Origin of the sequence: Aminobacter aganoensis (assembly GCF_014206975.1) — a bacterium.
GTDB lineage: Bacteria > Pseudomonadota > Alphaproteobacteria > Rhizobiales > Rhizobiaceae > Aminobacter > Aminobacter aganoensis.
Genome location: NZ_JACHOU010000003.1, coordinates 501,096 through 614,075, shown reverse-complemented (window position 1 = coordinate 614,075; position 112,980 = coordinate 501,096). Strand labels below are relative to the sequence as shown.

Here is a 112,980-nt window from a genome sequence, read left to right as displayed (position 1 = left end):
TCCTCAAGATCGCGCCGGACCTGCACGAGGCAGAACTCGAGGACATCGCCGCCGAGGTGACCGAAAAGGCGATCGACGGCGTCATCGTCTCCAACACCACGATCGCCCGCCCTACCCTGCGCAGCCCGACCCATACCGGCGAGGCTGGCGGCCTGTCCGGCAAGCCGCTGTTTGCGCGCTCGACGGCGGTTCTGGCCCGGATGCGCAAGCTGCTGGGCCCGCAGAGCGCCATCATCGGCGTCGGCGGCGTCGATTCGACCGAGACCGCGCTCGAAAAGATCCGAGCCGGTGCCGATCTCGTCCAGCTCTATACCGGCATGGTCTATGCCGGACCGTCGCTGCCGGCACGCATCGTGCGCGGCATGGCCGACTTTGCCGCGCGCGAAGGGCTCGACGGCATCTCCGAGCTGCGCGACACGAGGCTAGATCAGTGGGCGGCAGCACCGCTCTGAAACGTCGCCCTGGCCCGCGGTCCAAGAATCGCCAGCAGGCAGACGCCGCGGACGATCAGCAGCAGATGCAGTGCCGCCCATAGGCCGTGATTGCCGAAGGCCGGCGTCAGCGTCAGCAGCGCGACGACGAACACGACGAGCGACACCACCATCATGTTGCGCATGTCGCGCGACCATGCAGCGCCGATGAAGATGCCGTCCATCTGGAACGCAAGCACGCCGCTCAGCGCGGTGAAGGCGGCCCAGGGCAGGAAGGCGATGGCCACTGCCCGCACGTCCTCGGCGGTCGAGATCAGCGCCACAAGATCAGGGCCGAAGACCATCAGGACCGCCGTCATGCTGCCCGCCAGCGCAAAGCCCCAGATCGAGCAGAGATAAACCGCCTTGCGGAAGGCCGGCTCGTAGCGGGCGCCGACGGCACGGCCGGCAAGCTGTTCGGCGGCTGCAGCAAAGCCGTCGAGGAAGAAGCCTGCGGCAATGAAGAAGTTCATCAGCACCGCGTTGGCGGCGAGCGTCACCGTGCCGAACTGCGCGCCCTGACGGGTGAACAGCGCGAAGGCGACGAGCAGCGACAGCGACCGGATCATGATGTCGCGGTTGAGCACGAACAGGCGCCGGAACGCAGCAGCGTCGAAGATGCGCCCGGGCGCCAGCCTCGGCTGGCGCCCGAAGCGCCGCAACAGCACGACAAGCCCGATCGCCATGCCTGCCGCCTCGCCGGCGACGGCGGCCCAGGCGACGCCCTCGACGCCCCAGCCGAGGCTGAGCCCGAGCAGCAGCGACAGCGCAATGTTGACGCCGTTGAGGCTCGCCTGCAGCAACAGCGCGAAGCTGCCCTCGCCGCGCCCGAGCACGTAGCCGAGGATCGCATAGTTGATCAGCGCGAAGGGTGCGCCCAGCATGCGGATGCGGACATAGGCATCAAGCGTCTCGTTGACCCGCTGCTCGGCCGACATGAACCATTGCCCGGCGAGCGACGTCAGCGGCGCCGTCAGCGCCAGCACGATACCTGCGACGAGCGCGATCACCACCGCGCGCCAGAACACCGCCTGTTCTTCGGATGCGTCGCCACGACCGAAAGCCTGCGCCACCAGCGCGGTTGTGCCGGCGCGCAGGAAATTGAAGCTGGTGAAGACGACGTCGAAGGCGACGGCGCCTGCAGCGAGCCCGCCCAGCAGCGCAGCGTCGCCGAACTGGCCGACCACGCCGGTGCCGACGAGGCCTATGAAGGGCGTGGTCAGATAGGCAAGGGTCATCGGCACGGCAATCGCCAATACCGAGCGGTTGGTGACGGCAAAAGGCGTCACGCGGCCCTCCGGCGATGCGATGTCCAACGAGAATCCTCCTCCTGCCGTTTCTCCCGCTCGGGCACATGCCCCGGTTTCGCCAACACCGGCAACCGTTTATGTATCGGGGTCAATCGATTTCACCCCCTTGGTTCAGCCCTCCCCCATGCCGCTGCAGATCGTCAGCCATCCCGACTACGACGCCGGCTTTGCCCCGGACCACCGCTTTCCGATGGGCAAGTACCGCCAGCTGATGGAACGGCTGCATGCCCTGGACCTGACGGGCGGGCTCCATCGGGCGGAACCGATTGCGCCCCGCTGGCTGCGCCTCGCGCATGAGCCCGGCTATGTCGAGCAGGTGCTGAGCTGCACCGTTCCGGCCCACATCGAACGTGAAATCGGCTTCCCCGTCGGCGAGCGTGTGTCACGCCGTGCCCAGCTTGCCGCGGGCGGCACGCTTATGGCAGCGCGGCTCGCGCTCGAGCACGGCATCGCCTGCAACACCGCCGGCGGCAGCCATCATGCCAGGCGTGCCCAGGGTGCCGGCTTCTGCACCTTCAACGACGTGGCCGTGGCATCGCTGGCGCTGCTCGAGGACGGGCTGGCGGAAAACATCCTGGTCGTCGATCTCGACGTCCACCAGGGCGACGGCACAGCGGAAATCCTCGCCGCCAATCCCGCTGTCTTCACCTTTTCGATGCATGCCGAGAAAAACTACCCCGTGCGCAAGGCCACTTCCGGCCTCGATATCGGCCTGCCTGACGGCACCGGCGACGATGCCTATCTGGACGTGCTGGCCGAGGTCCTGCCCGGCCTGTCGCGCCGCGCGCCCTGGGACATCGTGTTCTACAACGCCGGCGTCGACCCCCATGGAGGAGACCGGCTCGGGCGCCTGGCGATGAGCGACGAAGGCCTGCGCCGGCGCGAGAGCATGGTCATCGGGCATTTCCGCACGGCCGGCACTCCGCTGTGCGGCGTCATCGGTGGCGGCTATTCGCACGACATCGAAGCGCTGGCCCGGCGGCACGCCATCCTGTTCGAGACCGCCGCCGGCTTCGCCTGAGTTATCCGCCTGCGCCCGACCTATTTGCGGTAGCTGAACAGCCTGAGGATGATGAAGGCCGGAATGACGACCGCCGCACCCAGCAGGAAATAGCCGAGGAAGCGATCGATGGCACGGAAACCCATGCGCCAGATGTCGAGGAAGAAATCGCGGATGCCGTAGAGCACGTCATAGGGCGACCAGCCGAAGGCGCTCATGACGATGCCGACGAGGAAGGAGATGACCAAGAGCTTGATCAACACCCGCAAGGGGGTGTCACCGAGAAAACGCGCCAATCCGGACAAGCTCAGTCTCCTGCGATTCTAGCCTCACTGGAATATCGCGATTGTCGTGCCCTCATCAAGGGCACGGCAGCACTGCACTCCGTTTCCCGATTGCCCAACAACATCGGCAATGCTAACCAGATGCCCGCGCGGGTATGATGTAATGGTAGCCTGTCAGCTTCCCAAGCTGAACGCGCGGGTTCGATTCCCGCTACCCGCTCCAGATTGTGCTTTGGGTACGATCTTTAGACCCAGAAATAGGCGGTTCTTGGCACCACTCCTTTCATTGACAAATCAGCAGCAATAGCGCGGCGGCGTTACTTTTCGCAGTGTCTCACGGATCGCCTGAATGGAGAGCGCCGTCTCGTGGTAGGCGGCCGACAGGATGTAGGCGAAGTGGTACAACGTGCCGCGGCGGCCCGAACACACCGCATGAGTGCGCGCAAGGTAGAACTTGCTACGGTCTATTGGATTTCCTCCGTTGTGGCAGACAGTCCGATGGGCGCGGGCGCGGGTGACCGGCGCAAAATGTGTGCGGCATGTCATGGTCGCCGCGCCATTCATGATGTTGTATTCGACGCATTGTATGGGTGTATGAGTCGCTACTGATGACGTTGGCTCGGAGACCGACTGAAGGGCGGATTTCGCCGCCGACCATCCGAAAGCTATGACATCGATTTCAAGAACCTGCGTGAGCTAAAGCCGGCATAGGCCGGCCTATCGCTGGATTTATTGAGATCGATGGAATAGCCAAAGACTTCAAAATCTCTTTTGTAGATAGACTGCACTGATCTCACAGAAGATTCGAATTCGTAGTATTGTTTCAAATACTCCATGGCCGACGTACGATGTTCGTCGACGGCACTCACAAAACTTATTGCCGATGGTGTAGCTATTTTAAGGATTTCCAACAAATCGGAATTCAACGTTTCAAATGCACCTATAAAGTCGTAGCCGATAGAATCTATCATGTTGTGATAGCATTGCGGACGCCAATGGGCGTTCATTGTGTCTGGCGTCTGACCTGAGACGACGTCCAAGAATTGTGCGAACGATATCGGCTCGCGCGGATCTTCAACCAGACCACGCAAAAAAATCTCTCGCCTATTCTCGTTTGTAGCGATTTTGTCCAGATAGGCCGAGAGGACGCGAGCATAGGGGTTTCTAACAAAGCAAAATGATACACTTGCCCTGGCCAGCGCCCACCTGAGTGCCCAGCGATTGGATGGGCGCCTCAGAGGCGATTTGGACCTGTCGTGAACGGTTAGGAGGGTTTCCGAATAACCAAACTTGCCGCCAGACGCTTCTCCGCCGTCTACCGCGTATCCTCTTTCGGCGCTTTGCAGCGCACGCTTAATAGTTGAGCAGGCAACCTTGGGTGTGTCGACGTAAACATACCGAAACCGAGGTGACAGATGGACGTGATCCAGCAGCTTCGACATTTCTTTGCGGCGCATCTCGGGTGTATTGCGCACCTAAAATTCATTAGCAAGCCCTAATGCATTTGGCCGACCACCAGCGTCCCGAAAATGGTTGAAGCCGCTTGGAACCGCGGATAAAAATCACCACCGAATTTGGAGATGCCGCGATGATTGACCTAACTATGACCGCCACCCGGCGACCAGATCTCGTCGCAATAACTTTAGCGTCGTTTCAGCAGAAACTTTTCGACCGCTTTCCCGTTCGGACGTTCTTCCTCAATATCGATCCAATTTGGGGCAGCGAAGAAGATGGAAACCGCGTCGAAGAAATAGCCCGCTCATATTTTACTACGGTGGTACGGCGTCCTGCTGAGGCCTCTTATGGCGGGGCAGTCAAATGGCTATGGCAGCAGCCGGAAACCGAGTGGTTTCTTCACTTGGAAGATGACTGGATCCTGTCGCACAAGATCAGCCTGAAGAGATTGCGAAAGCAAATGGCGGAGCCAAACGTTGGCCAGATCGCCATTTGCAACTGGTCACGGCTTGGTCGCCGAAAAATAACGCCGCGGATCGGCGTCGGCCCGTTGTTTGCCTCGCGAGCGCTTGCATCCATAGCGAGCGAGCACATGAACCCCGATCTTGATCCAGATAAACAGTTTATGAACGGTACGAACACGGCTTTAGCGGACGCTTCGTCAAGCTATCGCGCCGTATATTTTGGTGGTCCATTTACAAGACGAACTGCCATCGATATCGGCCGCGACTGGCGCGACAAGCGCGGCATCGAAAAGCAGATTATAGATGGCGTTGCAGTTTGGACGCCGGAGGCCTCATGAAACTTCATCTGAAAAAACGGTTCCGCAACGCCAAGGCCGCCTTCCACCCTGGCGAAGCCAATTATCAGATGGCAATCAATCGGTTTGGTGGTTTCGATGTAGCCTATCGTGAAGGTACCGCTGACGAAAAGGTCATCGCCCATAGCTTTGAGAACGACATATTTTTTGCAGGCGTTCCGGAGTACCAGCCAACTGCTTCCGACGTCGTGATCGACATCGGCGCTCATATTGGCACTTTCGCACTGACCGCCGCCTCTAAAGCCTCGAATGGGACGGTTCATGCTATCGAGGCAAGCGCGGAAACCTACAACTATCTCCGAGTCAACGCCGCTCTGAACCCGGCACTCAACGTCATTGCCCATCGTCTTGCACTGACGGACAAGGACGGCGAGGTCACGCTGCACCATGATCGCGGCAACTGGGGCCACTCGATAATGAAGCAATTGTCGCCCAAGGGCGAGCGAGTGCCTGCAATGTCGCTTTCTAGCTTCATGGCGGCTCACGAGATCAAGGACGTGTCGTTCATCAAGTTCAATTGCGAAGGCGCCGAATTTCCGATCCTCTTGTCGACTCCAATCGAGTTACTCCGGAAGGTCCGCATGATGTTGGTGCTCTACCATGTTGACCTAGTGGAAGGGGCATCACTCGAACAGTTGCTAGGCAGGCTTGCCGAGGCCGGCTTCACGACAGACATACGGCAGAAGCGAAATACTCGCGGCTGGATCGTAGCGTCCCGCTAGATCGATCCCTTGTTGCAGCTCCGCACGTCAGCTTCCCAAGCTGAACGCGCGGGTTCGATTCCCGCTACCCGCTCCAGATTTCCGGACACGAAAAAGGCCAGGCGCTCGATCGAACGCCTGGCCTTTTTGTTATCCGCAGGCGTCAGTCCTGCGCGCCGTAGATGTCGAAGTCGAAATACTTGGCGTTGATCTTGGCGTAGGTGCCGTCCTTGACGATGGCGTCGATCGCGGCGTTCAGCTTCTCGCGCAGCGGGTCGCCCTTGCGCACGGCGATGCCGGTCAGCGAGTCGGTGCCCTTGAGGTCGCCGATCATCTTGCAGCAATCCTGCCCGGTAGTCTTGATCCAGTCGACCAGCACGAACTTGTCGGCGACAACCGCGTCGAGACGGCCGTTGGTCAGGTCGGCCACCGCCTCGTCCTGGGTTGGATAGAGCTTCACCTCGGCGCCCGCCTTGGCATAGTGGTCCTCGGCATAGATGCTCTGGGTGGTCGACGCCTGCGCGCCGACGGTCTTGCCCTTCAGCGCGTCGGGCTCGGCCGAGGTCAAGGCGGAATCCTTCGGCGCGATCAGTGCCAGCGGCGTTGTGTAGTACTTGTCGGTGAAGTCGACCTGCTGCTTGCGCTCGTCGGTGATGGTCATCGAGGCGACGATGGCGTCGAACTTGCCGCCCTGGAGCGCCGGGATGATACCATCCCAATCCTGGGCAACCAGTTCGCACTCGACCTTCATCTGGGCGCACAGCGCATTGGCGATGTCGACGTCGAAGCCGGCCAGCTTGCCGTCGGCGGTGACGGTGTTGAAGGGCGGATAGGCGCCTTCGGTGCCGATCTTGAGCTTCTCCTGCGCGGAAGCTCCGCCAAGGGTCAACAAGAGCGCTGCGAGCGAGGCTGCGCAAGCGAACTTCCGGGTAATCTGCATGATCCTCTCCATTTGACGGGCGCTCTTCCCGGGCGTCCCTGGTCCAGCCAAGCACAATGGCTGTAAATGGACAAGCAAACTAACGGCCAGGCGGCGCTGACCAAAGGTCAGCCCATGCGGAAGTGCTTGGAGAGTTTCAGGCCCTGCGCCTGGTAGTTGGAGCCGAGGTCGGTGCCGTAAAGCGCCTTGGGGCGCGACAGCATGTGTTCGTAGACCAGGCGACCGACGACCTGGCCGTGCTCCAGGATGAACGGCACTTCGTGGCTGCGCACTTCGAGCACGGCGCGGCTGCCGGTGCCGCCGGCGCTGGAATGGCCGAAGCCGGGATCGAAGAAGCCGGCATAGTGGACGCGGAACTCGCCGACCAGCGGGTCGAACGGCGTCATTTCGGCGGCATAGAGCGGCGGCACATGCACCGCCTCGCGCGACACCAGGATGTAGAATTCGTCGGGATCGAGCACCAGTTCGCCGGCGCCGTGGGCGTAGATCGGGTCCCAGAAGTCGACGATGTCCTGGGCCGCACGCTTGTCGACATCGACAAGGCCGGTGTGGTGCTTGCCGCGGTAGCCGACGATGCTGCCCGGCTTGCCGGCGAGGTCGATGGAAAGCGCGATGCCGCCGCCCGAGATGTTGGGCGGATCGATGGCGACCAGCCGGTCGGAGAGGTGCAGCGCATGCAGTTCGGCCTCGGACAGCAGGGCATTGCCCTTCCTGAAGCGGATCTGCGACAGGCGAGAGCCCTTGCGCACGACGATCGGGAAGGTGCGCGGGCTGACCTCGAGAAACAGCGGGCCGGCATATCCGGCGGGGATCTTGTCGAACTCCTGGCCGCGATCGGTCATCACGCGGGTGAAGATGTCGAGGCGGCCGGTCGAGCTCTTCGGATTGGCCGAGGCCGAGATTTCGGCCGGCAGGGCCAGGCTTTCGAGCAGCGGCACGATGTAGACGCAACCGGTCTCCAGGACCGCGCCTTCGCTCAGGTCGATCTCATGCAGCTTGAGGCGGTCGAGCTTGGCCGAGACCAGCGAATTGGGACCGGGCAGGAAGCTGGCGCGAACGCGAAAAGCCCTGGCGCCGAGGCGAAGATCGAGGCTGGCCGGCTGGATCTGGTCGGCATCGAGCGGCGGCGCCTTGAGCGCGCCGGAGGCGAACAGCGCCGCGATATCCTGGTCCGGAAGAATGCCCGACTGCCGCAATTGCCTCACTCCTTTACGCGCCGCCGATCCGAACGGACAGCCGAGGATCGCTGGCCCCGAAGCTCGTCCGGGGCCATATGCGTGGCCCAAGACGTTTAGTCGCCCCTGCGATTGACGCAAGCCGGCCATGGGTCTAAAGGACCTTTATCCCGTGGTGATTTGGCCGGTCGGCTTGCAGCCACGTTAAACAAGTCGCTAAAGGGCCGCGTTTGGACCGGTTTGCGACTTTTCGCGACCGGTTTTTTTGTATCTGGATTTAGGCTCATGACCTCCGACAAGCGCAACTGGAATCCGCAGACCACCCTCGTCCATGGCGGCACGCTCCGCTCCGAATTCGGCGAAACCTCCGAAGCGATCTACCTCACCCAGGGATATGTCTATGACAGCGCCGAAAGTGCCGAAGCGCGCTTCAAAGGCGAGACCCCGGGCTTCATCTATTCGCGCTACGCCAACCCGACCGTCGACATGTTCGAAAAGCGCATGTGCGCGCTGGAAGGCGCCGAAGACGCCCGCGCCACGGCATCCGGCATGGCCGCGGTTACCGCCGCCATCCTGTGCAGCCTGAAGGCTGGCGACCACATCGTTGCCGCCCGCGCCCTGTTCGGCTCGTGCCGCTGGATCGTCGAGACGCTGGCACCACGCTATGGCATCGAAGCGACGCTGGTCGACGGCACCGTCATCGGGAACTGGGAAAAGGCCGTCCGGCCCAACACCAAGCTGTTCTTCCTGGAAAGCCCGACCAACCCGACGCTCGAGGTGATCGACATCGCCGCGGTTGCGGCACTCGCCAACTCCGTCGGCGCCCGCGTCGTCGTCGACAACGTCTTCGCCACGCCGATGCAGCAGAAGCCGCTCGAACTCGGCGCCCACATCGTCGTCTACTCCGCCACCAAGCACATCGACGGTCAGGGCCGCTGCCTCGGCGGCGTCATCCTCTCCGACAAGAAGTGGATCGACGAGAACCTGCACGACTATTTCCGCCACACCGGACCGAGCCTGTCGCCGTTTAACGCCTGGACCCTGCTCAAGGGCCTGGAAACGCTGCCGCTGCGCGTGCGCCAGCAGACCGAGGCCGCCGCCAGGATCGCCGACTTCCTGGCCGAGAGCCCGGAAGTGTCGCGCCTGATCTATCCGGGCCGCGCCGACCACCCGCAGGCCGACATCATCAAGCGCCAGATGAAGGGCGGCTCGACGTTGATCTGCTTTGACGTCAAGGGCGGCAAGAAGGCGGCCTTCGCCTTCGAGAATGCGCTCCGGATCATCCTGATCTCGAACAATCTCGGCGATTCCAAGAGCCTGATCACCCATCCGGCGACGACGACGCACAAGAACCTGACCGACGAGGCCCGCGCCGAACTAGGCATCGACGACGGCACGCTGCGCCTGTCGGTCGGCCTCGAAGACGCCGACGACCTGCTCAACGACATCGGCGATGCGCTGAAGGCGACGCGCTGACCAGAACGGCGCTCCGGCAAGCCGGAGCGCCTCCTTGGCGGCCACCACGCAGGGTGAATTCCGCCACAGCTGCATCACAATCAGCGTGAATGCGGCAAACGAGAGTTGACCCGCCGCGCCAAGCGGCGGACTCTGTCACCGTGCAGGCCAAGGAGCGCAGCATATGTATCGCGCAATCACCCGCAACATCGCGGTCGAGGTCGAGCCCTTCTATCTGGTGGACCAGTCGGAGCCATCGGAAAACCGTTATGTCTGGGGTTACCGCGTCACCATCGAGAACAACTCGGACGAATTCGTCCAGCTGTTGTCGCGCTACTGGCACATCACCGATGCCAGCGGCAAGGTCGAGGAGGTCCGGGGCCCGGGCGTGGTCGGCGACCAGCCCGAGCTCAACCCCGGGGACAGCTACCAGTATGCTTCAGGCTGCCCGCTGTCGACACCATCGGGCATCATGGTCGGGCGCTACACCATGCGCAACGAGGCCGGCGAGACCTTCGAAATCGCCATCCCCGCCTTCTCGCTCGACCTGCCCGACGCCCGGCACCGGCTGAACTGACCCGTTACTGGGCCGACGCGAACTCGGCAGGGTCGAACTCGTAGGACTTGGAGCAGAATTCGCAGGCCACCCGGATGACGCCATCCTCGACGCTGTCGGTGATCTCCTCGGCGGTGAAGCCTTGCAGGATGCCCTTGATCTTCTGGCCCGAACACGAGCAATCGTCGACAACGCGCACGCCTTCATACACGCGCGCGCCATGCTCGTGGAACAGCCGGTAGAGCAGCCTTTCCGTGCCGACCGTCGGATCGATCAGTTCGGTCGGCTCGATGGTGGCGACCAGCGCCAAGAGCTCCTGCCAGGAATTGTCGTCGGGATGCACGCTGACGTCACGCTCGTCACCGTCGCCGCCATGCATGTCCTGGACGCGCCGGCGCTCCGGCGAGTCGGGAAGGAACTGCGCGAGAAGGCCGCCGGCGCGCCAATGTTCGCGCGGGCCGCCTTCGGCGGGCAGGACCAGCTTTGCCACCGACAGGCGGACGTCGGTCGGGATCTGCTCCGACTGGCGGAAATAGGTGCGGGCCGCCTCTTCCAGCGTGATGCCGTTGAGCTCGACGATGCCCTGGTAGCGCTGGGTGTGTTCGCCCTGGTCGATGGTCAGCGCCAGAACGCCGCCGCCGAGCAGGTCTTCGGGCGCGGTCATGCCGGCCTCGATCGCCGCATCGACACGGTCGGCATCGAAGCGGGCATAGGCGCGCAGCGAATGCGGCGTGGTGAAGTCGGCAACCAGCATGTCCACCGGCCCGTCGGTGCGGGTCTGGAGGATGAACTTGCCTTCGAACTTCAAAGAGGTGCCAAGCAGGACGGTCACCACGCAGGCCTCGGCGAGAAGCCGGGCCACGGGTTCCGGATAGTCGTGGCGCTCGAGAATCCGGTCGAGCAAAGGCCCCAACTGCACGGTGCGGCCGCGCACGTCGAGCGGCTCCACCGCGAATGGAACAACATGGTCGTCGCCGGCGAACCCGAATTCGCCGAGCTTGCGTTCGGTCTCAGTCACTGGAATTTTTCCCGTCTAAAGAAGTCCGCGACCAGTCGGCCTACCGACGGTCGCAGAACATGGCTTTGATGACAATAGAATGATCCCGCCCCAAATAGGGTCGCGGGACCGGTCATTCAAGCGCCGAGGCACCAGGCAAGCACCGCCTTCTGGGCGTGCAGGCGGTTTTCCGCCTCGTCGAAGACCACCGAATTCGGGCCGTCGATCACGTCGTCGGTCACTTCCTCGCCGCGATGGGCGGGCAGGCAGTGCATGAACAGCGCGTCGGGCCTAGCGAGCTTCATCAGGTCGGCGTTGACCTGATAGGGCAGGAAGACATTGTGGCCGCGCGCGCGGTGCTCCTGCCCCATCGAAACCCAGCAGTCGGTGACGATGGCGTCGACGCCGCGAACCGCGTCCTCGGCCGAACGCGTCAGCGTCACCTTGCCGCCATTGGCGCCGGCCCAGTCGATGTATTTCTGCTCCGGCTCGCTGCCTTCCGGCACCGCCACGTTGACGTTGAAGCTGAAACGGGCCGAAGCCTCGAGCAGCGAATGCAGCACGTTGTTGCCGTCGCCGGTCCAGGCAAAGGTCTTGCCGCGCACCGGGCCGCGATGCTCCTCGAAGGTGAGGATATCGGCCATCAGCTGGCAGGGATGGGTGTCGTCGGTCAGGCCGTTGATGACGGGGATCGTGGCATTCTCGGTCAGCTCGATCAGGCGCTCATGCGCTGTCGTGCGGATCATGATCGCATCGACGTAGCGCGACAGCACCTTGGCGGTGTCGGCGATCGATTCCGAGCGGCCGAGCTGCATCTCGGTGCCGGTCAGCATGATGGTCTCGCCGCCGAGCTGACGCATGCCGACGTCGAACGAGATGCGCGTGCGGGTCGACGGCTTGTCGAAGATCATCGCCAGCACCTTGCCTTCGAGCGGCTTGGATCGTTCGCCGGCTTTCAGGCGCGCCTTGCGCACCGCCGCATCGTCCAGAATCCCGCGAAGGTCGCTCCCGGAAAGTGCCGAGAGGTCGGTGAAGTGGCGAATCCCGCTGGTCATGTAACTTCCCTGGGTTCAGCCGCCGTTGGCGGCGGCCTTGGAGAGGCTTGCAGCTCCGGCGCGAATGCGCGCCAGCGCCTCTCGGATCTCTGCGTCGGTGATCGTCAGCGGCGGCAACAGACGCAGCACATTTTCGCCGGCGGGCACCGCGAGCAGCTTCTGGTCGCGCAGCGCCATGTTCACCTTGGTGTTGGGCATGGTGCACTTGACGCCGAGCATCAGGCCGGTGCCGCGGATTTCGGCAATCACATCGGGGAACTCGTCGGCGATCGACGCCAGGCCCTGCTTCATCAGCAATGCCTTGCGGCTAACCTCTTCGAGGAAGCCTTCTTCGAGTAGCACGTCGAGCACGGCGTTGCCGACAGCCATGGCAAGGGGATTGCCGCCGAAGGTGGTGCCATGCACGCCCGCCGTCATGCCTTTGGCCGCCGCTTCGGTGGCGAGGCAGGCACCGACCGGGAAGCCGCCGCCGATACCCTTGGCAATCGCCATCAGGTCCGGCGATACACCCGACCATTCATAGCCGTAGAGCTTGCCGGTCCGGCCGACGCCGCACTGGACTTCATCGAAAATGAGCAGCAGGCCATGCTTGTCGCACAGCTCGCGCAGGCGCTTCAGCGACTGCGTCGGGAATGGGCGGATGCCGCCCTCCCCCTGCACCGGCTCAAGCAGGATTGCCGCCGTCTCCGGGCCGATCAGCTTTTCGGCTGCATCGATGTCGTCGAAGGCGACCTGGTCGAACCCCTCGACCTTCGGGCCGAAGCCTTCGAGATACTTGGCCTGTCCGCCGGCGGCGATGGTCGCCAGCGTACGGCCATGGAATGCGCCCTCGAAGGTGATGACACGGAAACGCTCGGGATGGCCGTTCACATACTGGCAGCGGCGCGCGGTCTTGATCGCGCACTCAAGCGCTTCCGCGCCCGAGTTGGTGAAGAAGACGCGGTCGGCAAACGAGGTTTCGGTCAGCCGCTCGCCCAGCCGGCTCTGGCCGGGGATCTGGTAGAGATTGGAGACGTGCCACAGCTTGGCGGCCTGCTCGGTCAGCGCTGCAACAAGATGCGGATGGCCGTGGCCCAACGAATTGACGGCGATGCCACCAGCGAAATCGAGATATCGCTCGCCGGTCTCGGTGATCAGCCAAGAACCCTCGCCTCGCTCGAAAGCCAGGGGTGCGCGAGCAAACGTCTCGTAAAGCGCCGATCCGCTCATTATATGCCTCTCCGGAACCGGAAAATTAAAAAGCCGCCTCAGCGGCGGCCCTGCGGGCTATATCAGATTTTTCGGCCACAAAGTCAACGAAAACGTCGCATAGACGCGTGCGTTCCAATCTCCCCGGCGCTGCCGAGACGTCGAACTCCGGCAAGTTGGGGAAAACCGAAAAAACCGAATCGTGAAGACCCCTGGGACTCTTGTCACAGAGTCAGCGCATCGATAATTGTAATTGAGAAATAACTAGATTTCGTGCGGCGGACATATCCATCGAATAGATGTGGTGCCCACCCGGCTTGCCGGGACGGAAAAGGATTCCGAATTCTGCGCGTTAAATCAGGAGCACGGTCTCATGAATTGGACTGACGAGCGGGTCGAACTTCTCAGAAAGCTTTGGTCGGAAGGTCTGAGCGCAAGCCAGATCGCGGCACAATTGGGCGGCGTCAGCCGCAATGCCGTCATCGGCAAGGTTCACCGGCTGAAGCTGTCGAGCCGCGGCCGCGCAACGGCCGCCCCGGCGCGCCAGAAGAAGACGACAACGGCAAGCACTGCGACCAAGACGGTGCAGCGCACGGCAACCGTGACGCGCACGGTCACAGCAAGCATCGGCGCCACCGCGCTGCAGGCGCAGTTCGACGTCGAGCCGGTCGCCCGCCACTACATCCGCCCGGTGGAAAACGTCGTCGTGCCGATCTCGCGACGGCTCCAGCTGGTGCAGCTCAACGAGCGCACCTGCAAGTGGCCGAATGGCGACCCGCTGAGCGAAGACTTCAATTTCTGCGGCAACGAAGCCGGCGAGAGCGGCCCTTATTGCGGCTACCACTCGAAGATCGCCTTCCAGCCAGCCTCCGAGCGTCGCCGGTCGCGGTGAGCGAATAGCGAATAGCGAATAGCGAATAGCGAATAGCGAATAGCGAATAGAAACAAGTTCCAGGGCTTCGGGACGTCAAGGCGACCCGAGGCCCTTTTCTATTCCCTATTCCCTATTCCCTACTCCCTACTCCCTACTCCCTACTCGCTACTCGCTATTCGCCATCCGCTCCCCTCACAGCCAGCCATTCTTCCTGAACCGCCAGTAGAGGATCGAGCAGATCGTGGCGATGGCAATGAGCACGGTGGGATAGCCGTAGCTGAACTGCAGCTCCGGCATGTCGTTGAAATTCATGCCGTAAATGCCGGCGAGCGCGGTCGGAACGGCCAGGATCGCCGCCCAGGAGGCGAGCTTCTTGGCAATCGCCGTCTCCTGGCTCTGGCCGACGAGAAGGCTCGCCTCGAAGGCGAAGGCCAGCACTTCGCGCAGGTTGTCGACCTTCTCCAGCACGGTCCGGATATGATCGGTGACGTCGCGGAACAGCGGGTGCATGGCCGGGCGCAACTGCGGCAGGTCGGCGCTGGTCAGCCTGCGGCAAACCTCGACCAGAGGGCCGGCCGCATTGCGCAGGCGCAGCAGGTCGCGACGCAGCATGTAGAGCCGCTCGATGTCCTTCGATGTCATCGGCCGCGCGAGCACGCCGTCCTCTATGCGGTCGACCTCTTCCTCGATCTGCTCGAGCACCGGCATGTAGTTGTCGACGATGAAGTCGAGGATGGCATAGAGGATGAAATCCTCGCCCTTGGCGAGCGCGCTGGGGCAGCTCTCCCAGTGCTGGCGCACCGCGGCATATGACGTCGAGACGCCGTGGCGAACGCTGACGATGTAGCCCTTGCCGACAAAGATATGGGTCTCGCCGAAATCGACCCTGCCCTGGATGAGCTGGGCGGTCCTGGCGACGATGAACAGCGCATCGCCATATTGCTCGACCTTGGGTCGCTGGTGCGGGTGCTCGGCATCCTCGATGGCGAGGTCGTGGAGATGAAACTGCTGCTGGACCCGAAGCAGAAGTTCGCGGCTGGGTTCGAGAAGGCCGATCCAGACGACGTGCCCTTCCCTCTCAGACCAGTCGCCTGCTTCCTCGATGGCGATGTCGGCGATGCGGCGCCCGCCGAGATAGACGCTGGAGGCGACGACCCCGTCTTCCAGCTCAGCGCCCTTGTCGAACTTCCTGGCAAGCTCGGTCATGCTGCACCCGTTCGAGGCCGCCTGATCAGGATCCCAGTCTAGACCTTCCGCACGCCGGGAAGAAGAGGCTGCCTCAGCCGGACTTGCCGTCGTCGGCAAGCGTCACGCCGTGGCTCCTGTCCTCCTTGGGCCGTTCCGGCGGCATCTGTTCGCCGGTGACGATGTAATAGATCGTCTCGGCGATGTTGGTGGCGTGGTCGCCGATGCGCTCGATGTTCTTGGCCACGAACAGAAGGTGCGTGCAGGGCGTGATGTTGCGCGGATCTTCCATCATGTAGGTCAGCAACTCGCGGAACAGCGAGGTGTACATGGCGTCGATCTGCTCGTCGCGATCGCGCACGATGCCGATGCGCTCGACAGAGCGCGACGCGTAGACGTCAAGCACGTCCTTCAACTGGGTCAGCGCCAGTTCGGCCAGCGCCTCGAGGCCGCGGAACAGGCTGTTCGGCTGCCGGCCTTCGGCCACCGCCGCCACGCGCTTGGCGATGTTCTTGCCAAGGTCGCCGACGCGTTCCAGGTCGGCGGAGATGCGGATCGCGCCGATGATCTCGCGCAGGTCGGTCGCCATCGGCTGGCGCCGGGCAATGACCAGGATCGCCTTGTCGTCGATCTCGCGCTCGGCCTCGTCGAGCAGCAGGTCGTCCTGGACGACCTTCTGGGCCAGCGCGTGATCGGCATTGACGAGCGCATTGATCGCCTGGTCGACCATGCGCTCGGCCTGCCCGCCCATGGCAGCTATCTTCCGCGCCAGAAATTGCAGTTCCTCGTCATAGGCTCGGACAGTGTGTTGCGTAAGCATGGCGGACTTCCTGGATATGAAACGGATTCGTGATCCTGAATCCGCACTCATAGGCTAACGACATGACGGAAAAAAGAAATGGGCAAGCGAGGCGGTGCGCTGCCGCCGAAAGGCCGGCACAAGCCTGCCCAAATGCTCACGCGGCCGGCAAATGGACGGTGAAGGCCGAGCCCTCGCCCTGCTTCGAACGGATCGACAGGCGCGCGCCATGGCGCGTCAGGATATGCTTGACGATCGAGAGGCCCAGCCCGGTGCCCTTGTGGGCGCGGCTGGTCTCGACGTCGACGCGGTAGAAGCGCTCCGTCACGCGCGGAATGTGCTCGTCGGGGATGCCCGGGCCGAAGTCGCGGACCGTCACTTCGATCTCCGGCTGCCTGGCTTCCGCCGAGCGCTTCATCGACACCACGACCCTGCCGCCCGAGCGGCCGTACTTGCAGGCATTTTCCAGCAGGTTCTGGAACACCTGGAACAGTTCGTCGCGGTCGCCTTGGACCTCGAGCGGACCTTCGGCGAAATCGCGTTCGACGACCACGGCGGATCCAGCCGCCAGCGGGGCGAGCGAGTCGATGACCGCATCGACCGTCTGTCGCAGGTCGACGCGGACGCCGGGCTTGAGATACGGCTTCATCTCGAGGCGCGACAGCGACAGCAGATCGTCGATCAGGCGCGCCATGCGGCCGGTCTGGTCCTGCATGATCTGCAGGAACTGGTCGCGGGCGTTGGGATCGTTGCGGGCCGGGCCACGCAGCGTCTCGACAAAACCGGCGATCGAGGCGAGCGGCGTGCGCAGCTCATGGCTGGCGTTGGCGATGAAGTCGGCGCGCATGCGGTCGATGCGGCGCGCCTCGCTCTGGTCCTTGAAGGCAAGCACGAACAGGCCGGTGCCGCGTCCCACCGCCGAAGCCGTGACGCGATAGACGCGCTCGAACGGCACACGCTCGACATAGTCGGTCGCCTGCGCCGTGCCCTCGCCACTGAGCGCTGCCTCGATCAGCGCCTGCATCTCGGGAGCGCGGAACTTCAGCAGCAGCGGCAATGGCGGCGTCATTGCGCCAAAAGCCGTGTCCGCCGCCTCGTTGGCGTGAACCACGGCGCCGTCACGATCGAAGATGATCAGCGGCTCGGCGACCGCCGCCGCCAGTTTTTCGCCCGACAGCCTGTCGAGCGGCGAGCGTTCGACACGGGCGCTGGCTTCCGCCAGGCGACGGGCGGCCGGCGTGCGCGGCGCAACGAGTGCCACCAGCACAAGCGCGACGATGGTCGCTGCCGTGAAGCCAGCCGAGGCAGCGCCGAAAAGATCGACGGCAAGAACGGCCAGGATCGCCGCGGCCAGCATCCAGCGATTCTGGTAGAGGCGGCCAGCGGTGAGCTTGGCCGTGCGCCTTGTCCTGGTCTGGGTGCTGGTCTCAGCCATACGAACTTTTCCGTGGCGCCGAGCGCCCTCAAGAAGCCTCTGGACCGCTTCCTAGCCACCCAATAGCATGACTTGCCAAGCTGGAAAGGTGCCGGGACCATGAAAAAGGACAAGGAAAGCAAGAAGGCCGAGGCAGGGCATGCGATGACCGCCGATGCGGCGCCAAAAGCCGGCCCGGTTGAAATCAAGATCGGCAAGGACGAGCGCACCTTCGACATCAACGACCCCAACCTTCCCGACTGGATCGACAAGAAGGCGCTGAAATCGGGCAACTACCCCTACGACGACAAGCTGCCGCAAAAGGAATACGAGCAGACGCTCGAGCATCTGCAGGTCGAACTGGTCAAGCTGCAGGCCTGGCTCCAGGCCACAGGCAAGCGCGTGCTGGTGCTGTTCGAGGGTCGCGACGCGGCCGGCAAGGGCGGCACCATCTCGGCGGTGCGCGAATACATGAACCCGCGCACGGCGCGCAACGTCGCGCTGACCAAGCCGACCGAGACCGAACGCGGCCAATGGTACTACCAGCGCTACGTCCAGCAGTTTCCGACGGCTGGCGAGTTCGTCACCTTCGACCGCTCCTGGTACAACCGGGCCGGCGTCGAGCCGGTGATGGGTTTCTGCACGCCCGAGCAGCACCGGCAATTTCTCGACGAGACCCCTCATTTCGAGCAGATGATCGTCAACGAGGGCATTCATTTCTTCAAGTTCTGGCTCGACATCAGCCAGGAGATGCAACTCAAGCGTTTCCACGACCGGCGCCACAGCGCGCTGAAGAGCTGGAAGTTCTCGCCGATGGACATCGCCGGCATCAGCAAGTGGGACGACTACACCAGGGCGATCGAACTGATGGTCGACAAGACCCACACCAAGCATGCGCCGTGGATCGTGGTGCAGGCCAACGACAAGCGGCGCGGGCGCATCGCCGTCATCCGCCACATCCTGCGCGCGCTGACCTATGACGGCCGCGACCTTGACGAGATCGGCCGGCCCGACGGCAAGATCATCGCCGAAGGCCTGCGATTCCTGAAGGATTGAAGCTCAAAATGCACGGGCCTTGCGATGCGGCGTCTTCGCCCAATGGTGCGGACGCCGCCAGAGCTCGTAAAGCGCGCACCATGCCGCCCATGACAACATCGTCCAATAGACCGGCGTGAACAGGCACAGCTTCCAGAAGCCGCGCCGGTCTCTGGGCTTGAGCACCAGCCAGCCGAGGAACAGGAAGGCACCGTAGCCGAGCAGGATGCTGATGATGTCGAAGGCGACGAGATAGGACTGCCACAGGCTCATCGGCACGTCGAACAGCACCTGTACTGCCAGCCCCAGCAGCATGGCGATCAGCACGAGATGCAGCAGCGACGACAGCACCATGCCGGCAAACAGGATCTGCGTGACGACAAACGACACGAACGGCAGTTCCGATGCCAGCGCGCCCGGCTCGCGCATATGCACCAGCCAGGTCTGGATCCAGCCCTTGAACCAGCGGACGCGCTGGTTGTGCCACGAAACGAGGTCTTCGGGACCATCCTCTCGGGTCGGGCAGGACAGCGTCTCGCAGCGGTAGCCATGGCGGGCCAGGCGCAGCGCCAGGTCGGCGTCCTCGGTGACGTTGTAGGGGTCCCAGCCGCCGACCTCTTCGAGCACGTCGCGGCGGAAGTGGTTCGATGTGCCGCCGAGAGGCAGCATGATCCGGTTGTGGGCGAGCCAGGGCAGAAGGCCACGGAACAGCGCCGCATATTCGAAGCCGAACATGCTGGCGATCAGGCCGGCGCGCCGGTTTGCGATCTCGAGCGGCGCCTGCAAGCATGCCAGTTCGCGATCGGATGCCTCGAAGCGTCGCCAGGCCTCGGCGAGTTGCATCGGGTGGGGCCTGTCTTCGGCGTCGTAGAGCACGACCAGTTCACCGCGCGTCAGCGGCAGCGCATAAGACAGGGCCTTAGGCTTGGTGCGTGGCAGCGATGGCGGCACCAGCACGACCTCGACGCAGGCGCGCAAAGGGTGGGCCCTGATCGCAGCAATGGTTTCGGCGTCGTCTTCCTCGCACACCAGCTTGATCTCGATCTTGCTGCGCGGCCATTGCAGCAGGCCGAGCCCGACGAGCAGGTCGGGCACGACTTCGGCCTCGCGATAGAGTGCGACCAGCACCGAATAGACCGGCAGGTCGGGCGAAAGCGGCAGCGAGATCGGCATCGGCACGACGGGCGGACGGGCAATCGCAGCAATCGCGCGCAAGGCAGAACAGGCAATGAAAAAGGAAACCAGCAAAAGGTGCACGGCAAACAGAGCCAGCATCGGCACGGTGACCATGGCGAATGGCAACAGCACCGTCAGCATGCCGAAGCTGTAGGTCTGCCAAGGCCAGAACACGTTGCGCGCCGAACAATCGGGCCTGTTGTCGTGAAGATTGCCGACGGCAAATCGCGTCAGCATCGGGCGGGAGCGCTCCAGCAAGGCCTCCCGCAACCTGGACGGCGCCACCACCTTGATGCGCAATCGGAGATCCGGGTTGCCTTCGCAATGCTGCTTCAGCAGGCACCAGCCCGCCTGATCCGGCGCAACGATCCCCGTATGGCGCCCCGGCGCCTCGCACAGCCTGGCATGCATGGCCCGGCGGTGGAACTGGGCCCAGCAGGCCTCGTCGTCCATCATCAGCTTTTGCGGCTCGATCGCGGTCAGGAATTCGACCCCGATCTCGCGGGCCATCGCCGCAAAATAGGCCTGCTCCGTGACCACGCCGGATGCCAGCAATTCTGTCTGGAACGTCGTGCCCTGGAAGGCCGCGCGCGAAGCTGTTGCGAGACGTATCCGGTGCGAAACCCCGAGCCGATCCAGCGCCGACTGCAGTTCCGGCAGGCTCGCCAGCGCAAGTTCGTAGACGCTCAGCCCATTGTTATTGGCTTCGAGAAAAGTCTGTTCGGCGACGGATGATCCGGCAGAAAAAAAGGGGCGGATGGCTGCGTGACTGGAGTCTGTCGCAACCATCACGCACCCACGGCCTGCGAGCCGCAAATTTGGATACTTCGATAGTCATCGAACCAAGCCGCACCAACTGCTTGACGCAGCCTGCACGTCGTTGTGCATCCCCCCCGCGGCGACCGGTCCAGTCTCATTGCAACATCCCCAGTGCTGCAACTAACCCCGCGGCAATAATGCATATCGCAACCATCGAGGCTATGCTCCAAACGGGTGAGACTGCCTTTCTCAATATACTTGGATATATGTATGTTGAAATTCAGCTGCCGCCTCTTGCACGGCCGCACAATCGCTTTGCGTGGAAGGTTTCCCGCGGTAAAGCTCTTGCCACCATTTCAGGGCGCAGCGCATCCGCAACGCGTCAGCCAGGGCCGGAGCGCATTCATGAAACCCGCACCGCAGTTGCTTGCGTTCGCGCTTTCGCTCGCGGCATTTTTCGGCCCGGCGCAGGCAGCCGAACCGCAGGTGCCTGTCTTGTGGGACAGCAAGGAGCGCTTGCAGAAGCCCGACCTGTCGACGCTGCCGCGGTTGCGTTTCCTGACGACGACCGACTTCCCGCCTTTCAACTTCATCGACAAGAACGGCAGGCTGTCGGGTTTCCATGTCGATCTCGCCCGTGCCGTCTGCGCCGAACTCGGCATCGCCGAGAAATGCCAGATCCAGGCTTTGCCCTGGGCCGAACTCGACGGCGCGCTGGCTACCGGCGAAGGCGAGGCGATTATCGCCGGCGTGCCGGCGACAGCTGCAACGCGGGAAAAATACGCTTTCTCGCGGCCCTATCTCCAGTTCCCGGCGCGCTTCATCATGCGCAAGGCGCAAGCCGTCACCGAGCCGCTCGTCGAAAAGTTGCAGGGCAAGCGCGTCGGCGTGCTGGCCGGCTCGGCGCATGAACGCGTGCTCCGGGACTATTTCGGCAGCGTGAAGGTCGTCACCTACACCAAGCCGGATTGGCTCAACACCGACCTCAAGGACGGCAAGCTGGACGCCGGCTTCGGCGACGGCATGCGCCTGTCGTTCTGGCTCGCCGGCACGGATGCCGCCGGCTGCTGCCGCTTTGCCGGCGGCCCCTACCTGGCACCGGAATATCTCGGCACCGGCCTGGCGATCGCGACCAAGCCGGACAATGCAGCCCTTGCAAACGCCTTTGACTATGCGCTGCACGAGATCTCGGCAAAGGGCACGTTCGCCGAGCTCTATCTCAGGTATTTCCCGGTCAGCTTCTTCTAGCTGCCACCATCAGGTCAGCATGCGATGGCGCGCCTTGGTGGCGCGCTCGATCGCCGCAAGCGTCAGGGCATCGACGCTGAGGTGCTTGCGCAGAAGCTGCAGCACGCGCAACTCCTCCATGCGCATTTCCAGATCGACGGAGGCAACCTCGAAGGCAGCGGCATAGGCGGTCTCGTGCAGCCGTTCCGGGATCACCCGCCTGGCCGTGTCGAGAATTTCGTCGAGGCCGTTTTCGGCATGCAGCAGCAATTGGCAATCCTGGGCCACCGCAATCAGGCGCTTGGCATCGAAGTCCAGGAAGATCGGCCATGTCCGGACCACCTCGCCGATCCGCGCCAATTCGACATCGGTCATGTCGCGGTCGGATGCGGAAGTGACGACCATCAGGTAGATCAACGCCTCGTGGGCGGTCGGCATGGGCATGAAATTCTCCAGAACGAGGTTGAATGCCACCCGAACTTAGGAACGCCCTGGCCCTCCCGCAACGAAAAATGGCCGGAATCGTTGACGCCCGCGGCATGCGCGCATAGAGCATGGCCATCTTTTGGCGGAATTTCCGCCCAACTAAAAAGGGCTCTCGACATGACGAGATCAAACTCAATCGATCTCAACCCGGAAATCCTCGCGGCCGCTGCCGAAAGCAAGGCCTGGCCGTTCGAGGAAGCCAAGAAAATCGTCGAGCGCTACAAGAAATCCGGCTTTCCCGAGACCGTCCTGTTCGAGACAGGATATGGTCCTTCGGGCCTGCCGCATATCGGCACCTTCGGCGAAGTGGCGCGCACCACGATGGTGCGCCATGCCTTCCACGTTCTGACCGAGGACAAGGTCAAGACCAGGCTCCTGTGCTTCTCCGACGACATGGACGGGATGCGCAAGATTCCGGAGAACGTTCCCGACCGCGCCTTCCTCGAGCCGCACCTGCACAAGCCGCTGACGGCGGTGCCGAACCCGTTCGGCGGCGACTACGCCAGCTTCGGCGACCACAACAACGCGATGCTGCGCCGCTTCCTCGACACCTTCGGCTTCGACTACGAGTTCGCGAGCGCGACCGAATATTACAAGGCAGGCAGGTTCGACGCGATGCTGCTGCGTGCCGCCGAGCGCTATGAGCAGATCATGGCCGTCATGCTGCCGACGCTCGGCGAAGAGCGCCAGGCGACCTACAGCCCGTTCCTGCCGATCTCGCCGAAGAGCGGCCGCGTGCTCTACGTGCCGATGAAGGACGTCGACGCCAAGGCCGGCACCATCACCTTCGACGACGAGGGCACCGAAACCACGCTGTCGGTCACCGGCGGCAGGGTCAAGCTGCAGTGGAAGCCGGATTTCGGCATGCGCTGGGCAGCCCTCGACGTCGACTTCGAGATGTTCGGCAAGGACCACCAGACCAATGCGGTGATCTACGACCGCATCTGCAACCTGCTGGGCGGGCGTGCGCCGGAACATTTCGTCTACGAGCTGTTCCTCGACGAAAACGGCCAGAAAATCTCGAAGTCGAAGGGCAACGGCCTGACCATCGACGAGTGGCTGACCTACGCGCCGACCGAAAGCCTCGGCCTCTACATGTACCAGCGGCCGCGCCAGGCCAAGAAACTGTATTTCGACGTCATCCCGAAGGCCGTCGACGAGTATTACAGCTTCCTCTCCGCCTATCCGCGCCAGGCGTGGAAGGAGCGGCTGGGCAACCCTGTCTGGCACATGCACTCGGGCAACCCGCCCGTCGTCGACATGCCGGTGCCGTTCTCGATGCTTCTCAACCTCGTCAGCGCCTCCAACGCGCACGACAAGGGCGTGCTGTGGGGCTTCATCTCGCGCCACGCACCCGGCGTGACGCCCGCGACGCATCCCGAACTCGACAAGCTGACCGGCTATGCCATCCGCTACTTCGACGATTTCGTGAAGCCGACGAAAACGTTCCGCGCGCCGGACGAAGTCGAGCACCAGGCACTGGAAACCCTCGACCGGGCGCTTGCCGCGCTGCCGGCCGGTGCCGACGGCGAAGCCATCCAGAACGTCTCGCTCAACGTCGCCCGCCAGATCGAGCGCTACCAGGATCACACCAAGCAGAGCCCGGAAGGCGGACCCGGCGTGTCGGGCGCCTTCTTCCAGATGATCTACCAGGTGCTGATCGGCCAGGAACGCGGTCCACGCTTCGGCTCGTTTGCGGCGCTCTACGGCATCGCCGAAACGCGCGCCCTGATCCGCAGCGCGCTGGAAGGCAAGCTGGCGGCGTAAGCCGCGCATCATCTCTTGGCTTATCCCTCCTCCCCGCCCAGATGGGGAGAAGGGATAAGCCATACCGAACAGCGGCACGCGGCGAAGACGCTCCAACAGCCCTCATGGTGAGCCTGTCGAACCACGAGTGCGCCTGGCGTCAACGTCTCTACGGCTGACGCTCTCCCTGAGAGCTCTGGGCAGTTCATCAGCGGCTACTGCGAAATGTGCCTTCTCGCGAACCGGTGCCAGGCGCCCTCGTGGTTCGACAGGCTCACCATGAGGGCTGATCAGCCCGCGATGCCGGTCACCTCGTGTGAAACAGCGGTGCCTGCACGGGCGCGCCTGAGCTATTGTGCCGGCACTTCGACCGCTGGCTCCGCCGGCGGCGCCTCGACCTCGGGCAGGCTCGTCCCGCTCGGAGACAGCGTCATTTCAATGCGCTCCGGCGCAGCCCCGAAGATGCCCTTCTTCTCCGTCTCGGCCTTCTGGCCCGCCTCGGCATAGGGGCCATCGGCATCTGCCCTGGCCCAGCCATTGGCGACCAGCCATTCGCCGACGTCCTGCTTGCCGACGCGGCAGCGGGCGACGATGACGCCGCGCTCCGCATCGGGCGGCACATCGCAGACCACGGCACGCGAGCGCAGGAAGCTGCGGAACGCCGTACGCGCGCGCACGCCGCAGTTCCACTCCTTGCCCTCGAACGAACAGGTCTCGCTCGTATCGACGGCTGACACACCCGAAATGGCCACGCTGAAACCCTTGGCCTCGATCAGGCCGGCGGCAGAGGCGACCGGCCGGAACAACGTCGTGCCGTCCCAGTCGCCGGGCATCTTCGGCTTCGGCGGCAGGGCCAGGCTCAGTTCGCTCAGCGGCGCGCGCGGCGCCTCGCGCACCAGCCCGCCCTGCTCGACCGGCGGTGGCACCACATCCTCCGGCGCAACCGGCCGCGCGGCAGCGTTCGTGTCTGTCGGCAACGCCTGTGGCTCGGTCTCCGCTTCAATCGCGGCGGTGTTCTCCGTTTCGGACGGAGCGACATCCTCGATGTCGGCCTCGTCGATGACATCGACGGACGGTGCCTCGATGGCCGCCAGCCTTTGCCCGCCCAGCGTGACAAGCAAGGTGGCGATGCCGAAACCGGCGGCGGCGATGGCTATGGCTGCGGGACGCATCGACCCTACTGGCTCGCCCAGACGATACGGGCAACCCACTCGACCTCGGTAACCTGGAACCGCCTGTTGGGGTGCTCGGGATTCAGCGACACCAGGTCGATCACGCTTTGGGTCTGGCGCTCCAGCACCTTGGCCATGACTTCGCCCGAGATCGTCTTGACCACGACGCGGTCGCCCTTGCGCACCGCCGCGCCCGGTTCGACGATCAGCACGTCGCCGTTGCGGTAGAGCGGCAGCATCGAGTCGCCTTGCACCTCGAGCGCGTAGGAACTGTCCGTGGCGCGCGCCGGAAGCTCGATCAGTTCCCACCCCTGGCCCGCCGGAAATCCGGCATCGTCGAAGAAGCCGCCGGCGCCTGCCTGGGCGAACCCAAGCAGCGGCACGCCCGCAGCCTGCTCGCGGCCTCTCGCCTTGCCAGCTGCCTTCGCCGGCTCGACAAAACCAAGGAACTCCTCGAGCGAAGAATTGGTGGCGTCGATGATCTTGGCCAGCGACTCGGTGGAAGGCCAGCGCGGCCTGCCGTCGACGGACTGGCGCTTGGATTTGTTGAACGCGGTCGAGTCGAGCCCGGCCTTCTTGGCGAGGCCCGACGCCGAAAGCGAATAGCGCTCGGCAAGAGCGTCGATCGCGGCCCAGACACGTTCATGCGAGAGCATGGCGCTCCCCTTCGGCACAGGAAAAAATACCTTTCGGCATTTAACCACGCCAGCGTCAATTGTCCACCGCCAATGCGCCGGACCGGCAGCCGAAGCGTCAGCGCTCGGATTTCGCCAACGTCCTCAGCCCCTTGTGCGAAGCGATGAAGATGCGCTCTTCCTCGCTTACGTCACGGGGTGCCGCCCCGTCATAGCCCAGTTCGGCCACCAGATCGTCGATCTGTACGAAGCGGCGATTGGTCCGGTCGTAGACGCCGGCGCTGGTCATGATCAGCGCCGCCGTCTCGCCATTGTCGAGCACGAAGCGGTGCTTGCCGATGACCTCGGAGCCACTCCAGGTCTCGATCGAGGAGACGACCTCGAAGCGCTTCCACAGCCTGATCTCGCGCACGAACACTGTCTGCAAACCGCCCAGCATCGGCGCCCAGCGCTTCTTGCGGGCAAGTTCGATCAGGCCGGAGCGCATGAAGATGTCGATGCGGCCGACATCGGCCAGCATCATGTAGCGCGCATTGTTGAGGTGCATGTTGAAGTCGATGTCGGTCGGCAGGCAGCGGAACGACAGCCGGCCTTCATCGCCAAAACGGTAAGGGCCGCGACGGGATGCCGTCGCGGCCATGCGTGCCAGTCTTGCCCAGACGTACATTCTCGCCTCAGGCCGCCTTCTTTTCCTCTGATTTCGCGTAGGGATCGAAGCGCTGGTAGAAGGTGTCGCCCTTTTCGGCCATGTCGATGAGCAGCTTGGGAGCCTTGAACTCGGCGCCGTATTTCTTCTGCAGGTCCTTGGCGATCTTGACGAACTTCTTGGCGCCGATGCCGTCGATGTAGGACAGCGCACCGCCGGTGTAGGGCGCAAAGCCGAAGGCGAGGATCGAGCCGACATCCGCTTCGCGCGGGTCGGTGACGATGCACTCTTCCATCACGCGCGCCGCTTCGAGCGCGATGACCGACAGCAGGCGCAGCTTGAGTTCCTCGACGTCGACGTTCTCGGGCGCCTTCTGCGGATAGAGGTCCTTGAGACCGGGCCACAGCTTCTTCTTTGCCGGCTTTGCCGGATAGTCGTAGAAGCCCTTGGTGTTCTTGCGGCCGAGGCGGCCATGGCTGTCGACCATGGTGTTGATCAGCGCCATCTGGCGTGGATCGACGGCCTTTTCGCCGAGATCGCGGATGGTCTGCTTCATGATCTTCTGGGCGAGGTCGACGGCCGTCTCGTCGGTCAGCGCCAGCGGCCCGACCGGCATGCCGGCAGCCTTGGCGGCATTTTCGATCATCGCCGCCGGCACGCCTTCGATCAGCATCTTGAAGGCTTCCGACATGTAGCGCAGCACGCAGCGATTGACGTAGAAGCCGCGCGTGTCGTTGACGACAATCGGTGTCTTCTTGATGGCGCGGACGAAGTCCATCGCCACCGCAAGCGCCTTGTCGCCGGTCTTCTTGCCCATGATGATCTCGACCAGCATCATCTTGTCGACCGGCGAGAAGAAGTGGATGCCGATGAAGTTCTTCGGCCGGGCCGAATTCTTGCCAAGCGAGGTGATCGGAATGGTCGAGGTGTTGGAGGCAAACACCGACGACGACTTGAGCACGGCTTCCGCCTTCTCGGTCGTCGCCTTCTTGACTTCCGAATCCTCGAACACCGCCTCGACCACGAGGTCGCAGCCGGCGAGATCGGCATAGTCGGCGGAAGGCGTGATCAGCGACAAAAGCTTGTCGCGCTCCTCGGGCTTGGCCCGGCCCTTCTTGACCTGGTCGGAGATCAGGCTGTCGGAATGCGCCTTGCCCTTGTCGGCTGCTTCCTGGTCGCGGTCGACAAGCACCACCGGGATGCCGGCCTTGGCCGTGACATAGGCGATGCCGGCGCCCATGAAGCCGGCGCCGATGATGCCGATCTTCTTGAACTTGGTGTCAGTGATGCCCTCGGGGCGGCGGGCGCCCTTGTTCAACTCCTGCAGCGACACGAACAGCGAGCGGATCATCGCCGCTGCTTCCCTGGTCTGCATGATCTCGGTGAAGTAGCGCTGCTCGATGCGCAGGCCGGTGTCGAACGGCACCAGCAGGCCCTCATAGACGCATTTCAGGATCGCGGTCGCGGCCGGGTAGTTGCCATAGGTCTCGCGGCGCAGGATGGCGATCGCCGGCGGCCAGAGATTGGCGCCCGCGGCCGAATAGACGGGGCCACCCGGCAGCTTGAAGCCCTTCTCATCCCATGGCTGGACCGGCTTCAGGCCGTTCCTGATCATCCCCTTGGCGGTCTCGATCAGCTTCTTCGGCTCGACCACGGCGTGGATCAGGTTCATGCCCTTCGCCTTTTGCGGCGTCAGCGTCTGGCCCGAGGTCAGCATCTGCAGCGCCGACTGCGGGTCGGCGAGCCTCGGCACGCGCTGGGTGCCGCCGGCGCCCGGGAAGATGCCGACCTTTACTTCCGGCAGGGCCATCTTGACCTTGTCCGAGTCCGCCGCGACGCGGCCGTGGCAGGCGAGCGAGAGCTCGAAGGCGCCGCCCATGCAAGTGCCGTTGATCGCCGATACCCAAGGCTTGCCCGAGGTTTCGAGCTTGCGCCACAGCGCGCCCATGCGGCCGGCGTTGTCGAACAGAAGCTTGGCCGCCTTGTCTGCGTCCTTGGCCTTTTCCTTGGCGTAGAGCTTCAGCATCTTCTGCAGCATGGTCAGGTCGGCACCGCCGGAGAAAGTCTCCTTGCCGGAGGTGATGACGGCCCCCTTGATGCCGGCGTCGGCGACGACCTGGTCGATGATCTTGTCGAGCTCGCCCATCACCTCTTCGGTGAAGACGTTCATCGAGCGGTCGGGCATGTTCCAGGTGACGAGCGCGATGCCATCGGCATCGGTTTCGACCGTGAAGTTGGTGTAGGTCATGTCTGTCTCCTTCCGGCCGAAATCAAACGCGTTCGATGATCGTTGCGGTGCCCATGCCGGCGCCGATGCAGAGTGTGACGAGAGCAGTGTTCAGATCGCGGCGCTCGAGTTCGTCGAGCACGGTGCCGAAGATCATCGCGCCGGTGGCGCCCAGCGGGTGGCCCATGGCGATGGCGCCGCCATTGACGTTGATCCTGTCATGCGGGATGTCGAAAGCCTGCATGTAGCGCAGCACCACGGAAGCAAACGCCTCGTTGAGCTCGAACAGGTCGATGTCGGAGAGCTTCATCTTGGCGCGCTTGAGCAGCTTCTCGGTGACGTCGACCGGGCCGGTCAGCATCATCGCCGGCTCGGAGCCGATGTTGGAGAAGGCGCGGATGCGCGCACGCGGCTTGATGCCGAGCGCCTTGCCGGCCTTCTTGGAACCGAGCAGAACGGCGGCAGCACCATCGACGATGCCGGACGAGTTGCCGGCGTGGTGGACGTGGTTGATCTCTTCCAGTTCCGGGTAGCGCTGGACGGCGATCGCGTCGAAGCCGCCCATCTCGCCGGGGATGACGAAAGACGGGTTGAGCTGGCCGAGCGACTGCATGTCGGTGGTCGGGCGCATGTGCTCGTCATGGTCGAGGATGATCAGGCCGTTCTGGTCCTTGACCGGCACGACCGACTTCTTGAAGTAGCCCTTCTCCCACGCCTTTGCGGCGCGCTTCTGGCTCTCCACCGCGTAGCCGTCGACGTCATCGCGGGAGAAGCCGTATTTGGTGGCGATCAGGTCGGCCGAAACGCCCTGCGGCATGAACCAGGCCGGCATGCCGACCGAGGGGTCCATGAACCAGGCGCCGCCCGACATGCCCATGCCGACGCGCGACATCGACTCGACACCGCCGGCAATCACGATCTCGTCCGCGCCCTGGGCGATCTTGGCCGCACCGAAGTTGATGGCGTCGAGGCCGGAAGCGCAGAAGCGCGATATCTGCATGCCCGGCGCCTTGTTGTCGTAGCCGGCCTCGAAGGCGGCCGAGCGCGGGATCACCGAGCCTGCCTCGCCGACCGGGTCGACGCAGCCGAAGATGATGTCGTCGACCTGGGCGGTGTCGAGCCCATTGCGGTCGCGCAGCGCTTCCAGCACCTTGGCGCCGAGACGCACCGCCGGCACTTCATGCAGCGATCCGTCCTTCTTGCCCTTGCCGCGCGGCGTGCGCACGGCGTCATAGACAAAAGCGTCAGCCATTTTTCTGCTCCTTGGTTTCCGGATCGCGGCTCAGAGCGAGCGGGCGATCAGCAACTTCATGATCTCGTTGGTACCGCCATAGATGCGCTGCACGCGGGCGTCGCGGAACATGCGGGCGATCGGGTATTCATTCATATAGCCATAGCCGCCGAACAGCTGCAGGCACTCGTCGACGATCTTGCACTGCAGGTCCGACAGCCAATACTTGGCCATCGACGCAGTTACCGGGTCGAGCCCGCCGGAAATATGACGGGCAACGCAATCATTGTAGAAGACGCGGCCGATCGTCGCCTCGGTCTTGAGCTCGGCCAGCTTGAACTGGGTGTTCTGGAAATCGAGGATCGCCTTGCCGAAGGCCTTGCGCTCCTTGACGTAGTCGATGGTCTCGGCAAGCGCGCGCTCGATCATGGCGATCGCGCCGGTGCCGATCTGCAGCCGCTCCTGCGGCAGCTGCTGCATCAGCTGGACGAAGCCCTGCCCCTCTTCCTGCCCGAGCAGATTCGAGGTCGGCACGCGCACGTCGTTGAAGAACAGCTCGGATGTGTCGTTCGCCTTCAGCCCGATCTTGTCGAGGTTGCGGCCGCGCTCGAAACCCTCGACCTCGTCGGTCTCGACGACGATCAGCGAGGTGCCCTTGGCGCCCTGCGCCGGGTCGGTCTTGGTCACCAGAATGATCAGGTTGGCGTGCTGGCCGTTGGTGATGAAGGTCTTGGAGCCGTTGATGCGGTATTGGTTACCGTTCTTCTCGGCGCGCGTCTTGACGCCCTGCAGATCGGAGCCGGCACCCGGCTCGGTCATGGCGATGGCGCCGATCAGCTCGCCGGTCGCCATCTTCGGCAGCCACTTCTTCTTCTGCTCTTCCGAGCCGTAGTGGAGGATGTAGGGAGCGACGATCGAATTGTGCAGCGCGATGCCGAAGCCGTCGACGCCGACATGGCCGATCGCCTCGATGATGGCGCTCTCATGGGCGAAGGTGCCGCCCGAGCCGCCATATTCCTCGGGCATCGAGGCGCAGAGCAGGCCTGCGGCGCCCGCCTTTTCCCAGCTCGAGCGGTCGACCATCTCGTTCTTCTCGAACGCGTCGTAATGCGGCAGGATTTCCTCCGACATGAAGCGGTGCGCCATGTCGTAGAGCATGCCGACGTCCTCGCCCGCCCAGGCGGGTTTCGGCAGTCCCAGAACGTCAGTCGGATTTGTCGCCACTTGCTCCTCCGCGTTTCGACGCCGCAAACAGGGGCGCCGTAAGGCGCCGCCCGTACCCGCTCCTCAGAACGCCTCGGCCGGCAGTGCCATCATCGTCGCCGAACCGGTCGAAAGTCGCGCAAGATGCGCCGAGGTCTCGGGCATGACGCGCTCCATGAAGTAGCGGCCGGTGACCAGCTTGGTCTCGTAGAAATCGGCCGAACCGTTGGCGCCGGTCGCCAGCTTGTCCTGCGCCGTCTTGACCATCCGGCCCCACATGTAGCCGAGCGCCACAAGGCCGAAGAGGTGCATGTAGTCGGTCGAGGCGGCACCGGCATTGTCCGGATTGCTCATGCCGTTCTGCACCAGCCACATGGTGGCGGCCTGCAGGTCGTTGAGGCCTTTCTTCAGTGCCTTGGTGTAGGGCGCCATCTGCTCGTCGCCGCGATTGGCCTCGCAGAACTCGCCGACCTCCTTGAAGAAGGCCTGCACGGCGCGGCCGCCATTGAGGCCGAGCTTGCGGCCGACGAGGTCGAGCGCCTGCACGCCGTTGGCGCCTTCGTAGATCATGGCGATGCGGGCATCGCGCACGAACTGGCTCATGCCGTGCTCTTCGATGTAGCCGTGGCCGCCGAAGACCTGCTGCGCCATGACCGCATGCTCGAAGCCCTTGTCGGTGAGCACGCCCTTCACCACCGGCGTCATCAGGCCCATGTGGTCGTCGGCGGCCTGGCGCTCGGCGCCATCCTCGGAGCGGTGGGCGACGTCGGAATTGATCGCGGTCCACAGCACCAGCGCCCGGCCGGCCTCGTTGAAGGCCTTCATGGTCATCAGCTTGCGGCGGATGTCGGGGTGGACGATGATCGGATCGGCCTTCTTGTCGGGGGCCTTCGGGCCGGTCAGCGAACGGCCCTGGATACGGTCCTTGGCATAGGCGACGGCGTTCTGGTAGGCGACCTCGGAGACCGCCAGGCCCTGCAGGCCGACGCCGAGGCGAGCCTCGTTCATCATCGTGAACATCGCCTTCAGGCCGCCATTGGCCTCGCCCAGCAGAAAGCCCTCGGCCTCGTCATAGTTCATGACGCAGGTCGAATTGCCGTGGATGCCCATCTTCTCTTCGATCGAGCCGCACGACACCGCATTGCGCGTGCCGGGATTGCCCGACGCGTCGAGATTGAACTTCGGCACGATGAACAGCGAGATGCCCTTCACGCCTTCCGGCGCGCCCTCGATGCGGGCCAGCACCAGGTGGACGATGTTGTCCGACATGTCGTGCTCGCCGGCCGAGATAAAGATCTTCTGGCCAGAAATCTTGTAGGAACCGTCGCCGTTCGGCACAGCCTTGGAGCGCAGCAGGCCAAGGTCGGTGCCGCAATGCGGCTCGGTCAGGTTCATGGTGCCGGTCCAGGCACCCTCCACCATCTTCGGCAACCAGGTCGCCTTCTGCTCGTCGCTGCCGTGGACCAGCAGGGCGGCGATCGCGCCCTGGGTCAGGCCGGGATACATCATCAGCGCCATGTTGGCCGCCGACATGTACTCGCCGACAGCCGAATGCACCGTGTAGGGCAGGCCCTGGCCGCCATGTTCGGCGGGCACCGCGAGGCCCATCCAGCCGCCTTCGCGATACTGGTCGAAGGCTTCCTTGAAGCCCTTGGGCGTGGTCACGGTGCCGTCTTCGTTGCGGACGCAGCCTTCCATGTCGCCGACGCGGTTGAGCGGATGCATGACGTTTTCGGCGAGCTTGGCGCCCTCGGCGAGAATCGCCTCCAGCACGTCGGGGCTGGCGTCGGAAAAGCCGGCGAGGTTGCTGTAGCGCTCGTAGCCGAGCACGTCGTTGAGCACAAAAAGGGTGTCTTGGACCGGCGCGCGGAATATCGGCATTGCTCATCCTCCAGCAAATTTATGCCGGTTCCGGCCAGACGGTATGCGACGGGGAACCGCTTGTCGAACGCCGATTAGCAAAAATTGACGTTTGCGTAAACGTCAATTTTTGTGAATCCGCATTCCGATGGATTTTTCGGTGCGCTCGGTGACCGGGCGATGTCCGGAAAACCGAAGCCGAGCCCGGAGAATCGAGCTGGCCCGCCAGCACGGCAGCGGCTCAGCCGACGGCCCTTACCATGACAATCATGCTCCCCCAGGGCGACTGGAGCGGGGCCGCCAATCCAGTCTTGCTGCCGTTGCGCGGCCCAACAGCAGCCCTCATGGTTCGACAGGCTCACCATGAGGGCTGCTGAGACGACTCGCCTGTCGCCAACCTTTGACGCATTCAGGAGATAGCGCATCTGACGGGCACGTTGACCGGGTAGTCGGTCAGTCAGCGCCGCCAGCAGAGATCAAGCACAGCCGTGCCCCCCAACGAAAAACGACCCGGCGAGATTTCCCTCGCCGGGTCGTTTTCAAACAACGGTCGGTACGCGATCAGCCGGCGGCGCTGGCCTGGGTCGCGGTGCGCTCGGCCAGCAGCTGGCGAACGACGGTCATGTGGTTGTTGAGTTCGCCGATCGCCTCGTCGAGCAGCTGGCGCTGCTTCTGAAGGCGGCCAAGCTGCTTGTCCGACTTGTCGAGCGTCAGGCGCAGCTGCTTGGCGTTGGTGCCGGTCGGATCGTAGAGGTCGATCATCTGCTTGACGTCGCGCAGCGAGAAACCGACCTTCCTGCCGAGCAGGATCAGCTTCAGCCGCGCGCGGTCGCGCCGGGTGTAAAGGCGGGTCGCGCCCTCACGCTTGGGGTTGAGCAGCCCCTTGTCCTCGTAGAAACGCAACGTCCTGAGCGTCACGCCATACTTCTTCGCCATCTCGCCGATGCGGACATAGTCCTCGCCGGAAAGATTGTTTTCATTGGCCGCTACATCGGCGACCGATACAAGCTTCATCATCTGCTTCCGATATCCCCAATTGCGAGCGCGGCGGCGGAGCCGGCCGATGCTCTGATGGAAGCCGCAGGGGGCGGGGCTCCCGATCATGGTTTCTATGTGTAAAGGCACTCAAGACGGCGGTCTGCACACGTCTTACGTTTACGTAAATGCTATAACGATGCGCCCTACCCTACGCAAGGGAAATCTGGCTGGTTTCGGCGCCGGCACGGGAACACAACGTCGCACATTCTTAAGCTTGGTTAAGAGGTTGTTTACCACGTTCGGGGAAATGTGCGCATGTCGGTTCTCCCGTGGTCATCATGTATCGAATTGTTCACGGTTTCGGAGGGCGGCGAATAGCCCCAGGAAGCCAATTTCCGCGCGGCATTTCGCGACCCCGATCCCGGCAAGGATTTGAGGCAACTGGTTCCTACCAGCACTCTGACCAACGGGCGTTTCGATGAACAGCAAGCGGTCCTATCTCGACACCCTCAACGACGGCAGGCAGCGCCGCCCGCACGCGTCGCTCGACCAGCTCAACCGTTCGCTCGAAAACCTCGAGGCGCGGCTGGAACGCGCCCGCGAGGAGAGCGCAGAGCCTTATCGCGCGCCGATGCGCCAGGCACCGGCGGCGGGCTACGCCCCACGCGGCGAATTTGGCCGCAGCGCTCCTTACGAGCGCCCCTACCATACCATCGTCCGCGACATCGACAGGGTCCGCGGCCAGGAAGACGGCATTGCCGCCGTCGGCCAGATCGCCGGCGAGCTGCGCGCCCTGCGCGAAGAGATGCGCCACCAGATGAGTTCCGGCCTGCAACGCGAGTTCGACCTGCTGCGCCAGGACATCGACCGTGCCAGCCAGGCAGGCGCTGCCGGCGTCGAGGCCGTCCAGCTCGGGCACGAGCTGGAGCGCCTGTCAGGCGCCATCCATTCGCTTGCCGAACGCAGCGACGACAAGAGCGTCAACATGCTGCGCCTCGAACTGGAGCAGGTCCGCCGCTCGCTCGGCGATCTTGCCCGCGAAGAAACCGTGCTGTCCGCCGACCGGCGCTGGGACGAGTTCGACCGCCGCTGGACCGATTTCGCCGACCGCATGTCGGCCGATGCCGGCCAGCGTGCCGAAGACCCGGCACTGGCCGCACTTGCCGGCCGGCTCGAACAGATCAACGACGCCGTCAACAACCTGCCCGAATCGCTGTCGCTGCGCACCATCGAGGAGAAGGTGCGCACACTGGCCGGCGCGGTCGAACAGTTCGTGCGCCAGCGCGACAGCCACAGCGACGAGATGTTCGGCCTCATCGACGAGCGCCTCGACGAGATCTCACGCGCCATCGTCGCCTCGACGGTCTCGGCCCAGACGCCGCATTTCGACCCCGCGCCGTTCGAGCGCATCGAAGTGCGCATCGCAGCGCTTGCCCACCAGATCGAGGAGATCACCGCCGACCAGCCGACGGCAGAGATCATCGACCGGCTCAATGTCCTGTCCGAGCGCGTCGACGGCATCGCCGCCCGCGGCGACATTCCCGAGCAGGCCGTCGAGCGCCTCGGCCAGCAGATCTCGCTGATCGCCGACAAGATCGAACGCACGCCCGCAGCACCCGACGCCGGTCTCATCTTCCAGGGCATCGAACAGCGCTTCGACGCGCTGGCCGATGTTTTCGAGCGCCGCCAGGGCGATGCCTTCGAACATGGCAATTCGCTGTTCCGCGATCTCGAACGCCGCCTCGAGGACCTTGGCGATCGCCTGGACCGCCAGGCGAGCCAGCCGGCAGCCGACCAGGCCGGCATCATGGAGGCCATCGACGCGCGCTTCACGGCCTTTGCCCAGCGCATCGAAACCAACCGTCCCGATCCGGCCACCGAACAGGCGATGCGCAGCCTCGAGGCACGACTCGAGGACATTTCCGGCCGGCTCGAAATGTCGGCGGCCCAGGTGTCTAGCATCGATCCGAACCTGATCCGCGGCCTCGAAGCACAGGTCAGCGAACTGACCAACCATCTCGCGCGCCCCGGCTCGCCATTGCCCGAGTTCGAGGACATCCGTCCGCGCCTCGACGAGATCGAACGCTCGATCGCCGGCAACCACCACGCCCTCGTCGAAGCCGCGCGCCAGGCGGCCGAGAATGCGGTCCGCTCCTTTACCGGCTCGACCACCGAAACCGCTGCCGTCACCGGCCTCGCCCAGGACCTCAAGGCACTCGAAGCGCTCACCCGCCGTTCCGACGAGCGCAACGGCAAGACCTTCGAGGCGATCCACGACACGCTGCTCAAGATCGTCGACCGGCTCGGCTCCATCGAAACCGGCGAAACGGCCGTCGTCGACACGCCGCCCGCTTCCGTCGCCGAATTGCTGTCGCCGCGGATCGTCGAGGCGGAGGCCAAGCTCGCGCTCAGCGAGACGCCGTCGCTCGCCCCCGAAGAGCCGGCACCGCTGCCCGAGGCCAACGCCACCTTCGGTCGCCGGACCGAGCGCGCGGGCGACGATGAGCGCATCACCCGCAGCCCTGCCCAGGCCGCAGCGGAAGCGGCGGCGGCAGTCGCAGCCCTCGACGGCGTGCGCGCCGACAAGAAGGACCCAGCACCCGCCCGGACCTCGATGTTCAGCGGCCTGGCACGCGCCTTCACGGCCAAGAAGGCCAAGCAACAGCCGCCGGAAACCGAGACGGCCGAACCGGTCATCGAGACCGTCGCCCCGAGCGTCATGCTCGACGCGCCGCTCGACCCCAAGATCGCCAACCGTCCGCTGGAGCCCGGCTCCGGCGCGCCCGACCTCAACGCCATCATGCGCCGCGTCCGCGACGAACGCGGCGAAACGACCAGGCCAAGCGAGACCGATGCGTCGAAATCCGACTTCATCGCCGCCGCCCGCCGCGCCGCGCAGGCAGCCGCCGCCGAAGCCGACGCGCTCAAGCGCAGCTCCGATCTCAAGGGTCCGGTGCGCGCATTGCGCATCGGCGATCTCATCAAGTCGCGCCGCAAATCGGTGCTGATGGCCGTCGGCGCGGTGATGCTGGCGCTCGCCGGCATGCAGCTCGGCAAGGCCTTCCTCAACGATCCGGTGGAAACGGCAAGCGTCACCGTCGCCCCTCCGGCATCCCAGCCGGCCAAGGTCGCTGCCGCAGCGCCCGCCAAGGCAATCGCAGCCCCCGCCGCGCCGGTTCGCAATGTCGACAAGGCCGAAGTCGCCAAGGCACCGGCCGCAAAACCCGACATGATCGCCGAGGCGATCGAAGAGGCGGCACCGGCTGAGGTCGCGCTCGACCACAACAGCACGCAGTCCATTCCGGCGCAGCCGACGCTGACCGAGACGATCAAGCCGACCACCACCCCTGCCGCCTTCATGCCTAAGGCCGTCGGCCCGACCGCATTGCGCGATGCCGCCAATGCGGGCGACGCCAAGGCGCTGTTCGAGATCGGCACGCGCTACGCCGAAGCCCGCGGCACCGAGGCCGACATGAAGGCCGCGGCGCAGTGGTACGAAAAAGCCGCCGAGCTCGGCTTCGCGCCGGCGCAGTACCGCATCGGCAATCTCTACGAAAAGGGCAACGGCGTCGACCGCGATGCGGCCAAGGCCAAGACCTGGTACCAGCTCGCCGCTGCCCAGGGCAACGCCAGCGCCATGCACAATCTGGCGGTGCTGTTTGCCATGGGCGCCGACGGCACCGTCGACAACGACTCGGCAACCCGCTGGTTCACCAGCGCCGCCGACCTCGGCGTCAAGGACAGCCAGTTCAATCTCGGCATCCTCGCCGCCAAGGGCGTCGGCATGAAGCAGGACCTCGAAGCGTCCTACAAGTGGTTCGCCATCGTCGCCAGGCAGGGCGACAAGGATGCCGCCGCCAAGCGCGACGAAATCGCCAAGGCGCTCAAGCCCGAGCAGCTCAAGCGCGCCGAAGAGACGACCGCACTGTGGCAGGCCAAGACGCTCGACCCGGCATCCAACGCCGTCGACATCCCCGCCGCCTGGCAGGATGCGCCCGCCGCGGTCGACATGAAGAAGGCCATCCACAACGTCCAGGCCATTCTCAACAAGAATGGCTACGAAGCCGGCCAGCCCGACGGCATGATGGGCCAGAAGACCAAGGACGCCATTGCGGCATTCCAGAAGGACAATGCGATGAAGCCGACCGGCGAGATCGATGGCCCGCTGGTCGAGGCGCTGCTGGCGCGCAAATAGTCCACCCACTCCTCATTTCAGCGACCCGCCTTAACCGGCGGGTTAACTGATTGAGATATTTTCATTTCGGGCACGGTGAAGTTTGACTTCGCCGCAATGTCGGCGCAAGTACCCGGTAGCCAACTGGCTCCCAGGGATGGGCGACGGCAATAATTCATTTTGCAGAGACTGACGGGTGGGCATTTATCTCCCGATAGCTGAAATGTCGGTCAATGTGTTCGTGCTCCTGGCGATGGGCGCGGCGGTCGGCTTCCTGTCGGGCATGTTCGGGGTCGGCGGCGGCTTCCTGATCACGCCGCTCCTGATCTTCTACAACATCCCGCCCGCCATCGCGGTCGCCACCGGCGCCAACCAGGTCATCGCCTCGTCGTTTTCGGGCGCACTCGCCCATCTCAAGCGCGGCACGCTCGACTTCAAGCTCGGCACGGTGCTGCTGATCGGCGGTATCGCCGGCTCGGCCGCCGGCGCCTTCGTCTTTGCGCTGCTGCGCGCCATCGGCCAGCTCGACCTGTTCATCTCGCTGCTCTACGTCGTCTTCCTGGGCACCGTCGGCGGACTAATGCTGGTCGAAAGCGTCAATGCGCTGCGCCTGACCAAGGGCGGCGTGCCGCCGGCGCTGAAGAAGTCGGGCCAGCACAACTGGATCCACCGCCTGCCCTTCAAGATGCGCTTCCGCACCTCGAAGCTGTTCGTCTCGGTCATCCCGGTGCTCGGCATCGGCGCCGGCATCGGCTTCCTCTCCGCCATCATGGGCGTCGGCGGCGGCTTCATCATGGTGCCGGCGCTGATCTACCTGCTCAAGGTGCCGACCAACGTCGTCGTCGGTACCTCCTTGTTCCAGATCGTCGTCGTCTCGGCCTTCACCACGCTGGTGCACTCGACCACCAACCAGACCGTCGACATCATCCTGGCGCTGGTGCTGATGATCGGCGGCGTGGCGGGTGCGCAATACGGCGCCAAGGCCGGCCAGAAGCTGCGCGGCGAGCAGCTGCGCGCGCTGCTCGCGCTGCTGGTGCTTGCCGTTGCCTTGCGCCTCGGCTTCGACCTGTTCGTCAAGCCGCAGAACCTCTATTCGCTGACCGGCGTGAGCGGGCTTCTGTGATGCGGGCGGCATGGCTTGCAGTGCTGATCCTGGCCGCCGCGGCCCTTCCGGCGCGCGCGCAGGAAGCAGCGCATCCCGAAAGCATCCAGATCGGGCTGTCGACCGACCGCGTCGCCATCACCGCCGACTTCTCGGGCGCTGACCTGACCATCTTCGGCGCGCTCGAAAACGCCGACCCGCTGATCAACCGCCAGGGCCGCTACGACGTCTATGTCGTGCTCGAAGGGCCGGCCCGGCCGGTCGTGGTGCGGCGCAAGGACCGCGTGCTCGGCATGTGGATCAACACCCGCTCCGAGACCTTCGTCAACGTGCCGATGTCTTATTCGGTGGCAACAACGCGCCAGCCGCAAGACATCACCGACCCCAACAACTACCGCCAGCTGTCGCTCGGCGCCAACAACATCTACATGGAGCCCGAGGACAAGCGCGACAGCCCGCTGACCATCCAGGAGTTCACCGAGGCGCTGCGCGAGCGCAAGCAGGCGACCGGGCTCTACTCCGACAACATCGGCGGCGTGCAGTTTTTGTCGCAGAGCCTGTTCCGCGCCACGCTCCACCTCGCCCCCAACGTGCCGGTCGGCACCCACAAGGCGCGCGCCTTCCTGTTCCGCAACGGCATCTTCATCAAGGAAACCTCGGCCCAGCTCGCCATCGTCAAGTCGGGCTTCGAGCAGACAATCTTCCGCTTCGCCACCGACCACGGCTTCGGCTACGGCCTGTTCGCCATCGGCCTCGCCATGCTGACAGGCTGGCTCGGACGGATCGTGTTCCGGAAGGACTGAGCGGCGCGGGGGCGCGCAGCCCTCGGCCACCATCGTCACTGCCCGGATCTACCTCGCCTGGCTCTGCCGGTGTTAGCGCGGGCAGGCCGATTCCTGCACCGCCCCGGACGTCGTCTCCGTCGCGGCATGGGTTCCCGACACCCTCCGCTCGCTCACGAGGTCGGGAACGACGGAAGGTGGACCTTGCAGCCAACCTTCAACGTTTACGCCACGTGGACCATCCCCGTAGCCCTCATGGTGAGCCTGTCGAACCACGAGGGCGCTGGACGGAAGTGGACGCTCACCTCCGTCGTTCCCGACCTCGTGAGCGAGCGGAGGGTGTCGGGAACCCATGCCGCGACGGAGACGACGTCCGGGGCGGTGCAGGAATTGGATAGAGGCGAACAGACAGCATTCGCGGCGCGTCGAGATCAACCCGGCCGCAGCAACGAACCCGCGATCGGATACACCCGGCTGGTGCCGATCATATAGGCGGTCGGCGCGCCGTCGCGGAACATGCCCTTGTAGGCGCGGGCGAGCACGTTGAGCGAACCGGTGAAGGCGCCGAAGGCTGGCATGATCAGTCGCGCGCCGTCGCTGGCGAAGCAGCGCCGCCTGACCGAGCGGCCGCGCTGGACGATCCTGGCGCAGGGATGCAAATGACCGGCGATCTCGCCCTCGGCGTGCCCCCTGGACGGCTCGTGGCGGAACACCAGCCCGCCGACGGCGAGTTCGCGCACCGTCGCGCCCGGCAGGTCGGCGGGTGCATCGGGGTCGTGGTTTCCGGCGATCCAGAACCACTCGCGCCCGGACATCATCGCCATCAGGCTCGCGCGAAACGGCTCAGGCAGGCGGGCGGCGCCCTCGCCATCATGGAAACTGTCGCCGAGGCTGACGATGATGCGCGGCTGATAGTCCTCGACCACTTCCGCCAACCGCTGAAGCGTCACTGCGGTATCGTAGGGCGGGATCAGACGGCCGCGGCGGGCATGCGACGAGCCCTTCTCCAGATGCAGGTCGGAGACGACGAGCAGGTCGAGCTCGGGGACATGCAGCACGCCGCGCTGGTCGCAGGCGGCGCGCATGCCGGCGACCGAAATGGTCTCGCAGCCAGCCCTGGTCAGATCGCGCGCGGCTATGTTCATGCGCTTCCCATCGCCTCTTCGATCAGGTCCGCCGCTTCCATCAGCAGCGTGTCGTTGGCCTCGCCATTGACCGGCTCCCTGCCGATCTCCAGCATCACGGGCACCGCCAGCGGCGAGATCTGGTCAAGCATCTTATGGACGATTCGGCCGCGGATGCGCGAGAGCATCTCGGCCAGTCTCCTGACATCGAGGAGCCCGCTCGCCGCATCAGCCCGCGTTGCCTGGAGCAGGATGTGGTCGGGCTCATGGCTGCGCAAGACGTCGTAAATGAGGTCGGCCGACACCGTCACCTGCCGGCCGTTCTTTTCCTGCCCGGGAAAGCGCCTCTCGATCAGGCCGGCAATGACGGCGCAGTTGCGGAAGGTGCGCTTGAGCAGCCAGCTGTCGGCGAGCCAGGCCTCGAGGTCGTCGCCCAGCATGTCCTCGTCGAACAGTTCGGCCAGCGACGGCTTCTTCGCCTTGAAAAGGCGACCGAGATCGCCCAGCGCCCAGATGGCGAGCGAATAGTCGGTGGCGACGAAACCCAGCGGCCGCGCGCCCATGCGCTCCAGCCGACGGGTCAACAGCATGCCGAGGGTCTGGTGCGCCAGCCGGCCCTCGAACGGATAGGCCACCATGTAGAAGCGCTCGCCGCGCGGAAAGGTCTCGACCAGCAGATCCTCGCGCCGGGGCAGGATCGACTTCATCTGCTGCATGCGCAGCCAGTCGGCCACCTGCTCGGGCAGCGCCTTCCAACGCGCGGGGTCGGCCAGCATGCCGCGCACCTGCTCGGCGAGATAGGTCGAGAGCGGAAACTTGCCGCCGGCATAAGACGGCACCAAGACGTTGCCGGCGCCGCCCGTCGAGACGTAGCACTCGTTCTCGCGGATACCCTCGAAGCGCAGCACCTTGCCAGCGAAGATGAACATGTCGCCGACCGACAGCGTCTCGACGAAATACTCCTCGATCTTGCCGAGCACCGGCCCGCCGCGCAGTGTCAGGGCCGCCGCGGTGCCCGCGCCTGTCTTGCCCTTGGCGCGGGTGTAACGCACGTTCAGCATCGGCGCTTCGATGATGGTGCCGACATTCAGCCGGTATTGCTGGGCGATACGCGGGTTGGACACCCGCCACTTGCCGTCCTTGGTCCTGCGGATGCGGGCGTAACGTTCGTAACTGCGCAGCGCGTAGCCGCCGGTGGCGACGAAGTCGACGACACGGTCGAAACTGTCGCGGTCGAGTTCGGCATAAGGTGCCGCCCCCGTCACTTCCGCGTAAAGCTCATCGGCATCGAAGGGCGCGCCGCACGCGCAGCCCAGCACATGCTGTGCCAGCACGTCGAGCGCGCCATCAAGCAGCGGCGGCGTGTCCTGGGCACCGAGATAGTTGGCCTCGAGTGCTGCCCGGCACTCCAGCACCTCGAAGCGGTTGGCCGGCACCAGGATCGCCCGGCTCGGCTCGTCCATCCGGTGGTTGGCGCGGCCGATGCGCTGGGCGAGACGGCTCGCGCCCTTCGGCGCGCCGACATGGACGACGAGGTCGACGTCGCCCCAGTCGATGCCGAGGTCGAGCGTCGAGGTGGCGACGACCGCGCGCAGCACATTGTCGGCCATCGCCTTTTCGACCTTGCGGCGCTGGCCGACATCGAGCGAGCCGTGGTGGAGCGCTATCGGCAGATTGTCGTCGTTGACGCGCCAGAGCTCCTGGAACAGCAACTCCGCCTGGCTGCGGGTATTGACGAACAAAAGCGTCGTTTTGTGCTTGCGGATCGCCTCGTAGACGTCGGGAATGGCATAACGCGCCGAGTGCCCCGACCACGGCACGTGCTCCTCGGAATCGAGGATCGATATCTCGGGCTTGGCGCCGCCTGACACGGTGATGAGGTCGGCCATGGCGTTACCCTCCCCCCTGTGGGGAGGGTCGACGCGCAGCGTCGGGGTGGGGGTAGAGGCCAGGTCGTTCCTCCCACCCCGCCCTTCGGGCGACTCACCGGGGCGAGCCACGGGTCTCGCCCGTCCTTCGGTCCCCCACAAGGGGGAGGGTGAAGTGCCCTGCCTCACCAGCCAGCGCCTGAGCTCGTCGGGCTCGGCCACGGTCGCCGACAGCCCGATCGCCTGCAGGTCGGGCACGAAGGTCCTGAGCCGTGCCAGCCCCAGTGACAAAAGATGCCCGCGCTTGGAGGTCACCAGCGAATGCAATTCGTCGAGCACCAGATAACGCAGGCCGGAAAAGAACCGCTCGGCATCGGGCGAGGCGATCAGCAGCGCCAGTTGCTCCGGCGTCGTCAGCAAGATGTCCGGCGGCGACAGCTTCTGGCGCGCGCGCTTGTGCTGCGGCGTGTCGCCTGTGCGCGTCTCCATCGTGATCGGCAGGCTCATTTCGTCGACCGGCTTGCCGAGATTGCGCTCGATGTCGACGGCCAGCGCCTTGAGCGGCGAGATGTAGAGCGTGTGCACCCCGCGATGCGCCTCGCCCGGCCGTTTCTTCGGCCTGATCGCGAGATCGGTCAGCGCCGGCAGGAACCCTGCCACCGTCTTGCCGGCGCCGGTGGGGGCGATCAAAAGCACGGAATTGCCCTGCTGCGCGCTGGCGAGCAGATCGAGCTGGTGGGCACGCGGCGCCCAGCCGCGCTCGGCGAACCATCGCACGAATGGCTCCGGCAGCATGGCGGCAGTCGAATTCGGCTCCAGTCGCGCTTGGCTCGTCACGGCACAGACCTAGCGCGGGCGCGTCGGCACGCCAAGCGGAATCTGGAACAAACAGGGATCATGGATGAGCATTGCATACGCCGACTTGAGACATCCCGATCCTTCGCACCCCCCTCTGGCCTGCCGGCCATCTCCCCCGCAAGGAGGGAGATCAGTCTCGTCCAAGGCGGCGCCCATTCTACGAGTTCGCAAATGCTGCAAAGTGGTGATTGGCCGGGAGCGTCGATGACGGCCTGATCTCCCCCCTTGCGGGGGAGATGCCCGGCAGGGCAGAGGGGGGTGTGAAGGAATGAGACCTTGCTTCGCTGGCTGTCCGCTTTCAAATGGGATCAGCACGAAAGACATACTTGGACATCATGATCGACACAGCCTCCCACGAAGCCCGCATCGCCGAACTCGAAAAGCTCGTCCGCGACCTTCAGGCGCAACTGGAAGCCGTGCAGAAGCACGTCGGCATCACCGCCAGGCCGGTGGAAAAACCGCTGCGCTCGCGCGGCATGCTGGGTAGCCCAAGCAGCAGCAGCCGGCGCTAGGCCGGCCGCTCGGTCACCACGATCAAGCCCTCGACCGGCTCGCGGCGGTCCTGGCGGATCACGGCGCGCTCCAGCGAGACCAGCGTCAGGCCGGCGGCCGCGATCAGCCCGTGGACATAGGCCTCGGAATGGGCATAGCGGCGCGACGCCTGAAGCTCGAAGGGGCCGACGCCCGAAAACAGCTCGACCGAAAAGGCAAAGATGCCTCCAGGCGCCAGCATCTTCATGACACTGGAAAACACCCTGTCGAGCGCGCCGAGATACATGAACACGTCGGCAGCGGTGACAAGGTCCGCCGCTTCTCCCGCAAACTCCAGCTCCTGCAGGTCGGCCTTGTCGAGGCTGTCGTAAACGCCCTTGTCGCGCGCCTTGCGCAGCATCTCGGCCGAGATGTCGTAGCCTTCGAGCCGCTTCGCCACCGGCCTGAGCTTGACGCCCATCAGGCCGGTGCCGCAGCCGAGATCAACGGCATGCGCAAACGCGCTGCGCCCGGTGGCGCCGATCGCCGCCGTCAGCAGTTCCGGCACGCGGTAGTGCAGCGTCTCGACCAGCGCGTGGTCGAACTTCTCGGCATACTGGTCGAACAGCATTTCGACGAAGGCGCTCGGCGGGCTGTCGGCGGCCGGTGCCGCGCCGATCAGTTGCAGCTTGAGCGTTGCGCCCGGCCGGTCGGCCGGCTCGAGCTTCAGCGACATGCGCCAGGCCTCGGCGGCGGCGTCGGTCTGGCCGGCCGCCTCCTGCATCTCGCCCAGCCGGAACCAGCCCATCGCCCAGTTCGGCGCCAGTTCGAGCGCGCCAAGCATCAGTTCGGCGGCGGCGGCATGGTCGCCCGACGCGAACAGCATTTCGGCATAGTCCGCCCGCCGGTCGGCAAGCAGGTCGTTGGAAGAGAGCTGCAACGGCGTCAAGCGCGGTGTCCAGAATGAGGAGAGTGGCGCGCATTACTGCCAAAGCGGCCTTCCACGCAAGCGGCAAATGCCTATCTTGCAAAGATGCGTGCCCGCGACCTGCTCCATCCCCGCCCCGAAGGGCTCTATTGCCCGCCCGGCGATTTCTACATCGACCCGGTGCGAGCGGTGGAACGCGCGCTCATCACGCATGGCCATTCCGACCATGCCCGCCCCGGCCATGCCAGGGTGCTGGCCACGCGCGAGACGCTCGACATCATGGCGATCCGCTGCGGAGCCGACTTTGCCGGCAGCACCCAGGCCGTGGCGATGGGCGAAAAGATCCGGCTCGGCGACGTCACCGTGGGCTTCCATCCGGCCGGGCATGTGCTCGGCTCGGCCCAGATTTCGGTGCAGCACAACGGCCTGCGCATCGTCGCCTCGGGCGACTACAAGCGCGCCAGCGACCCGACCTGTGCAGGCTTCGAGGTGGTGCCGTGCGATGTCTTCATCACGGAGGCCACCTTCGCGCTGCCGGTGTTCCGCCATCCCGATGCCTCGCAGGAGATCGGCAAGCTGCTGAAGTCGGCGCAGCAGTTTCCCGAGCGGGCCCATCTGGTCGGCGCCTATGCGCTCGGCAAGGCGCAGCGGGTAATGCGGCTGTTGCGCGACCAGGGCTACGACAAGCCAATCTACATCCATGGCGCCATCGCGCGCCTCAGCGAGTATTACCAGAGCCAAGGCGTCGACCTCGGCAACCTCCAGCCCGCAACGGTCGAGGACGGCGACAGGAGCGACTTTGCCGGCGCCATCGTCATTGCGCCGTCATCGGCCTTCGCCGACCGCTGGGCACGGCGCTTTCCCGACCCGCTGGCCGCCTTCGCCTCCGGCTGGATGCGCATCCGCCAGCGCGCCAAACAGGGCGGCGTCGAGCTGCCGCTGATCATCTCCGACCACTCCGACTGGGACGAACTGACCGCAACGATCGGGGAAACCGGCGCCGGCGAGGTCTGGGTCACCCATGGCCGCGAGGAAGCGCTGGTGCGCTGGTGCGAACTCAACGGAATAGCGGCAAGACCGCTGCATCTGGTGGGCTATGAGGATGAGGGGGATTGAGGATGGTTACACTCCGCCCCACGCTCCCATGCCCCGCCAAGCGCGACAGGACCGCCAAGACTGCGGGACAGCACCCCCCTCTGGCCTGCCGGCAATCTCCCCCGCAAGGGAGGAGATCACGCTGTCATCGCCCGGCCAGCCCACCAACAACGTTGCAACCTCTATCGCTGCAGCGTCGCAGGGCGAGTGCCGCCGGCGACGAGACCAATCTCCCCCCTTGCGGGGGAGATGGCCGGCAGGCCAGAGGGGGGTGGGACGGAGCGCTACGCCGATCAGGAGCCTCCCTCCCATGAACCGCTTCGCCGAGCTCCTCGACCGTCTTGTGCTGACGCCGTCGCGCAACGGTAAGCTGAAGCTCATCACTGACCATTTCCGCGCCGTCGAGGATCCCGATCGCGGCCTGGCGCTGGCGGCCCTGACCGGCGAGCTCGACATCGCCTCGGTCAAGCCGGCGATGCTGCGCCAACTCGTGTCGGAGCGCATGGACCCGGTGCTGTTCGGCTATTCCTACGACTATGTCGGCGACCTCGCCGAGACGGTGTCGCTGGTGTGGCCAGAGCCAGGCGGCAATGCATCGCCTGCAGCACCCCCACCCCTTACCCCTCCCCACAAGGGGGAGGGAGACGTCAGCGTCTCAGAATCCCCCTCCCCCTTGTGGGGAGGGGTAAGGGGTGGGGGTAATCCGGCCTACAAACCCAACCACGACATCACGCTCGCCGACGTCGTCGCAGCCCTCCAGTCCGCCAGCCGCTCCGACGGGCCGGCCGTGCTCGCCCGCCTGCTCGACCAGGCGGAAACGTCGGCGCGCTTCGCCATCATCAAGCTGGTCACCGGCGGGCTGCGCATCGGCGTCTCGGCACGGCTTGCCAAGCAGGCGCTGGCCGACCTCGGCCCCGTCGACGTCGCCGAGATCGAGGAGCTGTGGCATGGGCTGGCACCGCCCTATGCCGACCTGTTCGCCTGGCTGGAGGGCAAGGCGCCGAAGCCGGAACAGGCAGCCAAGGCGCCATTCCGCCCGGTGATGCTGTCCAACCCGGTCAGTGAAGGCGATCTCGAAAAGCTCGATCCCGCCGACTATGCCGCCGAATGGAAATGGGACGGCATCCGCGTCCAGGCGGTGTCGGAGGGCGGCGTCCGCCGGCTCTATTCGCGCACCGGCGACGACGTCTCCGGGGCGTTCCCGGACGTCGTCGCGGCGATGGATTTCGAGGCGGCTCTCGACGGCGAACTTCTGGTCGGCGTGCCCCCCGAAGCGACCGGCACCTTCTCCGACCTGCAGCAGCGGCTCAACCGCAAGACCGTATCAGCCAAGATGCAGGCGCAATATCCAGCCTTCGTGCGCTGCTACGACCTGCTCCAGCTCAATGGCGAGGACCTGCGCGGCCTCGCCTTCACCGAGCGGCGCCGGCATCTCGAAACCTTCATCGCCGCGCTCGACCCCGACCGCTTCGACCTGTCGCCGCTGGTTGCCTTCGATGGCTGGACCCAGCTCGAGGACATGCGTAGCGCACCGCCGCACCCGATCATCGAGGGCGTGATGCTGAAGCGGCTCGATTCGCCCTATCTCGCCGGCCGGCCCAAGGGTCCGTGGTTCAAGTGGAAGCGCGACCCGCATACGGTCGACGCGGTGCTGATGTATGCCCAGCGCGGCCACGGCAAGCGCTCGAGCTTCTATTCCGACTACACTTTCGGCGTCTGGTCGGGCGCCGAGGGCGCGGAAGAGCTGGTGCCGGTGGGCAAGGCCTATTTCGGCTTCACCGACGAGGAGCTCAAACAGATCGACAAATTCGTCCGCGACAACACCATCGAGCGCTTCGGCCCGGTGCGCTCGGTGCGCGCCGACCGAGCCAACGGGCTGGTGCTGGAAGTCGCCTTCGAGGGACTGAACCGCTCGACCCGCCACAAATCCGGCGTCGCGATGCGTTTTCCCCGCATCTCGCGCCTACGCTGGGACAAGCCGCCGGCCGAGGCCGACCGCATCGAGACGCTGCAGGCGCTGCTCGACTGAGGCGGGTGCGCCGCCTATTCGGTCACCGAGACCCTGATCTCATAGATGTCGACGGCTTTGCCCTGCTTGTCGATGTCGGTGTTGATCGCGATGGTCCCGGCAGCGCCCGGCTGCTTGTCGGGCACGTCCATCTCGAACAGGTACTCGCCGCGCTGGTAGCCGACGATGTAGCGCTTGCGGCCGCAATCGCCGAGCTCGCCGAAATTGCAGTCGACGGCCATCTGCGTTTCCTTGCCGTCCTCGGCGCGGGCGACGATGTCGAACACCGCATGCTTGCCGGCGATCTGCTGCAGCAGTCCCTGGCCGACGTCGAAGCTGATGGCCGAGCCGGTGCTGCCCGATCGGATGCGCAGGAAGCTGCCGGTATCGTCGGCCGTCACCTCGGCGCTGGTGCCGCTCGGCGTGCTGACGTCGGTCGGATCGGTCGGGGTGAACACGGTGATCCAGTTGCGCGCCTGGTCGACCTCGCCCGGCCGGGCCGGTCCGCCATCCGGCGAAAAGTCCTCGCTCTCGAGCGTCTTCGGCGGGTTGCGCACCGACGTGTCGATCTCTTCGGCCGACTTGAACTGGTCGGTCTGCACCGCCCACCAGGCGCCGATGCCGCCCATGGCAAGCAAGGTCACGGCAAAGAACATCGCCGCGAACGGCCGTTGCTTTTCGGCGCGCCGGGCCGCGCGATCCGCCGCGCGACGCTCGGCCCTGCTGCGCTTTTCGGTGATCTCGACCGGCCCGCCGGGCAGGGTGGCATCGGGCATGATATCGGGCACGACGGGCGTGACGCCGGTCGCCGGGCTGCCGATCGACACCGACGGCGCCTTGGCCGCGCCATTGCCGTTGAGCGAGACTTCCGGAGCCGGGGCCGCATTGGCTGTGCCGGCCGACACCGCCGGCATGAACTCCGATTCGATCTCGGTGATCGTGGCCTGCAGCGACTTGCGGCGGTTGATCGCCACCTCGACGGTCATGGCAGGATTGGTCTTGAGCGCGCGATCGAGCGCGGCAAAGGCCGCTCGATAGACCTTTTCGCGAAATTCGCGGTTCTCGGGGTCGCCCTTTTCGAAAGCGTTCCGGATCGCCTTTTCGATCGAATCCAACCGATATTCCTCGCAACGCACCTTTGTTGCCAGATGGTTAGCGACAGACCGGGCATCAATCAACGGCACGGAAAGCGTTTTGTCGGCCAAAACTGGATGCAATGCATCTGCGGACCGGCAAAAATGCGTGCAGCAGCGCTTGAAGCCGGTGCATTGTCCGCAGCGCCCGATCTGCTATAAGAAGTTACGTTTACGGAAACGTCAAAATCAAAAGCCGGGAGAGACAAGCGTGGCGCTGCCTGAAATCCTCAAGAAGAACCTGCGCATTCCAGTCGTCGGCGCGCCGCTGTTCATCATCTCGCATCCGCCGCTGGTGCTGGCGCAGTGCAAGGCCGGCGTCGTCGGCTCGTTCCCGGCTCTGAACGCCCGGCCCGAGGCCCAGCTCGACGAATGGCTGGCCCAGGTCACCGAGGATCTTGTCGCCCACGACGCCGCCAATCCCGAACTCCCGGCCGCCCCCTTCGCCGTCAACCAGATCGTGCACAAGTCGAACAAGCGCCTCGAGCACGATTTGCGCCTGTGCGTGAAGTACAAGGTGCCGGTCGTCATCTCGTCGCTCGGCGCGGTCGAGGAGGTCAACCAGGCCGTCCACTCCTATGGCGGCATCGTACTGCACGACATCATCCACGACCGCCATGCCCGCAAGGCGATCAAGATGGGCGCCGACGGCCTGATCGCGGTCGCCGCCGGCGCCGGCGGCCATGCCGGCACGCTGTCGCCGTTTGCGCTCATTCAGGAAATCCGCCAGTGGTTCGACGGGCCGCTGCTTTTGTCGGGCGCCATCGCCAAAGGCGGCGCCGTGCTCGCCGCCCAGGCCATGGGCGCCGACCTCGCCTATATCGGCTCGCCCTTCATCGCCACCGAGGAGGCCCGCGCCGCCGAGGCCTACAAGCAGATGATAGTCGACTCGAAGGCCGCCGACATCGTCTACTCCAACCTGTTCACCGGCATCCACGGCAACTACCTCAAGGGCTCGGTACGCGCCTCGGGCATGGATCCCGACCACCTCGCCGTCTCCGACCCCTCGAAGATGGATTTCGAGGAAGAGGGCAAATACAAGGCCTGGAAGGACATCTGGGGCTGCGGCCAGGGCATCGGCGCCGTCGACAAGGTCGTGCCGGCGGCCGAACTCGTCGCCCGCCTCGCCGGCGAATACGCCGCCGCCAAGGCCCGCATCTGCGCCTGATGCGGAGCTTGCGCGCCATTGCGGCGCGCGGGCCTGTACACCGCGACACGCGGCGATCGTGCGCCGCCTGTCAAATCCCTGCAAAGGCCGCTTGAAATCGGCGCGCAATGAAGTTATCAGGCACTCACGTCGCGCGAGCCTCCGGGATCGCGCAGCCTGGAAGCCGCTTTAGCTCAGTTGGTAGAGCACATCATTCGTAATGATGGGGTCAGGTGTTCGAGTCACCTAAGCGGCACCAGTTCTTCCCATGAAACCCAGACAGTCGAAAGCAGGCGGCCTGCCCGCCTCCTGATGGCGTTTTTTCCACTTCCCAAGGCTCCGTCAGGCGAACAGTCCCAGCGAAACTTCGGCTGCGCATTCCCGTCGCGAGGACGGTTCCATGCCCGCAGTTTGAGCCAGCGCAAAGAAGCCAGCGCCGGCCATCGCTAGGGTCCGTTCCGTCGGATGCAACACCCTCTGTTTGCACCTGATCCAACCTAGCTCGCCCGCGCTGCCTCCCCATTCGGCGCGGGCCTTTTCTTCTGCCGGTGGTCTCGATCCAGGCGAGGCAAGCCACGACTGCGGCATCTGCCGCGGCACGCGAGGCCATCTTCTTTGCGCTAGCGCAAAGAAGTCCCAGGGGCGCTGGGCCATGTTGCCGGCACCCCAACCGGAGAAAAGTCCGTGCCTGAAGCCAACCAAGATAGCTCCCTTCTCCCCATGCTGGTCGCCGGGCTGGTCCTGGTCGTGTTCGGCGGCATCGCCATCATGATGTTCGTCTGATCGGCAGCCGCAAAACGGAGACGCCGCGCGTGTGACGCATCACGCGCGGTCGCGTTCGCCATGTCGCATGGGGCTCCATGGCAACCGGCGGCACGCCGGTGTCGAAAGTCGAATGTAAGCGGGCAACAGCAAGGGCCCGCCGGGGGGTGCCGGCAGGCCCCTATGTCGGAGCGATGGCGGGCGGGGGTGTGGGTCGCTCCGTCAACCAAGAACGAAGCTGAGGTGGTTCGGTTCCCGAACTCGCATGGCGAGCGCGGGCCGATCGCATGCGCGCCTTTCCATGCCGCGCCACCCCCACCGCGCCGGGCAGACATCGGCACCGGGAGCATGGCGCACTCAGGAGGCGGTCTGGCGGAGGCGGGCGATCAAGGCAACAAGCTCCGATTGCCGGCTGGTGCCGGTCTTGGCAAAGATGGAGCGGAGATGCGATCGCGCCGTCTCATAGCTGACCGAGCGCCGTTCGGCCGCTTCGCGCAGCGACATTCCATCGGCGAGCATCGAGGCCAGCATCGCCTGGGACCTGGTCAGGCCGAATGTCTCGGCGACATGTTCGGGTTCTGAAATCTTCGATTGATCGAGGTCCTCGATCAGGCAAACGCCGACCGAGTGCGAAAAGATATCGAGCAGGTTGCCGCCGAGGCGCTGGATGCGCAGCAGGATCGGCCGCGAGGCATCCCTCTGGATCACCACCGGCTTGGCCGCATCGGGGTCCAGCCATCTTTCCGTCAGCACGGTGTTCATCCGCGTCTTGATCAGCACGGTTTCGGCATGCGTCCGCGAGCGGAGTTCCCCTTGCGATATCTGCAATTCGCGTCCGAGGCTTGCGCTCGCAGCAGCGTTCGTGGCCGTCACCTTGCCGAAGCGGTCGAAAAACACCGCTCCCATCTTCGCCATCTGGAAGGCTTCCAGCATGCCGTCGATCTTCTGGCTGGCGATGTTCCATGTGATCGAGGCGGACACCATCAGGCGATCCCGCATCGCGCGGAAAATCCGCTCGTCCTCGACATCGAACGGGTCCTCGTCGAGGCGCCGGTGCAAGGTGAAGCAGACCAGGTCCCTGGCGTTCGAGAGACCAATGATGCAGGTGCGGCCAATCCCATACTTCGATTGGGCACGATAATATTCCTGGTTCTTGAAATCATCGCTGGTGGTGTAGTGCTGCTCCAGCACGGTCCCCTGCAACGCCAGCAACGGCATTCCGCGGAGACGCCACTCACGCTTGTTCCAGCCGCCATCGAAATAACCTTCGAGGGCTGGCTGGAGGCTGTCGGTGCTGACCAGCCCGCCCGGGAAACAGCCATGCAGGGGCACGATGTTGACCCCGAAGGCGCTCGTGGCCTCGGCCACCTGGGAAAGAATGCGCGGCCACAAGGAAGGATCGACGGCAGCTTCGAGAGTTCCGTCGAGCGCACGATCCAGTTTGGCTAAGTCAATTCGCATCGGACATGCGGAACAGGCGCGAGTCTATTTTCCAACACATACATCAATACCTTGTAGAAAATCGAGACAGTGCGGCTGCGAACCGCATTTGGCCCGGCAGAGACGCGTTCGCTCCGGATGCTCGCGCCGCACTTCTTCCGCTCGATGTCGGGCCTGCACCGGCGTGCGGAACTTTCAGCCGCCCATGGAACTGTCCTCCGTTTCGGGAATTGATTCAAAAGGCAGCTTCAGGAGCCACACATCATGCCGACGCCGCTTCAGCCGCGCCAACCGAGAGAAGATCAGAACAGCTTCGAATACTTCTTCGCAGCGGCGGTCATGATCGCCGTAGCGCTAACGATTCTCAACGCGGCGGCGGCGGATTTCATGCCGGCCATATTGCTGCTGCCCTGAACCGTACGAGGAGCGGGAAAGCCCGCCTTGCCGCTATGGATTGGTCGGATTGGTTCTATGTCGCCGTGGCGTTCGGCGCGGCGAGCGCGGTGCTCTGGCAGCTCGGCTATTAGCGGCCCGGAACGGGGCGCATCTGGCGCGCTGGCCCGGACATCGTTGACCGACGTCCGGAGCCGTGGATTTTGCGCACTCGGCGCTAGGCTGATTTCACCACCCTCAGCAGCACGAGCAGGATCACGGCACCGATGGTCGCATGGATGATCGCGGCGATGATGCCGGTCCCCAGGCTGATGCCGACGGCCGGAAACAGCCAGCCGGCAATCAGCGCGCCGACGATGCCGACCACGATGTTGCCGAGCAGGCCGAAGCCGTAGCCCTTGACCAGCTGGCCGGCGAGCCAGCCGGCGACGGCACCGACGATAAGGAAGATGAGCAGGCTTTCGATACCCATATGATCTCTCCTGGTTTGTGCCGTTTGGAGGTCAGGCTACGGCAGTGGTCTGGTCCTCGACGGCAGCGCCCGGCGTGTTCTTCTTGATCGACTCGATCGCCTTCAGCGCCGACGCCTTGGCCGAATAGCCCTCGGAGCTGAACATGACCTCGCCATTGGAAGCCCTGAAGCGGAAGCGAAACTCACCGCCCTTGTCCTTGTAGACCTCGAATTTGTACATCGCATTTCCTCGTAATTGCCGGTCCGCGACTCACGTCGCTGGCGAATCGTCGCACAGGCAAGCGGCGAAAGTCCATCACGGTTGCATCGGCGCGTGGCCGGCTCGCGGCAAGCGTGTCAGGCGTCCCTGTCGGTCAGGCAGATGTGGCAGCATCCGGTGCCGTGGCCGGGCGTCCAGGTGACATTGTCGAAGCGCACGCCGGTGGCCTCGAACAGGCCGCGATCGAAGGCGCCGGCGATCCGGCACAATGTCGCCAGCGTGCCTTCCGCGACGCCCGCCGCCAGCCAGGCGTCCTTCAGCGGACAGCGCCTGACCTTGAAGGCGATGTGGCTGTCGCTGCGCTCGACGTCGGTGGGGTACATGCGCCCGTCATCCGGGCTGACGGCCAGGAAGGCCTCGCCGATGGCGCGCGCGTCGTTGGGACCGAACCGGGCGAACGCTACCTCCGCCACCTCGCGGCCGCGCCGCTCGATCGCCCGCACCAGCACCTCCTCCGCCTTCGCCTCGCCCAGCTCCGCCGACAGTTCTTCCAGCATCAGCCGGTAGAGGTCGGCGCGGTTGCGGAAGGCGGAGTCGAGTTCGAGAGCCAGCCTTTCGGCCCGTTCGGCATGTTCGGTCACGAGGCGGTCTCCCTGAATTTCGGTAGTTCCGGCGTGGCCGCCACCAGGGCCCGGCCGATGGCTGAGGCGGGTGCGGCGATCACCGCCCTCGCCTCGCCCTGTTCGACGACACGGCCGCCGTCCATGATGGCGATGCGGTGGGCGATCGCCCTGACGGCACCGAGGTCGTGCGAAATGAACAGATAGGCGATGCCCTCTTCCGCCTGCAACTCCATGAGCAGCCGCAAGATGTCGCCGCGCACCAGCACATCGAGTGCGGCCACCGCCTCGTCGAGCACGATCAGACGTGGCCGCGTGGCGATCGCCCGGGCAATCGCCACGCGCTGGCGCTGGCCGCCCGAGATTTCGTGGACGCGCCGGCCGGCAAGTTCGGGCGCAAGCCCGACGCGTTCGAGCAGCGCCGCAATTGCCCCGGGGCGGGCCGCCCGGCCGGCGATGCCATGGATGCGCAGCGGGTCGTCGATCAGCCGGGCCACCGCGGCGCGTGGGTTGAAGGCGGCGAGTGGATCCTGGAACACCATCTGCAGTTTTGGCCTGATGGCGCGCAACGCGGCCCCGCGCAGCGCCAGCAGGTCCTCGCCGTCGAAGCGGGCGCCGCCGCCGTCGGGCTCGACCAGCCGCAGCAGGATGCGCGCCACCGTCGACTTGCCCGAGCCTGATGGACCGACCAGCGCCAGGGTCTCGCCGGAAGCAATCGAGAACGAGACGCCGTCGAGGGCGGCGAACTCCTTGTCGCCGCGCCGGTAGCGTTTCGACAGTCCCTGGACGTCGAGCAGCGCGCTCATGCCTCCAGCCCCAGATGGGCGACGAGCAGCGCACGGCTGTAGTCGGTCCTCGGACGAGCCACCAGCGCGGCCGTCGTGGCCTGCTCGACCATGCGGCCATGGCGAAAGACGGCGATGCGGTCGGCGAGGTTGGCGGCAAGCCCGATGTCGTGGCTGACGAAGATCAGCGCCATGCCGTCCTCGGTCACCAGTGCCCGGATCAGCGCCACGATCTCGGCCTGCACGATGGTGTCGAGCGCGCTCGTCGCCTCGTCGGCGATCAAAAGCTTCGGGCGCGCCACGATGGCGGCGGCAATCGCCACGCGCTGCTTCTGCCCGCCCGACAGCTGATGCGCATAGGCCCGCGCCAAGGCAGCCGGCTCGGGCAGCTTGACCCGGTCAAGCAATTCGACCGCCAGCCGCCGTGCTGCGCGCCAGCCCATGTCGAGATTGGCATGCGCCACCTCTGCCACCTGGTCGCCGAGAGCCATGACGGGGTCGAGGCTCGATCCGGGGTCCTGGAAGACGAAACCGATGTCGCGGCCGTTGCGCGCCGGATGGTCGAGGCCGGGCCATGTGATCGTGCCATGGAGCCTCGCCGTTCGTGGCAACAAACCAGCTATCGCCCGCGCCAGCGTGCTCTTGCCCGAGCCGCTCTCGCCGATGACAGCGAGCCGTTCGCCGGCGGCAAGTGCAAGGTCGACGCCCTCAAGGGCAGCGGTCGCAGCGCCGCTGTAGCGCACGCCCAGTCCGCGCAGTTCGAGCAGCGCGCTCATGCCTGCCGCTCCCGTGCCGCAGTGCCTTCGACGACACCCTCGCCGGCGAGGTAGACGCCGAGCACGGCAAGCACCAGGGCGATGCCGGGGATGACGGAGAGGTAAGGTGCCGAGCGCAGCACCGCCCTGCCCTCCGCGATCATGCCGCCCCAGGTGACGCGGTTGGGGTCGCCGAGGCCGAGGAACGACAGCGCCGCCTCGGTCAGGATGGCGGCGGCGACGATCACCGACGACAGCGCCAGCACCGGCGGCAGCGCATTGGGCAACACCTCGCGGAAGGCGATCTCGACCGGGTGCATGCCGATCACTCGCGCCGAGGCGACATAGTCGCGCTCGCGGATCGACAGCACCTCGGCACGCGCGATGCGCGCCGGCCCGGTCCAGGCGCTCAGCGCGATCGCCATCACCACCACGCCGAGCGACGGCCCGACGACGCTGACCAGCGCCAGCGACAACAGGAAGCCCGGCACAGTCTGGAAGGCGTCGGTGATGCGCATCAGCACCTCGTCGACCAGCCCGCCGGCAAAGCCCGCAATGGTTCCGACGATGCTGCCGACGAGGATCGAGGCGGCAGCCGCAGCAAGGCCCACGGCCAGCGAAGTGCGCGCGCCATGGAACAGCCCGGCCAGTACGTCGCGGCCGAGGCGGTCGGTGCCGAGCGGCAGCGCCCAGTCCTGGAACGGCCGCAGCAAGGGCTGGCCGGCAATCGCCAGAGGATCGCCGGGAAACAGCAGCGGTGCTGCCAAGGCCATCGCGCCAAGCAGGCCGAGAATGACGAAGCCGGCGACGGCATCGGGCGAACGGAGCAGGCGGGCGAGGCTCATGCGCTCGCCTCGCTGGCGCCGACGCGCGGGTCAAGCGCGGCATAGGCGATATCGACGAGCAGGTTGATGACGATCACGAGTGCGGCGCTGACCAGGATGATGCCGATCAGCAATGGCGTGTCGCGCGAGCCCACCGCCTCCTGCGCCAGCCGGCCGAGCCCCGGCACCGAAAAGACGCTTTCAATCACCACGCTGCCGCCCAGCATCTGCGCCGACTGCAGGCCGAGCATGGTGACCAGCGGCAACAGCGCATTGCGTGCGACATGGCTCAGCACGATGCGGCGCCGGCCGATCCCCCTTGCGCGGGCGGCCCGGGTAAAATCCATGCGCCAGACCTCTGCCATGCCGGCCCGCATCATGCGGAGATAGAGCGCGAGATAGATCAGGCCGAGGCTGGTCACCGGCAGCACCATGTGCCTGGCAACGTCGAGCGCCCGGGCAAAGCCTACCTTGCCGGATGCGATGGTCTCCATGCCCGACAGCGGCAGCCAGCGCAGCTCGACCGAAAAGACGATGGTCAGCACCAGCGCCAGCCAGAACCCGGGCACGGCATAAAGCGCCAGCGAGCCGATCGACAGTGCCCGGTCGCGGGCGCTGCCCGGCCGCGCGCCAGCGACAATGCCGAGTGCCGTGCCGAGCGCGAAGGACAAGGCGGTCGCCGCGCCCATCAGCAGCAGCGTGTTCGGCAGCCGCTCCAGCACGACATCCCGCACAGGCCGGGAGAAGGCGACCGAGTGGCCGAGGTCGAGATGCAGCAACGCCCAGAGATAGGCGGCGAGCCGCGTCATCGGCGAGGCATCGAGCCCCCAGCCCTGGCGCAGCGCCTCGATCATGCCGGCGTCGCCCCCGACCGAGGCGACATAAGCATCGACCGCATCGCCGGGCGCAGCCTCGAGCAGCAGGAACGAGCCGATGACCACGATCAGCAGCACCGGAATGGCGCCGACCAGCCGGCGTTTCAGGAGGCGGAAAGTGCGGTTCATCGAGGCATTGCCCCTGATGGGCGCGTGCATGACGCACCCCCACCCCTAACCCCTCCCCACAAGGGGGAGGGGAATTCCCATGTCACCCGATGCGCCAAGATGGATAGCTGCGCGCGCGCTTGGCGCACGACAGCGAGTCCCCCTCCCCCTTGTGGGGAGGGGTTAGGGGTGGGGGTGTTTGGAGGCACTGAGATTTCCAGAGGCATGCTCAGTAACGGATCATCATCCCGGCTGGCGGAATGATGTCACGTTTCGACATAGGTGTCCGCCCAGTTCGAAACCGCCCAGCGCGGGTTGTTGGAGACGTTCTTGACCGTGTCGCGCGCGACCGTGATGAAACCCCATTCGGCGACGTTGATCAGCGGCAGCTCGGCTGCCACCTTCTTCTGGAACTCCTTGTAGAGATCGATGCGCGCCGCAGGGTCCAGCGTCTCCGCCGCCTTGGCGATCAGCGCGTCGAGCTCGTCGTTCTTGTAGCCGCCCTGGTTGGAGAACGGCACGCCGTCGGGAATGCCCGACTGCACCAGGATGGTCGTCGAGATCGCCGGGTCGCCACGGAACACCGGCGGAGCGATGGCGATGTCGAAGGCGTGGTCGGTGTAGACGGCCTTCTGGTGCGCGGCGGAGTCGTTGTTGACCAGTTCGGCGTCGATGCCGACGGCGGCCAGCGCCTGGCGCAGATAGTCGCCGAACTGCTTGGTCTCGTTGAAATAGGGTGCCGGCAAAAGCTTCAGCGCAAAACGCTTGCCGTCGTCCTTTTTCGGATAACCTGCCTCGTCGAGCAGCGCATTGGCCTTGGCGACGTCGAAGCCATAGGTCGCAACCTCAGCCATGTAGAACTGCTTGTCGTTCTGCGGAACGATGCCGGTCGCCGGCTTGGCATAGCCGAGGAAGATCGTCTTCACGACGAAGTCCCTGTCGATGGCGTGCGCAATCGCCTGGCGCACCTTGACGTCGGCCAGCTCCTTGCGGCGGTGGTTGATCTCCACCACCAGCTGGTATGTCAGCGCCTCGTAGCCCTCGGTGATGACCTTGATGCCCGGCACCTTGGAGATGCGGTCGAGGTCGGCCAGCGGCACGGCCGAGAAGGCCGCAAGCTGGATTTCTTCCGCCTCCAGCGCCCCGGCTGCCGCCGCACGGTCGGGCAGCACGCGATAGATGATCTCGTCGAGTGCCGGTTCGCCCTCGCCCCAGTATTGGTCGTAACGCTCGAGCCGGTAATATTCGCCTGCCTTGTGCTCGGCGAACTTGAACGGGCCGGTGCCGATGGGCGCGTTGTTGGCCGGGTTCTCGGCGATGTCCTTGCCGTCGTAGACGTGCTTGGGCAGCACCGCCGTCAACGCCGGCAGCGCATTCCTGATCAGTTGCAGCGGCGTCGGCTTGGAGAACTTGAACACGGCCGTGTTCGCGTCCGGCGTCTCCACGGCTTCCAGGTTCTTGAACACGACGCGGCCAAGGTTCTGCAACGGCTTCCAGACGTTGAGCGCCGAGAACGCCACGTCGGCGGAGCTGAACGGCTTGCCGTCGTGCCAGGTCACGCCCTCGCGCAGCTTGAAGGTGACCGACAGCCCGTCGGCCGAGCCTTCCCAGCTCGTCGCCAGCCGCGGCTCGAGCCCGTCCTCGCCGTCGAACGAGGCCTCGGCCAGCGGCTCGACGACCTTGCTCGACACGAAGAACACGCCGTTCGAAGCGACGATCGCCGGGTTCAGGTTGCGCGGCTCGGAATCGGCGGCGACCACCAGCCGCCCGCCCTTTTTCGCCTGCGTCAAGCCGATCGACGGCAAGGCCGTCGACGCCAGAAAGAATGCCGACCCCGCCAGCACTTTGCGCCTGGACAATTCAATTCCCGCCATATCGGCCTCCATGCATCGGGCTGGCTGAAAGGCCGGCCCGTCAATTCGATGCAGCGGATTATGATCGCCGCCGAAGCTTTTGCGAGAGACGAAATTGGCGTTTTGGGGCCGTGGCCCAAAACATTGTGCTCCGTGCGCGTGTGTTTCCACGCTCGCAGGCCAGATGTGCGAAGGCCCGGAACCGATGTCGGTTTCCGGGCCCAGGCTCAAGGCAGGATGGAAGAAGTCACCTTTCGTTCAAGCGGCCTTCTTCCTGGCCAGGCGCGCACGGATGCTTTCGACATCGGCGCGCGGCGTCGCGGCAAACAGCGTCTTGGTGTAGCTGTGCTTGGGGTCGGCGAAGACCTCGTCGCGGCTGCCATATTCGACCGCCTCGCCGAAATACATCACCATCACCTCGTCGGCGATGTAGCGCACCACCGACAGGTCGTGGCTGATGAAGACGTAGGTCAGCTGGAGCTCGTCCTGCAGGTCGGCGAGAAGGTTCAGCACCTGCGCCTGCACCGACAGGTCGAGCGCCGAGACCGGCTCGTCCAGCACCAGCAGCTTCGGGTTCAGCATCAGGGCGCGCGCAATGGCGATGCGCTGGCGCTGGCCACCCGAAAACATGTGCGGATAGCGGTTGTAGTGCTTCTCCTCGAGGCCGACCTTCTTCAACAGCGTCATCGCCCTGTCGCGGCGTTCGTCGGCCGGGGTGTCGGTGTTGATGACCAGCGGCTCGGTCAGGATGTCGCCGATCTTCTGGCGCGGGTTGAGCGAGCCATAGGGGTTCTGGAAGACGATCTGCACCTTGCGGCGCATCTCCGGGGTCATGTCGCCCTTGGCGATGTCGATCTTCTTGCCTTCGATCAGCAGGTCGCCCGAGGTCGCCGGGTCGATCAGCGTCAGGATGCGGCCGAGCGTGGACTTGCCACAGCCGCTTTCGCCGACGATGGCCAGCGTCTTGCCCTTCTCGACGGTGAAGCTCACGCCCTTCACGGCATGAACGGTCTTGGCCTTCTTCAGCAGGCTGCCGGGCACGTGGTAGTCGCGCACGATGTTGCGCGCTTCGAGAATGACGCTCATCGTGCAGCTCCTTCCACCTGGTCGTCGACGAACAGTTCGGAGATCGTCGGCAGGCGGTCGCCGGTGGCGTTGTCGGGCAATGCCGCCAGAAGCGCGCGCGTGTAGTTGCTCTTCGGGTTCTCGAACAGCGTCAGCACGTCGGCTTCTTCCATCTTGCGGCCCTTGTACTGCACGACCACGCGGTCGGCGGTCTCGGCCACGACACCCATGTTGTGGGTGATCATGATCAGGCCCATGCCATGGTCGGCCTGCAGCTTCATCAGCAGGTCGAGGATCTGCTTCTGGATCGTCACGTCGAGCGCCGTGGTCGGCTCGTCGGCGATGAGCAGCTTGGGATTGCAGGCGATCGCGATGGCGATCATCACGCGCTGGCACTGGCCGCCCGACATCTGGTGCGGATAGGAGCCGAGACGATCCGCCGGGTCGGGAATGCCGACCGCCTCGAACAGCTCGATCGCGCGCTTGCGGCGCGCCGCCTTGTCGAGGCCCAGATGCACGCGCAGCACTTCCTCGATCTGGAAGCCGACGGTGAAGCACGGGTTGAGGCTGGCCACCGGCTCCTGGAAGATCATGGCAATGTCCTTGCCGATGATCTTGCGCCGCTCGCTGGCCGGCATTGACAGCAGGTCGCGGCCATTGAAGGTCAGCTTGTCGGCGGTGACCTTGGCGGTCCAGGGCAAGAGCCCCATCGCCGCCAGCATCGACACCGACTTGCCCGAGCCGGACTCGCCGACGATGGCGAGAACCTCGCCCTCGTGGACCTTCATCGATACGCCGTTGACCGCGCGGAAGGGGCCGGAGGCCGTCTCGAACTCGACGACCAGGTTTTCGATTTCAAGAAGTGCCATGTCAGGACCTCTTCAGCTTCGGGTCGAGCGCGTCGCGCAGGCCATCGCCCATCAGGTTGATCGCCAGCACGGTGATAAGGATCGCCACGCCCGGAAGCGTCACCACCCACCACTTGCTCTGGATGAACTCGCGGGCCTCGGCCAGCATCGTGCCCCATTCCGGCGTCGGCGGCTGCGCGCCCATGCCGAGGAAGCCGAGTGCGGCGGCGTCGAGGATGGCGCTCGAAAACGACAGCGTCGCCTGGACGATCAGCGGCGCCATGCAGTTCGGCAGGATGGTCTTGAACATCAGCCGGGCATGGCCGGCGCCGGCCACCTTGGCGGCGACGACGTAGTCGCGGGTCTTTTCGCTCATCACCGCGGCGCGCGCCAGGCGCACGAAATGCGGCTGGTAGACGAGCGAAATCGCGATCATCGCATTGACCAGGCCCGGCCCGAGGATCGCCACCAGCACGAGCGCCAGCAGCAGCGACGGGAAGGCGAGGATGATGTCCATCACGCGCATGATGGCGGTGTCGACCCAGCCGCGGAAGTAGCCGGCAATGACGCCGAAGACGACGCCGACGACCAGCGACAGCGTCGTGACGATGACGCCGACGAACAGCGAGAACTGGGTGCCGAAGATCAGGCGCGAGAGCATGTCGCGGCCGACGGCGTCGGTGCCGAGCAGGAAGTCGGCGCGGCCGCCCTCCTGCCAGACCGGCGGAACCAGGACCGCGTCGCGGTATTGCTGGGTCGGATCGTGCGGCGCGATCAGCGGCGCGAAGATCGCCAGCAGAACGAGGAAGATGAAGAACACGAGGCCTATGACGGCGCCGCGGTTTTCGGAGAAGTAGTACCAGAATTCGGCCAGTCGCGCCCGGCGGGACGGATCAGTCGAAACGGCGCTGGTTGCAGCAGCTTGAGACATGACGCCCTCCTAGTGCCGGATACGCGGATTGATGAGGCCGTAAAGCAGGTCCACGGCAAGGTTCACCAGCATGATGACGGCAGCGATCATCAGCAGGCCACCCTGGATGACTGCGTAGTCGCGCCGCGACACGGAATCGACCATCCACTTGCCGATGCCCGGCCAGGAGAAGATCGTCTCGGTCAGGATCGCGCCGGCGAGCATCACGCCGACCTGCAGGCCGACGGTGGTGACGACCGGGATCATGGCGTTGCGCAGCGCATGGACGCCGACGACGCGGAATGCCGAAAGACCCTTGGCGCGCGCGGTGCGGACATAGTCTTCCGACAGCACCTCGAGCATCGCCGAGCGCGTCTGGCGCGCAATGACGGCGAGCGGGATGGTGCCCAGCACGATCGTCGGCAGGATCAGGTGGCTGACGGCCGACTTGAAGGCGCCGGCCTGGCCGGACAGCAGCGAGTCGATCAGCATGAAGCCGGTGACGGGCGGGAAATAGAACATCAGCGAGATGCGGCCGGAGACGGGCGTCCAGCCGAGCATGCCCGAAACCAGCATGATCAGCAGCAGGCCCCACCAGAAGATCGGCATCGAGAAGCCGACGAGAGCCGTGCCCATCATCGCCTGGTCGGCGAAGGAGCCGCGCTTGATCGCGGCGATCACGCCGGCCGGGATGCCGAGCACCACGGCGAAGATGATGGCGCAGAGCGACAGCTCGACGGTCGCCGGGAACAGTTCGAAGAACTGGTCGACAACCGGCCTCTTGGTGACGATCGAGGTGCCGAAATCGCCGCGCACGACACCCCAGAGGTAATCGAGATACTGGATGATGATCGGCCGGTCGAAACCGAGCGCGGCGGAGATTTCCGCGTGCCGCTCGGGCGACATGACGCGCTCACCCGACAGGAGGGCGACGGGATCGCCAGGCAGAAGTCGGATGAATGAGAATGCAATGATGGAAACCCCGACGAATGTCGGGATGAGGACGGCTAGCCGCCCCAACAGGAACCGGAGCATGTCAGACCTTTAAGTGAATGTTCCGAGAAAGGTAAGGGTAGCACAAAATGTGCATTGGGGCGCTTGTCGTACAAGCGCCCCAACCCAGGTTGGCCCTGTTTAGGCAACCTTACTCCGTGATGTCAACTCCGTCGAAGGCGAAGTCGCCGAGCGGGCTCTGGACGAAGCCTTCGACGTTCTTGCGCATCGGCACGACCGACAGCGAGTGGTCGATGGTCGCCCAGGGAGCGTCCTTCTTGAACACCACTTGCGCCTCTTCGTAGAGCTTGGTGCGTTCGGCCACGTCGTTGGTTTCCTTGGCCTTGGTCACCAGGTCGTCGAACTCCTTGTTGCACCACTGGGCGCGGTTATTGCCGCCGACGGCATCGCAACCGAGCAGGGTGTCGAGGAAGTTGTCCGGATCGCCATTGTCGCCGGTCCAGCCGAGCATGACGGCACCGTCACGATCCTTGGCCTTCGACTTGTCGAGGTATTCGGCCCACTCGTAGGAGACGATCTCGACCTCGACGCCGACCTTGGCGAAGTCGGACTGGATCAGCTCGGCCGCGCGGCGGGCGTTGAGCATGTAGGGACGCGAAACCGGCATCGCCCACACCTTCATCTTGAGACCGCTGACGCCAGCTGCCTCGAGCGCCTTCTTGGAGGCTTCCGGATCGTACTTGTCGTCTTCGACGGCCTTGTTGTACGACCACATGGTCGGCGGGATCGGGTTGGTCGCAGGGGTGGCGGCGCCCTGGAACACGGCGTCGACGATGGCCTGCTTGTTGATGGCCTGGTTCAGCGCCTTACGCACTTCAGCCTTGTCGAACGGAGCCTGGGTGGTGTTGTAGGCGAGATAGGCGACGTTGAGGCCTTCCTGCTCCATCACCTTCAGGTTGGTGTCGGCCTTCATCGCGGCGACGTCGGCAGCGTTCGGGAACGGCATCAGGTGGCATTCGCCGGCCTTCAGCTTCTGGTAGCGAACCGACGCGTCAGGGGTGATCGCGAAGACCAGGTCGTCGATCTTCTGCTTGCCGCCCCAGTAATCGGGGTTGGCCTTGTAGCGGATGATGGCGTCCTGCTGGTAGGCGACGAACGCGAACGGACCGGTGCCGAGCGGCATCTGGTTCATCTGGTTCATCTTGCCGTCGGCCTGCAGCTTGTCGGCATATTCCTTCGACACGATCGAAGCGAACGGCATCGCGATGTTGGCGAGGAACGGAGCTTCCTTGCGGGTCAGGGTGATCTTGACCGTCAGGTCGTCAACCTTCTCGACCGACTTGATGACTTCCGGGAAGCCCATGCCGGCAGCGTATTCCCACGAAGCGCCGGTAACGTACTTGTTCCACGGATTGTCGGCCTTGAGCTGGCGCTCGAAGGAGAAGACGACGTCGTCGGCGTTGAAGTCACGGCTCGGCGTGAAGAACTCGGTGGTCTGGTACTTGACGCCTGGACGCAGCTTGAAGGTGTACTCCAGGCCGTCGTCGGAGATCGTGTAGCTCTCGGCCAGGCCCGGCTCGGTCTCGGTCGTGCCCTTCTTGAATTCGAGCAGGCGGTTGTAGACGGTGTGCGCAGCGGCATCGAAAGTCGTGCCGGCGGTGTAGAGACCCGGATCGAAGCCTTCAGGCGAACCTTCCGAGCAGTAGACGAACGTCTTGGCGCTCGCCGCACCGCTCAGGACGGTTGCAGCCAGCAACGCGGCCGCAAAGGTCGTTTTTTTGAACATTGAACACTCCCTATGATTTTTCCCAAGCCCTACCCGTCAGGCTCGCAGGCGCGCATATAAGCACCGTTTATTCAGCTTTGGAACTCCCCGCCTACGTGCCCTTTGGTAAGCAGAATAATTTACCCACAGATGACTTGGCGACAGTCTGTTTTTTTCGAAATTTGATTATCCGGCAGACGATTTCGACTTTGGCGACGCTTCATCAGAAGCTGCTTTATCAGCTCCGGCTGCGCCATATCTCGTCGTGGCCGCGACATGGGTCCTGGCGCGCCATAGCCGATTCCAGCCGCGTCAAAAAAAAGCGAAATTCGGCCGCCGAGCTGACGTTGGGTGATACTTGCCGTTAACGTCATGTGGCAATACAAACAACTACAACATGCCCCGACGCGGCACTGTTCTTGCGGCGCTGCGACTAGTGACGAGGGCGAATGCCGGCGATCCATCAGGCCGGAAAAACAAGAACAACGTGGGAGGGTGCATTGGCTAAATCTACCGGCAAGGCGCGTACGGCAGACACCACAGCAAAGGCGGCAGCCAAGCCCGCCGGCAAGGCAAAGCCCGAAACCAAGGCAGCCGCCAAACCTGCCGCTCCGAAGGCCGAGGCAGCCAAGACTGCAAGATCGGCAGCCCCGGCAGCACCCGCCGCCAAGCCGGCGGCCAAGGTGACTGCCCCCGCCAAGAAGCCCGAAACGAAAGCCGCCGCCGCACCAACGCCCAAGGCGAAGGCCGTGCCGGCCAAGCCTGCCAGTGCCAAGCCTACCAGTGCCAAACCGGCAACGCCCAAGCCGGCGGCCGCCAAGACAAAGACGGCTCAGACCAAGCCTGCTGCCGCCAAGGCCTCGCCGGTAAAGGCCGAACCGGCAGCCAAGCCCGCGTCCAAGGCGAAGGCCGCCCCCGCGCCGGCCAAGTCTGCGGCCAGGCCGGCGGCAGCTAAATCCGAACCCACCAAGGCGGCTCCGGCCAAGGTTGCCGAAATGCCAAAGCCCGCGGCCAAGGCCGCTGCACCGACGAAGGCCAAGCCAGCCGCCAAGGCTCCCGTGGCAAAGGCGAAGCCAGCCGCGAGGGCCGCGGCTCCGGCCAAGGCCACCGCTGCCACCTCCGCTCCTGTCAAGGCCGCGCCAGTCAAGGCCGGGGCCAAGCCGTGGCTGAAGAGCTATCCCGCCAACATGGCGGCCGAGATCGCGCCGCTGACCTACCAGTCGATCGGCGACCTGCTCACCGCCGCCTGCCAGACATATGCCGGCCGCCCCGCCTTTTCCTGCATGGGCAAGTCGCTGACCTATGGCGAGCTCGACCGCATGTCGACGGCCTTCGCCGCCTGGCTGCAGTCGAAGGGCCTCGCCAAGGGGGCCCGCGTCGCCATCATGATGCCCAACGTGCTGCAGTACCCGGTGGCCATGATGGCCGTGCTGCGCGCCGGCTACACCGTGGTCAACGTCAACCCGCTCTACACGCCGCGCGAACTCGAGCACCAGCTCAAGGATTCGGGCGCCGAGGCGATCGTCATCCTCGAAAACTTCGCCACCACGCTGCAGGCGGTCGTCGCCAGGACCCAGGTCAAGCATGTCGTCGTCGCCTCGATGGGCGAGATGCTCGGGCTCAAGGGCGTGCTGGTCAACCTGGTGGTGCGCAAGGTCAAGAAGCTGGTGCCGGCCTGGTCGCTGCCCGGCCATGTCAAGTTCATGGCGGCGCTCAAGGAAGGTTCGGGCAAGAGCCTCAAGCCGGTCACCGTCGCCCCCGACGAGATCGCCTTCCTGCAATATACCGGCGGCACGACCGGCGTTTCCAAGGGTGCGATGCTGATCCACTCGAACGTGCTGGCCAATGTCGCCCAGCTGGCGCTGTGGGTCGAGGACGCCTACACGGTCAAGCCGAAGCCGCCGCACCTGACCTTCGTCTGCGCGCTGCCGCTCTACCATATCTTCGCGCTGACGGTGAACGCGCTGATGGGCATGCAGCAGGGCGCCCTCAACGTGCTGATCCCCAATCCGCGCGACATCCCCGGCTTCGTGAAGGAACTGGCCAAGTTCCAGTTCAACATCTTCCCCGGCCTCAACACGCTGTTCAACGCGCTGACCAACAACGAGGATTTCCGCAAGCTCGACTTCTCGGGCCTGATCCTCTCGCTCGGCGGTGGCATGGCCGTGCAGCGGCCGGTCGCCGAGCGCTGGAAGAAGGCGACGGGCAACCACATCACCGAGGGCTACGGCCTGTCGGAAACCTCGCCGGTGGCGACCGCCAACAAGTGCTCGTCACCCGACTTCACCGGCACCATCGGCCTGCCTCTGCCCTCGACCGACATCGCCATCCGCGACGAGGACGGCAACGACATGCCGCTCGGCGAGGTCGGCGAGATCTGCATCAGGGGACCGCAGGTGATGGCCGGCTACTGGAACCGGCCCGACGAAACCGCGAAGGTGATGACCCCCGACGGCTACTTCAAGTCGGGCGACATGGGCTTCATGGACGAGGCCGGCTTCACCAAGATCGTCGACCGCAAGAAGGACATGATCCTGGTCTCGGGCTTCAACGTCTATCCCAACGAACTCGAGGACGTCGTCGCCCAGCATCCCGGCGTGCTCGAAGTCGCGGCCGTCGGCGTGCCGGACGAACATTCGGGCGAAGTGCCCAAGCTGTTCGTCGTGCGCAAGGATCCCGACCTCACCGTCGAGACGCTGATCGCCTATTGCCGCGAAAACCTGACCGGCTACAAGCGGCCGAAATACATCGAGTTCCGCACCGAGCTGCCGAAGACCAATGTCGGCAAGATCTTGAGGCGCGAATTGCGGGGCTGACCCCTCGCCCTATTGCGACGAACATGCGGCCACCGTGGAAAGGTTTTCCACGGCGGCCGCTTATTTTCGCCCTCGGCGATCGCCGCGCGTCACGCCGCCTCATTTTCTCAAACGGCATCAAACGACCATTTGATTGAAGCGCTTGGCCATTTCCTGTGACCGTGGGAATAGCCCAACCTTCACGGCATGGATCCCCGGGTCTGCGCAGACCCGGGGATCCATGCCGTGACGGCTGGAGCTTACACCACGGTCCCATGCCATTCGTACATGCACGCGGATTGTCACCATCTGTCAGCATCCCGCGTGGATAGCCGCCCGCGTTTCTCCACCCCCCTCTCAACCTCCCGTATCATCACCCTCGCGATCTTCCACGGGACTCCGGTGCGCACCGGGCAACGGGGGGAAGCGCCGGTGCCGGGCTGGCAGGAGGTCGGATCTTCTGCTGGGTGATGAGCCCCCAAGCCTGGGCCTTGCTGGCGGCCTGCGGAAACCCCGCCGCCGCGAAGAGCGGGGCAAGAACACCGGGCGGGGCGCGAACGTCGCGCCACATAAAATACTATCGGAAGGCACGGCCTCGCGCCCCGCTTCCCGAACCTTTTCTCAAGCAATGGCCAGGCGCGAAGGCGAGCGTGGCAAGGCAGGCACTTGCCTTCTCCCCTTGCGGGAGAAGGTGGCCGAGCAAAGCGAGGTCGGATGAGGGGTGTTGGAAGGAATGAGAGTCTGCAGGAAGAATCTCGGAGGCAGAACCTGAAATGCCCTGCTCCGTCCCGCACCATTCATCCGTCTTGGCGCTGCGCGCCAATCCGCCCGGCCCTCCGCTATGCCTCCGGGCGTTCGTCGTTGGAAAAGCCAAATCGTTGGCTTTTCCTGGCCTTCGGCCACCACCTCACCCCACAATGCGAAAAGGGAAAACTACGCTCCGCCGACCTTCTCGCCGAAGGTGGAGAAAAACTGGCCGGCGAGTTTCTTCGAGGTCGAGGTGATCAGGCGGCTGCCGAGCTGGGCGATCTTGCCGCCGACGTCGGCCTTGGCGGCGTATTTGAGGATCGTCGCATCGGGGCCGTCCTCGGTCAGCGTCACGTCCGCGCCGCCCTTGGCGAAGCCGGCGATGCCGCCCTTGCCCTCGCCCTCGATGGTGTAGGAACGCGGCGGCTTGAGGTTTTTCAGCGTGACCTCGCCGGCGAAGGTCGCCTTGATCGGGCCGATCTTGAGCACCACCTTGGCCGCCATTTCGGTCGGCGACGACATCTCCAGGCTCTCGCAGCCGGGGATACTCTCCTTCAGGATCGCCGGGTCGTTCAGCGCCTTCCAGACCACGTCGATGGGGGCTGCGATCTTCTCCTCGCCTTCAATCACCAGAGCCACGGCAAATCCCTCCCTAGAGAACTCACCCGACGAGGGGTAACGCAGCAAATCGGGCTTGTCCATCGTGCCGGCGGCGCACCAAGCGGCGCATTCGGAAGCCAGCCACCGCGGTCGCGCCGGCATCGCGCTTGTGGCGTTTTCGCGCTTGGAATAACGATGCAGGTCGGACTACGGAGAAATGTCATGACCGGCCAGAAGACAACGAAGAAACTCCGTTCGCAGGAGTGGTTCGACAACCCCGACAATCCCGGCATGACCGCGCTCTATCTCGAGCGCTACCTGAATTTCGGCCTGACGCGCGAGGAGCTGCAGTCGGGCAAGCCGCTGATCGGCATCGCCCAGACCGGCTCGGACCTGTCGCCCTGCAACCGCCATCACATCGAGCTCGCCAAGCGGGTGCGCGACGGCATCGTGGCTGCCGGCGGCGTGCCGTTCGAGTTCCCGTGCCACCCGATCCAGGAAACGGGAAAACGCCCGACAGCCGCGCTCGACCGCAACCTCGCCTATCTCAGCCTTGTCGAGGTGCTCTACGGCTACCCGCTCGACGGCGTGGTGCTGACCATCGGCTGCGACAAAACCACGCCTGCGCTGTTGATGGCGGCAGCCACCGTCAACATTCCGGCGATCGCGCTGTCGGTCGGGCCGATGCTCAATGGCTGGCATAAGGGCAAGCGCACGGGCTCGGGCACGGTGGTGTGGGAATCGCGCGAGCGGCTGTCGGCCGGCGAGATCGACTACGACCAGTTCATGGACATCGTCGCCTCTTCGGCGCCCTCGGTCGGCTATTGCAACACCATGGGCACGGCAACGACCATGAACAGCCTGGCCGAAGCACTCGGCATGCAGCTGCCGGGGTCGGCGGCGATCCCCGCGCCCTATCGCGAGCGTGGGCAGATTTCGTATGACACCGGCAGGCGCATCGTCGACATGGTGCGCGAGGACCTGAAGCCCTCGGACATCATGACCCGCGAAGCCTTCGAGAACGCCATCGTCGTCAATTCGGCCATCGGCGGCTCGACCAACGCGCCGATCCACCTCAACGCCATTGCCCGCCATCTCGGCGTGCCGCTCGACAATGACGACTGGCAGCAGGTCGGGCACCATGTGCCGCTGCTGGTCAATCTGCAGCCGGCGGGCGAATATCTCGGCGAGGACTACCACCATGCCGGCGGCGTGCCGGCCGTGGTCGCCGAGCTGATGAAGGCCGGCCTGCTGCCGCATCCCGACGCGATCACCGCCAATGGCCGGACCATGGGCGAGAACTGTGCCGCGACCGAGACCATGGACGCCAAGGTCATCCGCCCGGTCGCCGAGCCGCTGAAGGCAAATGCCGGCTTCATCAATCTCATGGGCAATTTGTTCGACAGCGCCATCATGAAGACCAGCGTGATCTCGAAGGAGTTCCGCGACCGCTACCTGTCGAACCCCGCCGATCCCGAAGCCTTCGAAGGCACCGCAAAAGTGTTCGACGGGCCGGAGGACTACCACGCCCGCATCGACGACCCGGCGGAGAGCATCGACGAGAACACGGTTTTGTTCATGCGCGGTGCGGGGCCGGTCGGCTATCCCGGCGGCGCGGAAGTGGTGAACATGCAGCCGCCGGCCTACCTCATCAAGCGCGGCATTCACTCGCTGCCCTGCATCGGCGACGGGCGCCAGTCGGGCACGTCGGGCTCGCCGTCGATCCTCAACGCCTCGCCGGAAGCCGCCGTCGGCGGCGGGCTGGCGCTGCTGAAGTCGGGCGACCGGGTGCGCATCGACCTGAGGAAGGGCACCGCCGACATTCTCGTCGGCGACGACGAGATCGCGCGCCGCCGCGCCGAATTGCAGGCCGATGGCGGCTACCATTTCCCTGGTCACCAGACGCCGTGGCAGGAAATCCAGCGCGGCATGGTCGACCAGCTGGCGCAGGGCATGGTGCTGAAGCCGGCGGTGAAATACCAGCGCGTCGCCCAGACCAAGGGCATCCCGCGCGACAATCACTAGCCGGGCTGAGTTGCCGGGATCTCTCCCGAGCAGATCGGCTGCGCCAGGATCTCGGCAAGGATGCTGCGCCGGTTAGTATCGGCGCGTTCGAGATAGTGCCTGGCATGCTGGCCGGCAGCGACAGTGCCGATGCCAAGCGCAACAGCCAGGACGGCCATTGCGCCCCATCGCAGTGCCCGGTGCCAGCCTGACGCCAGGCCGGCCAGTCGCCGCCAGGCGGCGACGATCGCAAGCATCAGGCCGGCCAGCGCGCAGCACATCGTTGGCTCAGCCGTGCTTGCCGCAGCCACAATCGGCCGGGTGATAGCGCCCCGTCATCTCGACGGTGCCGCCCTTGCCGTACATGTCGTGCGGCCGCACCCAGTCGGCGAGGAGGTAGAACGGTCCGTTTTCGTCGCGGCCCTTCGGCATCACGTCGAGAAAGCCATAGGCGCCGAGGAACTGCTCGCCGCCGCGGCCGAAGGTCGAGTAGGTGTGGTAGATCTGGCCGTCGTCGTCCTTGTAGAAGACACTGTCGCCGGAAAGGTCCTCGATCGGGAAATCGAGCGGCGCGAAATTGTAGACCGCCTTCTTCGCCGCGAGCTGCTCGGGCGTGTAGGAGACGTTGAAATCGTAGTTGAAGTCGCTGGCAAACGACGAGACGAAACGCGCGCGCCAGCCCATGCGCGCCTTCAGCACCTCGATCTCGGCAAGCGGCGCGCGCGCCACGGCGACGTAAGTGACATCGTGGTTTTCGAGATGGACAAGCACGCTGTCGGCATTGTCGAGTTCGAACGAGCAGCCGACGCAGTGATGGACCTGGCCGGGGCCCATCATGAAATGCTTGATGAACAACTGGCTGCGGCCATCGAACAGGTCGGACAGCGACAGCCGGCCTTCGGGAGCGTCGAAGAAATACGGCTTGTCGATGCGAACCCAAGGCAGTTCGCGGCGCTCGGCGCTGAGCTGGTCGCGCGCTTTGGTCATCGCCTTTTCCTTGGCAAGCAGCGCACGCCGCGCCACCGCCCATTCTTCCCTGGACACGATTTCATGCTGCATTCCACTCTCCATCGTTTGGACACAGGTTTCCCTTCGGCCGCCGGATAGCGGCCGTCATGCACGGCTCGAACTTTCGATGCTTGCGACTAGAGGTAGGCCGTCACCGGCGGTGGGCGGTCCCAGGCGTCATGCCTGCCATCCTCGTAGATGATCGGCACGGCGGCCAACTCCTCCGGCGTGACGTCGTCGAGGCAGGCGAGGTTCACGGCATAAAAATCGCCGCCCATCATCTCGAAGCTCGCCGAGGCGAAGGGATGGACGCCGCAGCGGCTGCAGAAGGTGTGGCGGATGGCGGACTCGCCGAAGCGATACTCGGTCAGCGCGTCGGCGCCCGAGGTGACGCGGAAGCCGGCGGGGCGGGCGAAGTTCTTCCAGAAACGGGTCTTGGCGCACCAGGAACAGTTGCAGCGGAAGCTCGACGTCCACCAGACGCCGTCGAGCTCCGGCTTCGAGCGACTACCCTCCGGTGCGAGATCGAGCTGGCATTCGAAATGCACGGCCCCGCAATGGCAACTGCCGCGATAGGATTTCAGCATGGTCGTTCTCCTCGCATGGCGCGTCGTTCCGATGATCGACAACGATCATCGGCGACAGCGGTTTCAATCGGGCGGTCGGCGCGCCGGCAGCGTCAGCCGGTGCGCGAGAACTCAGACGACGGGTCGGCCGGCGAGCGCATCGGCGAGGCGATCGAGGCATTCGCCCCAGCCACCCAGATGCGAGTCGCGGGTTTCGACGTCGAGGAACGGCTCCTGGCGGAAGGTCAGGCGCGTGCCGTCGCCTTCAGCCTTCAGCGTCACCGTCACCAGCGTCTGCCAGTCGGGATCGTGATCCCAGGCGAAAGTGAAGACGATCTTCTCGTTGTCTACGATCTCGCGGAAGGTGCCGGTCATGCCGTTGTCGTCGTCGCCGTGGATGAGCAAATGATAGCGCCCACCCTTGCGGAACTCGTGCGTCCGGCATGTCGAGGTAAAGCCCTTCGGCCCCCACCAGCGGGTCAGGTGCTCGGGGCTCGACCACATGCGGAAGACGAGCGCCGGAGGTGCATCGAAGACGCGTGAGAATTCGAGCGAAAGCGACCTTGCAGCGACGGTGTCAGTTCTTGCGGTCATCGGGATCTCCCTTGGGCGTCTGCAGTTCCTTGAGATAATCGGCCATGCGGTCGAAGCTGGCGTCCCAGAAGCGGCGGTAGTGTTCGACCCAGCCGGCGATGTCCTTGAGCGGCCCGGCCTCCAGCCGACACGGGCGCCACTGTGCCTCGCGGCCACGGCTGATGAGCCCGGCGCGCTCCAGAACCTTGAGGTGGCGCGAGATCGCCGGCAGGCTCATCGCGAAGGGCTCGGCCAGTTCGTTGACAGTCGCCTCGCCCTGCGCGAGCCGGGCAAGGATCGCCCGCCTTGTGGGGTCGGCGAGGCTGGCGAATGTGGCGTCGAGGCGATCTTCGGTCATTTATTTAGCACGATTGTTAATTAACATATCCGTTAAGTACAACCGAAACCGAGTTGAGTCAAGCCACGCGGAAGCGGCGCCGCGACATGGCGACGGAGATAGCCCGCACGATGGAATAGAGGCCCGCCTCGCCCGTTTTCCCTGACAACCAATCAGGAGATGTCAGATGTTCCTCTCGCCCAAGCCGCGCTCGATACGCTTTCTCTGCCGCCCCGAGGACGAAGGGGTGATCCCGCCCCCGGTGCCGGCCAAGACCTTTCTACCCGACTGGTTCCGCAAGCTGCCGGCGGTCGATCCCGAAAAGCTGTCGACCGGCGACAGCGGGCTGACGGTCAAGCGCTGCATGCCGTTTCTCGACGCGATGACGGCAGGCTGGATCATCCGGCTGCCGGCGACCGTGCGCATGGAGATATCGGATGGCGGCAAGACGGTGAACTGCGCCTGGGACTTCGACCGCACGCTGGTCAGCAACCACGGTGCCCACCAGGTCGCCGGCAATCCGCGCGCCCCGCTTCCGCCGTGCAAGTTCCACAACTACTGGACAGTCAGGACGCCGCCGGGCTGGAGCTGCCTGTTCGTGCAGCCGTTGAACCGGCCGAACGGCATCTTCGAGATCGTCTCGGGCGTGGTCGACACCGACAGCTACACTGCCGAGATCCATTTCCCATTCTTTGCCACCGGCGCCGACGGGCTGCACATCATCGAAAAGGGTGCGCCGATCGCGCAGGTCATCCCCTTCGAGCGCAAGGCGCTCGATCTTGTCGCCGACATCCGCGCCGAGCGCGAGAACGAAGAACAGGACCGCACCCGCGTGTTCCGCAACACCATCGCCGCCGACGGCTGGTACAGGAAAGTCGCACGGGCGGCGCGCTGAACGCTACCGTCCGGGCATAACGAAAAGGGCCGGTGGATTTCTCCACCGGCCCTTTCGCCTGGCGCCTTGCTACAGCGATCAATCGTCGTCGGACGAAGAGTTCGAGCTCGAATTCGAGCTGGAGTTAGACGACGAGTTCGAGCTGGAATTGCTCGACGAATTGGAAGAGCTGTTGGAGCTCGAATTGTTCGACGAATTCGACGAGCGGTTGGAGTTCGAGTTGCTCGACGAATTGGACGAACGGTTGCTGCTCGAATTCGACCAGCTCTTGCCGCCGCTCGCATTCTTGCCACCCGAGATGATGGACTTGAAGAACTTCGAGACATCGTCGTCGGCCTGTGCGGGCGTGGAAACCACCGGTGCGGCGAGGGTCAATGCGCCAAGGATGGCGAGGATCTTTTTCATCTCTAATCTCCTGTTCGACAATCTTGGTGATTGCCCGGGAGGAACGGGAGACGTCGCGGTCTATTCCGTGAGCGACCCAAAATTCATGGGCGGTCGGCTGCGATCAGCCCTCGCATTCCGCCTCTCGACCACCTACGTGGTCGACAAACGGATACGGACATCATGGCCAGGCGGCGCTCTTCCCTCGGTTTTCTCGGCATCTTCGGCCGCTCGGGCGACCTGCGCCAGCTTGACGCCGCATTGCGCAGTGTCGACCTGCATCCCGCGCTGGTGCCCGAGGGCGTCAAGCTCACCATCGTCAACCTGATGAAGGACCACTGGCCCGACGAACCGCCGGCGCAGGCTTATCCACCGGTGGCGCAATTGTTCGGCTACTGCATCGCCGGGCCGCAGGTGTTCGAGCAGGCCAACGGGCGCGACCAGATGCTGGAAGCGGAGCGGCGCATCGAGGCCGCCCTCGAAGCCGGCAGCGGCTTCGACGCCGACATCGTGCTGCTGGCGCTGCATGCCAAGCTGATCAGCCCGACTGTCATCGATCGTTTCGAGCTGACGGCCGATTAGGCTGCCCAAGTGCGCCGCGCGTCCGCGGGCGCATCGTGCCCTCCCCAAAGCTGATTCCGGTTTTCGAGCGAGGTGCTAGCCGCCCATGCCGCTGCGCGGCAGCTTGATCATCTCGCCGAAGCGCGTACGCAGCTTGTCGTCGGTCGCCTTCGAGATATGGCGCGGGAAGCGCTCGGCGAGGATGCGCTTCTTCTCGGCGATGGCGCGGCCCAATATGTCGGGCTTGCCCTTTTCATTCCACTCCTTGGGCGAGAAGCGGTCGGCGATGGCAGGATAGAAGTACTCGGTCTGCATCAGCCTCAGCGTCTGCTCGTTGCCGAGATAGTGGCCGGGGCCGTTGAGGCAGACCTCTGAGATGGTGGCGATGGACAGGGCCTCGTCGGTGACCTCGATGCCGCGCACGCAGCGCAGGCATTGGCCCAGCATGTCATTGTCGATGATCAGGCTTTCCAGGCAGAAGCCGAGAAGCGAGGCATGCATGCCGGCGGACTCATAGACCAGATTGAGCCCCGACAGCCCGGCCATGACATTGGTGATGCCCTTTTCGTAGCCGGACTGGATGTCGGGCAGCTTGGAGTCGGCCATGCCGGCGGCCGAGCCGCCCGGAAGATCGTAAAACTGCGCCATCTGGGCGCAGGCGGCGGTGAGCAGCGCCTGCTCGGCCGAACCGCCCGACATCGCGCCGGTGCGCAGGTCGGAGACGAAGGGCCAGGTGCCGAAGATCGCGGGGTGCCCAGGCTTGAGCGCATTGACATAGACGAGGCCGGCGAGCACCTCGGCCACCGCCTGGACCACGGCCCCGGCAATCGCAGCCGGCGCGGTGGCGCCCGCCTGCCCTGCCGACAACAACAGAATCGGGATGCCGCCCTCGACGCAGGCCTCGAGCACGCCGCAGGCATCCTCGGCGAACTTCATCGGCGGCACGACGAAGCAGTTGGAATTCGACACGAAGGGCCGGGCGCGGAAACTCTCCTCGCCGCCGGCGATCTCGTAGAGCATCTCGAGCGCCGGAGCGACGTTCTCGCGCACGGTGAAGCTGGTGCCGACATGCTTGGTCGTCCCGCTGACACAGGCGTAGAGCGTGTTGAAGTCCATCTCCAGCGGGTCGGGAATGTCGCGCGGCACCATGGGGCGCTGGAAGAAATGGATGTTGTCGAGCCCGTCGACGATGCGGGCGGCGTCGTAGATGTCCTGCAACAGGCTCTCGCGATACTCGCGCTTCTCGACGTCGACGAGGTGCACCGCCGCCCCCGCCGTGCCGTAGTGCACGCGCTTGCCCTGGATCACCATGTCGTGGCGGGGATCCTGGCCGCAGAGGGTGAAATTGCGGGCGGCGTTCCTGATCGTCGACAGTACCAGCTCACGGGGGAAGCGGATGCGGCCGTCGTCGCCATAGCTGGCGCCGACGCGCTTCAGCGCCTCGATGCAGCTCGGGATGGCGTTGGCAAAGCCAACCGTTTCGAGCAGCGCCAGCACCGCCTCGTGGATGCGTTCCAGGTCGTCCTGTCCGAGCGGGCCGAAGCGGCCACCTTCGAGGCCGGCGCGGATGGGACGAATATCGTCGGCCAAAGGTGCTGCGCGCATCGCCCGCCTCGCCTCCCGGCCGCCGGACCGGCGCGAGCGCTGCTCCGCCGACAGGTCATGGCTTTCGATGGCAACCGACATGCAGGTCCTCCGAATTCTATGAGGCTGGCCCGCAGTGATTATGCCACCGTCGTGTCGCCTCGTTCCCTTTGTGCGACTATGCAGCGTCCATTGGCCCAGACCATGGGCCAGCATATGCCGCCGGATATGCCAGATCGCTGATATGAGCCGGCGGCACGGAGACGCCGCCGGACAGGGATCATGCAGCCGCGGGACGACGTCCGGCGGCAGTCGCCAGTTCGCGGATTCCGGGCTCGATGTGCTGCAGCGCGATCGAGGAAATCCCCAAGCGCATGAAGCGCGTAGGCTTGTCGCCATGCTCGAAGAAGCGCTCGCCCGGCTCGATGATGACGCTGCGCGCGGCAGCGGCCGCGGCAAGCCCGCGCGAGTCGGTTCCACGCGGGCCCTCAAGCCACAGCGACGTGCCGCCGGCCGAGTCGGTGGACTGCCAGTCCGGCAGGAATGCCGATATTGCCTGGACCAATCGCTTGCGCCTCTCGCCGAAGGCCGTCGACAGGCGGCGCACCAGCGCCTCGTGATGGCCGAGCGACAGGAACAGCGCGACGGCGCGCTGGTTGTTGGCCGGCGGGTGGCGCAGCATGAAGCGGCGCAAGGCGCGCAGTTCGGCGATCAGCCCGGCGGAAGCGACTATGTAGCCAAGCCGCAGGCCCGGCGCGAGCGTCTTCGACATCGAGCCGACATAGACGACGCGGCCGGAGCGATCGAGGCTCTTCAGCGCCTGCTGCGGCGCCTCGTCGAGCAACTGGCTGTCGTAGCCGTCCTCGATGATGATCTGGTTGTTGCGGGTCGCACGCGCGAGCAGATCCTGGCGGCGCTCGGCGCTGAGCGGCACCATGGTCGGGCACTGGTGACTCGGCGTGACGAAGACGAAGCCGGCATCCGACGGGATGGCCGAGGTGACGATGCCCTGCTGATCGACCGGCACGGGCTCGATCTCGGCGCCAGCGAGGCGGAAGATGGAACGCGCGTCCGGGTAGCCCGGATCTTCCATCGCCACCTTGGAGCCCTTGGACATCAGCAGCGACGCCAGCATGTAGAGCGCGTTCTGGGCGCCCAGCGTGACGATGATCTCGTCGGGATTGGCGAAGATGCCGCGGCGCGGCAGCAGGCGCGCCTGGATCTGCTCGATCAGCAGCGGATCGTCGCGGTCGACCATGTCTGCCGCCCAGTTGCGGATCTCCAGCACGGCCAGCGCCATGCGGTTGCATTCGCGCCATTCGGCGGTCGGGAACAGCGTCGGATCGAACTGGCCGTAGACGAAGGGATAGGACGACTTGATCCAGTTCTCGAGCTTGGCCGGCGGCGGCATGTCCGAGGCCGCGATCTGGCGGCGCGCCTTCCAATCGATTTCATTGGCCTGGTCGGGGGCCTTGTGCTGCGGCTTGGCCGGGGTCGCCAGCACTTCGGGATTGACGAAGTGGCCGCGGCGCTCACGCGCCACGAGGAAGCCCTGGTCGACCAGCTGCTGGAAGGCCAGAACCACGGTGCCGCGGGCAACGCCGAGCTTTTCGGCGAGGATTCGGCAGGACGGCAGCGGCATCGAGGCCGCAATCTGCCGGTCGAGAATGGCGGCGACGATCGCCTGCCGGATCTGCGCCTGGAGGGTCTGGCCTGATTCCGCCGAAATCCGGAACAGGCCGGACCAGATCGCCGTGTCGTTTCGCTGTGGCATAGTGACGTTTCCTGCATGTCCAGTCTTTTTGACTTTGCTGGACCATAGAAAGCTATCCTTGGTACAAGCGGTTGCACCAATCAATTTTTCTAATCCTATGGATTTATGCCAGTGAACCTTTCCATCGGCGGTTGCCGACATGCCCAGTTGAATCGATTGAAATTTGCCGCGATAGTCCGCCGCGACACTCTCTCAATGAGCCAAGAGGTCTGCTAGGATGACACGGCAGGCGAACGGGGCAGCCCAAACTTCCGGAGTTCCATGGTGACCGAACAACCCTTCCAGGCGGCTCTTGCCGCGCTTCGCAACCATCATCAGGAAGCGCCGAAGAACATGCGGGCGGCGTTCGCGTCCGATCCGAAGCGCTTCAAGAATTTTTCGGTCACCGACGACGACCTGCTGTTCGACTGGTCGAAATGCGCCGTCGACGCCACGACCATGGGCTTGCTCGAAAAGCTGGCGCGGGTGGTCGACCTCGAGGGCAAGCGCGCGGCGATGTTTGCCGGCCAGCGCATCAACATCACCGAAGACCGGGCAGTGCTGCACACGGCGCTGCGCAGCCCGCGCGGCGAAGCAATCATGCTCGACGGCCACGACGTGTCGGCGGACGTGCACGGCGTGCTCGACGCCATGGCGGCCTTCGCCGAGGACATCCGCTCGGGCAAGGCAGCCGGCGCCACCGGCAAGAAGATCACCGACGTCGTCAACATCGGCATCGGCGGCTCCGATCTCGGCCCGGTCATGGCGACGCTGGCGCTGGCGCCCTATCACGACGGGCCGCGCGCCCATTTCGTCTCCAACATCGACGGCGCCCACATCCACGACACGCTGAAGGGGCTCGACGCGGGGACGACGCTGTTCATCATCGCGTCCAAGACCTTCACCACCGTCGAGACGATGACCAATGCCGCGACGGCCCGGCGCTGGGTCGAGAACGCGCTCGGCGCCAAGGCAGTGAGCAGCCATTTCGCCGCGGTGTCGACCGCGCTCGACAAGGTCGCGGCCTTCGGCATCGACCCGTCCCGCGTGTTCGGCTTCTGGGACTGGGTCGGGGGACGCTATTCGCTTTGGTCGGCGATCGGCCTGCCGATCATGATGGCGATCGGGCCGCGGAATTTCCGCGACTTCCTCGCCGGCGCCCACGCCATGGACCGGCATTTCGCGACGACGCCGCTGCTCAAGAACATCCCGGTGCTGATGGGGCTGGTCGGCTTCTGGCACCGCGCGGTGTGCAATTATCCGGCGCGCGCGGTGATCCCCTATGACCAGCGGCTTTCGCGCCTGCCGGCCTACCTGCAGCAGCTCGACATGGAATCGAATGGCAAGAGCGTGACGATCACCGGCGGCGCCGCGGTGACCCCCACGGGCCCGCTGGTCTGGGGCGAGCCCGGCACCAACGGACAGCACGCCTTCTTCCAGCTCCTGCACCAGGGCACCGATTTCATTCCGGTGGAGTTCCTGGCGGCGGCGGAAGGGCACGAGCCCGACCTCAAGGAGCATCACGACCTGCTGCTCGCCAACTGCCTGGCGCAGTCGGAAGCGCTGATGAAGGGCCGCACGCTGGAAGAGGCGCGGCGGCAGATGCTGACCAAGGGCATGAAGCCGGAAGAGGTCGACAAGATCGCGCCGCACCGCGTCTTCTCGGGCAACCGCCCTTCCGTGACGCTGCTCTACCGCAAGCTCGACCCGCACATGCTCGGCCGGCTGATCGCGCTCTACGAGCACCGCGTCTTCGTCGAGGCGCAGCTGTTCGGCATCAATGCCTTCGACCAGTGGGGCGTGGAACTGGGCAAGGAACTGGCGACCGGACTGCTGCCTGTCGTGGAAGGGCGGGAAAATGCCGCGCGAAGCGACGCCTCGACAGCCGGGCTGGTGGAGCATATTCACCGGCTAAGGACACCGGGCGGCCAGCCGGCCGCCTGAAGGACGCATCAGGTTTGAGGTCCGCATCGTGCATTCCGAAAATCCCGAATGGATTTTCGGAGCCGATGCGCAGGGAGTAGGCGATTTGCGGGGCATCAAGGGCATACTTTTCGACAAGGACGGCACCCTCGTCGATTTTCAGGCAACGTGGTTCGCCATCGGCGAGATGATGGCGCTGAAGGCGGCGGACGGCGACCGGGAGCGGGCGACCGTCCTGATGGAAGCCGCCGGCTACGATTTCGGTGCCCATTGCTTCAAGGCCGATTCGGTGTTTGCCGCCGGCACCAACGCCGACATCGTGGCGCTGTGGTATCCCGATGCCAGCGATGCCGAGCAGGCGAAGCTGGTCAAGATGTTCGACGAGGTTTCGGCCGAGCAGGGCTCGGCGCAGGCCGTGCCGCTGCCCGGCAGCAAGGACGCGCTGGCCAGCCTGCACAGCGCCGGCTTCAGGCTTGGCGTCGCCACCAACGATTCGACCAGCGGGGCGGAAAAGACGCTGCTTTCGCTCGGCGTCGCCCAGATGTTCGATGCCGCCTACGGCTATGACGCGGTGGCCAACCCAAAGCCCGCACCCGATTCGATCCACGCCTTCTCCGACCTCACCGGACTGAAGCCGTCGGAGATCGCCATGGTCGGCGACAATCGCCACGACCTCGAAATGGCCAAGGCCGGCGGCGCCGGACTTGCGATCGCTGTGCTTTCGGGCACCGGCACGCGCGAGTCGCTGACGCCGATGGCCGACGTCGTGCTCGATTCGATCGCCGACCTGCCAGCGTTCCTCGCCCGCGAGGCATGAGCGGGCCCCTACCCGCCCGCATTCGACGAGGAAGGTCCATGGCCGCCGAGTTCACCATCCGTCGGGCACGGCGCGAAGACCTGCCCGAACTGGTGCAACTCTATCGCCATCTTACGAGGGAAAGCCGCTGCGGCCGGGAAGCCGAGGCTCTTTTGTGAAGGCCGAAATCAGAACTTGTAGGCAATGCCGAGGCGGAGGTCGTGGGTCTTCAAATCGACATTCAAACCGTCGCCCCAGTTCTCGTCGTCCCACGTCTCATTGCCATAGTCGGTGTAGCGATACTCCGCCCTCACCATCAGGTTGTCGGTGGCCGCGTATTCGATACCGCCGCCCAGGGTCCAGCCAGTGACGGCGGTGCTGCGTTCAAAGTGAGAGAAATCATCGTGCATCAAGGCGATGTCGTACTTCGCGAAGGCAACACCTGCCGCAACATAGGGCAAGAAGCGATCAACGGCATAACCGAGCCGCGCGCGGATGGCGCCGTTCCATTTCATCTCGGCGGTACCGTAGTGAACGTCGCTTGAACCGCCGCCTTCGTACTCTTCAGGCGCACGGCCTCTTTCAATGCCAGAGAAGTTCAAGTCGGCTTCGGCACCGATGACCAAGTTGCCGAACTGGTGATTGTAGCCCGCATATGCGCCGCCAATCACTCCTTTGGGGTCGTAGTTGATGAACGAGCCGAAGCCATCGTCGTAGTACGAATCACCCCAAGCGTGTCCGACCTGAAGACCGACATATCCTCCGGTCCAGACAAAGCCGGCAGTCGCCGCCGATGCCACATCTGAAGCCGCGGAGGGCATGCTCGCCGCCACTGATATCGAAGCCACTAGCAGCGTTGCCAAAGACGCGCTGCGGACAGAACTGGTTGTGCTGAATTTCATCGGATGCCCCGTAGTTTGCTCTCGTTGAGCGAACAGGGCAGCGTTCGCGATAGCTGCAGCTACAGCAACCTGCGCAAGAAAGCAAGCCGATCGCTCTCGATGATTGCAACCCATGGCTGCGGCGGTCTGTCTGCCCCGGCTGCCGCGCCGAGTCGCATGGTCCTTCGCCCGAATGGCCGAAGACGTCGGCGCGGTTGCCCGTGATTACGGCGGACCAAATTGGCGAAACAGAACGGCATCAGTTTTAGTCACTTTGTGGCTAAAATCCCAACCATCTGATCCGAAAGACGTTTTGCGTTACATATCGGTTTTCGAGAGGGTGGACCCCGGTGCGTGCGCTTCAGAAATTAACCTTTCGTTAACCATTTGCTCGCTACACCGAAGCAACCGAAAATTTACCAAGATGACCGAAGTGTTAACTCAACCCCGGCCTATCCGCCTCAAGGGGCGATCCTTCCTTGCGCTCGCGCTGACCCCGGAACTCCCCTTCGAGGACTGGCTGGCGCGGCTCGACGACCTGGCCGCCCGCTCGGCCGGCTTCTTCCTGCGCCGCCCGATCGTGCTCGACGTCGGCGGGCTGCCGATCGACCGCGTGCAGCTTCGCGAACTCGTCCATCAGCTCGGCACACGCAACGTGCGGATCATGGGCATCGAAGGCGCACAGCCCTCAATGCTCGGCTCCGACCTGCCGCCGGCGATGGCCGACGGGCGCCCGGCCTCGGACTTCGAGGCGCCGACGGCGGATGAGGACGACGACGCAGGTGTCGCCGAATACGCCGCGCCCTCCGACCCGGCTCAGGCCGCCAACGCCAAGGCCACGCCATCGCTCGTCATCACCCAGCCGGTGCGCTCCGGGCAGTCGCTCTTCTTCCCCGAAGGCGACGTGACCATCGTCGGATCGGTTGCTTCCGGTGCCGAGGTCGTGGCCGGCGGATCGATCCACGTCTACGGCACCCTGCGCGGTCGGGCGATGGCCGGCACGACGGGCAACGCGTCGGCGCGCATCTTTTGCAGCAAGCTGGAAGCGGAACTGATCGCCATCGACGGTTTCTACAAGACGGCCGAAGACCTAGAGCCCGGTCTGCGCGGCAAGGCCATCCAGATCTGGCTCGAAGGCGACGCACTCAAGGCGGTACCCCTCGGCTGAGCCGAAGGCGTGCCTAAACGAACAACAGGAGAGAGCTCTATGGGCAAGGTGGTCGTGGTCACATCGGGTAAGGGCGGCGTCGGCAAGACGACGTCTTCCGCCGCACTGGGCGCGGCCCTTGCGCAGAGCGGCGACAAGGTCGTCGTCGTGGACTTCGACGTCGGCCTGCGCAATCTCGACCTCGTCATGGGCGCTGAACGGCGTGTGGTCTACGACCTCGTCAACGTGATCCAGGGCGAAGCCAAGCTGGCACAGGCGCTGATCCGCGACAAACGCCTGGAGACGCTCTACCTGCTGGCGGCATCGCAGACGCGCGACAAGGACAACCTGACGGCGGAAGGCGTCGAGAAGGTCATTGCCGCGCTGAAGAAGACCTTCGACTGGGTCATCTGCGACAGCCCGGCCGGCATCGAACGCGGCGCGACGCTTGCCATGCGCCATGCGGACGTCGCCATCGTCGTGACCAATCCGGAAGTTTCCTCGGTGCGCGATTCCGACCGCATCATCGGCCTGCTCGATTCCAAGACGCTCAAGGCAGAGAGCGGCGAGCGCATGGAGAAACACCTGCTTCTCACCCGCTACGACCCGGCGCGCGCCGAGCGCGGCGACATGCTGAAGGTGGACGACGTGCTCGAGATCCTGTCGATCCCGCTGCTCGGCATCATTCCGGAGAGCATGGACGTGCTGCGCGCCTCCAATGTCGGCTCGCCGGTCACCCTGGCGGACGGCCGCAGCGCTCCGGCGATCGCCTATTTCAATGCGGCGCGCCGGCTCAAGGGCGAAGAGCTGCCGGTCACCATCCCGGGCGAAAAGCGGGGCTTCTTCGGCAAGATCTTCGGAAGGAAAGCGGCATGAAATTCTTCCAGCTCTTTTCCCGCCCCCAATCGGCCCCAGCCGCGCGCGAGCGCCTGCAGGTGCTGCTGGCCCACGAGCGTGCTTCGGCAGGCGATTCGGACCTCGTCGCCAAGCTGCGCGACGAAATCCTGCGTGCCATCTCCAAGCACATGCAGATCGACGACGACAAGGTCAGCGTCAAGATGGAGCGCGGCGACAAGGTCTCGACGCTCGCCGTCGACATCGAGATCCCGTTCGACGCGGGCAGGAAGGCGGCCTGACGGCCGCCAACCCGCCAGTTCGCCGGACTTCCCGCAGCATCCGCGCGGGATACTCCGAACGACCACTCCCCTATCGGCAAAGGAGGGAAACCATGACCCGACTCGCACTTCTGGAAAGGCTGAAGGAAGTCCAGCAGATGCCCAAGCACCAGGGCCGCGATATCACCACCATCAGCGCAGTGCTGTCCAACCAGGCTCTGGCCAGGCATGTGGAACTCTGCGAGGAAGCCGCCGGCGCCACGCCGCGCTTCGCTGGACAGGCCGGCAATGCGGCCGGACAGACGCAGGCCAACAGGGCCTGACGTACCGACCGGCGCAGCCAGCCGCTGCGCCACGCCCTGGCGACGGTCACGACAGGACGCGCTTCGGCTTCTCCAGCGAATTCGGCGCGTCCTGGACGCATTCGCTGCGAACCACGCTCTTCCGCGAGACTTCCCGCAGGCCTGATTGGCAGGCCGAATGCGCCGCCGCGTTCAGCCGAGCTCGTGACACCGCCCCTGGCGTGAGCCGCTGCGCCAAAACACCTGCCCGCAACCATGGATCTTCCAGCGCATCAAACCGGTCGCCCGGCGACGCCGTCAGCAAAACCGTGTGGAAGATAACCGCGGCACGCGCTATGGTGAGCTGGATTTCCATTCGCCTGTCACCCAACGGCTGAACAATCGAATTGGAGTGATGCCTATGCTGAACAGCACGCCTGTCGATGCGCCGACGGCTTTGCGCGGCCCTTCCTAGCCACTGACAAACATATCACGGATCTGCTGGCCGGCCCCCTGGCCATAGGCACACCGTGCGTCGAGATTTTTCAGGCATCCAGCACCATCCTCGGGAACGGAACCGCTCGCCCGCTCCCGGCGGCAAGGCGGCACGCCTTTGCCGAATGCCGGCGGGTTCCGAAGAGACGAAAGGACATACCATGACAAGCGAAACAATCCGCGATCCTGTCAAAGATCGTCTGCTGACACCCAAGAACGCGGCTTTCGTGATCATCGACTATCAGCCGGTCCAGGTGAACTCGATCGCATCGATGGACCGGCAATTGCTGCTCAACAACATCGTGGGAACCGCCAAGGCCGCCGTCGCCTATGGCCTGCCGATCGTCCACTCCACCGTGAACGTGAAGACGGGATTGAACAAGCCGCCGGTGCCGCAACTCAAGAGGGTGCTCAGCGACTTTCCGACCTATGACCGGACGACGATCAATTCGTGGGAAGACGTCGAGTTTCGCCGGGCGGTCGAGGAGACCGGTCGCAAGAAACTGATCATGGCGGCACTGTGGACCGAGGCTTGCCTGACCTTCCCGGCCATCGACGCGCTTGCCGAAGGCTACGAGGTCTATGTCGTGGCCGATGCCGTGGGCGGCACATCGGTCGCTGCACACGAAGCCGGACTGCGGCGCATCGAGCAGGCGGGCGGCAAGATGATCAGCGTGCCGCAGCTGTTCTGCGAACTGCAACGCGACTGGTCGCGCAAGGAAACCGTGCCTGCCTTCATGAACCTGTTCATCGAGACCGGCGGCACGGCCGGGATCCAGTTCTCTTACGACCGCACCGATTAGTCGTCCTGGAGATGGCGGCTTCTCATGCCGCCATCTCCACAGGCCGGAGAAGACCGATGGCTGAAGTTCATGTCCTTGCAATCCTGTATGCAAAGGAAGGCAAAGAGGGGGAATTGCGCAGCGACCTGACCGTTGTCACCGAGAGCTCGCGCAACGAAGACGGCAGCATTCGCTATGAGCTGTTTGCAGACGAGAACGACCGCCGCCGCTTCGTGATCGTCGAGCATTGGCGCGACGCGGCAGCGCAAGAAAGGCATCACAACCTGTCGGGCCATATCCGTGCGTTCCACGAGAATGGCGACAGGAATGTCGAGCGGCGCGAACTGGTGTGCTTCATGAGCCGGGTGACATGAGCCGGGTGGCATGACCCGGGCCAAGGCGACGCCGTATCGTATCTGCGCCGATGGTCAGCCCGGCTTGCGTCCGTCGACCTGCGGCGCCAGCAGGTGGCGAACCTTGGGTGGACCGTCGCCGCTGTGGAAGCTGGCAACAGCCGACTGCAGCTCCTTGTCGGCGACCGTGACCCGGTCGTGCTGGCGCAGATGGTCGAGCCAGCTGCCGACCAGGAAATACTCGGTGAAGTGCCCCGGCACCTCGACATCCTCAAAGACATTCCAGTCATAGGCGCCGTCCCGGTAGCGCTCCTCGCGAAAGGCATAGATCGCCTTCAGGAAGCCGGGGCGATCGGCGGTATCGACGTGATAGGTGATCTCGACCATCACCGGACCGCGATCCCGGTCGAACTCGAGCTGCGGCAAGACCTGCGGCCAGTGGGCAGATGCGGCAAGATCGGGAGCCTTGTCGTCGGGAAGACCGAAGCGGGTGGCCCACAGGCCGACCAGCACGAGCACGGCTGCCGAGGCGAGCAGGGCGTTGGCGACGCCGATGTGGGCAGCCACCTGGCCCCAGGCCAGCGATCCGGCTGCCATCGCGCCGTAATAGACGGTGATGAAGACCGCGAGCCCGCGCGCGCGAACCCAATCCGGCAGCGACGACTGGACCGATACGTTGAGCGTGGACAGTACGGCGAGCCACGACGCACCGGCGATCAGCGCGCCGATGACGCCCAGGCTCACATGCTGGCCAAGGCCAAACAGGGTCATGGCGACCGCCGTGCCGACCGAGCCCGCGAGAACGAGACCACCCGGCTTCAATTTCCGCCGCATCGCGGGCAGCGCAAAGGCTCCAATGACGGCGCCGAGGCCGATCATCGCCATCAGCAGGCCATATGTCGCCGGGCCGCCACGCAACTGTTCGCGGGCGATCAACGGCAACATCGCCCAGTACAGGCTGGCGAACAGGAAGAAGCAGAGCGCACGCGCCAACGTGGCCTTGAGCGGCGTGCTGCGGGCGGCGTAGCGCAAGCCGGTGAAGACAGCCTGGCCGATCGGCTCCGGCGGCAGCGCGTTCGCCGACCCCTTGGCCGGCGACCACCAGCACAGTGCGGCCAGGATGCCGATACGGCTGACGGCGTTCAACGCAAACAGCGTGGCAATGCCCAACGGAACGATGATCATGCCGGCAAGCGCGGGGCCGATGGCACGCGCGACGTTGATGCCCATCGAGTTCAGCGCGACGGCGGCCGGCAGGTCGGCGCGCGGGACAAGCCGAGGAACGATCGCCTGCCAGGCCGGCGCCATGAAGGCGGCGCCGGTGCCGAGCAGGAACGTGAAGACCAGCAGCACTTCGATGGTCACCTTGTCGGCCAGCACCAGCGCGGTGAACGCCGCCGCGCACAGCAAGGTCAGCGCGTTGATCACCAGCAGCATCCGGCGGCGATCCACCAAATCGGCGATCGCCCCGGCCAGCAGCGCGAAAAGGAAGACCGGAAGGGTCGTCGCGGCCTGAACCAGCGCGACCATCTGCGGTGACGGGTTGAGGTCGGTCATCAGCCAGCCGGCGCCGACGTCGTTCATCCACATGCCCATGTTGGAAACGACGGTGGCGCCCCATAGCGTCGCGAAGGGCGCATGCCGGAACGGCGCCCATGACGAAGCTGCGGCTGGCGCGGGCGGGGTGGGCTGTCCTGGCTCGTCCGGCGATGATGTCATGCGAATGTCCCCTCGAATCCCGCGAAGATAACCGACAGAAACCGCCCTCGTCCGCCAGCCACCAAGCCCGGGTGCCGCTCGTCAAAGCTGCACCCGGGCTGGTTTCAGGCGCTAGCGCAGCGCCTTGGCGTCGTAGACGACCTTGCCGCCGAGCAGCGTCAGCACCGAGCGGATGGTGTGGACCTGCTCGACCGGCACGGTCATGTAGGGCTTGTCGAGCACGGCGAGGTCGGCAAGCTTGCCTGCAGCAAGCGCGCCCCTTTCATCCTCGTCGAAGGCGATCCAGGCGGCGTTCGAGGTGTAGAGCCTGAGGGCCTCCTCGCGGTTCAGCAGCAGGTCCGGGCGCCTCTGCACGGTGCCGCCGAGCGAGGTGCCGGTCAGCTGGTACTCGATCGCGCGCCAGACGCCGAACACGCCGATGCGGGTCGAGTCGGTGCCGCCGGCAACCATCAGGCCCTTGTCGAGCGCCAGCCGGGTGGGCGGCGATGCCTCGGCAACCTCGGCGCCGCTGGCCTCCTTGATGGCCGGCGCCTCGAAGAACGGCCCCATCTGCACGGTGTAGGCGAGGCCGAGCTTCTTCATCCGGTCGAGCGTCTCGGCCGAACCGGTGTTGAGATGGGCGATCGACCAGCGCAGATCATCCAGCGGGAACGACTTCGACACTGTCTCGAACGCGTCGAGAATGGCCTTGGCGGCATCGTCGGTGTAGGCGTGGATTTCCACCGGTATGCGCTTCTGCGCGGCGAAGGTCGCCACCTTGACGAGTTCGTCGCGCGCCGCCTGTGGCGGGTTGAAGCCCGGCCCCATCTGCACGCCGTCGTTCATGCCGAACACCAGCGCCTCGCCGAGGCCGAGGAAGCTGACCATGCCGTCGCTGTAATGCGGCTGGCGGAACGCCATCATGCCTGCGAACCATTCGGCCTCGTTGCCGGGGCGCTGCGCGGGAATGCGGTAGCCGGCCCGGACCGTCAGCTTGCCGGCGTCGCGCAAGGCGAACAAGGGCTCGTAGCTTGCCGGCGGTCCGGCGGACGGATCGACGAAGCCGGTCACGCCGGCCTCGTTGAGCTTGGTGAAGAACGTCTCGAGGCTGGCCTTCTTCTGCTCGTCGCCGCTGGCGCTGATGCGCGCGAACAGGACGTTGAAGGGTCCGATGCCGCCGGACAGCCTGCCGGTGGCGCGCCCCTCGGCGTCCTTCTCGACGACGATGCCCGGGGGCAGTTCGGCGCCCGGCTCGTCGAGGCGCAGGGCGGCGATGCCCTTGGCGTTCACCAGGGCATAGTCATAGAGATACTGGACATAGGCCGGATGGTCCGGCACGGCCTTGGTCAGTTCGGCGACCGTCGGCGCCCGCTTTTCGCTGAACTGGTCCGGGTGCCAGGAGCCGACCACCGCCACCCATTGGCCGGCGTCGCGTTTCGCTGCCGCCGACGAGAGCTTTGCCAGGGCCTGCTCCAGCGTGCCCTCGTCGTACCAGTAGGTCTCGAACTGGAAGGTCTGGCCGCCGCGGATCGCATGGACATGGGTATCGATCAGCCCGGGGATGACCGTCTTGCCGGCGAGGTCGACAACCTGGGTGTCCTTGGCGGCGAGGGCATCGATGTCCTGGTTGGAGCCGACGGCGACGATCCGTTCGCCCGAAATCGCCAGCGCCTGCGCCTGGGGGTTTGCCGGGTCCATCGTGATCACCTCGCCGTTGCGCAGGATCAGGTCGGGCGCCTGAGCCAGGGCAGCACTCAAGGCGAGCGGACTGCACATCAGGGTCATTGTCAGCACGGTGTTCCGCAGCAGCCGTCTCATGGCATGGTCTCCAGTTCGGTTTCGTTGCTTGGATACGTGGCGCTTGCCCGGTTCAGGAGGCGGCGCGCCGGGTTCGGCATGCATAGGCGTCATCGCGTCGCCGCGGCGTCATGGACGACCTTGCCGCCCAGCAGCGTCAGCACCGACCGGATGCTGTGGATGTCTTCGACGGGCATCGTCATGTAGGGTTTGTCGAGCACGGCAAGGTCGGCAATCCTGCCTGTAGCAAGCGTGCCCAGCTCGTTCTCACGCCGCATCACCCAGGCGGCGTTGCGCGTGTACAGAGCAAGGGCTTCCTCGCGGGTAAGCCGATCCGAGGCGATGCGCTGAGGCGAGCCCCCGACCGAGCGCCCGTCGACCAGCCACTGCAAGCCGATCATCGGATTGTAGGACGACACGCGCGTCGCGTCCGAGCCTCCGGCGACGACGAGGCCAAGGTCCATGGCCTTGCGGATCGGCGGCAGGATCTCGGCCGCCTCGTCGCCGAGCTTGCCGGCAACGTCTTGTCCCCTCAGGAACATGTTGTCCTGCACCGTATAGCTCATGCCCATGGCCTTCATGCGCGAGAACGTCTGCTCGGTGCCGTCGGTCAGGTGGGTCACCGTCCAGCGCAGGCTCTCGATGGGCGTTTGCGCGTTGACCTTCTCGACGATGTCCAGGATCTGGCCGCCGGCATCGTTGGAGAACGCATGAATCTCCACCTGATAGCCGCGCGCTGCCGCCAGTTGCAGGACTTCCAACAGTTCGCCTCTTGCCGCGTCCGACGATTTGAAGCCCGGGCCGATCTGCTCGCCGTCGTGCATCTTCCATACCAGAACCTCGCCCAGCCCGGCGAAGCGCAGCATGGTGTCGCCGAAGCTCGGCGGCATGTAGCCCAGCACGTCCTTGAAGCTGGCAGCCTCGTTGTCGGGGGTCGGCGCGCTGATACGATAGGCCACGCGCACGCTCATGCCGCCCTGCTGCCAAAGCTGAAAGATCGTGTCGTATTGCGGAGGCGTCATGCCGCCGCCGCCGGCGTCGATCACGCTGGTGATGCCCAGACCGTTGAGTTCGCTGAAGAAGCGGCGCGAACTTTCAAGGCGCTGCGCGGGCTCGGCGGCGAGAATGCGATTGGACAGACCCGAAAACGCTGGGATGTTGCCGCGTAGGACACCGGTGGGCTTGCCCTGCGCGTCGAGCTCGGGGTAGCCGCCAGGCTGGAACTTGGTTTCCGACGTTATGCCCAGCGCCTCGACGGCCTTGGCATTCAGGAACGCCTCGTCATAGAGGTACTGGACATAGACCGGGTTGTTCGGCGCCGCATCATTCAGCTCCTTTATCGTCGGCATGCGGTTCTCGACGAACTGGCGCGGATGCCAGCCGCCGACAACGGCGATCCACGCACCCGGGCCACGCCGTGCCGCCTCGCGGCGAATGACGTCGAGCCCGTCCTGCAAGCTGGACACACCCAGCCACAGCGTCTCGCCATCAAATGTCTGTGCCGCGCGAATGGCGTGCATGTGGGTATCGATCAACCCGGGGATGACCGTCTTGCCCGCGAGGTCGACAACCCGGGTGTCCTTGGCGGCGAGGGCATCGATGTCCTGGTTGGAGCCGACGGCGACGATCCGTTCGCCCGAAATCGCCAGCGCCTGCGCCTGGGGGTTTGCCGGATCCATGGTGATGACCTCGCCGTTGCGCAGGATCAGGTCCGGCGACTCGGCAAAGGCAGCGCTCAAGGCAAGCGGGCTGCACAGCAGGGTCATTGTCAGCACGGTGGTCCGCAGCAGCCGGGTCATGAGGTGTTCTCCAGTAGGTTTCATTGCTTGGACGGCGCTTGCCGGTTCAGGATGCGGCTTTGCGCGCTACCGCCGGGTCGGCAGCGAGCAAGGCCCCGGTGAGTTGGGCATGCACGGCATCGATGTCCTGCGGCAGCCGCTCGCCGAAGGACGCAGACAAGGTCCGGTGGTCGCGCAGTTCTTCGCCAAGCTCGTCCATGTCGGTGGCCATCAGCGCCGCGAACCGCGACGGACCGAAATCAAGCCCGCGCCACTCGATGTCTTCGTAGCGGGGAACGTGGCCGATGACAGGGGAAGCGGTTGCGGCGGCCGTGCCGCGCACCCTTTCGACGATCCACTTAAGCACGCGCATGTTCTGGCCGAAGCCCGGCCACATGAAATCGCCATTGCCGTCGCGGCGAAACCAGTTGACGCGGAAGATCGCCGGGGCCGTGTCCAGCCCCTCGCCCAGCTTCAGCCAATGGCCCCAGTAGTCGGCCATGTTGTAGCCGCAGAAGGGCAGCATCGCGAACGGATCGCGGCGGATCGGCGGCTGGTCGGCGGCCGCGGCCGTCGCTTCCGAGCCGAGCGTGGCCGCCCAGTAGACGCCGCTGCGCCAGTCGGTCGCCTCGAACACCAGCGGATAGGTGTGCGACAGCCGGCCCCCGAAGATGAAGGCGGATATCGGCACGCCGCGCGGATCGTCGCGGGCCGGGTCCATGCTCGGGCAGCGGCTTTGCGAGACGGTGAAGCGGGCATTGGGATGCGCGGCCGGGCGACCGCAGCCGGGGGTCCACTCCTGCCCCTGCCAGTCGACGAGACGGCTCGGCGCCTCGGGCGTCAGGCCTTCCCACCAGACATCGCCATCCGGGGTCAGGGCGCAGTTGGTGAAGATGACGTCCTGCTGCAGCGCTTCCATGATGTTGGGGTTGGTCCTGGCATTGGTGCCGGGCGCCACGCCGAAGAAGCCGGCTTCCGGATTGACCGCCCACAGCCCGCCGTCAGCGCCGCGCCGGATCCAGGCGATGTCGTCGCCGACGGTCTTGACCTTCCAGCCTTCGAACCCTTCCGGTGGTACCAGCATGGCGAAATTGGTCTTGCCGCAGGCGGACGGGAAGGCGCCGGCGACATAGGTCGTCTCACCGCCAGGGCTTTCGACACCGAGGATGAGCATGTGCTCGGCCAGCCAGCCCTCGCGGAAGCCGTTGTACGAGGCCGTCCGCAAAGCGAGGCACTTCTTGCCGAGGAGCGCATTGCCGCCATAGCCGGAACCGAACGAGACGATCGAGCCGTCGTCCTGGAAGCTGACGATGTATTTCCTGTCCTTGTTGCAGGGCCAGTGCACGTCCGCCTCGCCGACCCGGAGCGGCGCGCCCACCGAATGCAGGCAGTGCACGAAATCGCCATCGCCCAGCTGTCGGAGCACGTCGGCGCCGACATAGGCCATCAGCTTCATGCTGACCACGACATAGGGGGAATCGGTGATCTGGATGCCGATCTGCGCATGCTCGGCCCCGACCCGTCCCATCGAGAACGGGATGACATACATCGTCCGCCCCTGCATGCAGCCGTCGAACAGCGGCCTGAGTTCGGCGCGCATGGTTTCGGGGTCGGCCCAGTTGTTGGTCGGGCCGGCATCCTCCTCGTTCGCGCAACAGACGAAGGTCCGATGTTCGAGGCGCGCGACGTCGCCCGGATCGGAACGGCACAGGTAGGAGTTGGGGCGCTTTTGCGGGTCGAGCCGGATGAGCGCACCGCTCGCCACCATCGCAGCGCAGATGCGGTCATACTCCTCGGTGCTGCCGTCACAGACATGCACGGCATCCGGCCGGCACAGCGCGCGGACCTCGTCGATCCAGTTTGAGAGGCCAATATTGTCGATCGTCATTTCACGTCTCTTCAGCAGGAATTCTGGCCGCAGCGGTTGAGCGCCGCAGCGATGCTCGTCACATGTTCGGATAGACGGGCCCCTCGCCGCCCTGGGGCGGGACCCAGTTGATGTTCTGGTTGGGGTCCTTGATGTCGCAGGTCTTGCAGTGGACGCAGTTCTGCGCGTTGATGACGAACCTGGCATCGGCATGGCCGGGATCGCCGGCGATCGAATTGCCGTCGGCATCGACCCATTCGTAGACGCCGGCCGGGCAGTAGCGGCTCGACGGGCCGGCGAAGACGCCGTATTCCGAGCGCTTCTGCAGCTCCATGTCCTTGACCTGGAGGTGAACCGGCTGGTTCTCCTCGTGGTTGGTGTTGGACAAGAACACCGACGACAGGCGGTCGAAGGTGAGCACGCCGTCGGGCTTGGGATAGTCGATCTTGCTGTGCTTCGACGCCGGCTCGAGCGACTGGGCGTCGGTCTTGCCGTGCCTGAGCGTGCCGAAGGGCGACACGCCGAACAGCGTGTTGAGCCACATGTCGAGGCCGCCGAGGCCGACGCCGAGGATGGTGCCGAAGCGCGACCACAAAGGCTTGACGTTGCGGACCTTCTTCAGGTCCTTGCCGATGTCGGTCGAGCGCCAGGCCGCCTCGTAAGCGACGAGCTCGTCATTGGCGCGGCCGGCGGCGATGGCGTCGGCGACGTGCTCTGCGGCGAGCATGCCCGACAGCACGGCGTTGTGCGAGCCCTTGATGCGAGGCACGTTGACCAGGCCGGCCGAGCAGCCCATCAAGACGCCGCCGGGGAACGACAGCTTCGGCACCGACTGGTAGCCGCCCTCGGTGATGGCACGCGCCCCATAAGACAGGCGCTTGCCGCCCTCGAAGGTGGCGCGGATCGCCGGGTGGGTCTTGAAACGCTGGAACTCCTCGAAGGGCGCGAGATAGGGGTTCTTGTAGTTGAGGTGGACGACGAAGCCGACCGCCACCATGTTGTCTTCGAGGTGGTAGAGGAACGAGCCGCCGCCGGTCTTGAAGTCGAGCGGCCAGCCAAAGGAATGCTGGACCAGGCCCGGCTTGTGCTTTTCGGGCGCGACCTGCCACAGCTCCTTCAGGCCGATGCCGAACTTCTGCGGCTCCTTGCCGGCGCCGAGGTCGTACTTTGCGATCAGCTGCTTGGCGAGCGAACCGCGGGCGCCCTCGCCGATCAGCACGTATTTGCCCATCAGCGCCATGCCGGGCGCAAAGCCAGCACCATGGCTGCCGTCGCGCTCGACGCCCATGTCGCCGGTGACGACGCCGGTGACGGCACCGTCGTCATTGTAGAGCAGGCCGGCTGCGGCAAAGCCGGGATAGATCTCGACGCCGAGCGCCTCGGCCCTGGTCGCGAGCCAGCGGCAGACATTGCCTAGCGAGACGATGTAGTTGCCGTGGTTGCCCATCAGCGGCGGCATCAGGATGTTGGGCAGCCTGACCGAGCCGGCCGGCCCGAGCACCAGGAAATGATCGTCGGTGACCGGTGTCCTGAACGGATGGTCGGCATCGTCGCGCCAGTCCGGCAACAGCCGGTCGATGCCGATCGGATCGACGACAGCACCCGACAGGATATGCGCGCCGACCTCGCCGCCCTTCTCCAGCACCACCACCGAAAGCTCGGGACTGACCTGCTTGAGCCGGATCGCCGCCGCCAGTCCCGCCGGCCCGGCGCCGACGATGACAACGTCGAATTCCATGCTCTCGCGTTCGATATCGCTCATCTGTCCCTCACTGCGGTCTTGGCAATAATCTGGTCGGAAGGCGGCAATCGCTCAGGCGCCCATGAGTGCTTCGACCAGCCTGTCGCGCGTCAGCGGCAGGTCGCGCATCCTGAGTCCGAGCGCCCGCGACGCGGCGTTTCCGATCGCCGCGGCCACCGGCCCTTGCGACGCCTCGCCGGCGCCGAGCGGCGGTCTCGCCGGGTCGACGATGAAGCGCGTCTCGATCTCGGGGATCTCCGAGAATTTGAGGATGGGATAGGCACTCCAGTCGAAGGCCGGCACGCGGTCGTCCTCGACCCTGACCTCTTCCTTCAGGGTCCAGCTTGCCGCCTGGATCGCGCCGCCCTCGATCTGGCTGCGGGCGCCTTCCGGATTGATCACCAGCCCGATGTCGGCACACAGCCACAGCCGCTCCAGCCTGATCTCCTCGTCGACCGAAACCTCGGCGACGGCGGCCAGCCACGCGCCCTTGTTCTTGTAGCGGGCGGCGGCGATGCCGAACGCCCGGCCCTCGCCCGCCGGATGGCTGCCGGGCCAGCCGCTCATGTCCGCCACGCCTTGGAGCACGGCACGGCAGCGGTCGTCGCTCAGATGGCGGAGCCGGAAATCGAGCGGATCGGCGCCGGCAAGATCAGCCAGTTCGTCCACCGCCGACTCGATGGCGAAGACATTGAGGTGGGCGCCGAGCGAACGCAGCGACGATGTCCTGATGCGGCTTGCCGTGTCGAGCCGGACCGCGACCTCCTGGCCGGGAAAATCATAGATCGCGACCGAGTTGCGCGCCGCTCCCCCGCCCGCTGCATCGGGAAGGTCGTCGACCTTCTGCGGCAGGCGCGCACCGTCGAGCGCTTCGGCCGAGCTGAGATTGAAATGGCCACCGAAACCGGGACGCTGGGCGTGCGGCGCGCTCACCACCGAAAGTTTCCATGAGGCCACTTGCCCGCCGGAATCGAGCTCGGCCTCGACCGAAGCGGACATCGCCGCGCCAAGCGGGCCGCGGCTGAGTTCGTCTTCGCGCGACCATTGCACCCGCACCGGCTGGCCCGGCATTTCCATCGCCACGATGGCCGCATCGAGCGCCACGTCGTCGGCGCCGTTGTGGCCGTAGGAGCCGGAGCCATGGGCGTGGATGACACGCACCATCGAGGGGTCGAGGCCAAGGCACTTGGCGATCTGGCCGCGCAGCGGGAAGATGCCCTGCGAATGGCTCCATACTGTCAGCCGCCCGGCGTCGAACTGCGCCAGCGCGCAGGACGGCCCGATCGAGGCGTGGGCGACATGCTGCCGCGAATACCGGGCGGCGATGCCTGGCGATCCGGCATGGGGCGCCGCGGCGCCCAGGACCGTGATCTTCTCGCCAGAAGTCGCGGCCGGTTGCCAGAGGCCGGCGACCTCCTCCCAGCGGGCAAACTTTTCGGCCTCCCCATGGGCCGAATGTACGGCATGTTCGTCGGCGGCGACCAAGGCGAGGAAGTCGTTCTTCCTCACGGCCCTGACGCCGGGGTAGCGGCGCTGCAGCCACGCCATGTCGACATCGGCCAGGCAGGCCAGCCGGAACGGCTGCCTGATCACCCTGACATGGAGCATGCCTGCAAGCGACAGGTCGTGGATGAAGCCGGCGCCGCCGCGCTTCTGCGCCATGTCGATGCGCGGCTGGCTGGCGCCGACCGCGGAATAGGCACCGACGGGCATGGCCGGGACGTTGCCCGTGACATGCTGGCGCCAGTCGACGTCGGCTGCCAGCATCCAGTAGTCGAGGCCGGTCGGCTGGCCGTCGATCAGGATCGCGCCGTCCCGGCAAGACAGGCTGGCGACATCGGCACCAAGGCGTGTCGCGGCGGCGTCGACCAGGGCCGACCGAGCCTGCGCCAGCGCGAGCCGGATCGACGCGCCGGAGACCTCGACGGACTGGCTGCCGGCGGTGATGCCTTCGTCCGGCGCACTGTCGGTATCTACCGGCAGCAGCGCAACCAGCACTGGATCGACCGCCAGTTCGTCGGCGGCGATCTGGGCCAGCGCGGTGAGGATGCCCTGGCCGAGCTCGACCTTGCCGGAGCCGACACCGATCAGGCCTGGCCGGTCGAATGACACCCAGCAGCCGAGCTCGGGATTGTCCTGGAGGCTCTTGGGCAGCGCGTTGCCGATCATCATGCGCCTCCACCAAGGCTGGCGGCGGCGCGCTCGACGGCGCGCAGGATGCTGCCATGGGCGCCGCAGCGGCACAGGTGCTTGTCGAGTGCCGAGACGATCGCCTCGCGGCCAGGCCGGCTCTCGGCCTTGAGCAGCGCGTAGGCGCTCATCAGGATGCCGGAGATGCAGTAGCCGCACTGGCCGGCCTGCTCTTGCTCGAACGCATCGAGCAAGGCCGCCCCGACAGGGTCGTCGCCAAGCGCCTCGGGGGTCGTCACGTTGGCGCCGCCCAGCGCCGACACGGGCAGCGTGCAGGAATAGCGCGCCTCGCCGTCGATGGCGACGACGCAGGCCCCGCACTGCTCGAGGCCACAGCCGAAATGCGTCGCCTTTAGATCGAGCGCGTTGCGGAGCGCGAAGAGAAGCGGCTCGTCGCCACTGGCTTTCAGGCTCACCTCGGAGCCGTTGAGCCGAAACGAGATGGAATTGCTCATGACTTGCGCCCCGCAACCTTGTCGCGGCTGTCCCTGGAGGCCGCGAGTTTCGCGCCTGGCCGCGGCGCAGTGCGCACGCGCGGGGGACCGGCATCGGGCTCGGATGCCGCGGCGAGGCTTTCCTTAGCCCGCTTCAGCCGGTAGGCGCTCGGCGTCATGCCGACGGAATTCTTGAAGGCGCGAAGGAAATACTTCTCATCGTTGTAGCCGACGGAATAGGCGATCTGGCCGATGGTTTCGTCGGTCAGCACCAGGCGCTCGCGCGCGTCCTCGATGCGCATCTCGCGGATCAGGGCATTGAAGCTGGTGCCGGTATACTGTCGGATCAGGGCGCAGAGCCGGCTCTTGGAGAGGCGCGCCGCGTCCGCCGCTTCGTCCAGGCTCGGGCCGCGCGTGTAGTTCTCGCCGATGAATTCGGCGATACGGCGCATATGGCCGCTGTCGCGCCCGACGACCGGCAGCTTCTTCGACAGTTCGGCAAACTCGGCCTCGTAGTCCTGGCACAGGGTGGCGAGCATCAGTGTCAGTTCCGCACGCACGATCTCGGTCTCGCACATGCGCTCGGAACCATGCTGGGCGATCATCGAGGCGACCGCGCGATCCGTGCGCTCCGCCTGTGAACTCCCGAGATCGAAATTGACATGGTTCTGCCAGGCAAAGGGCGTCAATTCCGGCGCCAGCCGGACGAGTTCCGTCACCGGGTAGGACCGGGTGATGCTGGGGCGGAGGAAGTCGAGATCGAAGTAGATGACCGCGCAGCGCGTGGCATGGTCGAACCTGATCTGGTGCGGCACCATCGGCGCGATGAAATAGATCGACCCGGCCTTCGGCTTGTGCGAGGTCAGGCCGATCCGGGTCATCGGCGCATCGGACATGAAATAAATGATCTGGAAGTAGTCGTGCTTGTGGGCGGGGTAGAGCCGCTGGGTGTTTTCCACCAGCCGGATGTGGAACCGCGGACTGTCGGACCGGTCGAGCGCATAGGAGCGGAACGGAGCCGCCAGGGTCCCTTCCTCCTCCGCATCGCGTTCAGGACGAAAACGCACAGGCTTTTCGATCCCACCCTTTGCCATGTTGGCTCCTCCGGTCCGACATCGCCGCGGCAAGCGGCTAGCCCGATTGACTCACGCCCTCATCTTTTCGGCAACCGTCGCGTGGAACTCCGGCACCGCCTCGAACAGGTCGGCGACCAGGCCATAGTCGGCGACCTGGAAGATCGGCGCTTCCGGATCCTTGTTGATGGCGACGATGACCTTGGAATCCTTCATGCCTGCGAGATGCTGGATCGCTCCCGAAATGCCGCAGGCGATGTAGAGGTCGGGCGCGATGATCTTGCCGGTCTGGCCGACTTGCAGGTCGTTCGAGACGTATCCGGCATCGACCGCCGCCCGGCTCGCGCCGATCGCGGCACCGAGCCGATCGGCCAACGGGGCCAGGACGGTCTCGAAGTTCTCGGCCGAGGCCAGCGCGCGTCCACCCGAGACGACGATGCGGGCGCCGGTCAGTTCGGGGCGCTCCGAACCTGACAGCTCGCTTCGCACGAATGACGACCGCGCGGGATCGGCCGAAATGGCCGCGGCTTCGATCGGCCGTGTGGCAGCGGTGACCGCGGCAGCCGGGAAGGACGACACGCGCACGGTCAGCACCTTCCTGGCATCGGTAGAGCGCACGGTCTGGATCACGTTGCCGGCATAGATCGGGCGCTGGAAGAGATCCGGGCCTTCGACCGCAATGACGTCGGATATCTGCATCACGTCGAGCAATGCGGCCACGCGCGGCATGATGTTCTTGCCGCTGGTGGTCGAGGGTGCAAGCAAGGCATCGTAGCCGCCGGCGAGGCTGACGACCAGGGCCGCAACCGGCTCGGCAAGCCGGTTCGCCAGGCTTGGGTCGTCGGCAAGCAGGACCTTGGCGACGCCCTCCAGCCGAGCGGCGGCTTCGGCTGCGGCACCACAACCTGACCCGGCCACCAACACATGCACGTCGCCGCCCATGCGGCCAGCGGCCGAGACCGCCTTGGCGGTGGCCTCGTCGAGCTGCGTGTCCTGATGTTCGGCCAGAACGAGAATGGTCATCACAGAACTCCTGCTTCGGTGCGCAGCTTGTCGACGAGCTCGGCCACGGAGCCGACCTTGATGCCTGCCTTGCGGGTTGCCGGCTCGTGCACGCGCACGACGGTCAGGCGCGGCTCGACGGCGACGCCGTAGTCGGCGGGGGTCTTCTCGTCGATCGGCTTCTTCTTGGCCTTCATGATGTTGGGCAGCGAGGCGTAGCGCGGCTCGTTCAACCTGAGGTCGGCCGTGACCAATGCCGGCAGCGGCAGGTTGACCGTCTGCAGGCCGCCGTCGACCTCGCGGGTGACCTCGATCGCAGCGCCGCCAATGGCGATCTTCGAGGCAAAGGTGCCCTGGCCCCAGCCGAGCAAGGCCGCCAGCATCTGGCCGGTCTGGTTGGCGTCGTCGTCGATCGCCTGCTTGCCGACGATGATCAGGTCCGGCTTCTCCGTCTCGGCGACAGCCTTCAGAATCTTTGCGACGGCAAGCGGCTCGACGACCGCGTCCGAACGCACCAGCAGGCCACGATCGGCGCCCATGGCGAGCGCCGTGCGCAACGTTTCGGCCGATTTCTCCGGGCCTACCGAAACGACCACGATCTCGGTCGCATGCCCGGCTTCCTTGAGCCGAACCGCCTCCTCGACGGCGATCTCGTCGAAAGGATTCATCGTCATCTTGACGTTGGCGAGGTCTACGCCCGAACCGTCCGCCAAGGCGCGCACCTTGACGTTGGGATCGGCAACCCGCTTCACCGCAACCACTACCTTCATCTGTTCCTCCCTTGCCCGATCAGGGACGGCCACGCCTGCTGGCGCCGCCGCCCCGGCCGATTGCCTCAGCTTTCCGGACCGGCGTACTTGCCGGCGGTCGCGGGGAACATGTTCTTGATGATCTTCATCCGGCTGACGTCGACCGTCGCATCCATGTGCAGGAAGATCGCGGCGTCGCGGAACAGCTTCTCGATGCCGAACTCGAGCATCGCGCCGTTGCCGCCGTGCAGTTCGAGCGCATGGGTGGCGACCTTCATGATCTCCTCCGAAGCATAGACCTTGGCCATGTTGCAGAGGATGTCGGCGTCGGGATGGGCTTCATCGACCGCCTTCGCCGCACGCTCGACCAGCGACCGGACCGCCTCGATGCGGGTCGCCATGTCGGCGAGCCTGAGGGCCACGGCCTGGTGCTTGATCAGGATGCGGCCGCCCTGGACATAGTTCTGGACGTAGTCGGCGGTGCGCTCGAAACAGGCGACGCCGACGCCGAGGTTCTTGGCCGCCTGGATGATCTTGCCGGCCCGGAAATACTGGCCGGCGGAGGCCAGCGCGGTGCTTTTGACGAGCAGGTGGTCGGCCGGCACGCGGCAATCCTCGAAGACCAGCTCGCCATTGTTCATGAAACGGCAGCCCATCGTCTCGTTGCACTTGGTGATGGTGAGGCCGGGGGTGCCGCGGGGCACCAGGAAGCTCGACGTGCCCTGCAGCATGCCGACCGAAGGATCGGTGTTGGCATAGACGACGTAGAGGCTGGCATCGAAGCCGTTGGAGATGAACTGCTTGCGGCCGTTGATGACCCAATGGTCGCCGTCGAGCACGGCCTTGGTGTGCATCGAGGCCTCGGGCACGTTGTAGGGCAGCCAGCGGTCGGATGCGCCGCGCGGCTCGGTCAGGCAGTGCGCCAGCAGGAACTTGGGGTCTTCCAGCAGGCGCGGGAACCACTTCTCCTGAAGATGCTTCGGCGCGAACTGCCGCAGCACGATCGAGACCTTCCAGTTCTGCACCAGCTTGTCGGCGAGACCGGAATCGCCGCGGGCGATTTCCTCGGAGATCAGGGCGAAGGTGCGAACCTCCGTCTCCTTCTCCAGGTCGATGCCGCCGAATTCCTCCGGCACGCCGAGGGTGCGGACGCCAATCGCCTCAGCACCTTCGAGGATCGCGCTCGGCAGGCGCTCGCCGGGGCTCATGTCCCATTCGCGCTGCCAGTTCGAGCGGATGAACGGTGTCACCACGTCGTCGACAAACGACCGGCAGCTGTCGCGCATCAGGCGCTGTTCCTGGGACAGGATCCCATCATCGGCGTGAATCATTTTCGCTCCCTTCGAGTACAATTCGGTCGGCTGCCAGTGCCTTCCGTCCATGCCGAAATTGGTATCAGCGCCGGTGATCCAGGGTCAGGCCGTGATGTCCGCTAATGGTGGACTATCGTCCGATTATTGGTGGATGTTTCTCGCAACACGCTTGCACAATCAACCAGTCAGCCGGCGAATGCCGGCTGACGTCTGCGTGGGAAAATTGATCCTCTCTAGGCTTTGAACCGCTCCGACAGCCAGTCGGCGACCAGCGGCCGGTAGAGCCAGGGGATGTTGTTGCAGACATGGTTTCCGGTGGGAAAGACATGCAGTTCGACGTCCCCTCGGCACATGTCGGCGCTTTTCTGCGCTTCCGAAGGCGGGAAAATCTTGTCGCGGGCGCCATGCAGGATGAGCGCGGGGACCGTTGGCCCCTCGACGCCGGCCAGGGTGAAGCGGCGGGCGCTTTCGAGAACGTCGTCCCCGCCGAGCGCGAAGGTCATGTTGTCCTGATAGACCTTCGGCAGCGTCGGCCACATCGCGCCAAGGTCATGGAAGCCGTTGATGGAGATCACGCCTGCGAGGCCGTCCAGCGCCGCTGCCGCCCGCAGCGCCATGAAGCCGCCGAAGGCCATGCCGACCAAGCCGACGGCACCCGACAAGCCAGGCTTTCCCTTGACCGCCGCGATGGTCGCCGCGATCGCGGCGGTGATGTCGGCGCGCAGGTGGCCGTGCGAGCGTCCTTCGCCCTGCCCCGGGCCGTCGAGCGACAGCGTTGCGATGCCACGCCCGAGGAAATGACGCTCGAACGCCGGAAACTCCTCCTTGGTGGAATCGGAACCGGGAATGATCAGTGCCAGCGGATGCGGCCCCGAGCCCTGTGGCCGCCTGAGATAGGCGCGCAGCACGCCGTCCTCGAACGGCACCTCGACCAGTTCGGCCGGCTGCTCGAGCAAGGGCGCGGCCTTGCGGTACAGCGCGACCTTGCGAGCCAACGCCACGTCCTTGGCCTTGAGATCGTCGAAGGCCATGAACTGACCGAAGTGATAAAACAGGCTGGCGCGGGAAAAGGCCTCGCCGGCGGTGATCCTACGTCCAAGCGCGAGCGCTTCTTCGCCCATCGCGTCGTGGCGGTCGCCTTCGGCGCTCCAGGCCGTGAGCCAGTTCTCCCAGACGCCGGCGGCTTCGATCACCGACTTGGCCGTTGCCGATGGAATGCCGGCGACCTCCATGCGGGGCAGCCAGTGTTCCACCACGCTCAACAGCCGGTTTTCAGTCTCGCTCATTCTCAGTGTCCTTCCAGGGTTGGCACGTCGGGTGCCGGTCATCGCTTGGCCGCTACGGGTCGATCGCCTCGAGTTCGAGCGGATAGGTTTCGGCTTTTGAACGGTATCGAACGGCCCCCTGGGACAGCTTCGCGGCCGCCTCCGCATCGAGTTGCCTGACGATCTTGGCAGGAACGCCGATGACGAGCGAGCCGTCCGGCACGACCATGCCCTCGCGGACGAGCGAATTGGCGCCGACCAGGCAGCGTTCGCCGATCCTGGCTCCGTTGAGGACCGTCGCCCCCATGCCGACCAGGCTGCCATTGCCGATGCTGCAGCCATGGATGATCGCGTTGTGGCCGATGGTGACGTCCTCGCCGATCTCGACGGGATATCCGGGGTCGGTGTGGATGACGCAGCCATCCTGGACATTGGAACCCTTGCCGATGGTGATCGGCTCGTTGTCGCCGCGCAGCACGGCGTTGAACCAGATGCTGGTGCCGCTGGCGAGGCGCACATCGCCGATGACGGCAGCGCCCGGAGCAACGTAGCAATTGCCGTCCGCCGGCAGGCTGGGCATGCGTTCGCCCAGCCGGTAGATCGTCGCCTTGGTCACGCTGTGCCTGCCCATTGGTTGCGCTTCACGTCGGCATCGCCAGGAGGATCGAGGCCGGGGCGTTGGTGCGGTTGACCAGCGCGCGCGCCTCGCCGGGCGCCAGCCGGCAGCTGTCGAGCACGCCAAGCGTCACCGCGCCGTCCACGGTCTCGACCGTCACCTCGCCGGCAACGACGATGTAGATCTTCTCCACCGCCGCGTCCTTGAGCGACGTGCGCCCGCCCGGCAGCAGATGCGACAGACCGATCCAGATCGTGTCGGTCGTCGTCGCCTCCTTGCCCTGCAGGCGCAGACAGCGCATGTCGTAGTGCTCCGGCGCCTCGTAGGGCTTGGCCTCGCTGTAGCGGGTGACCTGCATGGCGGCTTCTCCTTACGGCTTGAGCAACACGCGCTCGGGGGTGCCGCGCAGCACCGAGGCATAGGCCTTGGCGGCATCGCCCAGACCGTAGCAGCAGGCCGGGTTGATCGGGAACGGCTTGAGCAGGCCTCCCTCGAACTTCAGCTTCAGCTTGTCGAAGATCCGCGCACCATCGATCGAAGACAAGGCCAGCGTGTCGACGCCGATGTATTTGTGGCGGCCGCGGAAGAAGTTGAAGATGTCGAAGGGCACGGCGCGATCGAAGGTCGAAATGAAGATCTGCCGCGCCTGCTTGGCCATCGCCTTGTTGGCGATCTCGAAATAGGGGCTGCCGACGGTGTTGAAGACGATGTCGGCGCCGTGGCCGCCGGTCATGTCGCGGACGATCGCCGCGACGTCGTCGACCGCGCTGTTCAGCATCGTGACCGGGCCGTTGGTGTGTCCCATCAGCGGCTGGTCGTTGTATTCGACGGCAAAGACCGTGGCGCCGGCCAGGGTGGCAAGCTGGATCGCGGCCTGGCCGACCTTGCCATTGGCGCCACAGACCAGGACCACGTCGGTCGGCTGGGCGCCGCCGGCCTCGCGCAGGCCTTCATAGGCGGTGATGAACGGGACACCGACCGAGCCGGCCTCCTCCATGGAGAAGTTCTTCGGCTTGGCGCGCACCGCCTTCTGGTCGAGCACCATCCACTTGCCGTGGCTGCCGTCCTGGCTGATGCCGAGTTCGCCGCCGCCGCCCCAGATTTCCATGCCGATCATCTGGGGGGGGCCTTCGCGGACGATGCCGCCGAAGTCGCGGCCCGGCGTGCGCGGCCAGATGGCATGCGGCATGTGGCCGAGCGATGCCTTGACGTCGCTCGGGTTGACGCCCGCCGCCACGATCTCGACCAGCACCTGGCCGGGACCGGGGCGCGGAGCACCCACTTCGGCCACGTCGATCAGGAGATTGTCGAGGTCGGGCGATTTCTGCGACACCCTGAGGGCGTTGCCGGACTTGGCGCTTGCTTGAATGTTCATCTTCTCAATCTCCTTGACTCAAGCTGCGCCGCTCAGGCGGCAAGCCCCAGCATTTCCCTGGCTTCCGACGGGCTGGCGATCTGCCCGCCGAGTTTTTCGATAAGGTCGCGGGCGCGCTCCACCAGTTCGCCGTTGTCCCTGGCGAGCACACCCTTGGCGATGTACGAATTGTCCTCCAGGCCGACGCGGACATGGCCGCCGAGCAGATAGGCCTGGACCGCCATCGGAAACGACATCCGACCGACACCGAAGCCGGTCCAGACCGCGTCGCGCGGCAGCATCCGCGCGGCGGTGGCCATGACGTCGGTCGTCGACGGGAAGCCGTATTTGACGCCGGTGACGATGGTGAACATGGCCGGCGACTTCAGCACGCCCGCCTTGATCAGGTCCTGTGCCAGCACGATGTGGCCGGTGTCGAAGACCTCGAGCTCCGGCTTGGAGCCGGCCTCGTTGATGATGTCGGCCATGATCTTGACGTTGGCAGGCGTGTTGATCACCACCTCATTGCCGAAGGTCATGGTGTTGAGGTCGAGCGTGGCGATGTCGGGCTTCAGCGCAACGATATGCTCGACGCGCTTTTCCGGCCGGATCAGCGTCGTGCGCGGCCCGGCCACCGCCGGGTTCTCGTCGCTCGGATGGTAGCGCCCGCCGGGTCCGGTGGTGACGTTGAGGATCAGCGCGTTGTTCTTCGCCCGGATCCGCTCGACCACCTCGCGATAGTGCTTCAGCTCCATCGACGGCTTCGCCGTCTCGGGGTCGCGGACATGGATATGGGCGATGGCCGCGCCGGCATCCGCCGCATCGAGGCAGGCATTGGCGATCTCCTCCGGGGTCACCGGCAGGCCGGGATGGTTTTCCCGGGTGGTCAAATTGCCGGTCACGGCACAGGTGATGATGACTTTCGGCTGCATTACAGGTGCCTTCCCCCGTCGACGACAATGCGGCTGCCAGTCGAGAATTTCAGATGCGTTGCGCAGGCGGCGATCGCCTCGGCGACGTCGACCGGGCTGGTGATCCGCTTAAGCGGCGTGGTTGCGGCGACCTTGTCGGTGAATTCCTTGCCGCGGCCGGGAACGAACTGCGTGTCGACCGCGCCGGGCGACACCGCCATCACCCGGATCGCCGGCGCCAGCGCACGACCGAGCGAGTTGGTCATGATGTCGACACCGGCCTTGGCGCCGCAATAGGCGACGTTGGAACCGATGCCTGTGAAGGCTGCGATCGACGAGACGTTGACGATCAGCCCGTCGCCGCTCGCCTTGAGCGCCGGCGCGAAAGCCCGGATCGTGGCGAACACGCCGCGCCAGTTGTTGATGAAGATGCGGTCGATCAGCTCGTCGGTCAGCGCGTCGAGATCGCCATGCGCCACCGGCTCGGTGATGCCTGCCGTGTTGACCAGGATGTCGGCCCGTCCGAACCTGTCCGCGACCGCGTCCCTGAACGCCTCGATCGTGGCCGTGTCCTCGATCGAAACCGGCAGCGCGAGGTGGCCCTCGCCGGCCAGACCTGTGGCGATCTGCTCGGCCTTGTCCTTGCCTGAGCGATAGCCGACGACGACGATGGCGCCGGCATCGGCCAGCATCCGGCAGGTTTCACGGCCAATGCCGCCCGAGCCGCCGACGACGACCGCGACCTTGCCTTCAAGCGGACGATGGGAATTCTGCGCAGTCATCGCTCAGCTCTTCTTTCCCGAGATCGGCGGGACGGGGAAAGTCGGCGTGCCGGCCACCAGCTTGAAATTGTACACGCAGGTGTAGAAGGGCAGCGTCGCTCCGGGATAATCGGGATGCGGCTCCGTGTGCATGACGAAGTCGCCGACGATCTGCTGCTTGGCGCCGAACACCACGTCGGCGGCGAGCGCCTCCGGAGAGTCGGAGAATATCTGCGTGATCAGTGTCTTGTGCTTCGGTGCCGAGACGATGAAGTGGATGTGCGCCGGCCGCATCGGCGTGCGCTTCTGGGCACGCAGCAGGACACCCACCGGGCCATCGGTCGGGACGGGGTAGCCTGCCGGCTTCACCGACTGGAAATGGAACCTGCCGTCGGCGCCGCTGGTGAACTTGCCGCGCAGGTTGCAATCCTCCTGGGTCTCGTCCTGGTTCTCGTAGAGGCCGACCGGCGAAGCCTGCCAGACATCCAGCGAGGCGCCCGCCACCGGCTCGCCGTCGGGGCCGACGACCTTGCCGGAGAAGAACAGCGAAGAGCCGGGAGTGTCCGAGCGCGCGATGCAATCGCCGTTCGCGCAGACCGGAGCACCGCCACGGTAGAACGGCCCGAGCAGCGCCGACATCGTCTCGCCCTGCATGCCGTCATTGTTGATCAGGTCGATCAGCGTCGAGGCACCCAGCACGTCGGCCGCAAGCACGACCTCGTTGTGGAACTCGTTGGTGCGCTGGCCGATCTCGACGATCCAGCGCAGTGCATACTCGAACTCCTCTTCCGTCGGGCGTGTTTCGAGCACGAACTGGTGCAGATGGTTTACCGCCGCCGTCATGATCTGCTTGAGGCGGAGATTGTCGGTGTCGTCCATCGCCGCCAGCACGGTCGGCGTGACGTCGGCTTCCTTGGTGATGAGCTTCGGCTCGATCCTGGTGTGGTCCATTTCAGTCTCCAATGCGTTCGAAGTCAGGCTTCGACAGGTTCCGCCCGCTTCGCGCCGGCCTGCAGATGCGGGTATTTTTCGGTCAGCAACGAGCCGTGGTAGTAGGTCCTGGCGAAGGCTCCGGTTGCCCGGATGTTGTCCAGCCAGCGGCCGATTTCGGGGGCCTGATCCCACATATTGCCGAGATTGATGTCGTCCATCCTGACGATGACCGGCATGATCGAGATGTCGGCGAGCGTCAGGTCCTTGCCCATCAGCCAGGGGCCGCCACTGGCTTCGAGCCATGCCGCCATGCGGTCGATGCCGCGCTGCAAGCGACCGAGCGCCTCGTCCATGTCGGCCTTGGGGAAGCCTGTCCGGCCCATCTTCATCAGGAATTCGCGGCGCAGGGGCTTGCTGTCGCAAAGCGCCTGGAACTCCTCCTCGGTCATCGCCTGGTAGTGCGGCAGGAAGGCGAGGTTGTACGACGGCACCCGGATCGCCGGCGTCGGCACCTCGTCGATGAAGCGCATCATTGCCCGCATCTCCGCCACCTTCAGCGGGTCGCGCGGCCTCAGCGGCGCGACGTCACCGAGGATGTCTTCGAGATATTCGACGATGACGGCGGAGTCGGTGACCGGAGCGCCGTCGTGCAGCAGCGTCGGCACCACACCGTTGGGGTTGATCGCGAGGTACTCGGGCCTGAGTTGGTCGCCCTTGAACAGGTCGAGCTTGTGTTCCTCGAAGGTCTTGCCCTTGGCGTGAAGGACATAGCGGACACGCTGGCTGCAGGTGGACTGCGGCGCATTGTGAAGCACGAATTCCGACATGTCTTTCTCCTCTCGCAGATTGCACGAGCTGCATTCGCAGGCTTTGTGGCTCAGTTGCTTCCAGCTAGTCCCAGTTGAGGATGCGCGGGAGCTTGCCGTTCCTGGCGAGCGTGCCCACCAGCCCGAGCGGGAAGAACATCAGGCCGAGCGCCATCACCAAACCGGTGCCCAGGATGTTGATTTCGGATGCACCCATGGTGGCGACGAAGAGCTCGTTGAGCGCGACGATCAGGATCGCCCCGATGACCGGGCCGGCGATCGTGCCCTTGCCACCGAGGATGCACATCAGCACCATGTTGGCCGAGATCAGGATGAGCAGGAAAATGTTGGGCCGGAGATAGGTCAGGTATTCGCCCCACACCGCACCCGCCATGCCGACGAAGAATGCCGACAGGGCGAAGGCGACGACCTTGTAGAAGCGCGTGTCGATGCCGGCACTTTCGGCCTTGATCTCGTCCTTGGAGATGGCGCGCAGGCCAAGCCCGAACTTCGAGTGCTTGATCTTGTAGGTCGCCCACACGGTGAACGCCGCGATCGCCACCATCGCATAATAATACGGGACCTTGGACCACTGCACCGACAGGTCGTTGGGCGGAAGGGTCAGGCCGTTGGCGCCGCCGATGAAGTGCCAGTTGTCGAACAGGATGCGGGCGATCATCAGCAGAGCGATCGAGGAGATGATGAAGCTCGGGCCGCGCACCTTGAGCGTGACCATGCCGACGAGATAGCCAAGAGCGGCAGCGACAAGCCCGGCGAGCGGTGCAGTGATCAGCGTCGAGATGCCATAGCGCGCCAGGATCATGCCGGAGAAATAACCGCCGACGCCGAAGAACACGGCGTGGCCGAGCGAGACGTAACCGGCGAAGCCGCCGAGGATGTTCCATCCCGAAGCCATGGCGACATAGGAGGCTGTGAACAGTACCAGGTGCAGTACATAGTTGTAGTTGCCGTAGAACTGCAGCAACGGCAGGGCAGCGAGGACGGCCAGAACCGCGACCGGGAACCACGTCGCCCGGGTCTGGTCGGCCTTGAGCGCCAGTTTTTCGTTGTGGGCGCGGCGCGCCTCGATCACAGCGCTGGCGCTGGTGTCCTGGAGGGTGACGGCCATCATGCCAACTCCGGTTTTTCGCCGAACAGCCCCTGGGGCCGGACCAGCAGAATGATGAAAAGGGCGAGGAAGAAGGTCAGCGTCGACCAGGTCGCCCCGATCCAGGTGCCGACGAACGCGGCGACCACGGAGAGGAACAGCGCCCCCACCACTGTGCCGAGGATGCTGCCCATGCCGCCGAGCACCACCACCGACATCAGCATGGCGATCCACTCCCAGTGCTTGGCCGGGAAGAAGCTAAAGACGAAGCTGACCAGCGATCCGGCGGCACCCGCAAGGCCGATGCCGATGGCGAAGGCAAGGATGCTGATGAACTGGACGTTGACACCGAGCAGTTCCGCCGCCTCGCGGTTCTGGGTGGTGGCACGGATGGCGTAGCCGAGCCGCGAGTATTTGAGGAACAAGGACAGCGCGGCGATGATCGTAAGAGACACGACGCCGGCATAGAACTGCCCCTTGGGGATGAAGACGTCGCCGATGAAGAACGCCGCGGTGGCGTAGTCGGGCGAGGTCACCCGCTGGGTGTTGGTGAACAGGCCGCCGAGCAGGCCTTCCACCATCATCGCCAACGCGAAGGTGAGCAGCACCGTCATTTCCGAATATTTGGCGCTCTTGGCCTCGCGCTGGAACACCAGCCGGTAGAGCACCACGCCGATGGCGGCCATGATGACGGCGGCGACCGGCAGCATGACGATCGGATCGACGCCGAGCGCCTTGAAGGCCAGGTAGGTGATGTAGGCGCCGCCGATGATCAGCGAGGGATGGGCAAGATTGACGATGCGCATCACGCCGAAGACGAGCGACAGGCCCGAGCCCATCAGGGCAATGACGCCGCCAAGCGCCAGGCCCAAAATCAGTATCTGCAAAATCTCTGCCATGGTGTTCCCCGTCAGGCGGCCTTCTTGCCGCCGAGGTAAAGTTCCTGGATGCGCGGATCGGCCAGCACCGTTGCTGCCGGTCCTTCGAACAGCGTCCGGCCAAGGTCGAGCACGACGCCCCAATCGGCGTTCTTCAGCCCCATCAGGGCGTTCTGCTCGACCAGCAATACGGTGACGCCCTCCGCCGACATCATCTTCATGATGTCGAACATTTCCTGGACGATCTTCGGCGCCAGGCCGAGCGAGGGCTCGTCGAGCATGACGATGTCGGGCTTGATGATCAGGGTGCGGGCCATGGCCAGCGTCTGCTGCTGGCCGCCGGACATGGTGCCGGCATGCTGCTCGGCGCGCTCGCGCAGGATCGGGAAGCGTTCGAGGATGCCGTCGATGCGGCGTTCGAGCTCCTTCTTGTCGTCGAGGATGAAGCCGCCCATGCGCAGGTTCTCGCGCACCGTCATCTTCGGAAACAGCGCGCGTTCCTGCGGCACGAAGCAGATGCCCTTGCGCAGGATCTGGTCGGGGCGCAGACCGTTCAGCCGCTCGCCCTTGAACACGACGTCACCCTTGCGGATCGACAGCATGCCGCAGATCGCCTTGAGCAGCGTCGACTTGCCGGCGCCGTTCGGGCCGATGATGCAGTGGACCTTGCCTGGCTCGACAGTCAGGTGGGCGCCGTCGAGGATGGCAGGGCCGTCGCCGTAGCCGGCGGTGATGTTGGTGACTTCCAGTAGCTTGGTCATCTCATGCCGCCTCGTCTTCGAGCACGCCGCCAAGATAGGCGTCGAGCACATGCGGGTCCTTGCGGACGACGTCGGGGGTGCCGGCGCAGATGACCTTGCCATGCGCCATGACCACGACCTTGTGCGAAAGCCGCATGATCAGTTCCATGTTGTGTTCGACGATCAGCACCGTCAGGCCCTTGTCGTTGAGGGCGCGGATATGGCCGACGATCTCTTCCATCAGCGACGGGTTGACGCCGCCGGCCGGTTCGTCGAGCAGGATGATCTTGGGGTCCGACATCAGCAGTGCGGCCAGATCCATCAGCTTCTTCTGGCCGTAGGACAGGTTGTGGCCGTCCTCGTGGGCGATGCGGGTGATGCCGAGGAAATCGAGGATCGACATCGCCTTGTCCTTTTCTTCCGACGTCATCGCCGGGCGGAAAAGGCCGCGCAGGCCGTCGACCTTGGACTGCACGATGACGTTTTCGATCACCGTCATGTCGCCGAGGTTGCGCGAAATCTGGAAGGTCCTGCTCAGGCCCTTGGCCGTGACCTTGTGCGGCCGCAAATGGTCGATGCGCTCACCGTCGAGCCAGACCTCGCCGGAGGACGGCGCCGCCGTCCGGCTGATGCAGTTGAAGGCGGTGGTCTTTCCGGCGCCGTTCGGTCCGATCAGGGCGGTGATCGACCCTCTTTCGACCGTGAACGTGGCTCCGTCGACGGCCTTGATGCCGCCGAAATGCTTGCAAAGATTCTTGACTTCGAGCATCCGCCCGATCTCCCATTCCGAGTTGCGCCGGAGCACCGGCGGTGGGCCGAATTGCGCCGGAGCACCGGCGGCGGGCCAGACTACGCCGGCAGCCGCCGGCGGTGGGAAGACGCCCAGGTGGGGCGTCCTCCCTGCCAGTCTTGTCAGAACCCGTTCTTGGGGTAGCTGAACGGCGACACGCCTTCGAACTCGCCCGTCGGGTAGACGAACTTCAGCTCGCCGCCCTGCCACTGCGTCATG

Annotated in this window: 104 protein-coding genes, 2 tRNA genes and 1 riboswitch (2 of these 107 running past the window's edge); of the genes, 32 read left to right on the top strand and 74 right to left on the bottom strand. The window is 65.1% G+C overall.

Annotated features, from left to right (window positions below):
- A protein-coding gene (locus tag GGR00_RS10620; RefSeq protein ID WP_055971032.1) for a quinone-dependent dihydroorotate dehydrogenase crosses the window boundary here: on the top strand, positions 1-452 show its 3' end. It extends 625 nt beyond the left edge of the window; 452 of the gene's 1,077 nt are visible here — the last part of the coding sequence; the start codon falls outside the window, past its left edge; its stop codon occupies positions 450-452.
- On the opposite strand, the gene GGR00_RS10615 is transcribed toward GGR00_RS10620, so the two are convergent.
- Positions 428-1,786: an MATE family efflux transporter gene (locus GGR00_RS10615; RefSeq protein ID WP_055971034.1), complete on the bottom strand. Its 1,359-nt coding sequence runs from the start codon at positions 1,784-1,786 to the stop codon at positions 428-430. The genes GGR00_RS10620 and GGR00_RS10615 overlap by 25 nt on opposite strands.
- A 118-nt stretch (positions 1,787-1,904) precedes the next feature.
- Here GGR00_RS10615 and GGR00_RS10610 point away from each other — a divergent pair, with 118 nt between their 5' ends.
- Complete coding sequence (locus tag GGR00_RS10610) at positions 1,905-2,801, top strand: histone deacetylase family protein (RefSeq protein WP_055971035.1); 897 nt, start codon at positions 1,905-1,907, stop codon at positions 2,799-2,801.
- 20 nt (positions 2,802-2,821) lie between these two features.
- Here GGR00_RS10610 and GGR00_RS10605 read toward each other — a convergent pair whose 3' ends face one another.
- Positions 2,822-3,085: a DUF6460 domain-containing protein gene (locus tag GGR00_RS10605; protein WP_055971038.1), complete on the bottom strand. Its 264-nt coding sequence runs from the start codon at positions 3,083-3,085 to the stop codon at positions 2,822-2,824.
- 128 nt (positions 3,086-3,213) lie between these two features.
- Between GGR00_RS10605 and GGR00_RS10600 the strand changes: the two genes are divergently transcribed.
- Positions 3,214-3,287 (top strand) — tRNA-Gly (locus GGR00_RS10600).
- Between the two features lie 442 nt (positions 3,288-3,729).
- Here the strand turns inward: GGR00_RS10600 and GGR00_RS10595 are convergent.
- On the bottom strand, positions 3,730-4,539 hold the full coding sequence (locus GGR00_RS10595) for a sulfotransferase family protein (protein ID WP_156381105.1): 810 nt from the start codon (positions 4,537-4,539) through the stop codon (positions 3,730-3,732).
- 113 nt (positions 4,540-4,652) lie between these two features.
- Here GGR00_RS10595 and GGR00_RS10590 point away from each other — a divergent pair, with 113 nt between their 5' ends.
- Both GGR00_RS10590 and GGR00_RS10585 read left to right on the top strand, forming a co-directional pair.
- Positions 4,653-5,321 (top strand): hypothetical protein, encoded by a 669-nt coding sequence (locus GGR00_RS10590; RefSeq protein ID WP_055971039.1) that lies wholly within the window; start codon positions 4,653-4,655, stop codon positions 5,319-5,321.
- A complete protein-coding gene (locus GGR00_RS10585; RefSeq protein WP_156381106.1) occupies positions 5,318-6,061 on the top strand; it encodes an FkbM family methyltransferase in 744 nt (247 codons plus the stop codon). Before GGR00_RS10590 ends, GGR00_RS10585 begins: the two co-directional genes overlap by 4 nt.
- A 142-nt stretch (positions 6,062-6,203) precedes the next feature.
- Here the strand turns inward: GGR00_RS10585 and GGR00_RS10580 are convergent, their stop codons facing one another.
- Both GGR00_RS10580 and GGR00_RS10575 read right to left on the bottom strand, forming a co-directional pair.
- Positions 6,204-6,980 (bottom strand): ABC transporter substrate-binding protein, encoded by a 777-nt coding sequence (locus GGR00_RS10580; RefSeq protein ID WP_055971043.1) that lies wholly within the window; start codon positions 6,978-6,980, stop codon positions 6,204-6,206.
- Between the two features lie 107 nt (positions 6,981-7,087).
- Positions 7,088-8,176, bottom strand: coding sequence for a 2'-deoxycytidine 5'-triphosphate deaminase (locus tag GGR00_RS10575; protein WP_055971045.1), 1,089 nt, complete (start codon positions 8,174-8,176; stop codon positions 7,088-7,090).
- A 141-nt stretch (positions 8,177-8,317) separates the two neighbouring features.
- Positions 8,318-8,395: riboswitch (SAM riboswitch) on the top strand.
- Between the two features lie 45 nt (positions 8,396-8,440).
- Between GGR00_RS10575 and GGR00_RS10570 the strand changes: the two genes are divergently transcribed.
- Together GGR00_RS10570 and apaG are read left to right on the top strand one after the other, a co-directional pair.
- Positions 8,441-9,631 carry an O-succinylhomoserine sulfhydrylase gene (locus GGR00_RS10570; RefSeq protein WP_055971047.1) on the top strand — a complete coding sequence of 397 codons (1,191 nt, stop codon included), beginning with the start codon at positions 8,441-8,443 and terminating at the stop codon, positions 9,629-9,631.
- A gap of 163 nt (positions 9,632-9,794) precedes the next feature.
- Positions 9,795-10,187 (top strand): Co2+/Mg2+ efflux protein ApaG, encoded by a 393-nt coding sequence (apaG, locus tag GGR00_RS10565; protein ID WP_055971049.1) that lies wholly within the window; start codon positions 9,795-9,797, stop codon positions 10,185-10,187.
- A gap of 4 nt (positions 10,188-10,191) precedes the next feature.
- Here apaG and GGR00_RS10560 read toward each other — a convergent pair whose 3' ends face one another.
- The 3 genes from GGR00_RS10560 to GGR00_RS10550 form a co-directional block, all read right to left on the bottom strand.
- Positions 10,192-11,184: an Hsp33 family molecular chaperone gene (locus tag GGR00_RS10560; protein WP_082496398.1), complete on the bottom strand. Its 993-nt coding sequence runs from the start codon at positions 11,182-11,184 to the stop codon at positions 10,192-10,194.
- A gap of 116 nt (positions 11,185-11,300) precedes the next feature.
- Positions 11,301-12,218: an ornithine carbamoyltransferase gene (gene argF / locus GGR00_RS10555; protein ID WP_055971052.1), complete on the bottom strand. Its 918-nt coding sequence runs from the start codon at positions 12,216-12,218 to the stop codon at positions 11,301-11,303.
- 15 nt (positions 12,219-12,233) lie between these two features.
- Complete coding sequence (locus GGR00_RS10550; RefSeq protein WP_184699411.1) at positions 12,234-13,427, bottom strand: aspartate aminotransferase family protein; 1,194 nt, start codon at positions 13,425-13,427, stop codon at positions 12,234-12,236.
- Positions 13,428-13,779: 352 nt separating this feature from the next.
- Here GGR00_RS10550 and GGR00_RS10545 point away from each other — a divergent pair, with 352 nt between their 5' ends.
- Complete coding sequence (locus tag GGR00_RS10545; protein WP_055971056.1) at positions 13,780-14,298, top strand: GcrA family cell cycle regulator; 519 nt, start codon at positions 13,780-13,782, stop codon at positions 14,296-14,298.
- 174 nt (positions 14,299-14,472) lie between these two features.
- Here the strand turns inward: GGR00_RS10545 and GGR00_RS10540 are convergent, their stop codons facing one another.
- The 3 genes from GGR00_RS10540 to GGR00_RS10530 form a co-directional block, all read right to left on the bottom strand.
- Entirely contained in the window at positions 14,473-15,486 is a 1,014-nt protein-coding gene (locus GGR00_RS10540) for a magnesium and cobalt transport protein CorA (RefSeq protein ID WP_055971058.1), read from the bottom strand.
- Between the two features lie 73 nt (positions 15,487-15,559).
- Complete coding sequence (phoU, locus tag GGR00_RS10535; protein WP_055971061.1) at positions 15,560-16,285, bottom strand: phosphate signaling complex protein PhoU; 726 nt, start codon at positions 16,283-16,285, stop codon at positions 15,560-15,562.
- A gap of 136 nt (positions 16,286-16,421) precedes the next feature.
- Positions 16,422-17,699, bottom strand: coding sequence for an ATP-binding protein (locus GGR00_RS10530; RefSeq protein ID WP_184699410.1), 1,278 nt, complete (start codon positions 17,697-17,699; stop codon positions 16,422-16,424).
- Between the two features lie 99 nt (positions 17,700-17,798).
- On the opposite strand from GGR00_RS10530, the gene ppk2 reads away from it, so the two are divergent.
- A complete protein-coding gene (gene ppk2, locus GGR00_RS10525) occupies positions 17,799-18,734 on the top strand; it encodes a polyphosphate kinase 2 (RefSeq protein WP_377864853.1) in 936 nt (311 codons plus the stop codon).
- Between the two features lie 3 nt (positions 18,735-18,737).
- On the opposite strand, the gene GGR00_RS10520 is transcribed toward ppk2, so the two are convergent.
- Complete coding sequence (locus tag GGR00_RS10520; protein WP_184699409.1) at positions 18,738-20,678, bottom strand: glycosyltransferase family 2 protein; 1,941 nt, start codon at positions 20,676-20,678, stop codon at positions 18,738-18,740.
- 375 nt (positions 20,679-21,053) lie between these two features.
- On the opposite strand from GGR00_RS10520, the gene GGR00_RS10515 reads away from it, so the two are divergent.
- Positions 21,054-21,896, top strand: a complete 843-nt coding sequence (locus GGR00_RS10515) for an ABC transporter substrate-binding protein (RefSeq protein ID WP_055971073.1) — start codon at positions 21,054-21,056, stop codon at positions 21,894-21,896.
- 9 nt (positions 21,897-21,905) lie between these two features.
- Here the strand turns inward: GGR00_RS10515 and GGR00_RS10510 are convergent, their stop codons facing one another.
- On the bottom strand, positions 21,906-22,319 hold the full coding sequence (locus tag GGR00_RS10510) for a tellurite resistance TerB family protein (protein ID WP_055971649.1): 414 nt from the start codon (positions 22,317-22,319) through the stop codon (positions 21,906-21,908).
- 159 nt (positions 22,320-22,478) lie between these two features.
- Here GGR00_RS10510 and GGR00_RS10505 point away from each other — a divergent pair, with 159 nt between their 5' ends.
- Positions 22,479-24,128, top strand: a complete 1,650-nt coding sequence (locus GGR00_RS10505) for a lysine--tRNA ligase (protein ID WP_055971076.1) — start codon at positions 22,479-22,481, stop codon at positions 24,126-24,128.
- A 329-nt stretch (positions 24,129-24,457) separates the two neighbouring features.
- Here the strand turns inward: GGR00_RS10505 and GGR00_RS10500 are convergent, their stop codons facing one another.
- From GGR00_RS10500 to GGR00_RS10465, 8 genes are all read right to left on the bottom strand, one after another.
- A complete protein-coding gene (locus GGR00_RS10500) occupies positions 24,458-25,279 on the bottom strand; it encodes a thermonuclease family protein (protein WP_055971079.1) in 822 nt (273 codons plus the stop codon).
- Between the two features lie 5 nt (positions 25,280-25,284).
- Complete coding sequence (locus tag GGR00_RS10495; RefSeq protein WP_055971082.1) at positions 25,285-25,935, bottom strand: S24 family peptidase; 651 nt, start codon at positions 25,933-25,935, stop codon at positions 25,285-25,287.
- Between the two features lie 97 nt (positions 25,936-26,032).
- Entirely contained in the window at positions 26,033-26,581 is a 549-nt protein-coding gene (locus GGR00_RS10490) for a thioesterase family protein (RefSeq protein ID WP_055971085.1), read from the bottom strand.
- A gap of 7 nt (positions 26,582-26,588) precedes the next feature.
- A complete protein-coding gene (locus GGR00_RS10485) occupies positions 26,589-28,808 on the bottom strand; it encodes a 3-hydroxyacyl-CoA dehydrogenase NAD-binding domain-containing protein (protein ID WP_184699408.1) in 2,220 nt (739 codons plus the stop codon).
- A gap of 22 nt (positions 28,809-28,830) precedes the next feature.
- Positions 28,831-30,039 carry an acetyl-CoA C-acetyltransferase gene (locus GGR00_RS10480; RefSeq protein WP_184699407.1) on the bottom strand — a complete coding sequence of 403 codons (1,209 nt, stop codon included), beginning with the start codon at positions 30,037-30,039 and terminating at the stop codon, positions 28,831-28,833.
- A gap of 30 nt (positions 30,040-30,069) precedes the next feature.
- The gene (locus GGR00_RS10475) at positions 30,070-31,242 is read right to left on the bottom strand and encodes an acyl-CoA dehydrogenase family protein (protein WP_184699406.1); all 1,173 of its coding nucleotides are present in this window, start codon (positions 31,240-31,242) and stop codon (positions 30,070-30,072) included.
- A gap of 63 nt (positions 31,243-31,305) precedes the next feature.
- Complete coding sequence (locus GGR00_RS10470) at positions 31,306-33,102, bottom strand: acyl-CoA dehydrogenase (RefSeq protein WP_184699405.1); 1,797 nt, start codon at positions 33,100-33,102, stop codon at positions 31,306-31,308.
- A gap of 540 nt (positions 33,103-33,642) precedes the next feature.
- Positions 33,643-34,095, bottom strand: coding sequence for a MerR family transcriptional regulator (locus GGR00_RS10465; protein ID WP_055971655.1), 453 nt, complete (start codon positions 34,093-34,095; stop codon positions 33,643-33,645).
- Positions 34,096-34,537: 442 nt separating this feature from the next.
- Here GGR00_RS10465 and GGR00_RS10460 point away from each other — a divergent pair, with 442 nt between their 5' ends.
- From GGR00_RS10460 to GGR00_RS10450, 3 genes are all read left to right on the top strand, one after another.
- On the top strand, positions 34,538-38,254 hold the full coding sequence (locus GGR00_RS10460; RefSeq protein WP_184699404.1) for an SEL1-like repeat protein: 3,717 nt from the start codon (positions 34,538-34,540) through the stop codon (positions 38,252-38,254).
- 175 nt (positions 38,255-38,429) lie between these two features.
- Complete coding sequence (locus GGR00_RS10455) at positions 38,430-39,356, top strand: sulfite exporter TauE/SafE family protein (RefSeq protein ID WP_055971100.1); 927 nt, start codon at positions 38,430-38,432, stop codon at positions 39,354-39,356.
- Complete coding sequence (locus GGR00_RS10450) at positions 39,356-40,138, top strand: TIGR02186 family protein (protein ID WP_055971104.1); 783 nt, start codon at positions 39,356-39,358, stop codon at positions 40,136-40,138. Before GGR00_RS10455 ends, GGR00_RS10450 begins: the two co-directional genes overlap by 1 nt.
- Positions 40,139-40,548: 410 nt before the next feature.
- Here the strand turns inward: GGR00_RS10450 and pdeM are convergent, their stop codons facing one another.
- Together pdeM and GGR00_RS10440 are read right to left on the bottom strand one after the other, a co-directional pair.
- Positions 40,549-41,262 (bottom strand): ligase-associated DNA damage response endonuclease PdeM, encoded by a 714-nt coding sequence (gene pdeM / locus GGR00_RS10445; RefSeq protein WP_184699403.1) that lies wholly within the window; start codon positions 41,260-41,262, stop codon positions 40,549-40,551.
- The gene (locus GGR00_RS10440) at positions 41,259-43,904 is read right to left on the bottom strand and encodes a ligase-associated DNA damage response DEXH box helicase (RefSeq protein WP_184699450.1); all 2,646 of its coding nucleotides are present in this window, start codon (positions 43,902-43,904) and stop codon (positions 41,259-41,261) included. The genes pdeM and GGR00_RS10440 overlap by 4 nt, the downstream gene beginning before the upstream one ends.
- A gap of 389 nt (positions 43,905-44,293) precedes the next feature.
- Between GGR00_RS10440 and GGR00_RS10435 the strand changes: the two genes are divergently transcribed.
- A complete protein-coding gene (locus GGR00_RS10435) occupies positions 44,294-44,479 on the top strand; it encodes a hypothetical protein (protein ID WP_184699402.1) in 186 nt (61 codons plus the stop codon).
- On the opposite strand, the gene GGR00_RS10430 is transcribed toward GGR00_RS10435, so the two are convergent.
- Positions 44,476-45,387, bottom strand: coding sequence for a class I SAM-dependent methyltransferase (locus GGR00_RS10430; protein WP_184699401.1), 912 nt, complete (start codon positions 45,385-45,387; stop codon positions 44,476-44,478). The two genes, GGR00_RS10435 and GGR00_RS10430, sit on opposite strands and share 4 nt — an antisense overlap.
- Positions 45,388-45,471: 84 nt before the next feature.
- Between GGR00_RS10430 and GGR00_RS10425 the strand changes: the two genes are divergently transcribed.
- Together GGR00_RS10425 and GGR00_RS10420 are read left to right on the top strand one after the other, a co-directional pair.
- On the top strand, positions 45,472-46,482 hold the full coding sequence (locus GGR00_RS10425) for a ligase-associated DNA damage response exonuclease (RefSeq protein WP_184699400.1): 1,011 nt from the start codon (positions 45,472-45,474) through the stop codon (positions 46,480-46,482).
- 289 nt (positions 46,483-46,771) lie between these two features.
- Positions 46,772-48,490, top strand: coding sequence for a cisplatin damage response ATP-dependent DNA ligase (locus tag GGR00_RS10420; protein WP_184699399.1), 1,719 nt, complete (start codon positions 46,772-46,774; stop codon positions 48,488-48,490).
- A 14-nt stretch (positions 48,491-48,504) separates the two neighbouring features.
- On the opposite strand, the gene GGR00_RS10415 is transcribed toward GGR00_RS10420, so the two are convergent.
- Positions 48,505-49,584, bottom strand: a complete 1,080-nt coding sequence (locus tag GGR00_RS10415; RefSeq protein ID WP_184699398.1) for a hypothetical protein — start codon at positions 49,582-49,584, stop codon at positions 48,505-48,507.
- A 229-nt stretch (positions 49,585-49,813) separates the two neighbouring features.
- Between GGR00_RS10415 and GGR00_RS10410 the strand changes: the two genes are divergently transcribed.
- Entirely contained in the window at positions 49,814-50,770 is a 957-nt protein-coding gene (locus tag GGR00_RS10410; RefSeq protein WP_184699397.1) for a nitronate monooxygenase, read from the top strand.
- A gap of 162 nt (positions 50,771-50,932) precedes the next feature.
- Positions 50,933-51,008: transfer RNA gene (locus GGR00_RS10405), tRNA-Thr, on the top strand.
- Between the two features lie 860 nt (positions 51,009-51,868).
- Here the strand turns inward: GGR00_RS10405 and GGR00_RS10400 are convergent.
- Positions 51,869-52,972: a helix-turn-helix transcriptional regulator gene (locus tag GGR00_RS10400; protein ID WP_184699396.1), complete on the bottom strand. Its 1,104-nt coding sequence runs from the start codon at positions 52,970-52,972 to the stop codon at positions 51,869-51,871.
- A gap of 243 nt (positions 52,973-53,215) precedes the next feature.
- Between GGR00_RS10400 and GGR00_RS10395 the strand changes: the two genes are divergently transcribed.
- Positions 53,216-53,365 (top strand): hypothetical protein, encoded by a 150-nt coding sequence (locus tag GGR00_RS10395; protein ID WP_184699395.1) that lies wholly within the window; start codon positions 53,216-53,218, stop codon positions 53,363-53,365.
- A 196-nt stretch (positions 53,366-53,561) separates the two neighbouring features.
- On the opposite strand, the gene GGR00_RS10390 is transcribed toward GGR00_RS10395, so the two are convergent.
- The 13 genes from GGR00_RS10390 to GGR00_RS10330 form a co-directional block, all read right to left on the bottom strand.
- Positions 53,562-53,816 carry a GlsB/YeaQ/YmgE family stress response membrane protein gene (locus GGR00_RS10390; protein WP_055971133.1) on the bottom strand — a complete coding sequence of 85 codons (255 nt, stop codon included), beginning with the start codon at positions 53,814-53,816 and terminating at the stop codon, positions 53,562-53,564.
- Positions 53,817-53,847: 31 nt separating this feature from the next.
- Positions 53,848-54,036 carry a YegP family protein gene (locus GGR00_RS10385; protein WP_055971136.1) on the bottom strand — a complete coding sequence of 63 codons (189 nt, stop codon included), beginning with the start codon at positions 54,034-54,036 and terminating at the stop codon, positions 53,848-53,850.
- A gap of 116 nt (positions 54,037-54,152) precedes the next feature.
- Positions 54,153-54,656, bottom strand: coding sequence for an L-2-amino-thiazoline-4-carboxylic acid hydrolase (locus GGR00_RS10380; protein WP_055971139.1), 504 nt, complete (start codon positions 54,654-54,656; stop codon positions 54,153-54,155).
- Positions 54,653-55,441, bottom strand: a complete 789-nt coding sequence (locus GGR00_RS10375) for an ATP-binding cassette domain-containing protein (RefSeq protein WP_184699394.1) — start codon at positions 55,439-55,441, stop codon at positions 54,653-54,655. Before GGR00_RS10375 ends, GGR00_RS10380 begins: the two co-directional genes overlap by 4 nt.
- Complete coding sequence (locus GGR00_RS10370) at positions 55,438-56,196, bottom strand: ATP-binding cassette domain-containing protein (RefSeq protein WP_184699393.1); 759 nt, start codon at positions 56,194-56,196, stop codon at positions 55,438-55,440. The genes GGR00_RS10375 and GGR00_RS10370 overlap by 4 nt, the downstream gene beginning before the upstream one ends.
- The gene (locus tag GGR00_RS10365; RefSeq protein ID WP_184699392.1) at positions 56,193-57,020 is read right to left on the bottom strand and encodes an ABC transporter permease; all 828 of its coding nucleotides are present in this window, start codon (positions 57,018-57,020) and stop codon (positions 56,193-56,195) included. The genes GGR00_RS10370 and GGR00_RS10365 overlap by 4 nt, the downstream gene beginning before the upstream one ends.
- On the bottom strand, positions 57,017-58,003 hold the full coding sequence (locus GGR00_RS10360; protein ID WP_184699449.1) for an ABC transporter permease: 987 nt from the start codon (positions 58,001-58,003) through the stop codon (positions 57,017-57,019). Before GGR00_RS10360 ends, GGR00_RS10365 begins: the two co-directional genes overlap by 4 nt.
- A 245-nt stretch (positions 58,004-58,248) precedes the next feature.
- A complete protein-coding gene (locus GGR00_RS10355; protein ID WP_184699391.1) occupies positions 58,249-59,856 on the bottom strand; it encodes an ABC transporter substrate-binding protein in 1,608 nt (535 codons plus the stop codon).
- 237 nt (positions 59,857-60,093) lie between these two features.
- On the bottom strand, positions 60,094-60,921 hold the full coding sequence (locus GGR00_RS10350; protein ID WP_055971152.1) for an ABC transporter ATP-binding protein: 828 nt from the start codon (positions 60,919-60,921) through the stop codon (positions 60,094-60,096).
- Complete coding sequence (locus tag GGR00_RS10345) at positions 60,918-61,769, bottom strand: ABC transporter ATP-binding protein (RefSeq protein ID WP_184699390.1); 852 nt, start codon at positions 61,767-61,769, stop codon at positions 60,918-60,920. Before GGR00_RS10345 ends, GGR00_RS10350 begins: the two co-directional genes overlap by 4 nt.
- A 1-nt stretch (position 61,770) precedes the next feature.
- Positions 61,771-62,679, bottom strand: coding sequence for an ABC transporter permease subunit (locus tag GGR00_RS10340; RefSeq protein WP_184699389.1), 909 nt, complete (start codon positions 62,677-62,679; stop codon positions 61,771-61,773).
- Positions 62,680-62,688: 9 nt separating this feature from the next.
- Complete coding sequence (locus GGR00_RS10335; RefSeq protein WP_055971162.1) at positions 62,689-63,693, bottom strand: ABC transporter permease subunit; 1,005 nt, start codon at positions 63,691-63,693, stop codon at positions 62,689-62,691.
- A gap of 109 nt (positions 63,694-63,802) precedes the next feature.
- Positions 63,803-65,398, bottom strand: coding sequence for an ABC transporter substrate-binding protein (locus GGR00_RS10330; RefSeq protein WP_055971165.1), 1,596 nt, complete (start codon positions 65,396-65,398; stop codon positions 63,803-63,805).
- A 479-nt stretch (positions 65,399-65,877) separates the two neighbouring features.
- Here GGR00_RS10330 and GGR00_RS10325 point away from each other — a divergent pair, with 479 nt between their 5' ends.
- Positions 65,878-68,193: a long-chain fatty acid--CoA ligase gene (locus tag GGR00_RS10325; RefSeq protein ID WP_246441331.1), complete on the top strand. Its 2,316-nt coding sequence runs from the start codon at positions 65,878-65,880 to the stop codon at positions 68,191-68,193.
- Positions 68,194-69,105: 912 nt separating this feature from the next.
- On the opposite strand, the gene GGR00_RS10320 is transcribed toward GGR00_RS10325, so the two are convergent.
- Positions 69,106-69,558, bottom strand: coding sequence for an SRPBCC family protein (locus GGR00_RS10320; RefSeq protein ID WP_055970664.1), 453 nt, complete (start codon positions 69,556-69,558; stop codon positions 69,106-69,108).
- Between the two features lie 183 nt (positions 69,559-69,741).
- Here GGR00_RS10320 and GGR00_RS10315 point away from each other — a divergent pair, with 183 nt between their 5' ends.
- Entirely contained in the window at positions 69,742-71,544 is a 1,803-nt protein-coding gene (locus tag GGR00_RS10315) for an IlvD/Edd family dehydratase (protein WP_184699388.1), read from the top strand.
- Here the strand turns inward: GGR00_RS10315 and GGR00_RS10310 are convergent.
- From GGR00_RS10310 to GGR00_RS10290, 5 genes are all read right to left on the bottom strand, one after another.
- Positions 71,541-71,804, bottom strand: coding sequence for a hypothetical protein (locus GGR00_RS10310; RefSeq protein ID WP_055970662.1), 264 nt, complete (start codon positions 71,802-71,804; stop codon positions 71,541-71,543). The genes GGR00_RS10315 and GGR00_RS10310 overlap by 4 nt on opposite strands.
- Before the next feature lie 7 nt (positions 71,805-71,811).
- Positions 71,812-72,582, bottom strand: coding sequence for a DUF899 domain-containing protein (locus tag GGR00_RS10305; RefSeq protein WP_244487747.1), 771 nt, complete (start codon positions 72,580-72,582; stop codon positions 71,812-71,814).
- 86 nt (positions 72,583-72,668) lie between these two features.
- Positions 72,669-73,118: a GFA family protein gene (locus tag GGR00_RS10300; protein ID WP_184699386.1), complete on the bottom strand. Its 450-nt coding sequence runs from the start codon at positions 73,116-73,118 to the stop codon at positions 72,669-72,671.
- A gap of 111 nt (positions 73,119-73,229) precedes the next feature.
- Positions 73,230-73,691 (bottom strand): SRPBCC family protein, encoded by a 462-nt coding sequence (locus tag GGR00_RS10295; protein ID WP_055970659.1) that lies wholly within the window; start codon positions 73,689-73,691, stop codon positions 73,230-73,232.
- Positions 73,675-74,028, bottom strand: a complete 354-nt coding sequence (locus GGR00_RS10290; RefSeq protein WP_055970658.1) for an ArsR/SmtB family transcription factor — start codon at positions 74,026-74,028, stop codon at positions 73,675-73,677. Before GGR00_RS10290 ends, GGR00_RS10295 begins: the two co-directional genes overlap by 17 nt.
- Positions 74,029-74,194: 166 nt before the next feature.
- Here GGR00_RS10290 and GGR00_RS10285 point away from each other — a divergent pair, with 166 nt between their 5' ends.
- Positions 74,195-74,902 (top strand): DUF6065 family protein, encoded by a 708-nt coding sequence (locus GGR00_RS10285; protein ID WP_184699385.1) that lies wholly within the window; start codon positions 74,195-74,197, stop codon positions 74,900-74,902.
- Positions 74,903-74,980: 78 nt separating this feature from the next.
- Here the strand turns inward: GGR00_RS10285 and GGR00_RS10280 are convergent, their stop codons facing one another.
- Positions 74,981-75,307 (bottom strand): hypothetical protein, encoded by a 327-nt coding sequence (locus GGR00_RS10280; protein ID WP_184117398.1) that lies wholly within the window; start codon positions 75,305-75,307, stop codon positions 74,981-74,983.
- A 162-nt stretch (positions 75,308-75,469) separates the two neighbouring features.
- Here GGR00_RS10280 and GGR00_RS10275 point away from each other — a divergent pair, with 162 nt between their 5' ends.
- Entirely contained in the window at positions 75,470-75,868 is a 399-nt protein-coding gene (locus tag GGR00_RS10275; protein ID WP_184699384.1) for a hypothetical protein, read from the top strand.
- Positions 75,869-75,943: 75 nt separating this feature from the next.
- Here GGR00_RS10275 and GGR00_RS10270 read toward each other — a convergent pair whose 3' ends face one another.
- Together GGR00_RS10270 and pdxR are read right to left on the bottom strand one after the other, a co-directional pair.
- Positions 75,944-77,533, bottom strand: coding sequence for a trimethylamine methyltransferase family protein (locus GGR00_RS10270; protein WP_184699383.1), 1,590 nt, complete (start codon positions 77,531-77,533; stop codon positions 75,944-75,946).
- Between the two features lie 178 nt (positions 77,534-77,711).
- Complete coding sequence (gene pdxR, locus GGR00_RS10265) at positions 77,712-79,205, bottom strand: MocR-like pyridoxine biosynthesis transcription factor PdxR (RefSeq protein ID WP_184699382.1); 1,494 nt, start codon at positions 79,203-79,205, stop codon at positions 77,712-77,714.
- Between the two features lie 264 nt (positions 79,206-79,469).
- On the opposite strand from pdxR, the gene pgi reads away from it, so the two are divergent.
- Complete coding sequence (gene pgi, locus GGR00_RS10260; RefSeq protein WP_343065531.1) at positions 79,470-81,128, top strand: glucose-6-phosphate isomerase; 1,659 nt, start codon at positions 79,470-79,472, stop codon at positions 81,126-81,128.
- Positions 81,129-81,213: 85 nt separating this feature from the next.
- Positions 81,214-81,924, top strand: coding sequence for an HAD family hydrolase (locus tag GGR00_RS10255; RefSeq protein WP_184699380.1), 711 nt, complete (start codon positions 81,214-81,216; stop codon positions 81,922-81,924).
- 167 nt (positions 81,925-82,091) lie between these two features.
- Here GGR00_RS10255 and GGR00_RS10250 read toward each other — a convergent pair whose 3' ends face one another.
- The gene (locus GGR00_RS10250) at positions 82,092-82,805 is read right to left on the bottom strand and encodes an outer membrane protein (protein ID WP_184699379.1); all 714 of its coding nucleotides are present in this window, start codon (positions 82,803-82,805) and stop codon (positions 82,092-82,094) included.
- Positions 82,806-83,208: 403 nt separating this feature from the next.
- On the opposite strand from GGR00_RS10250, the gene minC reads away from it, so the two are divergent.
- From minC to GGR00_RS10230, 4 genes are all read left to right on the top strand, one after another.
- Positions 83,209-83,952 (top strand): septum site-determining protein MinC, encoded by a 744-nt coding sequence (gene minC / locus GGR00_RS10245; protein ID WP_184699378.1) that lies wholly within the window; start codon positions 83,209-83,211, stop codon positions 83,950-83,952.
- Positions 83,953-83,991: 39 nt separating this feature from the next.
- Positions 83,992-84,807, top strand: coding sequence for a septum site-determining protein MinD (gene minD, locus GGR00_RS10240; RefSeq protein ID WP_055970650.1), 816 nt, complete (start codon positions 83,992-83,994; stop codon positions 84,805-84,807).
- Positions 84,804-85,067, top strand: coding sequence for a cell division topological specificity factor MinE (gene minE / locus GGR00_RS10235; protein WP_184699377.1), 264 nt, complete (start codon positions 84,804-84,806; stop codon positions 85,065-85,067). Before minD ends, minE begins: the two co-directional genes overlap by 4 nt.
- Positions 85,068-85,159: 92 nt before the next feature.
- Positions 85,160-85,369, top strand: coding sequence for a hypothetical protein (locus GGR00_RS10230; RefSeq protein ID WP_055970648.1), 210 nt, complete (start codon positions 85,160-85,162; stop codon positions 85,367-85,369).
- A gap of 46 nt (positions 85,370-85,415) precedes the next feature.
- Here the strand turns inward: GGR00_RS10230 and GGR00_RS10225 are convergent, their stop codons facing one another.
- Entirely contained in the window at positions 85,416-85,703 is a 288-nt protein-coding gene (locus GGR00_RS10225; RefSeq protein ID WP_184699376.1) for a hypothetical protein, read from the bottom strand.
- 280 nt (positions 85,704-85,983) lie between these two features.
- On the opposite strand from GGR00_RS10225, the gene GGR00_RS10220 reads away from it, so the two are divergent.
- Both GGR00_RS10220 and GGR00_RS10215 read left to right on the top strand, forming a co-directional pair.
- Positions 85,984-86,625, top strand: a complete 642-nt coding sequence (locus GGR00_RS10220; RefSeq protein ID WP_184699375.1) for a hydrolase — start codon at positions 85,984-85,986, stop codon at positions 86,623-86,625.
- 56 nt (positions 86,626-86,681) lie between these two features.
- Entirely contained in the window at positions 86,682-86,978 is a 297-nt protein-coding gene (locus GGR00_RS10215; protein ID WP_184699374.1) for a putative quinol monooxygenase, read from the top strand.
- Positions 86,979-87,032: 54 nt separating this feature from the next.
- Here GGR00_RS10215 and GGR00_RS10210 read toward each other — a convergent pair whose 3' ends face one another.
- The 24 genes from GGR00_RS10210 to GGR00_RS10095 all read right to left on the bottom strand — a co-directional run.
- Entirely contained in the window at positions 87,033-88,676 is a 1,644-nt protein-coding gene (locus GGR00_RS10210; RefSeq protein ID WP_184699373.1) for an MFS transporter, read from the bottom strand.
- 111 nt (positions 88,677-88,787) lie between these two features.
- Entirely contained in the window at positions 88,788-90,473 is a 1,686-nt protein-coding gene (locus tag GGR00_RS10205) for an amidohydrolase (RefSeq protein WP_184699372.1), read from the bottom strand.
- An 89-nt stretch (positions 90,474-90,562) separates the two neighbouring features.
- The gene (locus tag GGR00_RS10200) at positions 90,563-92,251 is read right to left on the bottom strand and encodes an amidohydrolase (RefSeq protein WP_184699371.1); all 1,689 of its coding nucleotides are present in this window, start codon (positions 92,249-92,251) and stop codon (positions 90,563-90,565) included.
- Positions 92,252-92,297: 46 nt separating this feature from the next.
- Entirely contained in the window at positions 92,298-94,118 is a 1,821-nt protein-coding gene (locus GGR00_RS10195) for a phosphoenolpyruvate carboxykinase (GTP) (RefSeq protein WP_184699370.1), read from the bottom strand.
- Between the two features lie 58 nt (positions 94,119-94,176).
- Entirely contained in the window at positions 94,177-95,859 is a 1,683-nt protein-coding gene (locus GGR00_RS10190) for an electron transfer flavoprotein-ubiquinone oxidoreductase (RefSeq protein ID WP_184699369.1), read from the bottom strand.
- Positions 95,860-95,910: 51 nt separating this feature from the next.
- Positions 95,911-98,010, bottom strand: coding sequence for a xanthine dehydrogenase family protein molybdopterin-binding subunit (locus tag GGR00_RS10185; protein WP_184699368.1), 2,100 nt, complete (start codon positions 98,008-98,010; stop codon positions 95,911-95,913).
- Positions 98,007-98,483 (bottom strand): (2Fe-2S)-binding protein, encoded by a 477-nt coding sequence (locus GGR00_RS10180; RefSeq protein ID WP_184699367.1) that lies wholly within the window; start codon positions 98,481-98,483, stop codon positions 98,007-98,009. The genes GGR00_RS10185 and GGR00_RS10180 overlap by 4 nt, the downstream gene beginning before the upstream one ends.
- Positions 98,480-99,556: a helix-turn-helix transcriptional regulator gene (locus tag GGR00_RS10175; protein ID WP_055980350.1), complete on the bottom strand. Its 1,077-nt coding sequence runs from the start codon at positions 99,554-99,556 to the stop codon at positions 98,480-98,482. The genes GGR00_RS10180 and GGR00_RS10175 overlap by 4 nt, the downstream gene beginning before the upstream one ends.
- A gap of 51 nt (positions 99,557-99,607) precedes the next feature.
- A complete protein-coding gene (locus GGR00_RS10170) occupies positions 99,608-100,558 on the bottom strand; it encodes an electron transfer flavoprotein subunit alpha/FixB family protein (protein WP_055980353.1) in 951 nt (316 codons plus the stop codon).
- Positions 100,558-101,307 carry an electron transfer flavoprotein subunit beta/FixA family protein gene (locus GGR00_RS10165; RefSeq protein WP_055980356.1) on the bottom strand — a complete coding sequence of 250 codons (750 nt, stop codon included), beginning with the start codon at positions 101,305-101,307 and terminating at the stop codon, positions 100,558-100,560. Before GGR00_RS10165 ends, GGR00_RS10170 begins: the two co-directional genes overlap by 1 nt.
- A gap of 65 nt (positions 101,308-101,372) precedes the next feature.
- Entirely contained in the window at positions 101,373-102,617 is a 1,245-nt protein-coding gene (locus GGR00_RS10160) for an acyl-CoA dehydrogenase family protein (protein ID WP_055980359.1), read from the bottom strand.
- Positions 102,618-102,832: 215 nt separating this feature from the next.
- Positions 102,833-103,885 carry an alpha/beta hydrolase family protein gene (locus GGR00_RS10155; RefSeq protein WP_184699366.1) on the bottom strand — a complete coding sequence of 351 codons (1,053 nt, stop codon included), beginning with the start codon at positions 103,883-103,885 and terminating at the stop codon, positions 102,833-102,835.
- A 52-nt stretch (positions 103,886-103,937) separates the two neighbouring features.
- Positions 103,938-104,495, bottom strand: coding sequence for a gamma carbonic anhydrase family protein (locus GGR00_RS10150; protein ID WP_055980365.1), 558 nt, complete (start codon positions 104,493-104,495; stop codon positions 103,938-103,940).
- 10 nt (positions 104,496-104,505) lie between these two features.
- Positions 104,506-104,838, bottom strand: a complete 333-nt coding sequence (locus GGR00_RS10145) for a cupin domain-containing protein (protein WP_055980367.1) — start codon at positions 104,836-104,838, stop codon at positions 104,506-104,508.
- A 12-nt stretch (positions 104,839-104,850) separates the two neighbouring features.
- Positions 104,851-105,855 carry a quinone oxidoreductase family protein gene (locus tag GGR00_RS10140; RefSeq protein WP_055980370.1) on the bottom strand — a complete coding sequence of 335 codons (1,005 nt, stop codon included), beginning with the start codon at positions 105,853-105,855 and terminating at the stop codon, positions 104,851-104,853.
- Positions 105,856-105,887: 32 nt separating this feature from the next.
- Positions 105,888-106,766 carry a beta-keto acid cleavage family enzyme gene (locus GGR00_RS10135; protein WP_055980373.1) on the bottom strand — a complete coding sequence of 293 codons (879 nt, stop codon included), beginning with the start codon at positions 106,764-106,766 and terminating at the stop codon, positions 105,888-105,890.
- Positions 106,766-107,527 (bottom strand): SDR family NAD(P)-dependent oxidoreductase, encoded by a 762-nt coding sequence (locus tag GGR00_RS10130; protein WP_055980378.1) that lies wholly within the window; start codon positions 107,525-107,527, stop codon positions 106,766-106,768. The genes GGR00_RS10135 and GGR00_RS10130 overlap by 1 nt, the downstream gene beginning before the upstream one ends.
- A 3-nt stretch (positions 107,528-107,530) precedes the next feature.
- Complete coding sequence (locus GGR00_RS10125) at positions 107,531-108,457, bottom strand: dioxygenase family protein (protein ID WP_055980380.1); 927 nt, start codon at positions 108,455-108,457, stop codon at positions 107,531-107,533.
- Positions 108,458-108,480: 23 nt separating this feature from the next.
- The gene (locus tag GGR00_RS10120; RefSeq protein WP_184699365.1) at positions 108,481-109,266 is read right to left on the bottom strand and encodes a glutathione S-transferase family protein; all 786 of its coding nucleotides are present in this window, start codon (positions 109,264-109,266) and stop codon (positions 108,481-108,483) included.
- 64 nt (positions 109,267-109,330) lie between these two features.
- On the bottom strand, positions 109,331-110,377 hold the full coding sequence (locus tag GGR00_RS10115; RefSeq protein WP_184699364.1) for a branched-chain amino acid ABC transporter permease: 1,047 nt from the start codon (positions 110,375-110,377) through the stop codon (positions 109,331-109,333).
- Positions 110,374-111,252, bottom strand: coding sequence for a branched-chain amino acid ABC transporter permease (locus tag GGR00_RS10110; protein ID WP_055980390.1), 879 nt, complete (start codon positions 111,250-111,252; stop codon positions 110,374-110,376). The genes GGR00_RS10115 and GGR00_RS10110 overlap by 4 nt, the downstream gene beginning before the upstream one ends.
- An 11-nt stretch (positions 111,253-111,263) precedes the next feature.
- A complete protein-coding gene (locus GGR00_RS10105) occupies positions 111,264-111,992 on the bottom strand; it encodes an ABC transporter ATP-binding protein (protein WP_055980393.1) in 729 nt (242 codons plus the stop codon).
- Between the two features lies 1 nt (position 111,993).
- Positions 111,994-112,740: an ABC transporter ATP-binding protein gene (locus GGR00_RS10100; RefSeq protein ID WP_055980977.1), complete on the bottom strand. Its 747-nt coding sequence runs from the start codon at positions 112,738-112,740 to the stop codon at positions 111,994-111,996.
- Positions 112,741-112,883: 143 nt separating this feature from the next.
- Positions 112,884-112,980 carry the 3' portion of an amino acid ABC transporter substrate-binding protein gene (locus GGR00_RS10095; RefSeq protein ID WP_184699363.1) on the bottom strand. It continues 1,181 nt past the right edge of the window, so 97 of the gene's 1,278 nt are visible here — the last part of the coding sequence; its start codon lies beyond the right edge, outside the window — the gene reads right to left on this strand; the stop codon is at positions 112,884-112,886.

What these genes read in the sequence shown, in the direction of transcription:
- GGR00_RS10140 (WP_055980370.1), bottom strand. Translation starts at nt 105,855, where the DNA reads ATGAACATTCAAGCAAGCGCCAAGTCCGGCAACGCCCTCAGGGTGTCG.
- GGR00_RS10295 (WP_055970659.1), bottom strand. Translation starts at nt 73,691, where the DNA reads ATGACCGCAAGAACTGACACCGTCGCTGCAAGGTCGCTTTCGCTCGAA.
- GGR00_RS10305 (WP_244487747.1), bottom strand. Translation starts at nt 72,582, where the DNA reads ATGCAGCATGAAATCGTGTCCAGGGAAGAATGGGCGGTGGCGCGGCGT.
- GGR00_RS10150 (WP_055980365.1), bottom strand. Translation starts at nt 104,495, where the DNA reads ATGGGCAGGCACAGCGTGACCAAGGCGACGATCTACCGGCTGGGCGAA.
- apaG (WP_055971049.1), top strand. Translation starts at nt 9,795, where the DNA reads ATGTATCGCGCAATCACCCGCAACATCGCGGTCGAGGTCGAGCCCTTC.
- GGR00_RS10550 (WP_184699411.1), bottom strand. Translation starts at nt 13,427, where the DNA reads ATGAGCGGATCGGCGCTTTACGAGACGTTTGCTCGCGCACCCCTGGCT.
- GGR00_RS10515 (WP_055971073.1), top strand. Translation starts at nt 21,054, where the DNA reads ATGAAACCCGCACCGCAGTTGCTTGCGTTCGCGCTTTCGCTCGCGGCA.
- GGR00_RS10590 (WP_055971039.1), top strand. Translation starts at nt 4,653, where the DNA reads ATGATTGACCTAACTATGACCGCCACCCGGCGACCAGATCTCGTCGCA.
- GGR00_RS10375 (WP_184699394.1), bottom strand. Translation starts at nt 55,441, where the DNA reads ATGAGCGCGCTGCTCGACGTCCAGGGACTGTCGAAACGCTACCGGCGC.
- GGR00_RS10130 (WP_055980378.1), bottom strand. Translation starts at nt 107,527, where the DNA reads ATGACTGCGCAGAATTCCCATCGTCCGCTTGAAGGCAAGGTCGCGGTC.
- phoU (WP_055971061.1), bottom strand. Translation starts at nt 16,285, where the DNA reads ATGCTTACGCAACACACTGTCCGAGCCTATGACGAGGAACTGCAATTT.
- GGR00_RS10170 (WP_055980353.1), bottom strand. Translation starts at nt 100,558, where the DNA reads ATGACCATTCTCGTTCTGGCCGAACATCAGGACACGCAGCTCGACGAG.
- GGR00_RS10125 (WP_055980380.1), bottom strand. Translation starts at nt 108,457, where the DNA reads ATGGACCACACCAGGATCGAGCCGAAGCTCATCACCAAGGAAGCCGAC.
- GGR00_RS10580 (WP_055971043.1), bottom strand. Translation starts at nt 6,980, where the DNA reads ATGCAGATTACCCGGAAGTTCGCTTGCGCAGCCTCGCTCGCAGCGCTC.
- GGR00_RS10495 (WP_055971082.1), bottom strand. Translation starts at nt 25,935, where the DNA reads ATGCTCTCGCATGAACGTGTCTGGGCCGCGATCGACGCTCTTGCCGAG.
- GGR00_RS10440 (WP_184699450.1), bottom strand. Translation starts at nt 43,904, where the DNA reads ATGCTGCCGGAGCCATTCGTGCGATGGTTCGCCGAGCGCGGCTGGGCG.
- minD (WP_055970650.1), top strand. Translation starts at nt 83,992, where the DNA reads ATGGGCAAGGTGGTCGTGGTCACATCGGGTAAGGGCGGCGTCGGCAAG.
- GGR00_RS10480 (WP_184699407.1), bottom strand. Translation starts at nt 30,039, where the DNA reads ATGGCTGACGCTTTTGTCTATGACGCCGTGCGCACGCCGCGCGGCAAG.
- GGR00_RS10530 (WP_184699410.1), bottom strand. Translation starts at nt 17,699, where the DNA reads ATGGCTGAGACCAGCACCCAGACCAGGACAAGGCGCACGGCCAAGCTC.
- GGR00_RS10270 (WP_184699383.1), bottom strand. Translation starts at nt 77,533, where the DNA reads ATGTCGGTTGCCATCGAAAGCCATGACCTGTCGGCGGAGCAGCGCTCG.
- GGR00_RS10205 (WP_184699372.1), bottom strand. Translation starts at nt 90,473, where the DNA reads ATGAGACGGCTGCTGCGGAACACCGTGCTGACAATGACCCTGATGTGC.
- minC (WP_184699378.1), top strand. Translation starts at nt 83,209, where the DNA reads ATGACCGAAGTGTTAACTCAACCCCGGCCTATCCGCCTCAAGGGGCGA.
- GGR00_RS10185 (WP_184699368.1), bottom strand. Translation starts at nt 98,010, where the DNA reads ATGATGATCGGCAACGCGCTGCCCAAGAGCCTCCAGGACAATCCCGAG.
- GGR00_RS10160 (WP_055980359.1), bottom strand. Translation starts at nt 102,617, where the DNA reads ATGATTCACGCCGATGATGGGATCCTGTCCCAGGAACAGCGCCTGATG.
- GGR00_RS10120 (WP_184699365.1), bottom strand. Translation starts at nt 109,266, where the DNA reads ATGTCGGAATTCGTGCTTCACAATGCGCCGCAGTCCACCTGCAGCCAG.
- GGR00_RS10470 (WP_184699405.1), bottom strand. Translation starts at nt 33,102, where the DNA reads ATGCCGATATTCCGCGCGCCGGTCCAAGACACCCTTTTTGTGCTCAAC.
- GGR00_RS10155 (WP_184699366.1), bottom strand. Translation starts at nt 103,885, where the DNA reads ATGAGCGAGACTGAAAACCGGCTGTTGAGCGTGGTGGAACACTGGCTG.
- GGR00_RS10100 (WP_055980977.1), bottom strand. Translation starts at nt 112,740, where the DNA reads ATGCTCGAAGTCAAGAATCTTTGCAAGCATTTCGGCGGCATCAAGGCC.
- GGR00_RS10115 (WP_184699364.1), bottom strand. Translation starts at nt 110,377, where the DNA reads ATGATGGCCGTCACCCTCCAGGACACCAGCGCCAGCGCTGTGATCGAG.
- GGR00_RS10365 (WP_184699392.1), bottom strand. Translation starts at nt 57,020, where the DNA reads ATGAGCCTCGCCCGCCTGCTCCGTTCGCCCGATGCCGTCGCCGGCTTC.
- GGR00_RS10570 (WP_055971047.1), top strand. Translation starts at nt 8,441, where the DNA reads ATGACCTCCGACAAGCGCAACTGGAATCCGCAGACCACCCTCGTCCAT.
- GGR00_RS10585 (WP_156381106.1), top strand. Translation starts at nt 5,318, where the DNA reads ATGAAACTTCATCTGAAAAAACGGTTCCGCAACGCCAAGGCCGCCTTC.
- GGR00_RS10230 (WP_055970648.1), top strand. Translation starts at nt 85,160, where the DNA reads ATGACCCGACTCGCACTTCTGGAAAGGCTGAAGGAAGTCCAGCAGATG.
- GGR00_RS10545 (WP_055971056.1), top strand. Translation starts at nt 13,780, where the DNA reads ATGAATTGGACTGACGAGCGGGTCGAACTTCTCAGAAAGCTTTGGTCG.
- GGR00_RS10300 (WP_184699386.1), bottom strand. Translation starts at nt 73,118, where the DNA reads ATGCTGAAATCCTATCGCGGCAGTTGCCATTGCGGGGCCGTGCATTTC.
- argF (WP_055971052.1), bottom strand. Translation starts at nt 12,218, where the DNA reads ATGACCAGCGGGATTCGCCACTTCACCGACCTCTCGGCACTTTCCGGG.
- GGR00_RS10540 (WP_055971058.1), bottom strand. Translation starts at nt 15,486, where the DNA reads ATGACCGAGCTTGCCAGGAAGTTCGACAAGGGCGCTGAGCTGGAAGAC.
- GGR00_RS10385 (WP_055971136.1), bottom strand. Translation starts at nt 54,036, where the DNA reads ATGTACAAATTCGAGGTCTACAAGGACAAGGGCGGTGAGTTTCGCTTC.
- GGR00_RS10275 (WP_184699384.1), top strand. Translation starts at nt 75,470, where the DNA reads ATGGCCAGGCGGCGCTCTTCCCTCGGTTTTCTCGGCATCTTCGGCCGC.
- GGR00_RS10500 (WP_055971079.1), bottom strand. Translation starts at nt 25,279, where the DNA reads ATGCGTCCCGCAGCCATAGCCATCGCCGCCGCCGGTTTCGGCATCGCC.
- GGR00_RS10490 (WP_055971085.1), bottom strand. Translation starts at nt 26,581, where the DNA reads ATGTACGTCTGGGCAAGACTGGCACGCATGGCCGCGACGGCATCCCGT.
- GGR00_RS10335 (WP_055971162.1), bottom strand. Translation starts at nt 63,693, where the DNA reads ATGCTCCGGTTCCTGTTGGGGCGGCTAGCCGTCCTCATCCCGACATTC.
- GGR00_RS10390 (WP_055971133.1), bottom strand. Translation starts at nt 53,816, where the DNA reads ATGGGTATCGAAAGCCTGCTCATCTTCCTTATCGTCGGTGCCGTCGCC.
- GGR00_RS10460 (WP_184699404.1), top strand. Translation starts at nt 34,538, where the DNA reads ATGAACAGCAAGCGGTCCTATCTCGACACCCTCAACGACGGCAGGCAG.
- GGR00_RS10330 (WP_055971165.1), bottom strand. Translation starts at nt 65,398, where the DNA reads ATGTTCAAAAAAACGACCTTTGCGGCCGCGTTGCTGGCTGCAACCGTC.
- pdeM (WP_184699403.1), bottom strand. Translation starts at nt 41,262, where the DNA reads ATGAACATAGCCGCGCGCGATCTGACCAGGGCTGGCTGCGAGACCATT.
- GGR00_RS10350 (WP_055971152.1), bottom strand. Translation starts at nt 60,921, where the DNA reads ATGAGCGTCATTCTCGAAGCGCGCAACATCGTGCGCGACTACCACGTG.
- GGR00_RS10215 (WP_184699374.1), top strand. Translation starts at nt 86,682, where the DNA reads ATGGCTGAAGTTCATGTCCTTGCAATCCTGTATGCAAAGGAAGGCAAA.
- GGR00_RS10425 (WP_184699400.1), top strand. Translation starts at nt 45,472, where the DNA reads ATGCGTGCCCGCGACCTGCTCCATCCCCGCCCCGAAGGGCTCTATTGC.
- GGR00_RS10315 (WP_184699388.1), top strand. Translation starts at nt 69,742, where the DNA reads ATGACCGGCCAGAAGACAACGAAGAAACTCCGTTCGCAGGAGTGGTTC.
- GGR00_RS10280 (WP_184117398.1), bottom strand. Translation starts at nt 75,307, where the DNA reads ATGAAAAAGATCCTCGCCATCCTTGGCGCATTGACCCTCGCCGCACCG.
- GGR00_RS10400 (WP_184699396.1), bottom strand. Translation starts at nt 52,972, where the DNA reads ATGCGAATTGACTTAGCCAAACTGGATCGTGCGCTCGACGGAACTCTC.
- GGR00_RS10285 (WP_184699385.1), top strand. Translation starts at nt 74,195, where the DNA reads ATGTTCCTCTCGCCCAAGCCGCGCTCGATACGCTTTCTCTGCCGCCCC.
- GGR00_RS10505 (WP_055971076.1), top strand. Translation starts at nt 22,479, where the DNA reads ATGACGAGATCAAACTCAATCGATCTCAACCCGGAAATCCTCGCGGCC.
- GGR00_RS10520 (WP_184699409.1), bottom strand. Translation starts at nt 20,678, where the DNA reads ATGGTTGCGACAGACTCCAGTCACGCAGCCATCCGCCCCTTTTTTTCT.
- GGR00_RS10190 (WP_184699369.1), bottom strand. Translation starts at nt 95,859, where the DNA reads ATGAGCGATATCGAACGCGAGAGCATGGAATTCGACGTTGTCATCGTC.
- GGR00_RS10510 (WP_055971649.1), bottom strand. Translation starts at nt 22,319, where the DNA reads ATGCCCATGCCGACCGCCCACGAGGCGTTGATCTACCTGATGGTCGTC.
- GGR00_RS10210 (WP_184699373.1), bottom strand. Translation starts at nt 88,676, where the DNA reads ATGACATCATCGCCGGACGAGCCAGGACAGCCCACCCCGCCCGCGCCA.
- GGR00_RS10135 (WP_055980373.1), bottom strand. Translation starts at nt 106,766, where the DNA reads ATGCAGCCGAAAGTCATCATCACCTGTGCCGTGACCGGCAATTTGACC.
- minE (WP_184699377.1), top strand. Translation starts at nt 84,804, where the DNA reads ATGAAATTCTTCCAGCTCTTTTCCCGCCCCCAATCGGCCCCAGCCGCG.
- GGR00_RS10340 (WP_184699389.1), bottom strand. Translation starts at nt 62,679, where the DNA reads ATGTCTCAAGCTGCTGCAACCAGCGCCGTTTCGACTGATCCGTCCCGC.
- GGR00_RS10370 (WP_184699393.1), bottom strand. Translation starts at nt 56,196, where the DNA reads ATGAGCGCGCTGCTCGAACTGCGCGGACTGGGCGTGCGCTACAGCGGC.
- GGR00_RS10345 (WP_184699390.1), bottom strand. Translation starts at nt 61,769, where the DNA reads ATGGCACTTCTTGAAATCGAAAACCTGGTCGTCGAGTTCGAGACGGCC.
- GGR00_RS10465 (WP_055971655.1), bottom strand. Translation starts at nt 34,095, where the DNA reads ATGAAGCTTGTATCGGTCGCCGATGTAGCGGCCAATGAAAACAATCTT.
- GGR00_RS10200 (WP_184699371.1), bottom strand. Translation starts at nt 92,251, where the DNA reads ATGACCCGGCTGCTGCGGACCACCGTGCTGACAATGACCCTGCTGTGC.
- GGR00_RS10360 (WP_184699449.1), bottom strand. Translation starts at nt 58,003, where the DNA reads ATGAACCGCACTTTCCGCCTCCTGAAACGCCGGCTGGTCGGCGCCATT.
- GGR00_RS10225 (WP_184699376.1), bottom strand. Translation starts at nt 85,703, where the DNA reads ATGGAAATCCAGCTCACCATAGCGCGTGCCGCGGTTATCTTCCACACG.
- pdxR (WP_184699382.1), bottom strand. Translation starts at nt 79,205, where the DNA reads ATGCCACAGCGAAACGACACGGCGATCTGGTCCGGCCTGTTCCGGATT.
- GGR00_RS10420 (WP_184699399.1), top strand. Translation starts at nt 46,772, where the DNA reads ATGAACCGCTTCGCCGAGCTCCTCGACCGTCTTGTGCTGACGCCGTCG.
- GGR00_RS10165 (WP_055980356.1), bottom strand. Translation starts at nt 101,307, where the DNA reads ATGAAGGTAGTGGTTGCGGTGAAGCGGGTTGCCGATCCCAACGTCAAG.
- GGR00_RS10110 (WP_055980390.1), bottom strand. Translation starts at nt 111,252, where the DNA reads ATGGCAGAGATTTTGCAGATACTGATTTTGGGCCTGGCGCTTGGCGGC.
- GGR00_RS10145 (WP_055980367.1), bottom strand. Translation starts at nt 104,838, where the DNA reads ATGCAGGTCACCCGCTACAGCGAGGCCAAGCCCTACGAGGCGCCGGAG.
- GGR00_RS10610 (WP_055971035.1), top strand. Translation starts at nt 1,905, where the DNA reads ATGCCGCTGCAGATCGTCAGCCATCCCGACTACGACGCCGGCTTTGCC.
- GGR00_RS10355 (WP_184699391.1), bottom strand. Translation starts at nt 59,856, where the DNA reads ATGGCGGGAATTGAATTGTCCAGGCGCAAAGTGCTGGCGGGGTCGGCA.
- GGR00_RS10290 (WP_055970658.1), bottom strand. Translation starts at nt 74,028, where the DNA reads ATGACCGAAGATCGCCTCGACGCCACATTCGCCAGCCTCGCCGACCCC.
- GGR00_RS10180 (WP_184699367.1), bottom strand. Translation starts at nt 98,483, where the DNA reads ATGAGCAATTCCATCTCGTTTCGGCTCAACGGCTCCGAGGTGAGCCTG.
- GGR00_RS10250 (WP_184699379.1), bottom strand. Translation starts at nt 82,805, where the DNA reads ATGAAATTCAGCACAACCAGTTCTGTCCGCAGCGCGTCTTTGGCAACG.
- ppk2 (WP_377864853.1), top strand. Translation starts at nt 17,799, where the DNA reads ATGAAAAAGGACAAGGAAAGCAAGAAGGCCGAGGCAGGGCATGCGATG.
- GGR00_RS10220 (WP_184699375.1), top strand. Translation starts at nt 85,984, where the DNA reads ATGACAAGCGAAACAATCCGCGATCCTGTCAAAGATCGTCTGCTGACA.
- GGR00_RS10485 (WP_184699408.1), bottom strand. Translation starts at nt 28,808, where the DNA reads ATGACCTACACCAACTTCACGGTCGAAACCGATGCCGATGGCATCGCG.
- GGR00_RS10105 (WP_055980393.1), bottom strand. Translation starts at nt 111,992, where the DNA reads ATGACCAAGCTACTGGAAGTCACCAACATCACCGCCGGCTACGGCGAC.
- GGR00_RS10195 (WP_184699370.1), bottom strand. Translation starts at nt 94,118, where the DNA reads ATGACGATCGACAATATTGGCCTCTCAAACTGGATCGACGAGGTCCGC.
- GGR00_RS10310 (WP_055970662.1), bottom strand. Translation starts at nt 71,804, where the DNA reads ATGTGCTGCGCGCTGGCCGGCCTGATGCTTGCGATCGTCGCCGCCTGG.
- GGR00_RS10175 (WP_055980350.1), bottom strand. Translation starts at nt 99,556, where the DNA reads ATGGCAAAGGGTGGGATCGAAAAGCCTGTGCGTTTTCGTCCTGAACGC.
- GGR00_RS10395 (WP_184699395.1), top strand. Translation starts at nt 53,216, where the DNA reads ATGCCGACGCCGCTTCAGCCGCGCCAACCGAGAGAAGATCAGAACAGC.
- GGR00_RS10450 (WP_055971104.1), top strand. Translation starts at nt 39,356, where the DNA reads ATGCGGGCGGCATGGCTTGCAGTGCTGATCCTGGCCGCCGCGGCCCTT.